Source organism: Corallococcus sp. Z5C101001, assembly GCF_007352635.1.
Lineage (GTDB): Bacteria > Myxococcota > Myxococcia > Myxococcales > Myxococcaceae > Corallococcus > Corallococcus silvisoli.
On the sequence record NZ_VKLU01000005.1, the window covers coordinates 57672 to 170966 of the forward strand.

Annotated in this window: 101 protein-coding genes, 2 tRNA genes and 3 pseudogenes (2 of these 106 running past the window's edge); 48 read left to right on the forward strand and 58 right to left on the reverse strand. The window is 69.7% G+C overall.

What is annotated here, in order from left to right; all coding sequences use genetic code 11:
* The 3 genes from FOF48_RS10695 to FOF48_RS10705 all read left to right on the forward strand — a co-directional run.
* On the forward strand, positions 1-2610 hold the 3' end of the coding sequence (locus FOF48_RS10695) for a non-ribosomal peptide synthetase (protein WP_143900599.1). The gene continues 9504 nt to the left of window position 1, outside the view; 2610 of the gene's 12114 nt are visible here — the last part of the coding sequence; its start codon lies off the left edge, out of view; the stop codon is at positions 2608-2610.
* A gap of 130 nt (positions 2611-2740) precedes the next feature.
* The gene (locus FOF48_RS10700; protein ID WP_143900601.1) at positions 2741-4579 is read left to right on the forward strand and encodes a hypothetical protein; all 1839 of its coding nucleotides are present in this window, start codon (positions 2741-2743) and stop codon (positions 4577-4579) included.
* A gap of 67 nt (positions 4580-4646) precedes the next feature.
* Positions 4647-5771, forward strand: a complete 1125-nt coding sequence (locus FOF48_RS10705) for a heparan-alpha-glucosaminide N-acetyltransferase domain-containing protein (protein ID WP_143900603.1) — start codon at positions 4647-4649, stop codon at positions 5769-5771.
* On the opposite strand, the gene FOF48_RS10710 is transcribed toward FOF48_RS10705, so the two are convergent.
* Entirely contained in the window at positions 5731-6219 is a 489-nt protein-coding gene (locus tag FOF48_RS10710) for a VOC family protein (protein WP_143900605.1), read from the reverse strand. The genes FOF48_RS10705 and FOF48_RS10710 overlap by 41 nt on opposite strands.
* Positions 6220-6359: 140 nt before the next feature.
* Here FOF48_RS10710 and FOF48_RS10715 point away from each other — a divergent pair, with 140 nt between their 5' ends.
* Positions 6360-8180 carry a von Willebrand factor type A domain-containing protein gene (locus FOF48_RS10715; protein ID WP_143900607.1) on the forward strand — a complete coding sequence of 607 codons (1821 nt, stop codon included), beginning with the start codon at positions 6360-6362 and terminating at the stop codon, positions 8178-8180.
* 94 nt (positions 8181-8274) lie between these two features.
* Here the strand turns inward: FOF48_RS10715 and FOF48_RS10720 are convergent, their stop codons facing one another.
* Positions 8275-8877, reverse strand: coding sequence for a hypothetical protein (locus FOF48_RS10720; protein ID WP_143900609.1), 603 nt, complete (start codon positions 8875-8877; stop codon positions 8275-8277).
* 122 nt (positions 8878-8999) lie between these two features.
* Here FOF48_RS10720 and FOF48_RS10725 point away from each other — a divergent pair, with 122 nt between their 5' ends.
* Positions 9000-9695 (forward strand): expansin EXLX1 family cellulose-binding protein, encoded by a 696-nt coding sequence (locus FOF48_RS10725; RefSeq protein ID WP_186001861.1) that lies wholly within the window; start codon positions 9000-9002, stop codon positions 9693-9695.
* 31 nt (positions 9696-9726) lie between these two features.
* Here FOF48_RS10725 and FOF48_RS10730 read toward each other — a convergent pair whose 3' ends face one another.
* The 5 genes from FOF48_RS10730 to FOF48_RS10750 form a co-directional block, all read right to left on the reverse strand.
* Positions 9727-10320: a hypothetical protein gene (locus FOF48_RS10730; RefSeq protein ID WP_143900613.1), complete on the reverse strand. Its 594-nt coding sequence runs from the start codon at positions 10318-10320 to the stop codon at positions 9727-9729.
* Positions 10321-10462: 142 nt separating this feature from the next.
* Positions 10463-11044 carry a hypothetical protein gene (locus FOF48_RS10735; RefSeq protein ID WP_143900615.1) on the reverse strand — a complete coding sequence of 194 codons (582 nt, stop codon included), beginning with the start codon at positions 11042-11044 and terminating at the stop codon, positions 10463-10465.
* 130 nt (positions 11045-11174) lie between these two features.
* Positions 11175-16685 carry a DNA repair ATPase gene (locus FOF48_RS10740; protein ID WP_143900617.1) on the reverse strand — a complete coding sequence of 1837 codons (5511 nt, stop codon included), beginning with the start codon at positions 16683-16685 and terminating at the stop codon, positions 11175-11177.
* A 46-nt stretch (positions 16686-16731) separates the two neighbouring features.
* Entirely contained in the window at positions 16732-18894 is a 2163-nt protein-coding gene (locus FOF48_RS10745; protein WP_143900619.1) for a hypothetical protein, read from the reverse strand.
* Between the two features lie 116 nt (positions 18895-19010).
* On the reverse strand, positions 19011-19808 hold the full coding sequence (locus tag FOF48_RS10750) for a hypothetical protein (protein ID WP_143900621.1): 798 nt from the start codon (positions 19806-19808) through the stop codon (positions 19011-19013).
* Positions 19809-20037: 229 nt separating this feature from the next.
* Here FOF48_RS10750 and FOF48_RS10755 point away from each other — a divergent pair, with 229 nt between their 5' ends.
* From FOF48_RS10755 to FOF48_RS10765, 3 genes are all read left to right on the forward strand, one after another.
* Positions 20038-20769, forward strand: coding sequence for a 2OG-Fe(II) oxygenase (locus FOF48_RS10755; protein ID WP_143902079.1), 732 nt, complete (start codon positions 20038-20040; stop codon positions 20767-20769).
* A gap of 114 nt (positions 20770-20883) precedes the next feature.
* On the forward strand, positions 20884-21081 hold the full coding sequence (locus FOF48_RS10760) for a hypothetical protein (RefSeq protein WP_143900623.1): 198 nt from the start codon (positions 20884-20886) through the stop codon (positions 21079-21081).
* An 81-nt stretch (positions 21082-21162) separates the two neighbouring features.
* Positions 21163-22227, forward strand: coding sequence for a patatin-like phospholipase family protein (locus FOF48_RS10765; protein ID WP_143900625.1), 1065 nt, complete (start codon positions 21163-21165; stop codon positions 22225-22227).
* Between the two features lie 14 nt (positions 22228-22241).
* On the opposite strand, the gene FOF48_RS10770 is transcribed toward FOF48_RS10765, so the two are convergent.
* Both FOF48_RS10770 and FOF48_RS10775 read right to left on the reverse strand, forming a co-directional pair.
* Positions 22242-23453 (reverse strand): alpha/beta hydrolase, encoded by a 1212-nt coding sequence (locus FOF48_RS10770; protein WP_143900627.1) that lies wholly within the window; start codon positions 23451-23453, stop codon positions 22242-22244.
* A 106-nt stretch (positions 23454-23559) separates the two neighbouring features.
* The gene (locus FOF48_RS10775) at positions 23560-24363 is read right to left on the reverse strand and encodes an SDR family oxidoreductase (RefSeq protein ID WP_143900630.1); all 804 of its coding nucleotides are present in this window, start codon (positions 24361-24363) and stop codon (positions 23560-23562) included.
* Between the two features lie 144 nt (positions 24364-24507).
* Between FOF48_RS10775 and FOF48_RS10780 the strand changes: the two genes are divergently transcribed.
* Entirely contained in the window at positions 24508-24774 is a 267-nt protein-coding gene (locus FOF48_RS10780) for a hypothetical protein (RefSeq protein ID WP_143900632.1), read from the forward strand.
* A gap of 3 nt (positions 24775-24777) precedes the next feature.
* Here the strand turns inward: FOF48_RS10780 and FOF48_RS10785 are convergent.
* From FOF48_RS10785 to murJ, 3 genes are all read right to left on the reverse strand, one after another.
* Positions 24778-24851, reverse strand: a tRNA-Met gene (locus FOF48_RS10785).
* Positions 24852-24898: 47 nt separating this feature from the next.
* On the reverse strand, positions 24899-26911 hold the full coding sequence (locus tag FOF48_RS10790; RefSeq protein WP_143900634.1) for a S1 RNA-binding domain-containing protein: 2013 nt from the start codon (positions 26909-26911) through the stop codon (positions 24899-24901).
* 227 nt (positions 26912-27138) lie between these two features.
* Positions 27139-28803: a murein biosynthesis integral membrane protein MurJ gene (gene murJ / locus FOF48_RS10795; protein WP_235685496.1), complete on the reverse strand. Its 1665-nt coding sequence runs from the start codon at positions 28801-28803 to the stop codon at positions 27139-27141.
* A 166-nt stretch (positions 28804-28969) separates the two neighbouring features.
* On the opposite strand from murJ, the gene FOF48_RS10800 reads away from it, so the two are divergent.
* The 5 genes from FOF48_RS10800 to FOF48_RS10820 all read left to right on the forward strand — a co-directional run bounded on the left by FOF48_RS10800 (position 28970) and on the right by FOF48_RS10820 (position 34301).
* Complete coding sequence (locus tag FOF48_RS10800; RefSeq protein ID WP_143900635.1) at positions 28970-29458, forward strand: ferritin family protein; 489 nt, start codon at positions 28970-28972, stop codon at positions 29456-29458.
* A 58-nt stretch (positions 29459-29516) separates the two neighbouring features.
* On the forward strand, positions 29517-30389 hold the full coding sequence (gene encA, locus FOF48_RS10805; RefSeq protein WP_143900638.1) for an encapsulin nanocompartment shell protein EncA: 873 nt from the start codon (positions 29517-29519) through the stop codon (positions 30387-30389).
* A gap of 21 nt (positions 30390-30410) precedes the next feature.
* Complete coding sequence (locus FOF48_RS10810; protein WP_143900640.1) at positions 30411-31835, forward strand: sigma-54 dependent transcriptional regulator; 1425 nt, start codon at positions 30411-30413, stop codon at positions 31833-31835.
* Between the two features lie 74 nt (positions 31836-31909).
* Positions 31910-32941 (forward strand): peptidoglycan DD-metalloendopeptidase family protein, encoded by a 1032-nt coding sequence (locus tag FOF48_RS10815; protein WP_143900642.1) that lies wholly within the window; start codon positions 31910-31912, stop codon positions 32939-32941.
* A gap of 79 nt (positions 32942-33020) precedes the next feature.
* The gene (locus FOF48_RS10820; RefSeq protein ID WP_143900644.1) at positions 33021-34301 is read left to right on the forward strand and encodes a hypothetical protein; all 1281 of its coding nucleotides are present in this window, start codon (positions 33021-33023) and stop codon (positions 34299-34301) included.
* 35 nt (positions 34302-34336) lie between these two features.
* Here FOF48_RS10820 and rsmI read toward each other — a convergent pair whose 3' ends face one another.
* The 18 genes from rsmI to FOF48_RS10910 all read right to left on the reverse strand — a co-directional run bounded on the left by rsmI (position 34337) and on the right by FOF48_RS10910 (position 51127).
* Complete coding sequence (rsmI, locus tag FOF48_RS10825) at positions 34337-35170, reverse strand: 16S rRNA (cytidine(1402)-2'-O)-methyltransferase (RefSeq protein WP_143900647.1); 834 nt, start codon at positions 35168-35170, stop codon at positions 34337-34339.
* Between the two features lie 12 nt (positions 35171-35182).
* Complete coding sequence (locus tag FOF48_RS10830) at positions 35183-35548, reverse strand: YraN family protein (RefSeq protein ID WP_143900649.1); 366 nt, start codon at positions 35546-35548, stop codon at positions 35183-35185.
* Between the two features lie 35 nt (positions 35549-35583).
* The gene (locus FOF48_RS10835) at positions 35584-37488 is read right to left on the reverse strand and encodes an ATP-binding protein (RefSeq protein WP_143900651.1); all 1905 of its coding nucleotides are present in this window, start codon (positions 37486-37488) and stop codon (positions 35584-35586) included.
* Between the two features lie 98 nt (positions 37489-37586).
* Entirely contained in the window at positions 37587-37985 is a 399-nt protein-coding gene (rplS, locus tag FOF48_RS10840) for a 50S ribosomal protein L19 (RefSeq protein ID WP_143900653.1), read from the reverse strand.
* A 118-nt stretch (positions 37986-38103) separates the two neighbouring features.
* Positions 38104-38841, reverse strand: a complete 738-nt coding sequence (trmD, locus tag FOF48_RS10845) for a tRNA (guanosine(37)-N1)-methyltransferase TrmD (RefSeq protein ID WP_143900655.1) — start codon at positions 38839-38841, stop codon at positions 38104-38106.
* Positions 38838-39404, reverse strand: coding sequence for a ribosome maturation factor RimM (gene rimM, locus FOF48_RS10850; protein ID WP_143900657.1), 567 nt, complete (start codon positions 39402-39404; stop codon positions 38838-38840). Before rimM ends, trmD begins: the two co-directional genes overlap by 4 nt.
* Entirely contained in the window at positions 39401-39685 is a 285-nt protein-coding gene (locus FOF48_RS10855) for a KH domain-containing protein (RefSeq protein WP_143900659.1), read from the reverse strand. Before FOF48_RS10855 ends, rimM begins: the two co-directional genes overlap by 4 nt.
* Before the next feature lie 23 nt (positions 39686-39708).
* Complete coding sequence (gene rpsP, locus FOF48_RS10860) at positions 39709-39969, reverse strand: 30S ribosomal protein S16 (RefSeq protein ID WP_014397299.1); 261 nt, start codon at positions 39967-39969, stop codon at positions 39709-39711.
* A gap of 101 nt (positions 39970-40070) precedes the next feature.
* Positions 40071-41201: a 23S rRNA (adenine(2503)-C(2))-methyltransferase RlmN gene (gene rlmN, locus FOF48_RS10865; RefSeq protein WP_143900661.1), complete on the reverse strand. Its 1131-nt coding sequence runs from the start codon at positions 41199-41201 to the stop codon at positions 40071-40073.
* Positions 41202-41289: 88 nt separating this feature from the next.
* Positions 41290-42105, reverse strand: coding sequence for a siderophore-interacting protein (locus FOF48_RS10870; RefSeq protein WP_143900663.1), 816 nt, complete (start codon positions 42103-42105; stop codon positions 41290-41292).
* 193 nt (positions 42106-42298) lie between these two features.
* On the reverse strand, positions 42299-42724 hold the full coding sequence (gene ndk / locus FOF48_RS10875; protein ID WP_143900665.1) for a nucleoside-diphosphate kinase: 426 nt from the start codon (positions 42722-42724) through the stop codon (positions 42299-42301).
* A gap of 39 nt (positions 42725-42763) precedes the next feature.
* On the reverse strand, positions 42764-43663 hold the full coding sequence (gene sucD, locus FOF48_RS10880; protein WP_143900667.1) for a succinate--CoA ligase subunit alpha: 900 nt from the start codon (positions 43661-43663) through the stop codon (positions 42764-42766).
* Between the two features lie 32 nt (positions 43664-43695).
* Complete coding sequence (sucC, locus tag FOF48_RS10885; RefSeq protein ID WP_143900669.1) at positions 43696-44856, reverse strand: ADP-forming succinate--CoA ligase subunit beta; 1161 nt, start codon at positions 44854-44856, stop codon at positions 43696-43698.
* Between the two features lie 268 nt (positions 44857-45124).
* Positions 45125-45931: a succinate dehydrogenase iron-sulfur subunit gene (gene sdhB / locus FOF48_RS10890; RefSeq protein ID WP_143900671.1), complete on the reverse strand. Its 807-nt coding sequence runs from the start codon at positions 45929-45931 to the stop codon at positions 45125-45127.
* Positions 45932-46023: 92 nt separating this feature from the next.
* The gene (gene sdhA, locus FOF48_RS10895; protein WP_143902082.1) at positions 46024-47901 is read right to left on the reverse strand and encodes a succinate dehydrogenase flavoprotein subunit; all 1878 of its coding nucleotides are present in this window, start codon (positions 47899-47901) and stop codon (positions 46024-46026) included.
* 228 nt (positions 47902-48129) lie between these two features.
* Positions 48130-49074: a malate dehydrogenase gene (mdh, locus tag FOF48_RS10900; RefSeq protein WP_143900673.1), complete on the reverse strand. Its 945-nt coding sequence runs from the start codon at positions 49072-49074 to the stop codon at positions 48130-48132.
* A gap of 28 nt (positions 49075-49102) precedes the next feature.
* Positions 49103-50398, reverse strand: a complete 1296-nt coding sequence (gene icd / locus FOF48_RS10905; RefSeq protein ID WP_143900675.1) for an NADP-dependent isocitrate dehydrogenase — start codon at positions 50396-50398, stop codon at positions 49103-49105.
* Positions 50399-50578: 180 nt separating this feature from the next.
* Positions 50579-51127 carry an ATP-binding protein gene (locus tag FOF48_RS10910; protein WP_143900677.1) on the reverse strand — a complete coding sequence of 183 codons (549 nt, stop codon included), beginning with the start codon at positions 51125-51127 and terminating at the stop codon, positions 50579-50581.
* A 406-nt stretch (positions 51128-51533) separates the two neighbouring features.
* Here FOF48_RS10910 and FOF48_RS10915 point away from each other — a divergent pair, with 406 nt between their 5' ends.
* A complete protein-coding gene (locus FOF48_RS10915; protein ID WP_186001862.1) occupies positions 51534-53681 on the forward strand; it encodes a hypothetical protein in 2148 nt (715 codons plus the stop codon).
* A gap of 13 nt (positions 53682-53694) precedes the next feature.
* Complete coding sequence (locus tag FOF48_RS10920; RefSeq protein WP_143900681.1) at positions 53695-54438, forward strand: iron-containing redox enzyme family protein; 744 nt, start codon at positions 53695-53697, stop codon at positions 54436-54438.
* A 78-nt stretch (positions 54439-54516) separates the two neighbouring features.
* Here the strand turns inward: FOF48_RS10920 and FOF48_RS10925 are convergent, their stop codons facing one another.
* Complete coding sequence (locus FOF48_RS10925; protein WP_143900683.1) at positions 54517-56157, reverse strand: bifunctional 3-(3-hydroxy-phenyl)propionate/3-hydroxycinnamic acid hydroxylase; 1641 nt, start codon at positions 56155-56157, stop codon at positions 54517-54519.
* Between the two features lie 459 nt (positions 56158-56616).
* Between FOF48_RS10925 and FOF48_RS10930 the strand changes: the two genes are divergently transcribed.
* Together FOF48_RS10930 and FOF48_RS10935 are read left to right on the forward strand one after the other, a co-directional pair.
* Positions 56617-57411, forward strand: coding sequence for a class I SAM-dependent methyltransferase (locus FOF48_RS10930; protein ID WP_143900685.1), 795 nt, complete (start codon positions 56617-56619; stop codon positions 57409-57411).
* Between the two features lie 107 nt (positions 57412-57518).
* Positions 57519-57719 (forward strand): hypothetical protein, encoded by a 201-nt coding sequence (locus tag FOF48_RS10935; protein ID WP_143900687.1) that lies wholly within the window; start codon positions 57519-57521, stop codon positions 57717-57719.
* A 62-nt stretch (positions 57720-57781) separates the two neighbouring features.
* Here the strand turns inward: FOF48_RS10935 and FOF48_RS10940 are convergent, their stop codons facing one another.
* The 7 genes from FOF48_RS10940 to FOF48_RS10970 all read right to left on the reverse strand — a co-directional run bounded on the left by FOF48_RS10940 (position 57782) and on the right by FOF48_RS10970 (position 66779).
* On the reverse strand, positions 57782-59020 hold the full coding sequence (locus FOF48_RS10940; RefSeq protein ID WP_143900688.1) for a cytochrome P450: 1239 nt from the start codon (positions 59018-59020) through the stop codon (positions 57782-57784).
* A 194-nt stretch (positions 59021-59214) separates the two neighbouring features.
* Positions 59215-60678, reverse strand: a complete 1464-nt coding sequence (menE, locus tag FOF48_RS10945) for an o-succinylbenzoate--CoA ligase (protein WP_143900690.1) — start codon at positions 60676-60678, stop codon at positions 59215-59217.
* Positions 60679-60791: 113 nt separating this feature from the next.
* Positions 60792-61946, reverse strand: coding sequence for an o-succinylbenzoate synthase (gene menC / locus FOF48_RS10950; protein WP_143900692.1), 1155 nt, complete (start codon positions 61944-61946; stop codon positions 60792-60794).
* A gap of 10 nt (positions 61947-61956) precedes the next feature.
* Positions 61957-62874 (reverse strand): 1,4-dihydroxy-2-naphthoate polyprenyltransferase, encoded by a 918-nt coding sequence (locus FOF48_RS10955; protein WP_143900694.1) that lies wholly within the window; start codon positions 62872-62874, stop codon positions 61957-61959.
* Complete coding sequence (gene menH / locus FOF48_RS10960; RefSeq protein WP_143900696.1) at positions 62871-63725, reverse strand: 2-succinyl-6-hydroxy-2,4-cyclohexadiene-1-carboxylate synthase; 855 nt, start codon at positions 63723-63725, stop codon at positions 62871-62873. The genes FOF48_RS10955 and menH overlap by 4 nt, the downstream gene beginning before the upstream one ends.
* Entirely contained in the window at positions 63716-65485 is a 1770-nt protein-coding gene (gene menD, locus FOF48_RS10965; RefSeq protein ID WP_143900698.1) for a 2-succinyl-5-enolpyruvyl-6-hydroxy-3-cyclohexene-1-carboxylic-acid synthase, read from the reverse strand. The genes menH and menD overlap by 10 nt, the downstream gene beginning before the upstream one ends.
* Positions 65469-66779, reverse strand: a complete 1311-nt coding sequence (locus FOF48_RS10970) for an isochorismate synthase MenF (protein WP_143900700.1) — start codon at positions 66777-66779, stop codon at positions 65469-65471. Before FOF48_RS10970 ends, menD begins: the two co-directional genes overlap by 17 nt.
* A 150-nt stretch (positions 66780-66929) precedes the next feature.
* On the opposite strand from FOF48_RS10970, the gene aroF reads away from it, so the two are divergent.
* The 8 genes from aroF (at position 66930) to FOF48_RS11010 (ending at position 75106) form a co-directional block, all read left to right on the forward strand.
* Positions 66930-67826, forward strand: a complete 897-nt coding sequence (gene aroF, locus FOF48_RS10975) for a 3-deoxy-7-phosphoheptulonate synthase (RefSeq protein ID WP_255442064.1) — start codon at positions 66930-66932, stop codon at positions 67824-67826.
* A complete protein-coding gene (gene ubiE, locus FOF48_RS10980) occupies positions 67823-68512 on the forward strand; it encodes a bifunctional demethylmenaquinone methyltransferase/2-methoxy-6-polyprenyl-1,4-benzoquinol methylase UbiE (protein WP_143900702.1) in 690 nt (229 codons plus the stop codon). Before aroF ends, ubiE begins: the two co-directional genes overlap by 4 nt.
* Before the next feature lie 118 nt (positions 68513-68630).
* Positions 68631-69092, forward strand: coding sequence for a shikimate kinase (locus tag FOF48_RS10985; protein WP_186001864.1), 462 nt, complete (start codon positions 68631-68633; stop codon positions 69090-69092).
* Complete coding sequence (locus FOF48_RS10990) at positions 69092-70339, forward strand: shikimate dehydrogenase (protein WP_370456566.1); 1248 nt, start codon at positions 69092-69094, stop codon at positions 70337-70339. Before FOF48_RS10985 ends, FOF48_RS10990 begins: the two co-directional genes overlap by 1 nt.
* Positions 70336-71355, forward strand: coding sequence for a chorismate synthase (gene aroC / locus FOF48_RS10995; protein WP_143900707.1), 1020 nt, complete (start codon positions 70336-70338; stop codon positions 71353-71355). Before FOF48_RS10990 ends, aroC begins: the two co-directional genes overlap by 4 nt.
* Entirely contained in the window at positions 71352-72422 is a 1071-nt protein-coding gene (locus tag FOF48_RS11000; protein ID WP_143900709.1) for a 3-dehydroquinate synthase family protein, read from the forward strand. The genes aroC and FOF48_RS11000 overlap by 4 nt, the downstream gene beginning before the upstream one ends.
* Positions 72419-73714 (forward strand): 3-phosphoshikimate 1-carboxyvinyltransferase, encoded by a 1296-nt coding sequence (locus tag FOF48_RS11005; RefSeq protein WP_143900711.1) that lies wholly within the window; start codon positions 72419-72421, stop codon positions 73712-73714. The genes FOF48_RS11000 and FOF48_RS11005 overlap by 4 nt, the downstream gene beginning before the upstream one ends.
* Positions 73715-73801: 87 nt before the next feature.
* Positions 73802-75106, forward strand: coding sequence for a citrate synthase (locus FOF48_RS11010; protein ID WP_143900713.1), 1305 nt, complete (start codon positions 73802-73804; stop codon positions 75104-75106).
* Positions 75107-75196: 90 nt separating this feature from the next.
* Here the strand turns inward: FOF48_RS11010 and FOF48_RS11015 are convergent, their stop codons facing one another.
* Positions 75197-77014, reverse strand: coding sequence for a long-chain fatty acid--CoA ligase (locus FOF48_RS11015; protein ID WP_186001865.1), 1818 nt, complete (start codon positions 77012-77014; stop codon positions 75197-75199).
* A 95-nt stretch (positions 77015-77109) separates the two neighbouring features.
* Between FOF48_RS11015 and FOF48_RS11020 the strand changes: the two genes are divergently transcribed.
* The 3 genes from FOF48_RS11020 (at position 77110) to pyk (ending at position 79999) form a co-directional block, all read left to right on the forward strand.
* Positions 77110-77466, forward strand: coding sequence for a hypothetical protein (locus FOF48_RS11020; RefSeq protein ID WP_255442065.1), 357 nt, complete (start codon positions 77110-77112; stop codon positions 77464-77466).
* Positions 77467-77593: 127 nt separating this feature from the next.
* The gene (locus FOF48_RS11025) at positions 77594-78385 is read left to right on the forward strand and encodes a bifunctional nuclease family protein (protein WP_186001866.1); all 792 of its coding nucleotides are present in this window, start codon (positions 77594-77596) and stop codon (positions 78383-78385) included.
* A gap of 213 nt (positions 78386-78598) precedes the next feature.
* Positions 78599-79999 (forward strand): pyruvate kinase, encoded by a 1401-nt coding sequence (pyk, locus tag FOF48_RS11030; protein ID WP_143900717.1) that lies wholly within the window; start codon positions 78599-78601, stop codon positions 79997-79999.
* A gap of 30 nt (positions 80000-80029) precedes the next feature.
* On the opposite strand, the gene FOF48_RS11035 is transcribed toward pyk, so the two are convergent.
* From FOF48_RS11035 to FOF48_RS11075, 9 genes are all read right to left on the reverse strand, one after another.
* The gene (locus tag FOF48_RS11035) at positions 80030-80695 is read right to left on the reverse strand and encodes a hypothetical protein (RefSeq protein ID WP_143900719.1); all 666 of its coding nucleotides are present in this window, start codon (positions 80693-80695) and stop codon (positions 80030-80032) included.
* A 19-nt stretch (positions 80696-80714) separates the two neighbouring features.
* Complete coding sequence (gene carA, locus FOF48_RS11040) at positions 80715-81842, reverse strand: glutamine-hydrolyzing carbamoyl-phosphate synthase small subunit (RefSeq protein ID WP_143900721.1); 1128 nt, start codon at positions 81840-81842, stop codon at positions 80715-80717.
* Complete coding sequence (locus FOF48_RS11045) at positions 81842-83143, reverse strand: dihydroorotase (protein ID WP_186001867.1); 1302 nt, start codon at positions 83141-83143, stop codon at positions 81842-81844. Before FOF48_RS11045 ends, carA begins: the two co-directional genes overlap by 1 nt.
* Positions 83140-84033, reverse strand: coding sequence for an aspartate carbamoyltransferase catalytic subunit (locus FOF48_RS11050; RefSeq protein ID WP_143900722.1), 894 nt, complete (start codon positions 84031-84033; stop codon positions 83140-83142). Before FOF48_RS11050 ends, FOF48_RS11045 begins: the two co-directional genes overlap by 4 nt.
* Positions 84034-84109: 76 nt before the next feature.
* The gene (lepB, locus tag FOF48_RS11055; RefSeq protein ID WP_143900724.1) at positions 84110-85357 is read right to left on the reverse strand and encodes a signal peptidase I; all 1248 of its coding nucleotides are present in this window, start codon (positions 85355-85357) and stop codon (positions 84110-84112) included.
* Positions 85358-85361: 4 nt separating this feature from the next.
* Entirely contained in the window at positions 85362-87173 is a 1812-nt protein-coding gene (gene lepA, locus FOF48_RS11060) for a translation elongation factor 4 (RefSeq protein WP_143900727.1), read from the reverse strand.
* Positions 87174-87332: 159 nt separating this feature from the next.
* Entirely contained in the window at positions 87333-88277 is a 945-nt protein-coding gene (locus FOF48_RS11065) for an NAD-dependent epimerase/dehydratase family protein (RefSeq protein WP_143900729.1), read from the reverse strand.
* Between the two features lie 73 nt (positions 88278-88350).
* Positions 88351-89310: a UDP-glucuronic acid decarboxylase family protein gene (locus FOF48_RS11070; protein WP_143902092.1), complete on the reverse strand. Its 960-nt coding sequence runs from the start codon at positions 89308-89310 to the stop codon at positions 88351-88353.
* 24 nt (positions 89311-89334) lie between these two features.
* Positions 89335-89517, reverse strand: a complete 183-nt coding sequence (locus FOF48_RS11075) for a ribbon-helix-helix domain-containing protein (RefSeq protein ID WP_014397342.1) — start codon at positions 89515-89517, stop codon at positions 89335-89337.
* Between the two features lie 135 nt (positions 89518-89652).
* Between FOF48_RS11075 and FOF48_RS11080 the strand changes: the two genes are divergently transcribed.
* On the forward strand, positions 89653-90213 hold the full coding sequence (locus FOF48_RS11080) for a hypothetical protein (protein WP_143900731.1): 561 nt from the start codon (positions 89653-89655) through the stop codon (positions 90211-90213).
* Positions 90214-90258: 45 nt separating this feature from the next.
* On the opposite strand, the pseudogene FOF48_RS11085 reads toward FOF48_RS11080, so the two are convergent.
* From FOF48_RS11085 to FOF48_RS11100, 4 genes and pseudogenes are all read right to left on the reverse strand, one after another.
* Positions 90259-90627: pseudogene (locus tag FOF48_RS11085) on the reverse strand (cupin domain-containing protein); the annotation flags it as partial.
* Between the two features lie 21 nt (positions 90628-90648).
* Positions 90649-91575: an SPOR domain-containing protein gene (locus FOF48_RS11090; protein ID WP_143900734.1), complete on the reverse strand. Its 927-nt coding sequence runs from the start codon at positions 91573-91575 to the stop codon at positions 90649-90651.
* A 173-nt stretch (positions 91576-91748) separates the two neighbouring features.
* Positions 91749-92795 (reverse strand): tRNA 2-thiouridine(34) synthase MnmA, encoded by a 1047-nt coding sequence (gene mnmA / locus FOF48_RS11095; RefSeq protein ID WP_143900736.1) that lies wholly within the window; start codon positions 92793-92795, stop codon positions 91749-91751.
* 93 nt (positions 92796-92888) lie between these two features.
* A complete protein-coding gene (locus tag FOF48_RS11100; protein WP_143900737.1) occupies positions 92889-94154 on the reverse strand; it encodes a CCA tRNA nucleotidyltransferase in 1266 nt (421 codons plus the stop codon).
* A 107-nt stretch (positions 94155-94261) separates the two neighbouring features.
* On the opposite strand from FOF48_RS11100, the gene FOF48_RS11105 reads away from it, so the two are divergent.
* The 3 genes from FOF48_RS11105 (at position 94262) to FOF48_RS11115 (ending at position 96137) form a co-directional block, all read left to right on the forward strand.
* Positions 94262-94690, forward strand: a complete 429-nt coding sequence (locus tag FOF48_RS11105; RefSeq protein ID WP_143900739.1) for a DUF4326 domain-containing protein — start codon at positions 94262-94264, stop codon at positions 94688-94690.
* Between the two features lie 87 nt (positions 94691-94777).
* Entirely contained in the window at positions 94778-95485 is a 708-nt protein-coding gene (locus tag FOF48_RS11110) for a tyrosine-protein phosphatase (RefSeq protein ID WP_143900741.1), read from the forward strand.
* Positions 95486-95837: 352 nt separating this feature from the next.
* The gene (locus FOF48_RS11115) at positions 95838-96137 is read left to right on the forward strand and encodes a hypothetical protein (RefSeq protein WP_143900743.1); all 300 of its coding nucleotides are present in this window, start codon (positions 95838-95840) and stop codon (positions 96135-96137) included.
* 7 nt (positions 96138-96144) lie between these two features.
* On the opposite strand, the gene FOF48_RS11120 is transcribed toward FOF48_RS11115, so the two are convergent.
* Together FOF48_RS11120 and FOF48_RS11125 are read right to left on the reverse strand one after the other, a co-directional pair.
* Positions 96145-96453 (reverse strand): AzlD domain-containing protein, encoded by a 309-nt coding sequence (locus tag FOF48_RS11120; RefSeq protein ID WP_143900745.1) that lies wholly within the window; start codon positions 96451-96453, stop codon positions 96145-96147.
* A complete protein-coding gene (locus tag FOF48_RS11125) occupies positions 96450-97142 on the reverse strand; it encodes an AzlC family ABC transporter permease (protein WP_143900747.1) in 693 nt (230 codons plus the stop codon). Before FOF48_RS11125 ends, FOF48_RS11120 begins: the two co-directional genes overlap by 4 nt.
* Before the next feature lie 48 nt (positions 97143-97190).
* On the opposite strand from FOF48_RS11125, the gene FOF48_RS11130 reads away from it, so the two are divergent.
* From FOF48_RS11130 to FOF48_RS11185, 11 genes are all read left to right on the forward strand, one after another.
* Complete coding sequence (locus FOF48_RS11130) at positions 97191-97769, forward strand: helix-turn-helix domain-containing protein (RefSeq protein ID WP_143900749.1); 579 nt, start codon at positions 97191-97193, stop codon at positions 97767-97769.
* Between the two features lie 305 nt (positions 97770-98074).
* Complete coding sequence (locus tag FOF48_RS11135) at positions 98075-99727, forward strand: hypothetical protein (RefSeq protein ID WP_143900751.1); 1653 nt, start codon at positions 98075-98077, stop codon at positions 99725-99727.
* A gap of 15 nt (positions 99728-99742) precedes the next feature.
* On the forward strand, positions 99743-100264 hold the full coding sequence (locus FOF48_RS11140; RefSeq protein ID WP_143900753.1) for a hypothetical protein: 522 nt from the start codon (positions 99743-99745) through the stop codon (positions 100262-100264).
* 164 nt (positions 100265-100428) lie between these two features.
* Positions 100429-100818 carry a hypothetical protein gene (locus FOF48_RS11145; RefSeq protein WP_143900755.1) on the forward strand — a complete coding sequence of 130 codons (390 nt, stop codon included), beginning with the start codon at positions 100429-100431 and terminating at the stop codon, positions 100816-100818.
* Positions 100819-100986: 168 nt separating this feature from the next.
* Positions 100987-101253 (forward strand): hypothetical protein, encoded by a 267-nt coding sequence (locus tag FOF48_RS11150; RefSeq protein WP_143900757.1) that lies wholly within the window; start codon positions 100987-100989, stop codon positions 101251-101253.
* A 93-nt stretch (positions 101254-101346) separates the two neighbouring features.
* Entirely contained in the window at positions 101347-101964 is a 618-nt protein-coding gene (locus FOF48_RS11155) for a hypothetical protein (protein WP_143900759.1), read from the forward strand.
* A 47-nt stretch (positions 101965-102011) separates the two neighbouring features.
* Entirely contained in the window at positions 102012-103028 is a 1017-nt protein-coding gene (locus tag FOF48_RS11160) for a hypothetical protein (RefSeq protein WP_143900761.1), read from the forward strand.
* A gap of 78 nt (positions 103029-103106) precedes the next feature.
* Positions 103107-103655 carry an RNA polymerase sigma factor gene (locus FOF48_RS11165; RefSeq protein WP_143900763.1) on the forward strand — a complete coding sequence of 183 codons (549 nt, stop codon included), beginning with the start codon at positions 103107-103109 and terminating at the stop codon, positions 103653-103655.
* Positions 103652-104449, forward strand: a complete 798-nt coding sequence (locus FOF48_RS36430) for a hypothetical protein (protein ID WP_186001868.1) — start codon at positions 103652-103654, stop codon at positions 104447-104449. Before FOF48_RS11165 ends, FOF48_RS36430 begins: the two co-directional genes overlap by 4 nt.
* A 135-nt stretch (positions 104450-104584) precedes the next feature.
* Positions 104585-105469 carry a LysR family transcriptional regulator gene (locus FOF48_RS11180; RefSeq protein ID WP_143900769.1) on the forward strand — a complete coding sequence of 295 codons (885 nt, stop codon included), beginning with the start codon at positions 104585-104587 and terminating at the stop codon, positions 105467-105469.
* 111 nt (positions 105470-105580) lie between these two features.
* Positions 105581-106207 carry a CHRD domain-containing protein gene (locus tag FOF48_RS11185; RefSeq protein ID WP_235685498.1) on the forward strand — a complete coding sequence of 209 codons (627 nt, stop codon included), beginning with the start codon at positions 105581-105583 and terminating at the stop codon, positions 106205-106207.
* Positions 106208-106274: 67 nt separating this feature from the next.
* Here FOF48_RS11185 and FOF48_RS11190 read toward each other — a convergent pair whose 3' ends face one another.
* Positions 106275-107630: a hypothetical protein gene (locus FOF48_RS11190; protein WP_143900773.1), complete on the reverse strand. Its 1356-nt coding sequence runs from the start codon at positions 107628-107630 to the stop codon at positions 106275-106277.
* Between the two features lie 472 nt (positions 107631-108102).
* Here FOF48_RS11190 and FOF48_RS37705 point away from each other — a divergent pair.
* Both FOF48_RS37705 and FOF48_RS37710 read left to right on the forward strand, forming a co-directional pair.
* A pseudogene (locus FOF48_RS37705) lies at positions 108103-108429 on the forward strand (putative quinol monooxygenase); the annotation flags it as partial.
* Positions 108409-108741 carry a putative quinol monooxygenase gene (locus FOF48_RS37710; RefSeq protein WP_143902094.1) on the forward strand — a complete coding sequence of 111 codons (333 nt, stop codon included), beginning with the start codon at positions 108409-108411 and terminating at the stop codon, positions 108739-108741. The pseudogene FOF48_RS37705 and the gene FOF48_RS37710, both read left to right, overlap by 21 nt.
* 82 nt (positions 108742-108823) lie before the next feature.
* Here the strand turns inward: FOF48_RS37710 and FOF48_RS11200 are convergent, their stop codons facing one another.
* Entirely contained in the window at positions 108824-109507 is a 684-nt protein-coding gene (locus FOF48_RS11200; protein ID WP_143900775.1) for a hypothetical protein, read from the reverse strand.
* Between the two features lie 442 nt (positions 109508-109949).
* On the opposite strand from FOF48_RS11200, the gene FOF48_RS11205 reads away from it, so the two are divergent.
* On the forward strand, positions 109950-111281 hold the full coding sequence (locus tag FOF48_RS11205) for a carotenoid oxygenase family protein (protein WP_143900777.1): 1332 nt from the start codon (positions 109950-109952) through the stop codon (positions 111279-111281).
* Between the two features lie 77 nt (positions 111282-111358).
* Here FOF48_RS11205 and FOF48_RS11210 read toward each other — a convergent pair whose 3' ends face one another.
* On the reverse strand, positions 111359-111988 hold the full coding sequence (locus FOF48_RS11210) for a LysE family translocator (RefSeq protein WP_255442066.1): 630 nt from the start codon (positions 111986-111988) through the stop codon (positions 111359-111361).
* A 233-nt stretch (positions 111989-112221) separates the two neighbouring features.
* Here FOF48_RS11210 and FOF48_RS11215 point away from each other — a divergent pair.
* Positions 112222-112295: transfer RNA gene (locus tag FOF48_RS11215), tRNA-Arg, on the forward strand.
* Positions 112296-112826: 531 nt separating this feature from the next.
* On the opposite strand, the pseudogene FOF48_RS11220 reads toward FOF48_RS11215, so the two are convergent.
* Positions 112827-113295 (reverse strand): annotated as a pseudogene (locus FOF48_RS11220) (aldo/keto reductase); it runs 497 nt beyond the window's last position.

Below are 113295 nucleotides of genomic sequence, written 5' to 3' on the forward strand. Positions count from 1 at the left end.
GTGTCGATGGTGCAAGCGTTCGAAGCGACGGTGACCGCGCGTCCGGATGCCCTCGCCGTGCGCCACGGCGCCCAGGTGCTCACCTACGCGGAGCTGGACGCTCGCGCCAACCGCCTCGCGTGGGCCCTCAAGGCCCAGGGCGTCGGGCGTGATGCGCCCCGCGTCGGCATCTGCCTGCCGCGCTCCGTGGACCTCATCGTGTCGCTCGTCGCCATCCTCAAGGCGGGGGGCGCCTACGTGCCGCTGGATCCGGACTACCCCGCGGATCGCCTCGCCTTCATGACCCAGGATGCGCGGCTGCACCGGATCATCACGGACACGGCCCTCTCCGCCCGGTTCCCCGAGGAGGGAGTTGGCTGCATTCGCGTCGATGCGCTGGAGTCCACCGCTGACGAGGGCTCGCCGTACGACGCGACCGGCTTCCATCCCGCCGAGCCCGCCTACGTCATCTACACGTCCGGCTCCACGGGGCGCCCCAAGGGCGTCTGCGTTCCGCACCAGGCCGTCATGCGGCTCGTGATGGATGCCGACTACATCGCCTTCGGTCCGGAGGACCGGGTGGCTCAGGCGGCGACGGTCTCCTTCGACGCCTCGACCTTCGAGGTGTGGGGCGCGCTGCTCAATGGCGCCGCGCTCGTCCTGTTCTCCAAGGAGGAGATCATCGACCCCGCGACGCTCGCGCGGGGCCTGCACGAGGAGCGCATCACCGCGATGTTCCTCACCACGGCGCTCTTCAACCACGTCGCGCGGATGGAGCCCACGGCCTTCAATGGCCTGACCACGCTCCTCTTCGGCGGGGAGGCCGTGGATCCGGCCTGCGTCAACCGGCTGCTCGCGCATGGGGGGCCCCGCAGGTTGCTGCACGTCTATGGCCCCACGGAGAACACCACGTTCAGCACCTGGCACCCCGTCACGGCGCCCGTCACCGACACGGTGCCCATCGGACGGCCTGTCTCCAACAGCACCGCCTACGTGCTCGACTCCCAGCTTCACCCCGTCGCGCCCGGCATCGTCGGCGAGCTCTTCGTCGGCGGCGACGGCCTCGCCTGGGGCTACTGGGAGCGCCCGGACCTCACCGCCCTCTCCTTCATCCCACACCCCTTCTCCTCCTCCCCTGGCTCCCGCCTCTACCGCACAGGCGACCTCGTTCGGCAGCGCCTCGACGGCTCCTTCGTCTTCGTCGGGCGCCGCGACCACCAGGTCAAGGTCCGCGGCTTCCGCATCGAACCCGGTGAAATCGAAGCCGTCCTCCGCCTCCACCCCTCCGTCCGCGAAGCCCTCGTCCTCGTCCGCGAGGACTCTCCAGGCGACAAGCGCCTCGCCGCCTACGTCACCTTCCGCGACTCCCTCTCCGCCTCCGACCTGCGCTCCCATGTCCAGGGCCTCCTGCCCTCTCACATGGTCCCCTCCTCCTTCGTGCTCCTCGACGCGATGCCGCTCAACGCGAACGGCAAGGTGGACCGCCGGGCACTGCCCCGCCCGTCGGACGCCGCGGACCTGGACGACCCCGGCGTGATGCCTCGCACGCCCCTGGAGCAGCTGCTGGCGGACGTGTGGGCGGAGATCCTGGGGCGCACGCCCATCAGCGTCACCGCGAGCTTCTTCGACCTGGGCGGACATTCGCTACTCGCGGCGCAGCTCGTGTCCAAGCTGTCGGAGCACTTCCCCTTCAAGATCCCCCTCCAGGTCCTCTTCCAGAGCCCGACGGTGGAGGCGCTCGCCCAGTGGATCCAGGCGAAGCTCACCCCGGATGCGGCCGGTCCCCAGGGGCCGGTCCTTCCTGAAGGGATCGTGCGACTCCAGCAGGGGCGCGCGGAGCTCCCTCCGCTGTGGTGCATGCACCCGGTGGGCGGCACGGTGTTCTGCTACCAGGACCTGGTGCGCGCGCTCGGCCCCGACCGCACGGTCTACGGCTTCCAGGCACCGGGCGTGAACGGCGAGTGCCCGCCGCTGGCGAGCATCGAAGCGCTCGCGTCGCACCATCTGGGCGCCATGCTCCAGTGGCAGCCTCAGGGGCCCTACTACCTCGTGGGCCTCTCCATGGGCGGCACCATCGTCTACGAGATGGCCCAGCGTCTGCGTGACCTGGGCATGCCCCCGGACCTGCTCGTCTTCCTGGACACCCCCGGCCCCGGCCAGATGCCCACCCGCTTCGAGGACGACGCCGCGCTGCTCGCGGCCATGTTCGGAGAAGACACGCCGACGCTCGCCCAGCACCTGCGTTCGCTGCCGCCGCATGAGCAGATGAAGGAGGTGCTGCGTCAGGCCCGCGAGGGCGCGACCGTGCCGGACACCTACTCACTCCGCGACCTGGAGATCTTCCTGGACGTCTGGAAGTCGCACATGCGGGCCCTCTTCACCTACGCGCCCGTCCCCTACGAAGGACGGGCCACGTATCTCAAGGCCCAGGTTCACGTGCCACCGCACCCGCTGCATCCCGAGCAGCCCTGGCAGCAGCTCGTGCTGCATGGACTGGAAGTGCTCCCGGTGCCCGGCAACCACCAGACGATGATCGAACCGCCCCAGGTCGACACCATGGCGCGGCATCTGATCGCGTGCATGCGCCGCATCGAGGACGCCGCGTCCGCGAGCCCGAGTTCGGCCGCATGACCGGAGCCTGAAGCGACGTCCGCCGGGTGGGTGAGCCGGCGGACGCGCTCATGGCCGGTGAGCGGGCGGACAGGAGGCACTCGCGAGCGAAGCGGAAGGGAAGAGAGGGGCGGAGCGTACTAGCGCTTCCATGACCAACACCATTCGACATGCCTTCTCGGCGCTGCTGACGCTGACGTGTCTTGGGGCGTTGTCCGCCCAGGCCGCAACCGGTGTGCAGGGCCCCGTTCCCCCGGCCTTCCAGGACCGCTTCATGGTGGGCCTCTTCGAAGAGGCCGGCCAGAGCTGGATGCGCGACAGCAACGTCCCGTGGGACGCGCGCTATCGCTACTTCACCAAGGGCTGGGCGGACAACTGGGGCTACGGCGCCCACGATGGAAGCTGGGCCGCTGGCTTCTTCACCGAGACCCAGGCGCAGGGCTTCGTCCCCGTCGTCACGTACTACCAGCTGTTCGGTGAGCCGGGCGGCGGCGAGCAGGAGACGTTGGCGAAGCTGCGGAACGCCAGCACCATGCGGAGCTACTTCGAGGACGTGAAGCTGCTGCTCCAACGCGCGAAGGCCTTTGGCGGCCCCGTCATCGTGCACGTCGAGCCGGACGTGGTTGGCCTCCTCCAGTCCCAGACGAACGCCAACCCCAACGCCGCCGCGGCCATCGCCTCCTCCGGCATGCCGGAGCTCGCGGGCCTGCCCAACACCGTCGCGGGCTGGAGTCTGGCGTTCCTCCAGCTGCGCAAGGCAGTGGGCGCGAACAACGTCGTGCTGGGCCTCCACATCTCCGCCTGGGCCAGCGGCAAGGACATCGCCTTCAACTCGCTCACGGATCCGCTCCAGCCGGAGGTGGACAAGGTCGCCGCCTTCGTCAACCCGTTGGGCCTCGCCGCCAACAGCACGGGCGCCACCTACGACGTGCTCGTGGGCGACCCGCTGGACCGCGACGCGGACTTCTATCGCCTCACGCAGGGCGCGGATCATTCGTGGGACATGAGCGACACGGCGTCACTCACGTCGCGCTCCTACAACCGCTATGCGGAGTGGCTGCGCCTCTTCAACCAGACCACCGGCAAGCGCTGGGTGCTGTGGCAGATCCCCCTGGGCAACTCCCATCACCTCAACATCAACAACAGCGGCGGGCCGCGCCAGGGATACAAAGACAACCGCACCGAATACTTCTTCGGCGCGAGCGGTGACACCCACCGGCGCAAGTTCGCCAACGTGGGCGTCGTCGCCCTGTTGTACGGCGCGGGCGCGGGCGGGCAGAGCTCCTACCAGAACGACCTCGCCACCGACGGGCAGCCCTACCTGAAGCAGCGCGCGGGCACGTTCCTCAACGCAGGCGGCCTGCGCCTGCCCGCGGCAGGGACCACCCTTCCACCTCCGGGCGGGGAGGGCTCTTCAGACGGCGGCACCGGCGACGCCGGTACTCCGCCGGTCGACGCGGGCACCGACGGAGGCGTGGACGGCGGCACGCGGCCGGATGCGGGCACCGACGGAGGCAGCGGCACCTCCGATGCGGGCACGCCAGCGGATCCGTCGAAGTACGGCTTCGAATCCAGCACCCAGGGCTGGGCCGCGAGCGGAGCCGTCCTGTCGTCCGTCAGCACCAGCGCGTCACAAGCCTTCGCGGGGACCCGGTCGCTGGCCGTGCCCTTCAACGGCACGTCCGGCAAGGGCACGGTCGCGGTCGCCAACGCGGCCGTGCCCTCCGGCACGACGGTGACGTTCAGATTGTGGCTGCCCACCGGCAGCAAGCTCACCGGCGTCCAGCCCTACGCCCTGGAAGGCGCGGCCGCGGACTGGCGCTGGACGGGCAACTGGGTCGCCGCCAGCAGCCTCAAGTCCGGCGCCTGGAACACCATCACCGTGAAGCTGCCCTCTGGCTCGACCCAACCGCTGTACCAATTGGGCGTGGAGTTCCAGGCGAGTGGTGGCTGGACGGGAACGGCCTACCTCGACGCCGTTAGCTGGTAGTCCAAGGAGTTTGTGGTTCCTCGGGTGCGTGCATGCACCCGAGGGACCGGCATAGGGTTGCGCGGCCGTGAGCCCCCTGTCCTCCGCGATCCCTGTCTCCCGCGAGCGCGTGCGCGCCATCGACTGGCTGCGCGGCCTCTCCGTCATCGTGATGATCCAGTGCCACTCGCTCGTGCTGCTCACTCCCGAGCTTCGCAAGAGCGTGTGGACGGGCTGGCTGCTCAAGCTCGACGGGCTGGTGGCCCCCGCGTTCATCTTCTCCGCCGGGTTCGCGCTGTCGCTCCTGATGGTGCGCAGCGCCGCCGCGGGGATGCTGGCCGACCGCGCGGGCCGCAACCTGCGCCGCATCGCGGAGGTGTTCGCGGTCGCGGCGCTCGTCAACACGGTGTGGTTCCCCATCCGCACCGAGCCCGTGTGGCTCCTGCGCCTGGACATCCTCCACTGCGTGGGCCTGTGCCTGCTGCTCACCCTGCCCCTGGCGGCGCTGCTGGCCTCGAGGCCGAGCGTCCTCGCGGGCGCGGCGTTCCTGCTGGCCCTGGGGGCCTTCGCGCTCGCGCCCTTCAGCGACAGCGCGGGCGAGCCCTGGGCTTCGTTCCTGCGCAAGTCCACCTGGGCCCCCTTCCCGCTGGTCCCGTGGATCGGCTTCGCGTGGCTGGGCGCCTGCTGCGGCTGCGTCGCGGGAGCGTGGGGCCGCAAGGGACTGGCCCGGGTGTTGGGCCTCCTCATCGCGCTGGGATTCGTGGGGACGCTGATGCCCCACGTGCTCAGCGACCTCTACCCGCCGCACCGCTTCTTCGTCACCAACCCGTCCAACTCCGCCACCCGGTTCATGTGGGTCTGCGCGGTGCTGCTCGGGCTGCTGTGGGTGGAGGGGCGGATGGCGCCGGACGCACGACCGTCACGCGCGCGCCGCTTCCTGGAGGTGTTCGGCACCGCGTCGCTGTCCGCGTACTTCTTCCACGAGATGCTGCTGTACTACCGCGTCTTCGGCGTCTTCTCGTTCGAGCGCGTCTGGGGCGACTCCAGCGGATGGCTGAAGTACTCGGGCCTGCTCGCGCTGCTCATCGCGTCCACGTTCGTGCTGTGCATCGCGGTGGATCCCGCGGAGCGCGCGCTCAAGACAGGCCTCGCGCGCGCCCGCGACCTGTTGCTCAGTGCGCGCTGGCCGCGGCCTGTTCGAAGGCGCGGATGACGTCCGGCGGGGCCTCCACCAGTTCGATGAGCACGCCCTCGCCGCTCAGCGGGAACTGATCGCTGGCCTTCGGGTGGATGAAGCACACGTCGAAGCCCGCCGCGCCCTTGCGGATGCCTCCGGGCGTGAAGCGCATCCCCTGCCCCTCCAGCCACTGCACGGCCTTCGCCAGGTCGTCCACCCACAGCCCCACGTGGTTGAGCGCCGGGTCATGCACCTTCGGACGCCCGTCGGGATTGACGGGCTGCATCAGGTCCACCTCCACCTTGAAGGGGCCCGCCCCCGCCACGACGATGTCCTCGTCCACGTTCTCGCGCTCGCTGCGATAGGTGCCATGGGCCTGGAGGCCCAGCGTGTCCACCCACAGCTTGCGCAGGGCGCCCTTGTCGAGCCCCCCAATGGCGATCTGCTGAATGCCCAGAATCCGGAACGGCCGTGTCGTCTCCATGGCGGGGGACCGTCGCAAATGGGGTCCGCCCACGCAAGCGGAGGCCACGTCCGGACGGGGGAAAAATTCACCGGATAAACCCATTCCAGAGGTCACCCGTTTCCAGGACCACGCCTCCCACTCTCCGCCCTGGAGCCCGAATGTCCCCGTTCTTCTCGAAGCGCCGCGTGTCGCTCGTCAGTGGTGCCCTCCTCTGCGCCGGACTCGTGGGCGCTTGCTCCACGTCGCGCGCCCCGCCGGAGTCGGGCCTCGGCGCCGCCGACAGCCAGCTCAGGCCGCAGGCCGTCGCCCGCACCGAGCCCAGCCCCAAGGACGCGCCCGCGGGCCGGCAGCACCTGGCCCAGGAGTCCCTGGCGGACGGGGACATGGTCGCGCGTGCCCCGTCGAAGGAGGCCCCCTCCGCGGCGGGCAAGGCCGCCCCGCCTCCCGCGTCCCCCACGTCCATGGTCGCGGCGGAGCCGGTCCAGCGCGCCTCGCCGAAGAAGGTCGCGGATGAGGAGCTGAGGGCCAGCACCCTGGGCGCGGTCGCGCCTGCTCCGACGCAGCCTCGGGAGAAGATGAAGCCGGACACCGGCGACGACAAGAACGTGGCCGAAGGCGGCAACACCTTCGAGGCCTACAAGCCCAACGCCTTCACCGAGACGACGAAGGACGCGCTGTCCACCTTCGCGGCGGACGTGGACACGGCCTCCTACTCCATGGCGCGGCGCTACCTGCAGCAGGGCCAGCTGCCCCCCACCCACGCGGTCCGCGTGGAGGAGTTCGTCAACTACTTCAAGTACCGCTACGCCCCGCCGGAGGAAGGCGCCTTCACGGTGCACCTGGAGGGTGCGCCCTCGCCCTTCAACGCGCGCCGCCACTTCTTGCGCGTGGGCGTCCAGGGCAAGGTCGTCTCCCGCTCGGAGCGCAAGCCCGCGCACCTGGTGTTCCTGGTGGACACCAGCGGCTCCATGTCCTCGCCGGACAAGCTGCCCCTGGCGCTGGAGTCCATCAAGATCGCGGTGAAGAACCTCAATGAGAACGACACCGTGGCGCTGGTCACCTACGCGGGCTCCACGCGGGACGTGCTCCCGCCCACGCCCGCCACGGACGTGAAGAAGATCCACGCCGCGCTGGACACGCTGGCCGCGGGCGGCGGCACGGCCATGGGCTCCGGAATGGAGATGGCCTACAGGCACGCGGTGAAGAAGGCCGCCGGCGGGGTGGTGTCCCGCGTGGTGGTGCTCACGGACGGCGACGCCAACATCGGCCCCAACCTGAGCGCGAAGGACATGCTGGCCAGCGTGCAGAAGTACGTGGCCGAAGGCGTCACGCTCACCACCGTGGGCTTCGGCATGGGCAACTACCACGACTCGCTGATGGAGCAGCTGGCCGACAAGGGCAACGGCAACAGCTTCTACGTGGACAGCGTGAAGGAAGCGCGCAAGGTCTTCGAGACGCAGCTCACCGGCACGCTGGAGGTCATCGCGAAGGACGTGAAGTTCCAGGTGGAGTTCAACCCCAAGGCCGTCACCCGCTACCGCCTGATGGGCTACGAGAACCGGGACATCGCGGACAAGGACTTCCGCGACGACAAGGTGGACGCGGGCGAGATTGGCGCGGGCCACACCGTGACGGCGCTGTACGAGGTGGAGCTGACGGGCGAGGCGCAGGACCTGGCCACCGTGCGCATCCGCGCCAAGGCCCCCAACGGCACCGAGGCGAAGGAGCAGGCCTTCCCGCTCACCCGCGCCAACGTGAAGCCGACCCTGGAGGCCGCGACGTCCGACTTCCGCTTCGCCGTGGCCGTGGCCGCCACCGCGGACATCCTCCGCGCCGCGCCCTCCGCGGAGGGCTGGAGCCTGGCCACCACGCAGAAGCTGGCGGAGGGCGCCGCGGGCGGAGACGCGGACCGCACCGAGTTCGTCCGCCTCGTCGGACAGGCCCGCGCCCTGACGACCGCGTCGGCCAGCGGCCGCTGAGCCCCAGGCACGACACACCGGGATTCGCGCAACCAGGGGGGCCCCGCCCGCCACCGGAACGAGCCGGTGGCGGGCGGGGCTTTTTTCAGGTGCTTCAGAACACGGTGATGGTGGGGGCCGTCGTGCTGGTGAAGAAGTTCGCGAACGACGCCGAGTAGTAGTTCCCCGACTGACCGTTGATCTTCCCCGTCTTGGTGCCGAACACACTCACCGCCGTGCCAGCGGCGCCGATGCTGACGGTGCCCGTGGAGATGTTGCCGGTCATGTAGTCGCAGTAGATGTCCGCGTTGCGCGCGGTCGCGAGCGTCGTCGGGTTCACGTGGCGCAGGGCGAAGATGTACGCCGCGGAGCCGCTGAAGCCGTTGCGCATCACGAAGCCCACCGCGAGCCCCAGGTCCGAACCGACGATGGACACAGGGCCCGGCGCGCTCAGCGGCACGTTCTGGATCGTCTGCGACACCCCCGTCGGCAGGGTGCAGTTCACGCCCCCCGTGCGGGTCACCACGACGTCGTACTGCGGCGGCGAGGTGGTCGTCTGGACGGTGGACACCGAGTAGTCACAGTCCTGCGACGTCGCCGTCGTCAGCCGAGCGCCCTGCTGCGCGAATCCATCGCCATCCTGCGCCTCGGGGCCTCCGCAGGCGGAGACCACCAGGGCCGAACCCAGACACACGACGGACGTCAACTTGTTGAGCATGGGAATACCTTTCCTTTTGTGTGGAGGGGGAACGCCCGGACGCTAACAAGCCCCTCTGACAGAACCAAGACACCTCGTCCTGTCTGGCCTTGACGCGCGGCGGCGCGTGTATGCTGCGCGGTATGAACCGACCCGCTTCGTGGAGTTCCCCGGTGTTTTTGACCCTGGCCTTGCTCGCCGCCGGAGGCTGCGGTGACTCCGCTTCCGGAGGAGGCGTGTCGCTGGGCTCCGAGCAGAAAGGGATTGCGACCTATTACGGCGCCACTGGGGGCGGCAACTGCGGCTTCGAACCGGGCGGCGACCTGATGGTGGCCGCGATGAACCGGGAGCAGTACGACAACAGCGCCGTCTGCGGCGAGTGCGTGGACATCGTCGGGCCCAAGGGCAGCGTGCGCGTGCGCATCGTGGACCAGTGCCCGGACTGCGACCGGGGCCACCTGGACCTGTCCCGCGAGGCCTTCGCGAAGGTGGCGGAGGTGAAGGACGGCCGGGTGGACATCACCTGGACGCCGGTGTCCTGCGACGTGTCCGGTCCGGTGCAGTACCACTTCAAGGACGGCAGCAATCCCTATTGGACGGCCATCCAGGTGCGCAACCACCGGCTGCCCATCCAGAAGCTGGAGTGGAAGCGCGAGGGCGACTGGAGGGCGCTGAAGCGCGAGAGCTACAACTACTTCGTCACCACGGACGGCGTGGGCGAGGGCCGCTTCCAGCTGCGCGTCACCGCCAGCGACGGCCAGCAGCTCACCGACTCCCTGGAGAAGGTGCTGGACAACAAGACGGTGGACGGGGCGGAGCAGTTCGCGCCCCAGAAGTAGGCGCGCCCCACCCGCCCCGTCCGTCGCGGCGCTAGAACGTCATGATGGACGGGGCCGTGGTGCTGGTGAAGAAGTCCGGGTAGGTGGCCACGTAGGTGTTACCGGTGCCCGTCTGCCCGTAGATGGTGCCGTTCTTGGTGCCGGAGACGCTCAGCGTGGTCCCGTCCGACGCGATGGACAGGCTGCCCGAGTAGATGGAGCCCCGGCCCAGGTAGACCGCCAGGCCCGCGCTGCGCACGGTGTCCAGCGTGTCCGGAGCCAGGTGCACGAGACCCAGGGTCTGGGGCGCGCTGCCGCTGACGCTCGACTTCGACGTGTAGCTCACGGCCACGCCCAGGTCGTTGGCCACCAGGGAGAGCGTGGGGACGGTCGCCGTGGAGGAGCCGACCACGACGCTGTCGGCGCCCCAGGCGCAGGTGTCGCTCGCGGCGCGCGTGACCTTCACATCGTAGATGGGGGGAGTGGTTCCAGGCCGCGCCGAGGACGACACCGAGAAGGTGCAGCCCTGGGAGGTCGCCAGCGCCGACTCCTGCGTGGCGAGGCCACCCTCCTGCTCCTCCATGCCGCCGCACGCCGTGAGACCGACAACCGCGCAAAGGGAAACAACGGACTTGAAGACATGCATGACATTGACTCCGGGGTTGGGGGAACCGCGCCGCACTCCATAAAGGCAAACGCCAGACGCCGAAAGAAATCACACACAACATCGGAGCCCGGCTGCCGGAGGGAATACGAAGCCACCCCACGGCGGCCGGACCGTCGCGACACTAGAACGCGACGATGGACGGGGCCGTGGTGCTGGTGAAGAAGTCCGGGTAGGTGGCGACGTAGTTATCGCCAGAGCCCGTCTCCCCGATGATGGGCCAGTTCTTGGTTCCAGAGACGGTCAGCGTCGTCCCGTCCGACGCAATGGCCAGGTTTCCGGAGAGGATGTAGCCCTGGGGGCTGGTGGGGGCCAGGCCCTCAGTCCGGACGACGGCCAGGGTGTCCGGCGAGAGATGCTTGAGGGACACGGAGCCGGCGTACTTCCCATAGGTGTACGCCACCGCCACTCCCAGCTCATTCGCCGCCAGGGACACGGTCGGCTCCCGGGCACTGGAGTTCCCCACCAGCACGCTGCCCGCCCCCCAGGCGCAGGTGCTGCTCGCGTAGCGGGTGACCGTCACGTCGAAGATGGGAGGGACCGGTCCGGGCCTCGCCGCGGAGGACACCTTGAACAGGCAGCCCTGAGACGTCCCCGACACCAACGCCGCCTCCTGCGTGCCGAGCCCGCCCTGCTGCTCCACTCCACCACACGCCGTGACCGCGACCACCGCGACAAGGGAAACAACGGACTTGATGAGATGCATGGCATTGCCCTCCAGGGGTTGGACCGCGCCGCCCCTATAAAGGCAAATGCCAGACGTGAAAACCCTTCTCCCAAACCGTTGCATCCTGCATCGATGGGTGCGCGGCCACCCTCGGAATCCCCTGACCCTGCTAGCGCCGCAGCATGCCGCGCAGCAGCTCCAGCGCCTCGGTCACGCCCTGCCAGACCTGGAGGGCCTTGATGCCCTCCCCTTCGCCCTGGACGTTGCGGCGGGCAGCGCGCTCCAAGGGGAGCAGCGCGCCCTCCACCAGCTCGATCTGCCGGCTGAGCTCCGCCGGAGACGGACCGCTCGCCGCGCGCTGGAGCGACTCCGCGGGTGACGGCAGGGCCACCGACACGGGCCGGTCCGCCAGGGCCGTGAGGGCCTTGGAGAGCTGCGCCATGTACGGCCCGAGGTCGGGCGCGGGCATGGGGGCGTTGACCAGCGTGGGGGCCTCGGCCTGCGCGGCCACCCGCTCCGTGAGGGCCTTGAGCAGCTGGGCCAGGTGCTTGAGGTACGGGGCCAGGTCCGGGGCCGGGGGCGGCGCGGCGGGGATGGACACCGGCAGCGGAGGCGGCTTCGAGGCGGCCGCGCGGCCCACGCGGGCGACCTCCAGCACCGCCTCGCGCAGCGCCTCCAGGTGCGGGGCCACCGGCGGCTCCTCGCTGGAGGCTCCCACCTGGGCGGCGGCCTGCACCACCGCGTCGCGCACGGAGCCGAGCTGCTCCTCGATGGCGCCCAGCTGGCCGGTGACGCGGGCCACGGGGTCGTCCTCCTTGCCCCCCATGCGCTTCACGCGGGCGAAGCCCTGCTTGATCTCCTCCCAGCGCTTCGCCTTCTCCGGGGTCAGGCGCCCGCGCATCTCCGCCAGCTTGAGCAGGTTCTGCTCCGCGGCGGTGGTGAGCGTCTGGGATTCGCCCTGGTAGTGGTCGTCGATGCGGCGCTCGAGCTCGTCGTCCGTCATCGCGGAGACGACCTTCTCCGCCATCTTGTTCATGTTGCGGTAGCTGCCCTGCAACTTGAATGCGGGCTCGCTGCGGAAGCGCTCGTCCTGCGCGGCGGACGCGATGTACTGGAGGTTCACCTTGAGCAGCACCTGCTGCACGCGGAACAGGCGCTGGAAGACGGCGACGATCTCCTGCAGCTCCGCCGCCGCGTAGCCGTGCTTCAGCTCGCCCGCCGGCACCTCTTCGCCCTTCGCCATCCGGATGAGGCGGTGCACGTCCTGCGGGTCGCGCGTGGCCAGCGGCGCCAGCACCGGGTTGGAGGTGAGCGAGTTCTCCAGGTAGCTGAGCGCGAACAGCTCCTCCTTGCCGTCCAGGATGTCGCCCAGGTTGTACGTGTCCGCGCGGTTGGCGAGCATGTCCGGGATGCGGAAGCGCTCGCCCGTCTCCGTGTAGGGATTGCCGGCCATCACCACGCAGAACTTCTTGCCGCGCAGATCATACGTGCGCGTCTGGCCATTCCAGACGCCCTCCACGCGGCGCTGGCCGTCGCACAGGGAGATGAACTTCTGGAGCAGCTCCGGGTCCGTGTGCTGGATGTCGTCGAGATAGAGCATCACGTTGTTGCCCATCTCGAAGGACAGGTTGATGCGCTCCACCTCCTGCCGCGCGGTGGCGTTGGGCGCCTCCGACGGGTCCAGCGACTTCACGGCGTGGCCCAGCGCGGGCCCGTTCACCTTCACGAAGGTGAGGCCCAGGCGGCTGGCCACGTACTCCATCAGGGTCGTCTTGCCGTAGCCCGGCGGAGACATGAGCAGCAGCATGCCCATGCGGTCCGTGCGCTTGCCCTCGCCCGCCGCGCCCAGCTGCTTGGCCAGGTTCGCGCCGATGAGCGGCAGGTACACCTCGTCGATGAGGCGGTTGCGCACGAAGCTCGTGAGCACCTTGGGCGTCAACTCCTCCAGCCGCAGCTTGCGCCGCTCCTTGTCCAGCAGGTCGCGCAGGTACGCGCGGTAGGCCGCGTACGCGGGCACGCGCACCTGGCGGAACTCGCCCAGCCGCGCGAGGAACTCATCCAGCCGCAGCGACAGCTTCCGGTCCTGGACGCGCGGGTGGCTGCCCAGCAGGCCGGTGGCCTCCATGGAGGTCAGGGCCCCCGCCGCCTCCCGGTCCAGCTTGCGCTCCGTGAGGAGCACCACCGCCGTCTCCAGCGCGACGTGGGCCGCCTCCCCCGGTCCGCCCTCGCGGCGGGCCAGGAACGCCTCCACCCACGCCCGGGCGATGCGCAGGCGCTCCGGCAGGTTCTTCTCCAGCCCCCGCAGGTCGTCGTCGAACGCGCCGCGTGAGCCGTGCCGCTCCAGGTGCGCGAGGAAGGCGTCCTTCAGCGCCAGGGCCTCGCGGCTGGTGGTGAAGCGCGGGCGGTCCACCGCCAGCTCCTCCACGAGGTAGCGGCCCGCCTGCCGGCCCTCCGCGGGCGACGCCTGGAGGCCGTGGTCCTGGAGGAACGCGAGCACGCGCTCGCCCAGCTCATCCCCCAGCGCCACCAGGTCCGAGCCGATGTCGAACGCCTGCCGCAGCCTCGCGAGGCTGCGCGCGCGCCGGTGGAACACGCCCCGGAGCACGTCGTCGGAGTCGAACGCCCAGTAGAGCGCGGCCCAGGCGCGCGGCACCGGGGCGAAGCGCAGCAGGCCCGCGCCCTGATGCAGCGCGAGCAGCTTCTCCAGGAGCGCCGCCGCGTCCGCGTCGTGCACGCCGCGCTCGTAGCCCTCGTCGAAGCGGTCCGCCGCGTACGCGCGCACGCGCTCCAGCAGCTGTCCCTGCGCCCCGGCCTCGTAGAGCGCCGTGAGCGACAGGCCGCCCTTGCCCTCCTCGGCGTCCATCAACAGCCCGGCGGCCAGGTACTCCGCGCGGTAGACGTCGCGCGTCTCGGAGGCCAGGTGTTGCTCCCAGAGGTCCCGGTACTTGAGCAGCTCCGGGTCCTCCAGCCGCTGCGTGTAGTCGGAGCCGGTGAGCTGGAGGAACAGCGCGCCGTCGCGCGGCACCAGCGTCAGCTCCAGCGGCTGGGTGTTGACGTGGAAGCGGTAGGGCCCCAGCTTGATCAGCCCCTCGCCCCCCTCGAACAGGTCCTGCCTGTCGCGCAGGGCCCGCAGGGCGTCCTGCTTCGCGGACTTCACCCGCGACAGCACTTCGTCCGCGCGAACGCTGTCCTGGAGCGCCAGCAGCTGCTCCGCCAGCTGCCGCAGCTTGAGGATCATCGCGTCGGACGCGAAGTAGGCGTTGAGCTCGTCGTCCGCCTTGAACGACTTCGCCCGCCGCTGCACGCCCTGGAGGATGCGCTCCGCCGCGCCGAAGAGGCCCGAGGCCCGGCGCTGGCGCTCGTCCACCAACGACTGCTTGCGCGCGCCGAAGGCCTCCAGCAGCTCCTCGCGCTTCTGGGTGATCTGCCCCAGGAACTCGTCGAACTCGCCGAAGCGGCCCTCCAGCTCCTCCAGCAGCACGGTGAGCTTGGAGAGCGCCTCGTCGCACTTCTCCGGGGAGTCCGCCTGCGACAGCGCGTTCTCGATGCTCTGCCCCAGCAGCTTGAACTGCGCGCCGAACTCCGCGCGCTTCTCCCGGCCGGAGAGCTCCTTGCGCTTCGCCTGGAGCCCCGCGCGCACGCGGTTCAGGCGGCTGAAGAGCTCGGAGATGCCTTCCAGGATGCGCGCCCGAGCCAGCGGGTCGCCCACCTGGAGGCCGCCCACCACCTCGCCCAGCACCTCCAGGCCCTGGCCGGTGCGCTCCACGTCCTCCGCCAGGGGCGCCAGCTCCACCGTCGTCGCCAGCGGCTCCAGGCGCTCCATCAGGCCGTCCAGCCGCGTGGCCAGCGGCTGAAGCGCCTCGCCCTTCTGGAGGAAGTCCACGCACGCCGTGCTCACGGCGTCGGACGCGGCCACCACCGCCTGCTCCAGGGCGTCCACGCGCCCCAGGTCCATGTAGCGCACGTCCTTCAACGTGATGAGGTGCCCGCGGTGCCGGCGCAGGTCCGCCAGCGCGCGCATGAAGCCCTCCGCGTCGGTGAGCCCCTCCGGCTGCGCGTTGAGCAGCAGCGTCTCCTGCGCCTGCGCGGCCTGCGCGAAGGACTCTTCCGCGCGCTTGCGCATCGCGAGGACCTTCTCGAACTCATCGATGATGAGCTCGGAGGTGCGGCGCAGCAGCTCGATGGGCTCCTGGAGCGACACCTCCGCGTGGCCCAGCCAGTAGTACGCGTCCAGCGCCCGCGTGGCCGCGGAGACCAGGTCCTCGTAGGTGCGGCGCGTGGGCTTGTCCGTCTTCGCCACGCGAGGCAGCGTCAGCGCGTCGCTGATGCCGCGCACCAGCTCCGCGTTGCCCACCTTGCCCAGGTAGCCCGGCGCGGGCGGCAGCTGCGCCGCGTGCTCGTCTGAGACGAACGGCGTCTGCCACACCTGCATGGGGTGCACGCGCGTGGGCTCCTGCGACGTGGCGCGGAACACCACCAGCCCGCCGTCCGCGAAGAGGCTCATGCCGTGCGCCAGCAGCGGCGTCTGAACCTCCTTGCGCACCAGGTTGTACGGGAAGAGCACGTACGCGCCCTCGTCCCGGCGGTGGAAGACGTAGAGCACGTCCTCCCCGTTGGGCGAGCGCACCGCCTGGTGGAACTCCATCCCCTCCGACGCGCCGTCGAAGACCTTGAAGTCGCCCGTCTGGAGGTAGTAGCCGCCCGGGAAGACGATGCCCTGGTCCTCCGGCAGCCGGACGCAGGACTGGCCGATGGCGTCGATGCGCACCACGTGCTGGGTGCGCGAGTTGAAGACGAGGTAGCGGTGCGCCTTCTCCCGGAACGGGAGGATGCGCAGCAGGATGAGTCCGCCCACCTGCGTCCAGGCGAACTCCGCGTCGTCCAGCGACTGGTCCGGGTCGTCCACCGGCTCGCTGTAGATGCCCAGGCCGGTGGCGGTGTTGTTCTCCACCTTGACGGTGAGGTCGCCCTTCACCGTCTCCACGAAGACCTGATCCAACACGTTGACGTGCGGGTGCTGGCCCAGCACGTACTGCTCGCGCGTGGCCACCGTCCACTCGAAGTCATGCGACGGCGGATAGACGTGGTCGCGCTCCCCCTGGTTGTCCACGTAGGTGGCGCGGCCCTCCACGTCCACGTTGAAGCGGAAGACCTTGAGGTCGCGCGCGGACTGGCCCGTCTGGAACACCGCCAGGAGGCGCGAGTCCCGCCGCCGCAGCTGCAGGAGCTTCGCGTCCTTGTAGTACTTGTACAGCTCCCCGAAGTCCTTCACGAACCGGGGGTCCGCCAGGAAGCCGCCGGCCTCCGTGGCGGGCACGGCGGACAGGTCGAAGCCCTCGGCCGTCTTCTCGAAGCGGTGCAGCGAGAAGACGTCCGAGACGACCGTCTCCTTCTTCAGGCCGATGAAGACGTTGTAGCCGAAGAGGAGGTACTTCCCGACGCTGACGATGTCGCGGGGGACGCAGTTGTTCTCCGTGCGCACCCGCTCGTTTCCGATGACGGTGAGCTCCGTGCCGCCGAACAGCGCCTTGCGCCGCCCGTTGAGGTCGTTCGCCCGGGTCGCCAGCGCGTCCGCCTGGGAGAGGAGGCGCGCACGGATGACCTCGTAGCTGCCGCCCTCCAGCGTCGCCTCGCCCCCGGGCACCTGGGTGCCCGGGGTCTTGCCGCTGTCAGTTGCCATGGATGTTCACCGAAGAAAGGAATGCGGTTCGCGGTGCGCCGGAGACTCAGCCCTGCTGCTTCGGCGCGAGGGCCGCGGCCTCTGACTGCACCAGCGCCTTGAGCCCGGCGGCGGTGGACTCGGTGGGGCTCACGGACATGCGGTTGAGCAGCGCGGCGACGGCCAGGTTCTGCGCGTCGTTGGTGAGGCCCGGCTTGGAGAGGATCTCCTTCAGGTCCGCCGGCAGGTCCTTCTCACCGTTGAGGTAGCCGCCGAGCGCCTTCTTCAGCGCATCGCCGTGGTCCAGCGCGCCGTCCACCGAGCTGCCGAAGGTCACGGCCTTGACGAAGTTCTCGAAGAACTTGCCGTCGCCGCCGACGATCTGGAACTTCGCGTTGCCGAACGCCTGGGCCAGCACGGTGGCCTGGGCCTGCGCGATGTCCTTGCGCACGTTGATGGCGGCCAGCTCCACGTCGCGCTCCTTCTGCAGGCGCAGGCGGTACTCCTCGTGCTCGCGGCCCACGCCGTCCAGGGCCTTCATCGCGGTGGCCTTCTCCGACAGGCCCCGGGCCTCGGCCATCAGCTTCTCCTGGATGGCGGCGGCCTCGGCGAGCAGCTTCTCGCGCGTGGCGAACGCCTCCGCCTCGCCGCGCTTGTGGATGGCGCCGGCTTCCGCTTCCTGCACGCGGGCGTTCGCCAGGCCCTTCTCCTCCGAGCCCGCGGCCTCGGCGAGCAGCTTCTCGCGCACCGCGGCGGCCTGGGCCTGCCCCTGCTTCTGGATGACGGAGGCCTCGGCCTCCTTCACGCGCACCTGCGCCATGCCCAGCTTCTCCGTGGCGACCGCGTCCGCCTCACGCACGCGCACGCTGGCCAGGCCCGCGGCGGCGGACTCGGCCTGGACGCCTTCGGCCAGCCGCATCTTCGCCTTGGCCTGCTTGTCCGCGGCCTCCAGGTCGGCCTCCGCCAGGGTCAGCTTCTCCTTGGCGAGGAACACGGCGATCTTCGCGCTCGCGTCCGCGGCCTGGATGTCCTTCACGGAGGCCTCTTCCGCGTGCGCCTGGGCGTTGATGATGACCGCCTCCTTGGTGCGCTTGGCCTCCGACGTCACGCGCAGGTCCTTGATGTTCTCCTCTTCCTGGGCGACGGTCTTCTCCACCGCGATGCGGGCGCGCACCACGTCCGCGATGGCCTTCTTCTCCGACTCCAGCGCCTTCTCCTTCGCGATGCGCTGCAGCTCCGTCTCACGCTCGCGGTTGATGGCCTCCAGGGCGCGGTCCTTCTCCACGCGCTCGGACTCCACGCCCACCACGCGCTCGCGGTTCTTCTGGGCCACCTGCACCTGGCGCTGCTTGTTCTCCTCGTTGATGGCGATCTCTTCCTCCGCCTTGATGCGCGCCAGCTGCGCCTTGGCGAACTCCTCGCTCTTCACGCGGTCGGCCTCGGCCGTCTCACGCGCCTGGATGCTGTCGATCTCCCGGCGCTGCTTGGCGGACGCCTCCTCGCGCTGACGCTCCAGGGCGAAGATGGCCTCGTCGGCTTCGACGTTGCGCTTGGTCACGGCCATGCGCTCGGACTGGCGCAGCTCGTTGGTGAAGACGTTCTGCTCGGTGGTGAGCTGGGTGATCTTCCGGATGCCCTGGGCGTCCAGGATGTTGTCCTTGTCGAGCATGTCCACCGGGGTCTGCTCCAGGAAGTCGATGGCGCAGTCCTCCAGCATGTAGCCGTTGAGGTCGCGGCCGATGGTCTCCACCACCTTGTCCTTGATCTCATCGCGCTTGGTGTAGAGCTGCTCGAAGTCGAAGCTCTTGCCCACCGTCTTGAGGGCCTCGGAGAACTTGGCCTCGAAGAGGTTCTCCAGCGTCTGGTGATCCGACGCGCGCGCGCAGCCGATGGACTGGGCCACCTTGAGCACGTCCTCGCGCGTCTTGTTCACGCGCACGAAGAAGGTGACCTTGATGTCCGCGCGGATGTTGTCCTGGCAGATGAGGCCTTCCTTGCCGCGGCGGTCGATCTCCACCGTCTTCAGGGAGATGTCCATCACCTCCGCGCGGTGGACGATGGGCAGCACCACGGCGCCGGTGAAGGTCACCGTCGGCTCGGTCTTCATGGTGTTGACGATGAGCACCTTGCCCTGATCCACCTGGCGGTAGAACTTGGCCACGCTGACGAAGATGCCGAAGAGGATGATGATGCCGCCGCCAATGATTGCTGCAAGGCTGATGGGATCCATGGCCTATCCTGTGAAGTCCGTTGGGCGGGCCTTGTTCCAAGCACTCGGGGTCCCCCGCGAAAGCCACCCGGTGCCGATTGTCGCGCCCGTCCGGAGGAGCCGGAGGACGCCAATGTTCATCGCTGGGCGCGGGCGCGCGCGATGGCCGCTGCCTTGAGCGGATCGCGCAGCTGCTCCAGTTCCTGGGGCAGGAGCCAGTCCACCGGCTCCACCTCGTACACGCCGCGCTCCGCGTCGTAGCCGAGGATCAACGCCGGCTGGCCGCGCTTGAGCTGGTTGGGCTTGTCACAGAAGACGTTGAGGATGAGGCCCGCGGCGCCGTCGTCGAACGTCGCGTGACCGTCCTTCGCCGTCACGCTGCCGCTGGAGATGATGCACACGCGGCCCATCAGCGCGTCGCGGCCCGGGGCGCGCTTGGCGATGAAGATGGGGCGCAGCGGGCGCACCGCGAGCCCGCCCACCACCAGGCCCACCGCCGCGCAGACGAGGCCCAGGCCCGTGCTGACGAGCCACGAGGGCAGCATGGAGAGCGCCGCGTGCGTGGGCTGTCCGCTCACCAGCGACAGCGACCAGGACAGGAACACCACCAGGCTCACCGACACGGTGACGGGGATGCCGCCAAAGCCCAGCGCCGCGAGCAGGCCCGTGGCGGCCTCCGCGTCATGCAGGTGCGAGTGCCCGTGGCCGGAGACGGCCTTCGCGCCGCCCTCCAGCATCCCCGAGGTCGCCTTGGCGCCACCCTCGAACGCGCCGCTCACCGCCTTGGCGCCGCCCTCCAGGTCCAGGTCGCCATCCAGGAGGTCGATGCCCACCGCGCCGATGATCACGCACAGCCAATAGGCCAGCGTCACCCCGAGGAGGATGGTGAAGATCGCGGTGGGGAACGCCACCAGGGCGTCGAGGAAGGTCGTCATGCCTCGGGAATCAAGAAGAGGTGGGAGTCGCAACGGATTCTAAGCGACTGCAGCGCCATCCGAAAATGCCACCTGGGGCTTTTCCGGCCGGCAGCCGTCCTTGCGGGCGGAATGGCCCCGGATTGCCACCCCGGCGGGCGTGAAGCGGGCCGCGGTGAGGCGCGAGGCCCACCCGGGCAGGAGGCGTGACCGCTCTCCACCGCGCTGGGAAGGCGCTAGCGTGGCGCCCGTGCCCGAGTACGTCACCCACCGCGACGCCCTGCCCCGCGCCGAGTTGGCGGCCTTGGGAGATGCCCTGCTCGGCTCCCGCTTCGTCGCGCGCAGTCCGCTGATGGGGACGTTCCGGGCGAGCCGGGGCTTCGCGTTCATCTTCACCGCGGAGGGCCGAGCGACGCTGGAGGCGCGCTTCCCGTTCCTGACCGCGTTCCTGCGCCGCACCCTGGATGGCGACAGCGCGAAGGGACTCCAGCCATGGACGCGGCGCTGGTTCGGCGGTCGCGCCCCACGGCCTCGTCCCAACGCGTTCTACCTGAACCTGCTGCTGCTGGACGCGGGCACGCCCGTGGGCCGCCACATCGACGCGACGTTGCAGGAGCCGAGCGGCGTTCCGGACGCGACGCCGGAGCACGTGAGCGTGCTCTACCTGCGTGTTCCCCAGGGCGCGCGGGGAGGGGCGTTGCGGCTGCTCCGCGACAACCAACTCCGGGGCGAGGTGCGCCCCCGGCCGGGCCTGCTGGTCCACTTCCAGGGAGACCTCCAGCACGAGGTGCAGCCGTTCACCGGCGGCCCGGAAGGCGCGCTGCGCGCGAGCCTGGTCTGCGAGCAGTACGCCTTCCGGGAGGACGTGCTCGCCCGCCTCCCCGCCTTCCGCATCCAATCCAAGGCGGGCTTCTCCGCCTATCTGGAGTCCCAGCGCGAGCGCGACGGCGTGGCGCCCTCCGTGGGGACGCTGGAGGAGTGAGTCTCTGCCGCAGCCCCGCTCCCACAGCGCCCAGTCGCCCGGGCAGGCCTCCGCTTGCGCCCACCGCGCGTCGTATCAACCCTTGAGGTCCACCTTCCGCGAGGGAGCACGACCATGACGGGAAAGAAGCTAGAGGGGTACGGCGAGACGAGCGAGCAACGCCAGCGTCACCTCGAGAACGACGCGTTTTCCGAACGCGCGCCCCAGACACCGGAGGAGTTGGAGGAGGCGCGCAGTGAGCCGGAGGAGGACGGCCATCAGGTGGTCACGCTCCATCCGCTGGATTCAGAACCCAAGGACGACCCGCGCTGAGCGACAGCGGACTCCGGGACCTTCGCGAGGCGTTCTTCGCGGACGGTCCCCGCCCCGGGCCTGCTAGGGTCCGCGCCCGCGATGAGCCAGAGCCTGACGCTGCTTGCGGGTCCCGACGCCCTGCGCATCCTCCGGGAGCGCGGTCTGCGCGCGGAGGACGTGGACATTCTTCCAGGCGCGTCCGGCGGCCCGAAGTGGCTGGGGCTGGAGGGAATCGACCGCGTGCTGTTCGGCGAACTCCTCCAGCAGCCCCGAGCGCGGCCCCTGCATCTCATCGGCAGCTCCATCGGGAGCTGGCGGTTGGCGTGTCTGGCGCAGAAGGATCCGGTGGCCGCGATGAAGCGGTTCGCGGAGGCGTACCTGGAGCAGCGCTATCCACCGAAGCCGCCGCCCTCGCTCGTCAGCGAGGTGAGCGCCACCGTGCTGGAGTCCCTGTTGGGTCCGGACGGCGCGGAGGAGATCCTGATGCACCCGTGGGCACGCCTGCACGTGGTGACGACCCGGTGCAAGGGCCTGCTCGCGGTGGAGCGCTCCGGAGTGCAGCTCGCGGGCTTCGTGCTCGGCGCGCTGGCGAACGCGGTGAGCCGCAAGACCCTGGGGCTCCAGATGGAGCGTGTGATCTTCCACACCGCTGGGGACACCAGCCCCTTCGCGGGATTGAAGGACCTGCCGTCCGCGCACCGCGCGCTCACCCGCGACAACCTGCGCCCCGCCCTGCTCGCGTCGGGTTCCATCCCGCTCGTCATCGCGGGCGTCCACGACATCCCGGGAGCGCCGCCGGGCACGTACCGGGACGGAGGCGTCGTCGACTACCACCTGGATGTCGACTACGGCGCGGGGGACGGGCTGGTCCTCTATCCGCACTTCTATCCGTACGTCGTGCCCGGCTGGTTCGACAAGTCGCTCAAGTGGCGCCGCGCGGGGCCGCTCAACTTCCGGCGCGCGCTGATCATCACCCCGTCGCCCGCGCACCTGGAGCGGCTGCCCGGAAGGCGCATCCCTGACCGAGCCGACTTCACGAAGATGAAGGACGCGGACCGCATCCGCGCATGGAAGCAGGTGCTGGCCGAGGGCGAGCGCATGTCCGACGAGCTGCGCGGGCTGATCGCCACGGGCCGCATCGCGGATCACGTGCAGCCGCTCTAAGCGCGCGGCCCGGCTCAGGGGGTGAGCCACGTGCGAAGCGTGGCGTAGACCTCCGGGTGATTGAGCAGATCAAGGTGGTTCGCGCCGAGGACGATGCGCTGGTTCGCTTCAGGAAACCGCAGCGTCAGCTCTGGTTGGGCGTGCCGTCCGAGCGCGCTGTCCACCGGGACCAGCCCGTCCCCTGGAAGCCGCTCCGCCAGCACCCGAGCGGTGGTCGCGGCGACCGCGTAGCACTCCACCCCCTCTGGCAGCGCGAGTTGGCGGCGCGCATCCCCAGCCCAGCCGAAGCGCTCCCGCCCCGCCCAGTGCTCATCGAGCACGTTGCCGAAGCGCAGGTCCGTGACCCCAGCGCCTCGAATCCGACCGAGGCGCGCGAAGGGCGCGCTGTAGGGGCTGACCTCGAGCAGCACATCCACCCAGCTCCCGCCCCGCTCGAGGGGTGACCCCTGGTGCGGCGTACCGAGGCAGACGAGCTTGCGCAACCAGGGGCGCCAGCCACGCCCTTCCGCCTCCGCGGCGAGGCATGCGCTCCGGGCCACCAGCCCGCCCATGCTGTGGCCCACGAGCGTCAGCGATTCGAGCGGCACGGGCCAGGAGGCCACCAACTGCTCCAGCAACTCCGAGAACGCTTGGCCATTGCGGGAGATGTGCAGGCCACTGTTGTAGTGGAGATAGACGGGCGTGTACCCGAGGTCGCGCGCCAACGCCGCGCCGTGGTCGTGCCCCGACCGGCTCCATTGCAGATCATTCATCGAGGAGCCGTGGACCAGCACGAGCAGCCGGCCGCCAGCTCCGGGCAGGGCTTCGCGCAGAGCGTCTGGCGAAAGCCCCAGCGCCCGCCCGGAGCTCCGGAATGACATCGGAATCGCGAGCGGGTTGCCCCCCTCCTCCAGCGCATCCCCCAGCACGCCATTCAGCGCGGAGACCACGGCCTCCCGCTGGGGGCCCGGAGCACTGTCCCCCAGCCATGGCGTGAGTTGCTCCAGCACGGCGTCGAGCCCCATCCCGACCTGCCGGGTGACGCCCTGGAGCGTCCCGTAGAGCCACCCTGTGAAGAGCCGCGCCGGGCGCTCCAAGGGCCTGCCCAGCACGGACGGCCCGCTCGCGATGGTGCAGTGCATCTCCTCGACCAGCCCCATCACCCCCTGGGTGGCCTGCACCGCGAGGCGACTGGCCCCACGCAAGGCATCCGCGTTCTTCCGTGTTCCCGGCGACTGACTGTTCATGGCGAGCATCCCCATGTCCAACCTACCCAACCGTAACCTACCCATCCGTAGGTTCGCCGTCAACCGCGCCAGTCCGCCTGGGCTTTCACCCGAGCAAGCGTGTGGCTCAGCGCGAGGAGCGTTGAACCATCCGCTCCAGGAGGGCCGGGAGGAACCGCTTCAGGGTGAGCGCGAGGCGATCCTTGCCCCACCGTCCGACGTAGACCTCCGAGCGCTTGCGCGCGACCGCGGAGAGAATCTGGGCCGCCGTCTCGGCGGGGGTCGCGCCGTTCGCCGTCGTGGCTTCGTCCTTCCCCGTGGGCTCCCCCTCCGCCGTCAGCGCGTTGCGGCTGACGTCGGTCGCGACGTAGCCCGGCATGATCAGAGACACCGACACACCGTCCGCGGCGGTCTCGGCCCGCAGGCAATCGAAGAATCCGTGCAGTGCGTGCTTCGCGCCCGCGTAGGAGGACCTGAGCGGAGTGCCGACCTTCGCCATCACGCTGGTGATGACGACGAAGTGCCCACTTCGCTGGCTCAGCAGGGTGGGCAGGACCGCTCGCGTCAGCGCGACCGTGCCGAAGTAGTCCACTTCCATGATGCGTCGATGCACGTCCATCGCCGTGTCCTCCACGAGCGAGCGCTGACTGATTCCGCCGTTTTGAACCACGATGTCGATTCGCCCGAAGCGCTCCAGCACGCGCTCGACGAGGCGGGGGAAGTCGTCGGACACCGAGAGGTCGAGCGGCACGATGAAGACCTCCGCCGCTCCACACCGCGCCGCGACCCGACGCAGCTCGGCTTCACGCCGCGCGGAGAGGACCAGCCGCGCGCCAGCCTGAGCGAAGGCCAGCGCGAGCGCCTCGCCGATGCCCGACGACGCGCCCGTGACCCACACGACCTTTCCGGCGAACCGGTCCTTGCTGGCCATTTCGAGCGACCTCCCCCCTGAGGCGGCGCGTTCGCGCCATGGACCCCATCGCGCCGAAGTTCCGAGCAGCCGGAGGGCTTCCCGGACAGCCGCGCCGCCCACTGGAGCGGACCTTCGTGCAACACGGTCTGATCAAGACGAAGGATGAAGCACCAGTTCCGCCGCGAGAGCACGCGCACCACGGGGCGCTCGACGGAGCGGTATCCGTCGAAGTCACTCGCGGTGGCCCCCATGGCCGATGGCGGCGTCAGATCCATGACGCTGCGCCACCTCGCGCCCGGCATCAGGCGCGCCCTGGCTTGCTCGCTGGAGAGGAAGCCCCTGGGGCGATCCGCCGTCCCAAGCGGCGCGTGCCATGAATTGAAAAACAAAAACCCCGGCTTCCAATCGCTTGGAAGCCAGGGTCTCTGAAAGTTGCGGGGGCAGGATTTGAACCTGCGACCTTCGGGTTATGAGCCCGACGAGCTACCAGGCTGCTCCACCCCGCGGCGAGAACGAGAGGCTAAGTACGTCAGCCCCTCGTCAGCGTCAACAACTACTTACCCAACTTGCTGAGCAGGTCCGCGAAGGTGCCGAAGCCCTTCTTGCCAGCGCCCTGCGGCTGCTGCGTCTTCTGCCACGCCTCCACCTCGGCGCGCTCTTCGGCGCGGATGGCCGCGGGAATGGACAGACGGATCTTCCCGGAGGCGTCGATGTCGATGATCGCCACCTTCAGCTCCTGCCCGATGGAGAAGTGCTTGCGCATGTCCGTGCCGCGGTCGGTGCCCGTCTCGCTGGCGGGGATGAGGCCCTTGCCGCCCGGGAAGGCGAGGAACACGCCATAGGGCTCCAGCCGATCCACCTTGCCGACGACGACCGCGCCGACCTTCGGGCGGGGCGCCGCGGGCTGCGCCGGGGCCGACTCGGCCTTGGCCTGCTGCGCGGGACGCTCCTCGGGCGGACGCTGCGCCTCTTCCTCGGAGATGCGGCGCAGACCAATGCGCTTGTCGTTGGGGTCGATCTTCTCGACGGACACCCAGATGACCTCGCCCTCCTTCACCGCGTCACGCGGGTGGGCGATGCGCCGGTCGCTCAGCGCGGAGATGTGCACCAGGCCGTCCACGCCCGGGCGCAGCTCCACGAACGCGCCGAAGGGCTGGAGCCGGACGACCTTGCCCTGCAGGCGGTCGCCCTCCTTGATCTCCTCCAGCGCCTTCTTGAACGGATCCTCCTGGCGCGAACGCAGCGACAGGGTGATGCGCTCCTTCTGCTTCGCCTTGTCCGGGGAGTTGGGCTGGCCCTCCTCCATGCGGAGGATCTCCACCTCCACCTCGTCGCCCTGCTTCACGACGTCGCTGGGGTGCGCCACGCGCGTGTAGGACAGCTCGGAGACGGGGATCATGCCCTCCACGCCGCCCAGGTCCACGAACACGCCGAAGTCGCGCACGCCGGAGACCTTGCCCTTGACCGTCTTGCCCACGGCCAGGTTCTTGCGGGTCTCCGTGGCCAGCCGGCGCTGCTCGTCCTCCAGCAGCGAGCGGCGCGACAGCACCACGTTGCGGTCGCGCACTTCCGTGACCCGGAACTGGAGCTTCTCGCCGATGAACTGATCCGGCTTCTCCACGAAGCGGATGTCCAGCTGGCTGATGGGGCAGAAGGCGCGCGTCTCACCGATCGCCACCTCCACGCCGCCCTTGTTGACGCTGAGGACCAGGCCCTCCACCGGCATGCCGGAGGCGCGGGCCTCCGCGAGCATCGCCATGGAAGCGTTGCCCTTGGCCAGCGCGCGGCTGAGCAGGATGCCCCGGGCACCCATCTCCACCACGTGCGCCTCCAGGCGGTCGCCCACGCCGAAGCGCAGGATGCCCTCGTCGTCCTTGAGCTCGCGCAGCTCGATCATCGCCTCCGACTTCGCGGAGCCGTCCAGCGACACGAACGCGGTGTCCGCGCCCAACTGGAAGATGGTGCCGGCGACCTTCTCGCCCACGCGCACGCCGCGGCGGCCGGGAGCGCCACCGTCCTTGACCTGCGCCTCGAACATGTCGGCGAAGGACTCGGTCTCCGGGACCTCCTCGTACAGAGGGCTGGAGGGCACGGGGGTCGGCGTCACCGGACGCGGCGCCGGAGCCGGCGAGGAAGCCGCGGAGGCCTGCGCGTCGGCGCCGGTCTGCTCCGCGGTCGCGGTCGCCTCGGCGGGCTTGTCACCCTCCAGGGCGCGCGTCTCGATGGAGCCGGAGGCGCGCTTCACGACCACCATGGGGCCGGAGGGACGGCGCTCGCCGCCACCCCGGCGCTCGCCGCCGCCACGGCCACCGCCGCGCTCGCCGCCGCCCCGGGGCGCATCTCCCTGGGGACGCGGCTGCGCCTGCGCGTCGCGCGGGCCACGCTCACCGCGGCCCGGGCCGCGCTGCTCGTCACGGCCACCACCGCCACGGCCGCCGCCACCGCGCTCGTTGCCCTGGCCCCCAGAAGGGATGCCCAGCATCACGTCGCCAAACGTGGCCTTCGGCTTCTTGGGACCGAAACCGCCAGGACCGCCCGAATTACCGCCGCTCTTCTCGTCGCTCACTGCCGAGACCTTCCGTTGACGATTTCGACCCAGGACTTTCGTGAAGTCAGGGCCTCTTGAAAAAGGCGGCGCACTCTACACGCGCGCCATGCCCGGAGGAAGCCGCATACGGCCATCCCCCTCACAATCGGCCTCCTATCGCAACGGAAAGGGGGCTGTCCTGCATTCCGTTTGCGCCCCCAAGCACCGCCTGGAGGGCAGCCGTCCTGCCTTGCGCCGCGCCGCGTCTAGCGGGCCAGCCCCAGCCGCCGCCCCACCTTGCGGAAGACGGCGCCTGCCTCCGGCACGCCGAGCAGGGCGGAGACCGCGAAGTAGACGACCCCGAACGGCACCGCCGTCGCCGCCAGCCCCAGCACCGGGTGCAGCCGGGGCGGCACCAGCAGTGCGCCGCCCCACTCCGCGGCCACCCCAGGCATGGGGCCCAGGAGGGCGGTGAGGCCCTGCTTGACCGCCAGCGCCACGAGCCCGCCCACCGCCGCCGCGCCCCACAGCCGGGGCAGCAGCCCTGGCGGCAGGCCCACGGGCCCCACCCTCGACTTCAGCTTGCGGCGCAGGAGGGTGGTCTCCACCCAGGCCACGATGCCGCTGGACAGGGTGAGGAAGGCCGCGCCCAGCTCGCGAGGCAGGCCCAGGCGCTCCGGGAGCCACAGCGCCAGGAACCAGGCCTTCACGGTGCCCAGGGCCACGCGCACGACGGCGTAGCGCAGGGGCGTCTTCGGATCCTTCAGCGCGTAGAAGGCGGAGGCGTAGAGCCGGCCCACGGTGGAGGCCACCAGGCCCACCGCCGCGCCCATCAGCAGGTACCAGAGGTAGCGCGAGTCCGCCGCGCCGAAGCGGCCCGTCTGCAAGAGCGCGCCACTCACGAGGTCGCCCAGGAAGAGCAGCGCGGCGGCGGACGGTACCACCCAGAAGGCGATGCGCCGCGAGCCCGCGTCGATGCGGCTTCGCAGCTTCGCGTGCGCGTCCGCATCCCCTTCCGCCGTGGCGCGCGCCATCTCCGGCAGCTCCGCGGCGGACACCGCCATGCCGAAGAGGCTCACCGGGATGAGGTAGATGGTCTGCGCGTAGAGGAGCGACGACAGCGCGCGGTTGGAGATGAGCGACGCGAAGGCGGTGTCCACCCACGCGCTGAACTGCACCACGCCCCGCCCCAGCACCACCGGCCCGAAGTTCTTCAGCACCTGGCGCACGGAGGTGCTCGCCAGCGACAGCACCGGGCGGAAGCGGCCCAGCAGGCGCAGCACCGTGGGCACCTGCACCGCGAACTGAAGGAAGCTGCCCAGCACCACGCCGTAGGCCAGCCACTCCGTCAGGGCCTCCTCGGCGGCGCGGCCCCCGGACGCGTACCGGCCCCCCACCGCCAGCAGCGTGGCGATGATGACCAGGTTCCACACCACCGGCGCCAGGTACGACAGGAGGAAGCGCCGGTGGCTGTTGAGGATGCCCAGGCACCAGGCGCTCAGCACGAGGAAGCCCGTGCCGGGGAACAGGACGCGCACCAGCCGCACGGCCAGGTCCCGCTCGTTGCCATGGAAGCCCGGCGCGATGAGGTCCACGAACAGGGGCGTGGCCAGCATGCCCAGCGCCACCATCACGCCGGTGGCCAGGGCCAGGAGCCCGAACACCGCCCCCGCGACCCGGTCCGCCTCCTCCGCGTCCTTCTTGCCCAAGAGCTGGGCGTAGACGGGGATGAAGGAGCCCGACAGCACGCCTTCGCCAAAGAGGTTCTGGAGGAAGTTGGGGATGCGCAGCGCGGCCTTGAAGACGGCGGCGGCCTCCGCGTTGCCCAGGTAGTGCGCGAAGACGCGCTCGCGCACCAGCCCCATCAGCCGCGACGCCAGGATGCCAATGCCCACCAGCATCGCGCCCCGGCCTCCCGCGCGTTCGGTCATGGCCGGTGGGGGAGCGGCCGGGGTGGCGGACGAAGGCGGCGAGGCAGGGGCGGGGGCGGTCACGAAGGGGCGGACTCTACGTCCGGCGTTCTTCGCCTTGCAGCAGGAAACCCTTCGACCGCTGTTTCACTTGACGGTGCCCCCACGGGTTGCGAGGGTCCGCCCAATGGCCGGAAAGTCCGACACCGAGCGGTCCGACGTCGCGCGCATCCGCGCCGTGCTGGCACGCGAGCTGGAGACCATCAACGAGTACGAGGCCTTCGCCGAGGACTCCTCCAACCCGGAGGTCCGCGCCTTCTTCCTCCACCTGGCGGCGGAGGAGAAGGAGCACGTGTCCGAAGCCACCCACATGCTCCGGATGCTCGACAAGGGGCAGGACGCGCACTTCGCCAAGCCCTTCGTCCCCGGCCACTTCCAGTCCGCCATGGGGGGCGCCTCCTCCGAGCCGGCCGGGCCCGGCGAGGAACCCTCGCCCGCGGTGTCGCACGCCCCTCCCACGGTGGGCCGCATCGCCGCCGAGCCGCTCACGTCCCTGCCGCCCCAACGCCTCATCTATGGCGTGCCCGCGCCGCCGCCTTCCGCCAACAGCCACCCTCTGACCGTGGGCACCCTGCGCCGCGGCGGCGGAGGTGGTGGTTCCGGTGGCGGCCGCTGAAGCCTTCGCAGCGTTCTTTTCCCTCCCCTCCTCTGCCGCTCCCGTGACGGAGACACCGATGCCTGATTTTCTTGGACATGCCGAGAACCCGCTGCGCGAAGAGGAATGGGCGCGCCTCAACGAGACGGTGATCCAGGTGGCGCGCCGGTCGCTGGTGGGCCGCCGCATCCTGGACATCTACGGACCGCTGGGCGCCGGCGTGCAGACCGTGGCCTACGACGAGTTCCAGGGCGTGTCCCCGGGCGCGGTGGACATCGTCGGGGAGCAGGAGACCGCGATGGTCTTCACCGACGTGCGCAAGTTCAAGACCATCCCGATCATCTACAAGGACTTCCTGCTCCACTGGCGGGACATCGAGGCGGCGCGCACGCACAACATGCCGCTGGACGTGTCCGCCGCCGCGGGCGCCGCCGCGCTGTGCGCGCAGCAGGAAGACGAGCTCATCTTCTACGGCGACCAGCGCCTGGGCTACGAGGGCCTGATGACGGCCAACGGCCGCCTCACGGCCACGCTGGGGGACTGGACGGCGCCGGGCGGCGGCTTCCAGACCATCGTGGAGGCCACGCGCAAGCTCAACGAGGCCGGCCACTTCGGGCCGTACGCCGTGGTGCTGTCGCCCCGGCTGTACTCGCAGCTGCACCGCATCTACGAGAAGACGGGCGTGCTGGAGATCGAGACCATCCGCCAGCTGGCCTCCGACGGCGTCTACCAGTCCAACCGCCTGCGCGGCGAGTCGGGCGTGGTGGTGTCCACCGGCCGGGAGAACATGGACCTGGCGGTGGCCATGGACATGGTCGCGGCCTACCTGGGCGCCAGCAAGATGAACCACCCCTTCCGCGTGCTGGAGTCGCTGCTGCTGCGCATCAAGCACCCGGACGCCATCTGCACGCTGGAAGGCGCCCTCCCCTCCGCCTCTCCGGCGGGCCGCTAGTCGCTTTGCGCACGGAGTCCCATGGCGAAGGTCCTGGTCATCGATGACGAAACGAACCTGCGCAAGGTGCTGGCCGCCCTGCTGCGCCGCGACGGGTTCGACGTCACCGTGGCGGAGAACGGCGAGCAGGGCCTGGCCGAGTTCCACAAGAACGGCGCGGACATCGTCGTCACCGACCTGGTGATGCCCAAGCTGGGCGGCATGGAAGTACTCGCCGCCGTGCGCACCGCCAACCCGGACGTGCCGGTGATCATCATCACCGCGCACGGCACCGTGGACTCCGCCGTGGAAGCCATCAAGGCGGGCGCGTTCGACTACATCACCAAGCCCTTCGATCAGGCGGAGCTGTCCTCCGTCGTGGCCAAGGCGGCCAAGACGAACGAGAGCGCCAAGCGCTCCGTGCGGGCGGATCACAAGGCCCGCTCCGCCATCATCGGCGAGTCGCCCGCCATCCAGGACGTCTACAAGATCATCGACAAGGTGGCGGACACGCCCTCCACGGTCCTCATCACCGGCGAGAGCGGCACGGGCAAGGAGCTCATCGCCACCGCGCTGCACGGCGCGTCCAGCCGCCGCGACAAGCCGTTCATCAAGATCAACTGCGCCGCCATCCCCGCCACGCTCCTGGAGAGCGAGCTGTTCGGCTACGAGAAGGGCGCCTTCACCGGCGCCGTCACGTCCAAGCCCGGCCGCTTCGAGCTGGCCGACGAGGGCACCCTCTTCCTGGACGAGATCGGCGAGATCCCCGTCGAGATGCAGGTGAAGCTCCTGCGCGCGCTCCAGGAAGGCGAGTTCGAGCGCGTGGGCGGCATCAAGACGACGCGCGTGAACGTCCGGCTGGTGGCCGCCACCAACCGCGACCTCCAGGCGGAGATCGAGGCGGGCCGCTTCCGCAAGGACCTGTACTACCGGCTGGCCGTGGTGCCCATCGTGCTGCCCGCGTTGCGCGAGCGCCGCAGCGACATCCCGATGCTCGCCCAGCACTTCGTGGACAAGTACAACCGGCGCCTCCACAAGAAGATCGAAGGCATCGCCGACGACGCGCTGGCCCTGCTCCAGGCCTACGCGTGGCCGGGCAACATCCGCGAGTTGGAGAACCTCATCGAGCGCGTGCTGCTCTTCGCGGACGGGCCCCTCATCACCTCCAAGGACCTGCCGGAGCCGGTGCGCGGCGGAGCGGGCGTCCAGGCAGGGGCTTCGGTGGGCGCCTCGCTGGGCACGCTGGACGTCCCCGTGGGCGAGGTGGGCCTCAAGGACATCGTGCGGATGAAGGCCGCGGAGCTGGAGCGGGACCTCATCGTCAAGAAGCTGGAGGAGACCGGCGGCAACGTCACCCGCGCCGCACGCCTCCTGCAGATCAGCCGCAAGTCGCTCCAGACGAAGATGAAGGAGTTCGGCCTGCGCGACACCACCCCGGACGGTCAGGAAGACGGCCCGGACGAGTAGCCCCGGGCGCCGAAATATCGCCGTTTCGCCGGCGGTTTCGGGCCCGCGTACCTTCTTACCCTCAGGGAGTCTGAATGCGGCCGAATCTTCCCACCCTCGGTGGCCCACCGAAGCGCAATCCCTTCGGACCGGTGGTTGCCGTCTCCGTCATCCTCGGCGCGGCCGCGGGTGGCGTGTGGTGGTGGAAACAGCGCATGGCGGACGTCCCCATGGATGTCGCCTCCCAGCCCGCCGCCCCGGTGGACGCGGGCACCGTGGCGCAGGCCCCCGTGGCGCCGCCCGCGGCCACCGACCCGGTGAAGGCCGCGGGCATGGAGCGCGCGTCCATCCGCATCGAGGGCCCGCTGGAGACCGCGCTCGTCCAGGCCTCCGACTCGACCGTGGGCCCCGCCCTGGCCCAGGTGGTGACGCGCACGCTGGTGTGGTGGGTGCGTGTACCCGGGGAGATCCTCCGGGGTGACACCCTGGACGTGCTCTACCAGCGCCGCCCCAGCGAGGAGCCGCTGGTGTACGCGGTGCGCTTCGTGAGCGGCAAGACGGGCCAGACGCACCGCGCCTACCGCTTCCAGGCTCCGGGTGAGACGAGCTCCCACTACTACCTGCCGAGCGGCGATGAGCTGGAGCTGCGGATGGAGCACTCGCCCATCGACACCTACGAGCAGATCACCTCCCTGCTGCGCGACGGCCGGGGCCACAAGGGCGTGGACTTCCGCGCCCCGGTGGGCACCTCCGTCCGGGCTCCGTTCGCGGGCGTCGTCAAGCGCAAGAACTGGAACTTCGGCAGCAACGGCAACTGCATCGAGCTGGTGGAGTCCGGAGGCAAGGGCCGCCGCGCCCTCTTCCTGCACCTGGCGGAGCTGCCCCGCGCCGTGCAGCCCGGGATGCGCGTGTCGGCGGGCCAGGTGCTGGCCCAGAGCGGCAACACGGGCCACTCCTTCGCCCCGCACCTGCACTACCAGCTGATGACCGGGGACGACCGGGTCCTGGACCCCTTCGACCAGCACAAGACCTTCCGGGCCAGTCTGGCGGCCGCCCACAAGGGGGCCTTCGACACCGAGGTGCGGCGGCTGGACGGGCTCCTGGGGACACCCGTGGCGGGCAAGTAACGACCACCCATTTCTTGACACTCCTCCGACGGCACGGCTAGCTGGCAGGCTCTGGGCCGTGGGTCGTCGGAGGTTGTGGATGCACAGGTTTCGCGCCGTCATCGCCGCGCTGACGCTGGGCGTGCCTTTCGCCGCCAGCGCGGCGGAGATCACCCGGATTGCTTCCTCCTTCGAGGATGATGATCCGTTCGACCTCTTCCTCGACGTCGGCTTCGAGCGCTCGCAGACGCGCGCGAAGATCGTCCGCGAGCAGCTCCCCGGGAGCGGCTCGTCGGTCCGGGAGGTCAACGAGCTCTGGTACAAGGGCGTGGACGCGCGGCTGAACCTGGGCGTCTCCTTTGGCCTGTGGAAGGACCTGGAGTTCAGCTTCAAGCTGCCCATCGTCTTCCAGCAGAACGAGTCCTGGGACTTCGTGTCGGGCACGAACCAGGACAACTCCACCATCGTCAACAGCTGCTTCAACGCGGACGGGTCGCCCTACTCCCCCGAAGGCTGCGTGGGCCGCCTCTTCTCCGTCCCCCAGGAGAGCTACCGGGGCGGGCTGGGCAACGTCCACTTCGGGCTGGCGTACGCCTTCTTCAACCAGCTGAAGGACGACACCAAGCCCACGTGGATCATCGGCATCGACTACGAGGCGCCCACCGCCAAGCAGCGCGATCCGAGCGTGGACAACACGGACCCGGACGGCGATCGCGGCAACGTGGGCGACCGCGTCCACAAGTACCAGCTCTACACGTCCTTCTCGCGGCGCATGGGCGTGGCGGATCCGTACTTCAAGGCCTACCACACCATCCCGGTGCGCGGCCCCAAGGCGTACTCCAACTGCGACCAGGCCGGCACGAACCCCGGCAACCTGGGCGCCCCGGGCAACTGCTTCACCGGCCCGTGGGATCGCCAGGAGACGGGCATCCACTCCCCGTCGCAGACCGGCCTCCTCTTCGGCATGGAGCTGGTGCCCTTCGAGAGCACCGCCAAGTCCCAGAAGGTCGCGTTGGATCTGCGGCTGATGGGCAACTACGTGGGCCGCGGCCGGTACTACAACGAGCTGACCTCCGCGCTGCGCAAGCTGCTCACCTCGGAGGACTACTTCCAGGTGGGTGGGCAGATCGGCATCACCGCCCGCGCCGCCGAGGCCTTCACCATCCGCGCCTCCGGCAACTTCCTCTACAACACGGACCACCTGCTCACGACCGAGGCCCTGGGCAAGGACCTCAACGGCGACGGCATCGTGGACTCGAACCCGGGCTCGCCGGAGCTGAACCCCACGTTCGACTGGCGCTACGACACGGTGTCCCGCCGCTTCCGCGCCATCCAGAGCACGACGTTCCGCTTCGACCTGGGCGCGAGCTTCAACTTCTGACAGGCCCCGCCTGGAGCAGCGGGGGGGGCCCTGCCCTACCGCTGCTTCAGCCCCAGGCCCAGCCGGTACACCTCCTGGCCGGGCCACCCCGCGCGACGCGCCAGCTCCGTGCTCAGCGGCTTGAGCTTCTCGCCGCGAGCGAGGCCCGACTCCAGCGCGCGGCGCACCTCGTCCTCGCTCCAGCGCTGTTCGCCCGTGCGGCCCTCCACCAGCACCACCACCTCGCCCCGGGTCTCCTCGCCCGCGTAGCGCGCGACGAGGGTGGACAGCGGCCCCCGGACGAACTCCTCGTGCAACTTGGTCAGCTCGCGCGCCACGCACGCGCGGCGGTCCCCCCAGGCCTCCTGGAGGTCGGCCAGCGTCTCGCCGAGTCGGCGCGGGGATTCGTAGAGGACGCAGGTGGCGGACAGCGGGGCCACCTCGTCCAGCATGGCGCGGCGCTCCGGCCCCTTGCGCGGCAGGAAGCCCAGGAAGTGGAAGCGGCCGGTGGGCAGCCCCGACGCACTCAGCGCCGCCACCAGCGCCGTGGGCCCGGGCACCGGCTCGACCTTCAGGCCTCGCTCCAGGGCCTCCGCCACCAGCTTCTCGCCAGGGTCGCTGATGCCAGGGCTGCCCGCGTCGGTGATGAGCGCGCAGTCCTCGCCCGCCTCGATGCGGTCCAGGATGCGTCCGGCGCGCTGGCCTTCCGCGAAGGCGGGCAGGCTCACCAGGTCCTTCCCCCCGATGCCGAAGTGATCCAACAGGATGCGGGAGTGCCGGGTGTCCTCGCACGCGAGGAAGCCCGCGGAGCGCAGCGTCTCCAGGGCGCGGGCGGTGACGTCCCCCAGGTTCCCGATGGGCGTCGCCACGAGGTAGAGCGTTCCAGCCAAGGACGGATTCCTTTACATGCCGGCGTCGAAGGCGGCGGGGATGTGTTCCAGCCGGGCATGCTCGCCCTGGCCTACGACGGAGATGACATCGAAGCGCACCATGCGCCCGTCGATGCCGTTCTGAAAGAGATAGTGCAGCGCGGCCTTCACCACCCGGCGCTGCTTGGCGAAGGACACGGTGTGCGCCGGGTCGCCCCACACGGCCGAGGAGCGCATCCGCACCTCCACGAAGCACATGACGTCGCCGCGCTCCGCGACGATGTCCAGCTCCCCATGGCGGCACGTCCAGTTGCGCGCCACCACCCGGAAGCCCTGCGACTCCAGCAAGCGCACGCCTGCCGCTTCCGCCACGTCCCCCACGTCCCGCCGCGTCCCCATTCCGCCCCCGCCGCCCGCCCAACCTCCGGCGGCGGCTAGACGTTAACGGAGCCGTCCGACATCTGGGCGAAGCCAGGGTGCGCGGTGACGTGCAGCACCTGCGTGAGCGTGCCCAGGTGCTTGAGCATGCGCGCGACGAGGGGCAGCTTCGCCTCCTCCACGCCCGTCAGCACATCGTCGAGGATGAACGGCCGCTTCACCCGGGCGCACGTCTTCTCCACCACCGTCATGCGCAGCGCCAGGTAGTAGAGGTCGATGTCCTTGGGAGGCAGCTCCCCCACCGGGATGCGGCTGTTCTGCGCGAGCAGGAAGGCATTGCCGTCGCGGTCCCACTCCACGCCCTGGTAGCGGCGGTCGGTGAGCGCGGTGAGGTACTGCACGCAGCGGTCCTTCATGAGGGCCTGCACCGACAGCATGTCGGAGGTGAGCACGTCCGCGGCCTGCGACAGCACCAGCGGGGACGGGTCCTCCAGCGGATCCACCGGCACCGGGGCCTGGCCGGGCGCCGCGGCCACCTGCACCGGAGGCGCCTTCGCCAGCGCGATGGACTCCTTCAGCCGGGACAGCTCGCGCTCCACCTCGCGAAGGTCACGCACGTAGGTGCCCTTGGCGGTCAGCTCCGCGTTGAGTTCCTCCTGCTGCGCGCGCAGGTCCTGTCCGTCGCGCAGCGCGGCCTGGTACTCGGCGGAGGCCTCGAACTCCTCCAGTTGCGTCTGGAGCTCCCCCAGGCGGATGCCGAGCAGGTCCTTCTGCTCCAGCGCCGGGAAGATCTCATCGAGCGACTCCACGTTCAGGGCCTTGAGCGCCATGCGCACCGGCGCGTCCTCGATCTCGAACTCATCGAGGATCTTCTTCAGCCGCGCGTCCTTGCGGTTGTCCTTGGAGCCCCGGCGGGTGGCCTTCTGCAGGTCGTCCACGTAGCGCAGCGCCATCAGCGCGGACGTGCCGAACGCGGGGATGTTGAGCAGCGCCAGGTAGCGCCACGTCGGCGGGCCAATGGTGAAGCCCAGGCCCACGCTGAGCCCCATGAAGAGCACGCCCGCGCCCAGCCCGCCCCAGAAGTACCGGTTCTGGGTGAGCGGCGGCACCTTCAGCGTCGCGTCCTCCAGCTCCGGATCGCGGTCCGTCTCCAGCCGAGCCAGCGCCTCGTCCCGCCGCGCCACGGCCTTCGGGTGCCGCTTCACGCGCGACAGGATGTCCTGAGGCAGGCCCAGCGACTCCGGAGTGGGCGCCCCACGCCAGGCGGTCTCCGCATCCGCGATGGCGGCCGTGAGGCCCTCGCTGCCCTTGAGCTTCGAGTCGGCTTCGAAGATGAGCGACGACAGCTCATCCACCTTGAACTGCAGCTGATCCACCGCCTTGGAGGTGATGAGCTCCTTCTCCAGCACCTTCACCTTCGCCTCGGCGGCCGGGAGGTCCTCCGCCGGCAGCACCTGGACGGCGGCCGCCAGCGACGGCGCGGGGGCGCCCTTCGCGGCGGCGGCGGCGGCCTTGGGCGTGCTCTTGCGGGGCCGGCGCGACGGCAGCATCACCAGTTGGAGGCAGTACACCTGCTCGAAGGTGGTGCGCGGCGGCAGGCCCGCCTGACCGCGCAGGTACTGATTGATCTCCGACGTGTCGGTGGACACCAGCTCCGGCTGCGTGGTGGCGGGGTTGAGCCGGTGCAGCGAACCCGAACCGCCCAGCTCGCGCAGCACCCGGTACGTCATCCCGTCCTGGCCCACGAACGTGAGCGCGGCCTTGCCCGAGCGCCCGGCGGACCCCACCAGGCTCGAGTCCCCACCCCGGCCATCCGCGAACAGCAGCGACAGCGCCACGTTCGCCAGCGGCAACACGTCCGCCGTCGGCGGCTTGAGGATGAGGTACCCCGTCTTCAGCGGGAAACGCCCTGCGGGTGAGAACCCGCGGACATTCTGGATGGCGACCTCGACGAAGTGCATGGCGGGAACAGTCTAGCCTGAACGAAAAAAGGAGCGTCCAGTGGCGGACGCTCCTTCTCGCACGCGGCCGCGAAGGCCGCGAGAGGGTTTCTGAGGACCTACTGGCCCTTGGCGGCGGCCGCGGCGGCCTTGGCGGCGGCGCGGTCCGGATCCACCTGCACGTCCACGCGCGAGGCCTTGCCCTTCAGGTCGCGGAGGTAGAACAGGCGCTTGCGGTTCACGTCGCCGCGGGTGAGGACCTCGATCTTCTCGTAGCGCGGGCTGTGGATGGGGAAGATGCGCTCCACGCCGACGCCGAAGGACATCTTGCGCACGGTGAAGGTGGCGCGGTTCGTGCCCTTGGTCTTGCGGATGACCACGCCCTCGAAGGCCTGCACGCGCTCCTTCTCGCCTTCCTTGACCTTCCAGTGGACGCGAACGGAATCACCCGTGCGGAACGCGGTGATGTCCTTGCGCAGGAACTTGTTTTCGACGTGCTCGATGAGGCTGCGGCGCATAACGGACTCCAGAAAGCGGAACTTGACGCGTAGGACGCGTGGAAAGAGCGGGCCGTCCTAGCAGAGACCGCCGGGACGGACAAGCCTGCAACGAAGGGTTCCGCGAGAACGCGCAGGGTTACAACGCTTCTTCGTCCCTGGCGAGCAGTTTCTGATCCGCCTTGCCGAACTCCAGCCGCGAATACAGATCCGGACGCCGGGCCTGGGTGAGCTTGATGGCCTTCCACCGGCGCCACCGTGCGATCCGTGCGTGATCGCCGGACTGAAGGACGGCGGGCACCTCGGCGCCCCGGAAGACAGGCGGCCGGGTGTAGTGCGGGTGCTCCAGCAAGCCCTCCTCGAAGCTCTCCGCCACCGAGGAGGCCTCGTTGCCGAGCACGCCCGGCACCAGCCGCGCCACGGCGTCCACCACCGCCATCGCGGCCACCTCGCCGCCGGTGAGGACGAAGTCCCCCAGGGACAGCTCGCCGTCCAGGAACGGCATCACCCGCTCGTCCACGCCCTCATAGCGGCCGCAGACGAGGATCAGCCCCGCCTCGTGCCGCGCCAATTCGCGCGCGGTGGCCTGGGAGAACGTGGGCCCCCGAGGGCTCATCAGGAGCGCCTTCGCCCCGGGCATCCGAACGCGCGCCGCTTCAATGGCGGCCACCAGCGGCTCCGGCTTCATCACCATGCCAGCGCCGCCGCCATACGGCGCGTCGTCGGTGACGCGGTGCTTGCCCTCGGCGTAGTCGCGCACGTCGGTGAGCGTGACGGAAAGCAGCCCCTTCTCCTGGGCCTTCCCGAGGATGCTCGCGCCCAGGTAGCCGGACACCATCCCCGGGAACAGCGTGAGGACCTCCACGGGGTAGCTCACCCGCCGTCTCCGTCGCCGGAGCCCCAGGGGGGACCTCCAGGTCCGTCCGCCTCCAGATACTCCGGGGGACGGATGACGATGCGCCCGGCGGGAACGTCCACCGTCGGCACGAACTCGTCCGCGAAGGGCACCACCAGCTCCGGACGCCCCTTCGCGCGGATCACCAGGTTGGGCACCTCGCCGGTGGCCCAGACCTCCTCCACCGTGCCCAGGGACACCCCCTGCTCATCCACCGCGTGGAGCCCCACGAGGTCGCCCTGGAAGAACTCGCCCTCCTCGGGCGGCTCCAGGTCCTCGCGGTAGACGAACACCTTCGCCCCCACCAGCGCCTCGGCGGCGGTGCGGGACTCGACGCCCTCGAAGCACAGCAGGTCTTCCTTGTTCGCCGGGCGGAAGGCCTCCACGGCGTACTCGCGCTCCTCACCGGAGCGCAAGCGCAGGCGGACCCGCTCGACGGTGCCGAGCGTCTCCGAGGCGGGGTCGAAGCTGCGGACCGCCACCTCGCCCCGGAGCCCGTGCGCACGGGCCACGTAGCCCAACTCCAGACACGGTTGCGCGCTCACCGCGCGGCATCCGGAGCGGACGGCACCGGCGGGGAGCCCGGGGTGCGCCGATCATCGAGAATCTCCAGGCGGACCTTCTGCCCCTGCTTCTGGGCGGCGGCGTTGAGCAGCGTCCGGAGGGCGTTCACCGTGCGCCCATCACGTCCAATGACCTTGCCGACGTCCTCGGGGGCGACCTTCAGCTCATAGAGCCGGCCGCCTTCCGCCTCGGAGATGCGCAGGGTGACCTGGTCCGGTTGATCGACCAGGGCCTTCGCCAGATACGTGAGCAGCGGCTCCACGTCTTGTCCAGACGGGGGCGTGCTCAGGCGGTGGTCGCCGGGGCCTGCTTCTTCGCCGTCTTGATCAGGTCCGCGACCGTCTCGGAGGGCAGCGCGCCGCTCTTCAGCCAGTAGTTCAGCCGCTCCTCGTTGAACTGCACCTTCGCGGGGCTGTGGTTGGGGTCGTAGGAACCGACCTGCTCCAGGAACTTGCCGTCGCGGGGGCTGCGCGAGTCGGTGGCAACCACGTGGTAGTACGGCATCTTCTTGGCGCCCGCGCGGGCAAGACGGAGGACAACGGCCATGGAACGCTCCAGCGAAAACGTGTGACTTCTACGGTAACAGGCGAGGGGGGCGCTCTTAGCGCCCCGGCAACGGGATTGTCAAGGAAGCTCGGGTGCTTATGTCACGTCGGGACTTCCGCCGCCGCCTCGCCCCGATTGGCGAGCTGGCCGCAGGCTCCCGCGATGTCCCGACCCCGGTTCTTCCGGATGTACGCAGCGACGTGCGCTTCGGCAAGGATGGCGCGGAACTCCTCCGCCCGCTCCTCGCCCGTGGTCTGGAAGCCCAGGCCGGGGTTCTCATTGTAGGGAATGAGGTTCACCTTCGCCGGGATGTCGCGCAGCAGCTCCTTGAGCCGGTGCGCGTCCGCGTCGCTGTCGTTGAACCCCTTGAGCAGCACGTACTCGAAGGTGATGCGCCGCCCCTGGCGGAGCGGGAACTTCCGGCACGCGTCCAGCAGCGCCGCGATGTTCCACTTCCGGTTCACCGGCATCGTCTGGCTGCGCTGCTCGTCCGTGCTGGCGTTGAGCGAGATGGCCAGCTTGACGTCCGTCTCCTGGCCGAAGCGCTCGATCATCGGCACCAGGCCCACGGTGGAGACGGTGATGTGCCGGTGGCTGAAGTTGGGTCCCTCCTCCGACTGGAGGATGGCGAGCGCCGTCTTCAGGTTCTCGAAGTTGTGCAGCGGCTCGCCCATGCCCATGAACACCAGGTTCGTGAGCGGGCGGAGCGTCTCCAGGTTCTCGTTGCGGCGCACCTCGCGGTTCACCGCGTGCACCTGGGCGACGATCTCCCCGGGCGTGAGGTTGCGCTTGAGGCCCAGCGTGCCCGTCATGCAGAAGGAGCACGCCATCGCGCAGCCCACCTGGGTGGACACGCACAGCGTCTTGCGGTCCTCCGCCGGCATGTAGACGGACTCGATGAACCGCCCGTCCCGCGTCTTGAAGCGGTACTTGATGGTGCCGTCGATGCTGCGCTGCTCCAGGTCCTTCACCAGCGGGACGATCTCCGCCTGGACCTTGAGCTTCTCGCGCAGCGTCTTCGACAGGTCCGTCATCTCGTCGAAGCTCGTGGCTCCGCGCTGATGCAGCCAGCGGTAGAGCTGCGCGGCGCGGAACGGGCGCTCGCCCAGCTGCTCGCTCAGGAAGAGGGCGAGCTTCTCACGCGACAGGCTGGCCACGTCGACCAGCTTCGCGGGTGCCGGCACCGGGAGGGGCTCGGTGACAGGGAGGACGGTGGCGGTAGGCTCGGACATCGTTCAGTCGGGGCTAACGGAAGGCAATGCGCCGTGCTTCCCACAAGAAGGCACGGCAAGTCAAAGGAGTGCCCGCCCCCTGCCCTGCCTACCCCTTCGCGTCGTGGTGCTCGGCGACGCCGCGCTTCCAGTAACCCGACACCCGCATCCAGCCCTTGTTCAGACCGCGCTCGTTCACCAGGTGTTCCCGGATGGACTTGAGCGATGTGGACTCTCCGGCCACGAACACGAACCCGTCCCCGGCCGGCTGCGTCCAGGCCCGGAGCGCGTCCTCCAGGTGCTTCGTCGTGCCCGCCTCCGCGGCGCCCCGGTGCAGCCAGGTGAGCTTCACGTCCGCCTTGCTGACGATGGGCTGCTCCTCCGCCGCGTCCGCGACCTCGATGAAGGCGAAGGCGCGCTTCCCCGCCGGCAGCTCCTCCAGGCGCCGGGCGATGGCCGGCAGCGCGCTCTGGTCGCCCGCGAGCAGGTACCAGTCGAAGTCGTCCGCCACGTCGTGGGTGCTGCGAGGCCCCCCGATGCCCAGGAAGTCGCCGGGCTTCACGTTCGCGGCCCACAGCGACGCGGGGCCCTCTCCATGAAGCACGAAGTCGATCTCAAGCTCGCCCGCCTTCGCGTCGAACCGGCGCGGCGTGTAGTCGCGCGACGCGGGCTTCGCGAGCCCCTCCGGCATGGCCAGCCCGTTGGGCCCCACCACCGGCATGTTCGGCTTCTTCACGCCGGGCTCCGCGAAGAAGCACTTCACGTGATCATCCGCCCCCGGCGAGGAGAAGCCCTCCAGCTCCGGCCCCCCCAGCGTCACCCGCACCATGTGCGGCGACAGCCGCGTCACCCGCAGGACCTCCAGCAACCGCAACTTCACCGGGAACGGCCCCCGACGGGCCACGCGCTCCGAATCGCCGCTCATGCGCTCTTCCTTGCCGATAGTGATTGTCATTATCGGTAGCAAGGACCGTCCGGGAGAGCAACCGGATACGACTGAGGGTGGCGGCCGGGCAGGCGGTGGAAAAGACGGCGGCCCGGGCCTGCGCCCTTCGAAGGGGCGCGGGCTCCGGGCCGGAGTCCTGCTCACCCGCGCGGTGGCGGGTGGACGGCAAGGCCTAGTAGGCCTGGATCTCGGTCGCGCGGAAGAAGTACGCGATCTCGTTCTTCGCGTTCTCCAGGCTGTCCGAGCCGTGCACCGTGTTCGCGTCGATGCTGTCCGCGAAGTCCGCGCGGATGGTGCCCTTCTCGGCCTTCTTCGGATCCGTGGCGCCCATGAGGTCGCGGTTGGCGAGGACGGCGTTCTCACCCTCCAGCACCATCAGGACCACCGGGCCGGAGATCATGAAGGCGACCAGGTCCTTGAAGAAACCCCGGGCGCTGTGGACCGCGTAGAAGCCTTCCGCTTCCTTCTGGGAAAGCTGCTGCAGGCGGATGGCGACAGGCGTCAGGCCCTTCGCCTCGAAGCGGGAGATGATCTGCCCGACAACGTGCTTCTTGAGACCGTCCGGCTTGATGATGGACAGCGTGCGCTCGATGGCCATGGTGTTTGAATCCTCGTGTGTGTTCGCGGGGATGAAGCTTTAGCGGTTCTTCTTGGGGGGGCCGCGCTTGACGGCTTCCTGCAGCGTGGTGCCCAACTCGGCGGGGCTCGCGGCCATCAGGATGCCCGCGGCCTCCATCGCCTTGATCTTCTCCGTGGCCGTACCCTTGCCGCCGGAGATGATGGCGCCCGCGTGGCCCATGCGCTTGCCCGGGGGCGCGGACTGACCGGCGATGAAGCCGGCGATGGGCTTGGTGAACTCGCGCGCGACGTACTCGGCGCCAGCCTCCTCCGCGCTGCCGCCGATCTCACCGATCATGATGACGGCGTCCGTCTCCGGGTCGGCCTGGAAGAGCTTGAGCACGTCCACGAAGTCGGTGCCGTTGACGGGGTCGCCGCCAATGCCCACCGCGGTGGACTGGCCCAGGCCCAGCTGCGTGAGCTGGTGCACGGCCTCGTACGTCAGCGTGCCGGAGCGCGACACCACGCCGATGCGGCCCGGCTTGTGGATGTGGCCCGGCATGATGCCGATCTTGCACTTGGCGCCGGGGGTGATGACGCCCGGGCAGTTGGGGCCGATGAGGCGCACCGGCTTGCCCGCCAGGTAGCGCTTGGCGCGCACCATGTCGTTGACCGGGATGCCTTCGGTGATGGTGATGATGAGGGAGATGCCCGCGTCCGCGGCCTCCATGATGGAGTCAGCGGCGAAGGGCGGCGGCACGAAGATGACGGACGTGTTCGCGCCCGCCTGCTTCACGGCGTCGGCCACGGTGTTGAACACGGGGACCTTGCCCTCGAAGGAGGTGCCGCCCTTGCCCGGCGTGACACCGCCCACAATCTTCGTCCCGTACTCCAGCATCTGCTTGGCGTGGAACGAGCCCGCCGAGCCGGTGATGCCCTGGACGAGGACCTTCGTGTTCTCGTTGACGAGGATGCTCATGGCGTTCTTTCAGGAAAGAGGGAGCGCAGGCCCTACTTGATGGCCGCCACGGCCTTCTCGGCCGCCTGGCGCAGGTTGTCCGCGGGAGTGATGGCCAGCCCGGAGTTGCGAAGCAGTTCCTTGCCCTGCTCCACGTTGGTGCCTTCCAGGCGCACGACGAGCGGAATCTTGAGCTGCACTTCCTTCGCCGCCGCGATGATGCCCTCCGCGATGACGTCGCACTTCATGATGCCGCCGAAGATGTTGACGAGCACCGCCTTGACCTGCGGATCCGCGAGGATGAGCTTGAAGGCCGCCGTCACCTTCTCCTTGCTCGCGCCGCCGCCGACGTCCAGGAAGTTGGCCGGAGCGCCGCCCACCAGCTTGATGGTGTCCATGGTCGCCATGGCCAGGCCGGCGCCGTTCACCATGCAGCCGATGTTGCCGTCCAGCGCGATATAGGCCAGGTCGAACTCCTTGGCCTGCGTCTCGCGGGGCTCCTCCTCCGCCAGGTCGCGGTACTCCAGCAGATCCTTGTGCCGGTAGAGCGCGTTCTCGTCGAAGGTCACCTTCGCGTCGAGCGCCACCACGCCGCCATCCTTCAGGATGACCAGCGGGTTGATCTCCACGAGGGACGCGTCCGTCTCCATGTACATCCGGTAGAGCGCGGAGCAGAACTGCACGAACTTGTTCACCGTGGGGCCCGTCAGGCCCAGCCCGAAGGCCAGCTCGCGGCCCTGGAAGTCCGCGAAGCCCACCGCGGGGTCGACCACCGCGCGCAGGATCTTCTCCGGGTGCTTCTCCGCCACTTCTTCAATCTCCACACCGCCCTCGGTGGACGCCATGAAGGTGACGCGGCTGGTGGCGCGGTCGAGCGTCACGCCCAGGTACAGCTCACGGCCGATGTCCAGGCCCTGCTCGATGTAGACCTTGTGGACCTTCTGCCCTTCCGGGCCGGTCTGGATGGTCTTGAGCATCATGCCCAGCATCTGCCGGGCCAGCTCCTTGGCCTCCGCGGGGCTCTTGGCCAGCTTCACGCCGCCGCCCTTGCCGCGGCCGCCCGCGTGGATCTGCGACTTCACGACGACGACGGGCGTCGCCAGCTCCTTCGCCGCGGCCTCCGCCTCATCGGGAGAGAGCGCGAGGATGCCGCGCGGCGTGGGCACGCCATACTTCCGGAAGAGTTCCTTGCCCTGGTACTCGTGGATCTTCATCGAATCTCCGGGTGGGACGAGGGGAGACGAGGACAGCCCTGATAAAGGGCGTCAACGCGGGCCCTCATTGCGCAGAAAGCGACGGATGGCAAGGCCGTTTGGCCCCCAGCGTCGCGGTGGGACACAGGCCTTGCCTCCGACATAACCCCCGGTGTCCGCGAGGATGAGGCGGCCTTCACTTGTACGGCCACGGCCCCGCCCGGCCCCCTGTACCAAAAGGGTGCCAGCACGGGGCCGCGAGGAAGCCAGGTCGGCGGGGCGGGAAGGACTACCCCGGACCGCTCGACTCCTTCTGCTCCTCTTCCTTGAAGAAGATGTCCTTGATCATCAGCTTGCTCACCTCGCGGTTCATCACCGCGATGGAGGTCGTGAGGGGGATCTCCTTCGGGCAGACCTTCACGCAGTTCTGCGCCTTGCCGCAGTCCTGGATGCCGCCGGGGCCCATGAGCGCGCGCGTGCGCTCCTCCGCGTTCAGCTTGCCCGTGGGGTGCATGTTGAACAGGCGGGCCTGGCTGATGGGCGCGGCGCCCATGAACTCGTTGTCCTGCGTCACCTGGGGGCACGCCTCCAGGCAGCTGCCGCAGGTGATGCACGTGGACAGCACGTACATCACGGACTGATCCTTCTGCGACTGGCGCGGGCCGGGGCCCAGGTTGTACGTGCCGTCGACGGGGACCCACCCCTTCACGCGCTTGAGCGACTCGAACATGCGGTCGCGGTCCACGGTGAGGTCACGCACCACCGGGAACTTCTTCATCGGCTCCAGGGTGATGGGCTGCTGGAGCTTGTCCACCAGCGCGGAGCACGCCATGCGCACCCGGCCGTTGATGTTCATCGCGCAGCTGCCACACACCTCTTCGAGGCACGCGGCGTCCCAGATCACGGGGGCCACCTTCTTGCCCTCCGCGGTGACGGGGTTGCGCTGGATCTCCATCAGACAGGAGATGACGTTGGCGCCCTTGCGATAGGGGACCTTGAACTCGTCGAAGTGACCCGGCCTGTTCGGATCATCCTGACGCCAGATGCGGAAGGTGACGGTCTGGGTGCTGACGGCGCTGGCCTGTGCGGTGTCCATGATGCGGATGCCCTTCCCTTCACTGCCAAATCAGGTGGCGGATACCCGCGCCGCCAGGGCGCGCGCGGGACCGGAAAAACGAACGCCCCGCGTTACGCGTACCAGCGCGGCTCGGGATCCAGCACGGGCGTCGGCAGGTCCTGGTAGGAGATCTGCGGGCCCTGGGCGGCGTAGGTGGCGATGGTCGTCTTCGCCCACTTCTCGTGGCGCTTGCGCCACAGGTCCATCCACGACGGATCCTCGCGCGGGTCCTTCGACTTCGGCTCCGGCAGGGAGAAGTCCGGCTTGTAGTGGGCGCCGCGGCTCTCGTCGCGCAGCAGCGCGCTGGTGGCGATGACCTCGCCCAGCTCCAGCATGTTCCACACCTGGTTGGTGTACGAGAGCGCGCGGTTGGCGACGACGCCCGTGTCCAGGACGTTGACGCGGCTCCAGCGGTCCTTCAGGTCGCGGATGCGCTCCACCGTCTTCTTCAGGCGGTCGTTGTAGCGCACCACGGTGCAGTTCTCCGTCATCACCTCGCCCAGCTCCTTGGCGATCTGGTACGGGTTCTCCTGCCCGTTCATCTGCTTGATGGTGGCGAACCGGTCCTCCCAGTAGCGCTTCGCGTCCGCGAAGTACTTCTCCGGCATCGCCGCGGCGCTGGTCGTCTGGTTCTTGGCGAAGGCCGCCATCGCCGGGCCGCCGATCATGCCCGAGTAGATGCACGACAGCAGCGAGTTGGCGCCCAGGCGGTTCGCGCCGTGGAAGGCGGAGTCCGCCTCGCCGGCCGCGTACAGGCCCGGGATGCGCGTGCTCTGGTTCACCGGGCTGCCGTCCACCGGCATGTTCGTGGCCGGATCCGACTGGAAGGAGACGTGCAGGCCGCCCATCGAGTAGTGCATGCCGGGGAAGATGACCATCGGCGTGTGGCGCGGATCATCTCCGACGAACTTCTCGTAGATCTCCATCACGCCCTTGATCTTCGCGTCGAGCGTCTTGGCCGGGATGTGCGTCACGTCCAGGTACACGCCGTCGCGCCCGCCCAGGCCCATGCCCAGGTCGCGGCAGACCATGAAGATCTCCCGGGTCGCCACGTCGCGCGGCACCAGGTTCTTGTACTTGGGGTACTTCTCTTCCAGGAAGTACCAGCGCTCGCTCTCCGGGATGTCGCGGGGGGCGCGCACGTCGCCCTTCTTCTTCGGCACCCAGACGCGGCCGCCCTCACCGCGGACGGACTCGCTCATCAGGCGCAGCTTGTCCTCGCCCGGGATGGAGGTGGGGTGCACCTGGATGAACTCGCCATTGGCGTACAGCGCGCCTTCCATGTACGCGCGGCCCGCGGCGGTGCCGGTATTGATGATGGAGTTGGTGGAGCGCCCGAAGACGATGCCGGGGCCCCCCGTCGCCAGGCACACGGCCTCCGCCGGGAAGGTGCGGATCTCCATGGTGCGCAGGTCCATGGCCACGCTGCCGATGCAGCGGCCGGACTCGTCCTTCACCGTGCCCAGCCACTCCCAGTACTCGTACTTGGTGACCTTGCCCTCGGCCTCGTAGCGGCGCACCTGCTCATCCAGCGCGTAGAGCAGCTGCTGACCGGTGGTGGCGCCCGCGAACGCGGTGCGGTTGTGCAGGGTGCCGCCGAAGCGGCGGAAGTCCAGCAGGCCTTCCGGCGTGCGGTTGAACGTCACGCCCATGCGGTCCAGCAGGTAGATGATGCCGGGCGCCGCGTAGCACATGCCCTTCACGGACGTCTGCTCCGCGAGGAAGTCGCCGCCGCGCAGCGTGTCCTTCACGTGGATGTCCGGGTGGTCGCCTTCACCCTTCGTGTTCACCGCGCCGTTGATGCCGCCCTGGGCACAGACGGAGTGCGAGCGTTTGACCGGGACGAGCGAGAGCACGTCCACCTGGTGACCCGCCTCCGCCAGCTTGATCGTCGTCATCAGCCCGGCGAGACCGCCGCCCACCACCGTGAATCGCGCTGCTGCCGCCATCATCGTCTCCTTGAACCGCCGGACGCCGAGCGCAGGCCAGGTGGCGCGCTGCTGCTGTCGCGCACCCGCTCCCGCTCGAGGTTCGTCCCGTGCCAGCCCTACACGCTAGTTAACTTGGAAAAGTACCGCCGCAACGACGGTGGATCGAGCAATAAGCCCGGATCATTCACGGCATCAGGCCCGGGCCCGCCAGCTGCACTCCGGCGGGCCCCGGCCGACACACGGGGATTACAGCTTGACGAGTTCGACCGTGCCCTTGACGGACTTGAAGGACTTGTCGAGCTCCGCCTTCTCGGCGTCGTTCAGGTCCACCTCGATGATCTTCTCCACGCCGCCCGCGCCGATCTGCGCGGGGACACCGAAGAAGAAGTCGTTGATGCCGTACTGGCCCTTGAGGAGGGCGGCGGCCGGCAGCACGCGCTTGCGGTCGAAGAGGAAGCTCTCCGCCATGGCGATGGAGGAGGAGGCCGGGGCGAAGTAGGCGCTGCCCGTCTTGTAGAGGCCCACCAGCTCCGCGCCGCCCTTGCGGGTGCGGTCGATGATGGCGTCCAGCTTGTCCTTGGCGATGAGCTGGGTGAGGGGCACGCCGCCCACGGTGCTGTGGCGCACGAGCGGGACCATGTCGTCGCCGTGGCCGCCGAGCACCAGCGCCTCCACGTCACGGATGGAGCAGTTCAGGGCCTCGGCCACGAAGCACTTGAAGCGGCTGGTGTCCAGCACGCCCGCCATGCCCACGACCATGTTGTCCTTCAGGCCGGCGATCTTGTGGAGCGCGAACACCATCGCGTCCAGCGGGTTCGCGACGTTGATGACGAAGGCGTCCGGGGCGTGCTGCTTGATGTTGGCCGCCACGTCCTTCATGATCTTCAGGTTGACTTCCAGCAGGTCCTCGCGGGACATGCCGGGCTTGCGAGGCACGCCGGCCGTGATGATGATCACGTCCGAGCCCGCGACGTCCTTCCAGTCCGTGGAGCCGGTGACGCGGCAGTCGTAGCCGTCCACCGCGGAGAGCTGGTTGATGTCCAGCGCCTTGCCCTTGACCAGACCCTCGGCCACCGGGATGTCGTAGAGCACCACGTCGCCAAGGTTCTTCTGGACCGCCAGCAGCGCCAGGTTGCCGCCGATCTGACCGCCGCCGATGAGGCCGATCTTCTTCTTGCGATTCTGAGCCATGGTTTCGCCCTCTTGCTTGGGGTGGGAACTACATGTGCTTGATGATGGCCTGACCGAACTCCGAGCACTTCACCTCGGTCACGGACTCCTTCGTCTCCAGCTTCATCAGGCGAGCGAAGTCGTACGTCACGGTGCGCGCGGCGATGGCCTTGTCCATGCCCTTGATGATCAGGTCCGCGGCCTCGTTCCAGCCGAGGTGACGGAACATCATCTCGCCGGAGAGGATGACCGAGCCCGGGTTCACCTTGTCCAGGTCCGCGTACTTGGGCGCGGTGCCGTGGGTGGCCTCGAAGACGGCGTGGCCGGAGACGTAGTTGATGTTGCCGCCCGGCGCGATGCCGATGCCGCCCACCTGCGCCGCGAGCGCGTCCGACAGGTAGTCGCCGTTGAGGTTCAGCGTGGCGATGACGTCGAACTCATCCGGACGGGTCAGCACCTGCTGCAGGGTGATGTCCGCGATGGAGTCCTTGACGATGATCTTCCCGGCGGACACCGCGGCCTTCTGCTCGGCGTTGGCGGCCTCCTCGCCCTTGGCGGCCTTGGTGGCCTCCCACTGGTCCCAGGTGTAGACCTTGTCACCGAATTCACGCGCGGCGAGGTCGTAGCCCCACTTGCGGAACGCGCCCTCGGTGAACTTCATGATGTTGCCCTTGTGGACCAGCGTCACGCTCTTGCGCTTGAGGTCCACCGCGTACTGGATGGCGGCGCGCACCAGGCGCTCCGTGCCTTCCTTCGACACGGGCTTGATGCCGACGCCCACGTTCGCGGCGAAGCGGACCTTGCCCGCCTCCTTGGGGAACTCCTGCTTGAGCCAGCCCAGGAACTTCTCCGCCTGCGCGGAGCCGGCCTCGAACTCGATGCCCGCGTAGATGTCTTCCGTGTTCTCACGGAAGATGACCATGTCCACCTTCTCCGGCTGCTTCACCGGGCTGGGCACGCCCTTGAAGTAGCGCACGGGCCGCAGGCAGACGTACAGGTCCAGCATCTGGCGCAGCGCCACGTTCAGGGAGCGGATGCCCCCGCCCACCGGCGTCGTCAGCGGGCCCTTGATGCCCACCAGGTACTCGCGGAACGCGGCGACCGTCTCGTCCGGCAGCCAGTTGTTCACCTGCTTGAAGGACTTCTCGCCGGCCAGCACCTCATACCAGGAGATCTTCTTCTTGCCGCCGTACGCCTTCTCCACCGCCGCGTCGAACACGGCCTGCGAGGCCTTCCAGATGTCGCGGCCGGTGCCGTCGCCCTCGATGAAGGGGATGATCGGGTTCGCCGGCACGTTCAGCTTGCCGTTTTGCAGGGTGATCTTCTCGCCAGAGGGAGGCGCCATGACCGCAAACTCCTGAGTTGGACCGGGTATTGAGAGGCGGCGGATAGTCGGGAACCCGCCCCCGGTCGTCAAGGAGTTTGGCCGCGCGCCCCATGGGAGCCGGCGCACCCGCGGTGCGTCGCGCTTATCGCAGCCAATGGTCCGGAAAACAGGTGTGCTTTTCCGGGATTTCAGGGGCGACTAGAAACTCGCGAGCCCGGGCGCTGGCAGTTGGACGCTCACGCCCGTCCCCTCGTCCAGCTGCTCCAGTGACAGCTCGCCGCCCATGGCGTCCACCAGCTCCCGTGCGCGGGCCAGCCGCCGCTGGGGGCCTCCGACGCGCAGGGGCGACAGCACCACCGAGCGCGTTTCCCGCTCGGACAGGTTCACGCCCGGGATCACCACCTGGAAGCGCGGCCCCACGTCCCCGAAGTCGTCCGGCGGATCCACCACCACCCGAACCGCGGGAGCCTCTGGCGTCATCGCGTCCACCGCGTGCGCGACGAGCAGCAGCAGGACCTGCTCCAGCCGGCGGCGGCTGACCCGGGCGATCACCGGCGCTTCCGGCAGCTCCAGGGTGACCTCCACGCCGTGCAGGCGCCGCGTCGCCCCGAGCAGCTCCAGCGCATCGCGCACGGACACCGCCACATCCACCTGGAAGACGTCCGGGAGGTCCACCGGCTCCAGCCCCTGCACGGAGGAGGACCCTCTGTCCGCCGGCGACCCCTTCGCATCGAGCGCTGCGCTCATTCGCGTCTCCCTCTCCCCGGGACTGAGCCTTGGAGACCGACCATAACGGCCACCTCTGACAGTCGTCCATTGCCCGTTGACCCGGCACGTCTGCCAGCTTTTTCAGTTTGAGGAGGGTTACAGCCGCGCGCCATCTTGCTGATATGGATGCATACTCTGGGTCCGCCTTGCTCCTCGGAAAACCCGTATATGTCCAGTCGATTAGGACCCGGGGTGAGTCAAGCCGAGGGGCAGAAAAACAGCCCTGGCATATAAATTCGATTTGACTGTTACGGCCGAGTTCCCCATGATGCGGTTCCAGAATCCAGAGCCGTCAGCGTCTCCAGGAAATCAGGGAGGAAGTGTTGTGCTCGCAACATCGCCGACCACGAATGGTGTCGCTGCCCGCAAGAGGGGAGTCCTGACGATGGACGGAGGGATCCCGGCTTCCTCGAAGTTCAAGCATGCGATCGAATTCGGCAGTGGCGACGCGCTGCGCAACGTGATTCCCCTCCCCCCTGCGGAAGCGGCGCTCGATGACTCGGGCTATTCGCTGCACGGCACCGGCCCCACGGCCATCACCTGCGCGGTGGGCCGGCCGGACGCGGTGCTGGGTGAGGTGACGCGGCTGTCCCCCACGGTGGTGTGGGTGGCGCCGCGGCAGCCCCTGATGGACACGTCGGAGGCGCGCACCTTCCCGGTGTACCTGGCGTGCAATGGAGCCACCATCGGACCGCTCAACGGCGCCTTCATCCGCACGGACACGGACGTGGCCAATTCACCGGTGGGGCTGCAGTTGGTGGGGGTGACGCTGGAGCAGGGTCGGGAGATCCTGGGCTTCCTGGCGGACTCGCTGCGCCGGGGCGTGGCGGAGCCGGCCGCGTCCGCGCTGCCCGTGCAGGACACCATCTGCGACGCCGAGCGGATCCGCTCCATCTTCGTGGCCATCTGCGCGTCCGGGAACAAGGGCGTGCTGCGCCGCCAGGGCCGCGTGGTGCGCATGGTGCTGGAGCGCTTCCACGCCGCCACCGGACAGCTGGAGTGGCGCACCGAGGAGGCCACGCCGGACTGGGGCGACCCCGCGTACGACATCGACGTCATCGGCTACAACTCCGCGTACCGCATGCGCGCGGAGACGGGCCACGGCGAGGGGGACCGCCTCTTCACCACCCTGCCCGACCAGCTGTTCCGCATCCGGCACCGCTGGCACCGCCGCGTCCCCGCCCCCGAGGGCGTGCACGCGCGCTTCCACCACCCGCTGTGGCGGGAGCTGGGGCTGATGCGGCGCGAGGTGCTGGATCTCTCCTTCTCTGGCCTGTGCGTGCGCTGCCAGCCGCAGGACCTGATGTTCCCCGGCCTGCTGCCGCCGCTCATCGAGCTGGAGCTGGGCGACGGCCAGCGGGTGAGCGTGCGCGGGGAGATCCGCTACGTCAGCGGCATGCGCGAGGACGGCACCGTGCTGTGCGGCCTGAGCGTGCTGCCCTACTCGTCCGACGAGGCGCGCTGGGTGCGCTTCGTGTCGCAGACGATGTCCCCGGCCACGCGCACCAGCGAGGGCCTGGTGGATCAGCTCTGGGAGCTGTTCAACCGCTCGGGGTTCTTCAGCCTGGGTGGCAGCTCGCCGGAGGAGTTCGAGGAGCTGAAGGCCAACTTCGCGTCGCTCGCCAAGCGCGCCGCCGAGGTGCCGCAGCTGTTCTGCCAGGCGGTGTGGCCGTCCGAGCGCGGCATCGAAGCGACGCTGTCCTTCACCAAGCCGTACCGCCACGCGTGGCTGGGCCACCAGGTGGCGAAGCGGCCCGGCAAGCCGCCGGCGGGGGTGCAGGAAGCGGGCGCCATCATGCGCGACATCTACCTGCGCACGTTCGAGCACCCGCAGAGCGACCCGGACTTCCACTGGGTGGTGGCCTACGTGGAGGCCCTCAACCCGTGGATCGCCAAGGCGCACGTGCGCTACGCGCAGCGGCAGATGGAGGCCGGCTCGGGCCTGGCCTACACGCGGAAGATCCAGAAGATGAAGGCCTTCAGCCACGAGATGACCGGCCGCGTGCACCCGTACGAGGTCGGCCCCGCCACCGCGAGCGAGCTGAGCCTGCTGGCCGCGACCATTGGCCAGCAGTTCCCTGAGTGCTACGTGGAGTCGTTGGATCTCACGCGGGACCGGCTGGACATGACGCCCGTCACGCAGAAGTGGAAGAGCTTCGGCATGGAGCGGGAGCGCTCCATCCTGGTCGCGCGCCGGGACGGCGTGCCCTGCGCCGCCGCGGTGGTGGAGCTGGGGCAACTGGGCGCGAACCTGTTCCGCCTGCTCGACAACACGCGCCTGTTCTCCCTGCTGGGGGATGGAACGCGCGCGTACTCGGCCCTGATGGACGCGGCCCGGCGCTGGTACGCCGCGCGCAACCGCCCCTCCTTCCTCTACCTGCGCGAGGACGAGGGCGGCGACTACGTGCAGGAGTGCGGCCTGCACGACGGCCCGGATCCGTACCTGTGGATCATCTCCTCGAAGCTCGTCCCCGACTTCCTGGAGCACATCAGCGAACTCACCATCGGGCGCCGCGGTGCCCACTCCCGTTAAGGAGCCGTCCCCCATGAGCAAGCCCCTGGTCGAATCGCAGTACCTCCCCCACGTCACCGACGTCCGCCACCTGCTGGCGACCGGTCCCCACGTGACGACCCTGCTGGATCCGAACGTGGACCCCGCGCTGCTGGAGGCCTTCCTCATCCAGTTGTGTGCCCTGGGCGTCTACATGACGGAGCCCGTGGACGGGTGGATCCGCCGCGCCGGGGAGTCCTGTGTCCGCGCGGGGATGGCGGAAGTGGGCGAGAAGCTGATCATGCACGCCAAGCACGAGGCCGGTCACCACCTGATGATGGTGGAGGACACGAAGAACCTCGTGGCCAGTTGGAACACCCGCCGCTCTCCCAAGCTGGACGCGGAGGCGCTGATCGCCCAGGCCCCCACCCCCGCCATGCAGGAGTACCGGCAGATCCACGAGGAGACCATCGCGGGCCCCATGCCGGGCGGCCAAGTCGCCATCGAGTATGAAATCGAGAACCTGTCCGTGGTGTTCGCGCCCCGGCTCATCGAGCAGTGCAAGCGCGTGCTGGGCCCGGACGTGATGAACTCGCTGTCGTTCATCAAGGAGCACGTGGAGCTGGACGTGGGCCACACCGCCCTCAACGAGCTCATGCTCAACAAGCTGCTCGGCCAGAAGCCCGAGCACGCGACCACCATCGCCAAGACGGGCGCCCGCGCGCTGGACATCTACCTGCGCTTCTACGGCGACTGCATGGCGAAGGCGCGGCAGATGCTCCAGGCCGCCGCCGCCTGAGACGCCGAAACGACGACGGGCGCCGGAGCCTCAAAGGCCACCGACGCCCGTCCGTCCGCCAGGAACGGCCCCGGAGGCTCAGGCCCCGAGCGATGCCGCCCGGCGTGAGGCGCGGCTGCCCCTGCGGGTGAAGGGCCGGATGTCCTGCTTCAGCGCCGCGTGGACCTGCGCGACCCCCGCGTGGTTCGTGGCCGCGTAGACGTAGCGGTCCGGCCGGAGGACGACCACGTCCGCCGCGTGCTGGGCGAACCAGGCGCCGAGCTTGCCATCCAGATCCACCACCTCCCCCGAGCGGCCCGCGCCCGAGCGCGCCGCGGGCGCCACCGACAGCCACACGCCGCCAATCTCCTCCGCCATCGTCTTCGCGGCCTGCTGCACGTCCGCGGGCGCCCCCGGCCGCGTCAGCACGGCGAACCGGTGGCCGATGACGTCGTCGAGCGGGCGCTCCCCTTCCTCGCCGTGCTCCACGCGCGGCTGCGGGAAGTAGGCCCCCTCCGCCGCCTGCTTGGACTTGCCGCGCTTGCCGCCGAAGAGGAACCCCTCCGCGTGGAAGAGGTTCGGCTTCATCTTGTACTCGCGGATGAACGGGCCGGTGACGGGCATGTGGTACAGCAGCTTGATGAAGGCGTTGCGCGCGCGGGCCATCAGCGGGCCTCCCGACGACAGCATCGCCCCCAGCGAGTCCGACAGGCGCATCATCTCCGCGGCGTGCGGCCGGCGCTCCACCTCGTAGGTGTCCAGCAGCGACGCGTCCGCCGCGCCGCCCAGCACGTGCGCCAGCTTCCAGGTCAGGTTCGCCGCGTCGCGCAGGCCGGAGCACAGCCCCTGTCCCAGGAAGGGCGGCATCAGGTGCGCCGCGTCCCCGAGCAGGAACACGCGGCCCACCCGCCACTTCTCCGCCATGCGGCTGTGGTAGGCGTAGAGGTTGACGCTCTTCACCTTCACCGAGTCCGGGTCGATGAACGGCGCGATGATGCTCCGCACGTACTCGGCGGTCTGCACGTACTCCAGGTCCTGCCCCGGCTTGACCACCGTGTCGAAGCGCATCTCGTCGTGCGCGGTGCGCGTCACGATGCCCACGCGCTCCGGCCCGCAGGGGTAGTAGGTGAAGTCCGGCGCCGACGACGGCGTCTCCACGGAGATGGCCAGCGCGTGCTCCAGCGCCGTGGTGCCCTCCAGCTTCAGGCCCAGCCGCCGGCGGATGCCGCTCTTGGCGCCGTCGCACGCCAGCAGGTAGCGCGCGCGCACCGTCAGCGTGCGGCCGGACGTGTTGTCCTTCACGCGCACCGACACGCCGTCCTCATCCTGCATGAATGACTCGACTTCGTGACCGCGCCACATCGAGACGTGCGCGAAGCGCTCCAGGCCCCGGTGCAGCGAGGCCTCCAGCCGCGGCTGGTTGAACAGCGCCCCGATGTAGTGACCGTTGGGCCGCTCCACCTTGGTGAAGTCCACCTCGGCGAGCATCCGCATCTCGTCATCCACGTAGGTCATCTTCAGGCACGGGTGGAAGCCCGGCCCCAGCTCACCCGTGATGCCGGCGGCCTGGAAGATGCGCTGCGCTTCGTCGTCCGCGTTGATGGCCCGGGACTGCGTGTGCGGCGTGATCTCCTTCTCGATGATCACGGTGCGCAGCCCGTACTGCCCCAGCAGGTTCGCCGCCATGGCACCCACCGGGCCGCTTCCGACGACGATCACATCAACAGATTCCGGAGCCATTACTCCCTCCCGTTGTGTGCGAGCTGATCCGCTTTGAACCGCGCGACCCACCGACCGAAGCCCCCCCTCGGTCGCAGGTCATGATACCGACAAACACTGACCACCCCACTTCGGATCCGCTGTTTCAACACGATCCAGGTGGCCCGCCCCGCCAGCCGAAACATCCGCCCGGCCCCGCCCCGCCGCCCTCCTGATAATCAAACGCACCCCTCTGAAAACCTTGCAGGCCCCGCATGCACTTCCGTCCGCGCGCGCGCCGCTGTCTTCCTTTCGGGTCGTGATTTCTTGCAACGCTTCAAAGTTTCGCGACAGCCACATGAATTCGATGGCTGGGTGGGTATCCTGAGCATGCGGATGTATGCCGGTGAACCCGGAAGGCGCCTCTTGTACGTCGCACCGGACTGGGCGACAGTGCCGGGGCCGTCCTCCCCCCTGAGCCCCTTGGAGCGCCCAGCGATTATGCCCAGACTGCAACTTTTTGAATTAGAGGATCAGCCCTGGTTCCCGAAGGTGCTTCGCCGGGGGGTGACGGACTTCCTCGCGTACGTGTGGAGCCTGTCGGACGACCGCTATTCGGAGTTCGTGAAGCGGCTCAAGGGCGCGATGGCGGCGATGGGTGAGACGCAGCTGCTGGACATGGCGTCGGGCAGCGCGGGGCCGGTGCCGAAGCTGCTGGAGATGCTGGAGACGCAGGAGGGCTACCAGGCGACGGCGCTCCTGACGGACCTGTATCCGGAGATCTCCGCGTTCGAGAAGGCGAAGGCGGCGAACCCGGGGAAGATCGACTTCGTGACGACGCCGGTGGACGCGACGGCGGTGCCGGCGACGTTCAAGGGCTTCCGCATCATGTGCAACTCGTTCCACCACCTGCCGCCGGACATGGCGCGCAAAGTGCTGGCGGACGCGGTCGCCCAGCGGCGCGGCATCGCCATCATGGAGCTGGTGGAGCGGCGCGGGCCGGCCATCGCGATGACGGCGGCGGCGCTGATCAACGTGCCCCTGACGACGCCCTTCATCCGCCCCGTCCGCGCGGACCGCCTGGCGCTCACCTACCTGATGCCGCTCATCCCTCTGGCGGCCGCGTTCGACGGCGTGGTGTCCTGTCTGCGCACGTACTCCGTGGAGGAGATGCGCGAGCTCACCCAGGGCCTGGGCGACGACTACGTCTGGGACATCGACCGGCTCACCAACCCCGGGAACCCCTTCGGCTTGATGATGCTCATCGGCCGACCAGCCAATCCCTCCCAAGCCTGAGGCTCCTGTCAGCGAGAGGTCACTGACGCCCCAGGCCAACGCGAGGCGTCGTGATTTCCTGGATTGAAGGGCGTTCAATGGCCGCTCCTTCAAGGAGGAGCAGGCACATGGAATGGCTCGAGTTCAAGCGCTGGTCTCCGGAAGTGCAGCACGCGCTGGCACTGCAGGCGGCCCGGTTGGGCCAGACGGCGATGCACGCCGAAGCGCCGAGGCAGTCCACCGCGATGGTCGCGGCGCACCGCCTGTGTACGCTGCTGCGCAAGTATCCGCGGACCAACCCGTGGGGCCACCCCGCGTCGGAGTGCTGAGCCGCTGACGTCTCCGGCCCGTCCGTGGACTCGCCACGGGCGGACCGGAGTCCAGGTGGGGCTCAGGCCCCCATGGGGGTCCACTCCACGCGCAGGTGCTGGATGGAGCGGAGGGTGAGGTTCTGCATGGTGGCGAAGTCCGGGTTCGGCGCCAGGCGCAGGTCCGGCATCTGATCCAGCAGCATGTTGGTGGCGATGAGCGCCTCCAGCCGGGCCAGGGGCGCGCCGATGCAGAAGTGGATGCCCCGGCCGAAGCCCAGGTGCGACGGGTGGTGGCGGGAGATGTCGAAGCGGTCCGCGTCCGCCAGGAGCGCCGGGTCGCGGCTTCCCGACGCGTAGAGCAGCAGCAGCCGCGAGCCCTTGGGCAGCGCGACGCCCGCGAGCTCCACGTCCTCCGTGGTGGTGCGGATCATCCCGTGCGCCACCGAGTCGAAGCGCAGGGTCTCCTCGATGAGGTGGGGCACGAGCGAGCGGTCCTCGCGCAGCCGCTGCCAGAGGCCGGGCTGGAGCAGGGCCTGCTTCCAGCACTGGGCCAGCAGCGCCGTCGTCGTCTCATGGCCCGCCGCCAGCATGCTGCCGGCGATGGCGATGATCAGCTCCGGTAGCGTGAGCGCTTCGCCGTCCGCGTCGGTGGTGACCAGGTAGCTGATGAGGTCATCACACGGCTCATCGCGGCGCTCCCGGATGAGGCGGGCGACGTAGTGCTGGAAGGTGACCCAGCTGCGCGCGAGCGGCGGCTGCTCCTCCGCGGGGACGCGCGTGAAGATCATCCGGAAGAAGTCGTCACACCAGCGCTTGATGTCGGCCATGTCCTTCTGGGGCACGCCCGCCATGCCCAGGATGACCCGCACGGGCAACGGGTACGCGAACTGCGTCACCAGGTCCGCGTGGCCCTGGTGCGCGAACGCGTTGACCAGCTCCTGCGAGACGGCATGGATGGGCGCCTCCTGCGCGGCGATGCGCTGCGCGGAGAACCCCCGCCCCATCAGCTTGCGCAGCCGCGTGTGCGTGGGCGGATCCGAGTTGAGCAGGCTGTCCGCCAGGGGATAGCCCTCGGCGAGGATCGAGAGCGTCTCCGGCGCCAGCACCGACCCCACGTTGCCCATGTCCGCCGACGAGTAGCGCGACGGATCCTTGAGCACGTGGCAGATGTCGTCGTACCGGCTCACCAGCCACATCCCCAGCATGGGGTTGTAGCTGACAGGCGCGTCCTGTCTCAGCTGCGCGTAGAAAGGATGTGGATCCTCGACGTGGGGTCCCGCGAACGGGTTGTACTGGGCGCCCAGATGGGGGCACTTCATGGCGCCAGTGGCCCTGTTGCCATGCACGTCGGGTTGATTCGCTTCAGACTGTCCTTCTGCCTTCACTGCTTCCACTGCGGTACTCACCGTGAGCTTCCTCCCAGGATGCCCCCCACGGATAATGAATCTAGTCTGACCTGACAGGTCTTCTCAGCGAGTCCCGTGAACCCCACCCGTCCTGGAATCCGGGGCGTTCAAGACCCTGACTGATACATGGGATGAGACATGGCGTCCCGCCGGAGCACGGAGCGCTCCACCTTGCTCATCGCGTTGCGCGGCAAGGTTTCGATCTCAACGAAGCGCGTGGGGACCTTGAAGCGCGCGAGCGACTGGCGGCACCACGCGTCCAGGTCCTCGGGCAGGGAATGGCCCGGACGCAGGACGACGAAGGCCACGGGGACCTCGCCCCAGTGGGAGTCTGGCACGCCGACGACGGCGGACTCCGCGATGGCGGGGTGGTTGGCGAGCACGGCCTCGATCTCCGCCGGGTAGAGGTTCTCCCCTCCGCGAACGATGAGGTCCGTGCGGCGGGACAACAGGGTGAGACGGCCTCGCGCGTCGAGGACGCCCACGTCCCGCGTCCGCAGCCAGCCGTCGTGGAAGGCTTCGCGCGTGGCGTCGGGCTGGTTCCAGTAGCCGACCATCACCGTGGGGCCTCGGACCTCCACGTCCCCCTCGTGCCCCGCGCCGAGCGGTGCGCCATCCGCTCCGACGACGCGGACCTCCAGGCCCGGCAGCGGCGGGCCGGCGGTGCGGCCATCGGCCTCCTGGGGGCGCTCGGTGGTGACCTGGGAGCAGGCCTCGGTGAGGCCGTAGGTCTGGAGCGCCCGGAGCCCCGCGGCCCGGGCGCGCGTCAGCAGTGCCGTGGGGACGGGACCGCCGCCAATCAGCGCGCACTCGAACGTGACGGGCAGCGTGCGATCGTGTCGCGCGTCGAGCACGCGCTCCAGCGTGGTGGCGACGAAGCTGGCGTGCGTGGCGCCGTCGACGTCGATGGCTCGGTTGACTGCTTCCGCGTCGAAGCGCTCGTGCAGCAGGAGGCAGCCACCCTCGTAGGCGGTCCGCGTGAGCATGGCCAGGCCGCCGACGTGGAACAACGGCAGCGTGCCCAGCCAGCGCGGCGCGGCGTGCCGGCCCAGGTTCGCGGCGGAGCCCTGACACGACGCACGGAAGGCGCCTTCCGTGAGCACGGCGCCCTTGGGCCGGCCCGTCGTCCCACTCGTGAAGAGGATGACCCGAGGCGTTTCCGCGTCCCAGGCCCGTTCAGGCACGGAGGTCGCGACCATGCCCTGCGTGAACGCCTCCAGTGCCTCCGCGCCCGTGAGCCGTTCCCGCAGGGAGCCGAGCGCCAGCGTCAGCTTGGGCTCCACGGCGTCCATCAGGGGACGCAGCTCCGCGGAGGTGAGCCGGGCGTTGAGCGGCGCGAACACCGCGCCCACGCGGCCCAGGGCCCAGAAGAGGAACGTCACGCTGGGGTGGCTCGTGGACAGGAGCGCCACCCGGTCGCCCTGCCCGACTCCGCGCGCCACCAGGGCTTCCGTCCAACGCGCCACCTCCGCGTCCAGCATGCGGAAGGTCCAGGTCTGCTCCAGGAAGCGCAGGGCCTCCGCGTCCGGGGTCTGTCGCGCGCCTTCGCGAATGGGACAATCGTGGTTCATCGGCAGGTCCTTCCGGGGCGGCGCCCCACGAGCGCGAACGCGCGCACGCTCGGAAGGGACCGCCGTGGCTCATCCTCACGCGCCTTCGGGATGAGGGCGCCGGCTCGCATCCGTCAGGGGGCTCCGGCCGGATCCACCGGCAGGCCCAGCCCGGGTGCATCGCGCAGGCGCAGGAGGCCCTTTCGGGGTTGATACGGATGGTCTCGGGGCTCGTCCGCGAAGAGGCGCCCCACGGCGAGCCCGGAGGCGAGCTCCCCGGACGGCAGCGCGGAGGCCAGATGCGCGGCGCCCGCGCGGGCCACCACTCCGTCGATGGAGCTGGTGACGTACGCGTGCATGCCCATCCGGGCCGCGCGCAGCGCCACCACCATGGACGGCAACAGGCCCCCCAACACCATGGGCTTGAGCACCACCGCCCCCACCACCGGCCCGCCCCCCAGGTCCATCGTGAGGAGCGCGCGCACCGCGGCGGGCGTGGCGAGCGTCTCATCCGCGGCGAGGAGACACGGGGCCCGGCGCTGCACGCGCCACAGGGCCTGCAGGTCCTCCGGGGGCGTGGGCTGCTCCACCAGCTCCAGGTCGTACCAGCCCAGGCGATCCAAGGCCCGGTTGGCCTCGGGCTCGGTCCAGCCACCGTTCGCATCCAGGCGAAGGCGCACGCCGGGCCCCACCGCATCGCGCACGGCGCGCACCCGCGCTTCGTCCGCGTCCAGCGGGCGCCCCGCGACCTTCACCTTCAAAGTCTGGAAGCCCTCCGCCACCGCGGCGCGCGCCTCCTGGGCAAGGGCCTCGGGTTCCTCCGAGCCCAGCAGCGCGTTCACCAGGACCTCCGGCCGCGCCTCCTCCGCGAGGAGCCAGCACAGGGGCACGCCCTTGCGCTGGGCCAGCAGATCCAACAGCGCCAGCTCCAGTCCGTGCTGCGCGGCGGGGACGGCCTCCGCCGCGTCGAGCCCGCGGATTCGGGCCCCGCGCTGGCGCAGCTCTTCACTGGCGGAAGGCACGAGCGTGGCCTCGATGCCTTCGATGCTGTCCTCCAGCGACTGGCCCTGGAGCCCGTCCAGCCACTCGCGCAGCACCCGGTGCGTGGTGGCAAGAGACTCCGTGCCGAACTCCGGCAGCGGCATGGCCTCGCCCTGGCCCACGTGGCCGTCCTCGTCCGTCAGCCGCACCAGGAAGCCGTCGCGCGCGGCGTAGGTGCCACGGGCCGTCTTCAGGGGCTGGGCCAGCGTGAGGTGCAGCGGGGTGAGCGTCGCGGCGGTGATGCGCATGACACCCCCTTCAGCGCAGGTACAACCCCAGCGCGAACAGCAGTCCGAAAACCATCTGCAACTTCGCCGTGCCTCCCAGCGCGGGGTTGAGCGCCGCCCCTTCCGCCTTCAGCATCAGCTTCAGCGGCGGCACCACCAGCGGCAGGCTCAGCAGCGGCAGGAACACCCAGGCGCTCGCGTACCCCTTGGCGAACAGCACGAAGAGCGTGGCGTAGGACGCGACCAGCAGCAGGACGTACTCCGCCCGGCCGAAGCCCGTGCCGAAGCGCACCACCACCGTGCGCTTGCCGGCCTTCACGTCCGTGCTCGCGTCACGCTGGTTGTTCACCACGATGAGACACGTGCCAATCGCGCCCACCGGCAGCGACACCCACCACGCCGCGGGGCCCACGAGCCCGGCCTGCACGTAGTACGTGCCCGTCACCGCGACGAGGCCGAAGAAGATGATCACGAACAGGTCGCCCAGCCCGTGGTAGCCCAGCGGATACGGCCCGCCCGTGTACGCGTAGCCGCACAGGAGCGACATCACGCCGATGGCCACGATGGGCCAGCCGCCCACCATGACCAGGTACACGCCCACCAGCGTCGCCAGCGCGAAGCACGTGAGGCCGCCCGTGAGCACCGTGCCGGGCGCGATGAGCCCGCTCTGCGTCACGCGCTTGGGCCCCAGGCGCTCCTCGGTGTCCGCGCCCTTCTTGAAGTCGTAGTAGTCGTTGATGAAGTTGGTGCCGATCTGGATCAGCACCGCCCCCAGGAGCGCCGCGAGCGCGGGGAGCAGCCGCCCCACTCCGTCGCCGTACGCGAGCGCGGTGGCCACCAGCACCGGCACGGCCCCCGCCGTCAACGTCTTCGGGCGCACGGCCATCAACCACGTCTTCAGCGTGGGAGGAGGAGTGGCATCGGAAGGACTGGAAGCCAGGGTGCTCACGAGTGGGTGGCCTCTCGCGCCAGGATGGCGGATTCGAACTGTGGCGCTTCGTACCAGGGCGTCTGGAGGAACGAGAGCACTTCCCGCACGTACTCCTCCGGCGCCTCCAGGTGCGGGGCGTGCGAGCACCCCGAGAACGCATGGCGCCACACCACCGGCAGCTCCGCCGCCATGCGGCGCGCCAGGTTCGTGAACTTCGCGTCCTGGTCTCCGGTGAGCAGCAGCGTGGGCAGCCGCTGCCGGTGCAGCGAGGGCCAGTAGTCCGGCTGGACGCCCAGGCCCAGGGACTCCAGCGCGCCAGCGAGCCCCTCCGCCGTGCACGCCTTGCGGCGCTCACGCAGCGCGGCCTGCTCCGAGGCCGGCAGCCGCCGCAGTCCGTCGAACAGCGGCAACGCCTCCCAGCGCTCCACGAAGGCGTCCACGCCCCGGGCGCGGATGAACTCCACCAGCTTCGCGTCCGCCTCGCGCCGCTCGGAGCGCTCCTGGCGCCGGTGCAATCCGGGCGAACCGCTCTCCATGATGAGCCGGCCGAAGCACTCCGGCGCGCGCACCGCCGCCGCCAGCGCCAGCCGCGCGCCCTGCGAATAGCCCAGGAGATCCACCGTGCCTGAGCCCAGGTCACGCGCGACCTGGATGATCGCGTCCACCGTGTCCAGGAATCCGTCGCGCCCCGTCCGCTCGGGCAGCGGCGTGCGGCCGTGGCCGGGAAGATCCACGGCCACCACTCGCACGGAGCGGCCGAGCAACGGCCGCAGGTGGTCGAACGACGCGCTGCCGCCGGTGAAGCCGTGCAGCGCCAGGACCGTGCGGGGACCCTCTCCCCAGCTGTCCGATGCGAGCGTCACGCCCATGATCCGTCTCCCAGTGCGGCGGCCATCCGCGCGAAGAGGTGCCGGTGTGCATCCACGTTGGTGGCCCGGTCGACCTGGACCTCGACCAGGTGGAGGCCGCCCTCCAGCCCGGTGCGCACCGCCGCGCGCAGGGCCGCGGGCGTCGTGGGCCGCTCGAAGCGGGCACCCGCGAGCGCCGCCGCGTGCGACAGGTCCACGCCGTGCGGCGTGCCGAAGAGCGTCTCGAACTCGTCCGCCTTCGCCGACTGGGCCAGCGGCAGGAAGGAGAAGATGCCGCCGCCGTCGTTGTTCACCACCACGACCGTCAGGGGCACGCGCGCGCGCGCCGCCGTGACCAGCCCGCCCACGTCGTGCAGGAGCGCCAGGTCTCCGGACAGGAGCACCGCGGGCCTTCCCGCCGCCGCCGCCACGCCCGCCGCGCTGGACACGATGCCGTCGATGCCATTGGCGCCGCGGTTGGCCAGCACTCGCAGCGGCACGCCACCGCCGTGCGCGAAGGCGTCCACCGCGCGGATGGGCATGCTGCTGGAGACAAAGAAGAGCGCCCCCGCCGGCAGCGCCGCCACCACCTCGCGCGCCAGCCGGGGCTCGGTCAGCGCGTCGCCCTGCTCCGCGAGCGCGGTCTCCAGCGCGTTTCGGGCCACCCGCTCCGCGCCCATGAAGTCCTGCGCCCAGCGACCAGGGCCCCGCGCCAGCCGGTCCGTCAGCGCCCGGCACGCGAGCACCGCCGAGCCCTCCACCACCCGCGAGGCGCGGTGCGACGGGTCGTACAGCGCGCCCTCGTCGCTGAACACGACGATCTCCGCGCCAGAGGCGTCCATCCACTGCTGCGGCGTCTTGGGCGTCAGGCCCCCGCCGAAGCGCAGCACCAGCTCCGGCGTGTGGGTCCGCAGGAAGGGTTCGTGGCGCAGCAGCGCGTCGTAGAGCGACACCGTCAGCGGGCCGCCGCCGTAGCGCGCCTGGGACGTGGCCTCCGCGAACACGGGGTAGCCCGTCGCGAGACTCAGCGCGGTGATGGCCTCCGCGAAGCCGTCGTCCTCATCGCGGGGACCGCACACGATGACCCCGCGCTCGGTGCTGGCGATGCGCGCGCGCACGGCGTCCAGCGCCGACGCATCCGGGGCGCGCGACGGCGGCACGATGCGGGTCAGGGGCCCATCCGGCCGCCCTTCCCTCGCGAGCGCCGTGAGGTTCTCCGCGCCGAAGTCCTGCGCGATGGGCGCCAGGGGTTCACGGAACGGCACGTTGATCTGCACGGCGCCCCGGGGCGCGCGGCACGCGGTGCTGACCGCGCGCGCGGCCGTGGCACGCATGTGGGCGATGGCCGCGCTGTTCGACTCGGGCAGACCCACGTCCGCGAACAGCCGCGCGAAGTCCCCGAAGAAGCGCGCCTGGGGCACCGTCTGCGGCGCGCCCCAGCCTTGAAGCTCCAGCGGCCGGTCCGCCGTCAGCACCACCAGTGGCACCTGGGCCATGGCGGCCTCGATGACGGCCGGATAGATGTGCGCGCCCGCGGATCCGCTGGTGACCACCAGCACCACCGGCTGGCGCGAATGCTTCGCCATGCCCAGGGCGAAGAAGCCCGCGCTCCGCTCGTCGATGACGGACCAGGTGCGCAGGCCCGGCGTGTGCGCGCAGGCGAGCGCGAGCGCCGAGGAGCGGGAGCCGGGACACACCACCGCGTGCCGGACCCCGCCACGCACCAGCTCTTCCAGCAGGGCGCGCGCCCACAACACGTTGAGGTTAGCGTCGGACGACATCGCCGCCCCCCAGCGCGCGCAGCATGGCCAGACTCTTCATCTCCGTCTCCCGCCACTCGGACTCCGCGCTGGAGCCCGCCACGATGCCCGCGCCCACGAAGAGCCGGGCCCTCGCGCCACGCACCAGCGCCGAGCGCAACGCCACCACCAGGTGCGCACGGCCGGGGCCCACCCAGCCCACCGGCCCCGCGTACCAGCCCCGATCCAGGGCCTCATGTTCCACCAGGAACGACAGCGCGCGCTCGCGCGGCGTGCCCCCCACCGCCGGCGTGGGGTGCAGCGCGGTGACGACCTTCGCGGTGTCCACGCCCTCCGCCAGCTGCGCGCGAATGCCCGTGCGCAGGTGCACCACGTTCTTCAGCGCGAGCACCGACGGCTGCGCGTCCGCGGAGACGCTCGCCGCCACCGGCGCCAGCGCATGGAGGATGTAGTGCACCACCGCCTCATGCTCGCGCCGGTCCTTGTCGCTGGCGTCCAGCGCCTCCGCGCCACCCGGCGCGGCGGACCCCGCGAGCGCCTCCGTCTCCAGCACCCGCCCGTCCACCCGGCACAGCGTCTCCGGCGTCGCGCCCAGGAACGCCGTCCCATCCGGGGCGCCGAAGAAGAACGTCGCGCACCGCGGGTTCTGTTCACGCAGGCGCGCCAGCACGTCCACCACGTTGAAGGGCTCCGGCCCCTCCGCTTCCATCGCCCGCGCCAACACCACCTTGTGCAGCTGGCCCGCGCCAATGGCCGCCACCGCCCGGTCCACCAGCGCCTCGAAGTCCTGCCGCGAGGACGCCGTGCTCAGCGCCACCGGACCGCCCGCCGCGTGACGGTACGCTTGCGGAAAGGACGCCCGGACGCGCTCCAGCCGCGAGCGCACCACGTCCTCCGCGCCCGGCCCCTCCTTCGCGAAGACCGCCACCGCGAGCGCGGAGCCGTCGCGCCACACCAGCACCTCCGGCAGCGTCCAGCGCGCGAGGCCGTGTGAACGCCACGCCTCCTCCACGGGCGCCGTCGGGCTGAAGCGCATGCCCCCGAACCAGGGGCCCGGCAACCGGGGCTCCGCGCCGTCCAACCAGCGCACGACCTCGTGTCCCAGCGCGCCCAACACCGTGGGCAGCTCCGAAGCGACGTGCGCCTCCAGGACTCCCGCCTCCCCCCACCCCGCGACCGCCTCGCGCGCCACCGGCCGCTCCCAGTACACGGAGGGAACGCCCAGGCTGCCCGCGCCCGCCAGCGGATCCACGCCGGCCAGGGGCATCATCCCGGCGACCCAACGCAGGCCCTCAGCGGGACTGAGCGGCGTCATCAGCCATTCTCCTGAACCTCGGGGGACGCGAGTGACATCAGCTTCGATTGTCTTCTAAGCGATCTCGGCTATACATGCACCAAGGAGTTCAAAACCGCTTGAACTCCATGGAATCCGAACTCCAGTAACTCCAGCGAAGAGGGAGCCGCCGTGGGAGGCCAGCAACCAGACGACCCAGCCGGCCGGCGAGACCCGGGTGCACACCGCGTGCTGCGCGCGGCGCGTCCCGGCGGCACGCGGGTGAAGGTGGGGGGCGTGGAGGTGGGAGGGCCCGGCTTCGTGGTGATGGCGGGGCCGTGCGCGGTGGAGGGCGCGGAGCAGCTGGAGCTGGCGGCGCGCGCGGTGGCGCAAGCGGGCGCCCACCTGCTGCGCGGGGGCGTGTTCAAGCCCCGCACCAGCCCCTACGCGTTCCAGGGCATGGGCGAGCCGGGGTTGAAGCTGTTGGTGGACGCGGGCCGGCGTCACGGCCTGCCCATCATCAGTGAGGTGATGGAGGCGGAGCAACTGCCCCTGATGGCCGAGCACGTGGACATCCTCCAGGTGGGCGCGCGCAACATGCAGAACTTCGGGCTGCTGCGCGCGCTGGGCCGCGTGCGCAAGCCGGTGCTGCTCAAGCGCGGGCTGTCCGCCACGGTGCAGGAGTGGCTCAACGCCGCCGAGTACATCCTGGCGGGGGGCAACGAGCAGGTGCTGCTGTGCGAGCGCGGCATCCGCACCTTCGAGACCGCGATGCGCAACACGCTGGACCTGGCCGCGGTGGCGTGGGCGAAGGAGCGCACGCACCTGCCGGTCATCGTGGATCCGTCGCATGCGACGGGCATCCCGTCGCTTATCGCTCCCATGTCGCTGGCGGCGGCCGCCGCGGGGGCGGATGGACTGTTGATTGAAGTCCATCCCCGGCCGGAGCAGGCGCTGTGCGATGGTCAGCAGGCGATGTCGCCTGGGGACTTCGCTACGTTGATGCAGCGGTTGCCGGGCGTGCTCGCCGCGGTGGACCGTCACCTCTACACGCCGGCGGGTCCGGCACAGATCGCGGGGGCGCGATGAGCACCGAAGTCCGTCAGATGTTCTCCTCCATCGCCACGCGCTACGACGTGACGAACGAAGTCCTCTCCTTCGGCGTGCACCGGCTGTGGCGGCGCACCGCGGTGAAGCTCAGCGGCGCGAAGGAGGGCAGCGAGGTGCTCGACTGCGCGACCGGGACGGGCGACCTGGCGCTGTCGTTCAAGCGCAAGGTGGGCTCCACGGGCCGCGTGGTGGGCACGGACTTCTGCCCGGAGATGCTCCAGAGCGCGCCGGCCAAGGCGGCCAAGGCGGGCCTGGCGGTGGAGTTCCAGGTGCAGGACGCCATGGCGCTCACGCTCCCGGACAACAGCTTCGACGTGGCCTCCATCTCCTTCGGCATCCGCAACGTGGATGATCCGGTGAAGTGCCTCCAGGAGATGGCGCGCGTGGTGCGCCCCGGGGGCCGCGTGGTGGTGCTGGAGTTCGGCCAGCCCACGGGGCCGTACGGTGCGCTCTTCCGGTTCTACAGCAAGACCGTGATGCCGGCGATCGGCGGCCTGCTGACGGGCAACCGGGCCGCGTACCAGTACCTGCCTCGCACCGCCGCGGCCTTCCCCGCGGGCGAGCGCTTCCTCTCCCTGATGGACCAGGCCGGCGCCTACTCCGAGCGCGCCGCCCACCCCCTGCTGTTTGGAACCGCCTACGTCTATGTCGGCACCGTCCGTTGAGGCCCGACGCCTCCTTGTCTCCCAAGTCGTCGCGTCGGTAGACCCCAGACTCCAGCAGGCGCTCCAGGGGGCCCTTTCGTCCCCGGGGCCCTGCCCCCGGCCGGCAGGCGCGCAGACCGTGGTGCTCGCCGGGCACCGCGCCGCCGGCAAGACGCGCCTGCTGCCGCTCGTCTCGCGCCTGCTCGAGCGCCCCGGGCTGGACCTGGACGCGGAGCTGGAGCGCCGGCACGGACGCCCGCTCCGCACCTGGGTCGCGGACTCCCCCTCCACCTTCCGCGCCGCCGAGCGCGAGACGCTGGGCCTGCTGCCGCCCGGAAGCGTGGTGTCGGTGGGCGGCGGCTTCCTGTCGCACCACCCGGAGGCGCTCGCGGGGCACTTCACGCTCGTCGTCCCCGTCACCTTCGACACCTATCGCGAGCGCCTGCTGGCGGACGTCACGCGCCCCCGGCTGCGCGCGGAGGTGTCGCTGGAGGAGGAGCTTCACCTGCTCTTCCATGAGCGCGAAGCCCTCCATGCCCGCGTCCCCACCATCTCCCTGGCGGACTTCCTCCGGGGCTGCCTTGCCCAGGAGACCTCCTGATGGCCACCCGGCGCATCATCACCCTGCCCCCCACCCTCACCGGCGCGGAGGCCGTGGCCTTCGCCCGCGACGGGCTGCGCCGGGGCGCGGACGTCATCGAGGCGCGGACCGACCTGCACGCGCCCGGCGACATCGACGCGGAGGCGCTCGCCCGCGTGATGCCCCTGCTGGTCTCCGAGCGTGGCAAGCCCCTGCCCGCCGCATGGATCCAGGCCGCGTGGCGCGTGGACCACGACGTGGAGCGCGCGCAGGACATGGACGCGCCGCCGGGCAGGCTGCTCGCGTCGCACCACGCGGAGGGGCCGCTCCCGACGGAGGAGGCGCTGCGGCGCTGGTCCCGCCCGATTCCGGCGGACGCGTTGGTGAAGCACGTGGAGCCCATGGACGGGCCGGCGCACCTGGACGTGCTGCTGGAGACGCAGCGCCAGCTGGCACGGCGCTTCGGCGCGGAGCGCGTCACCGTGCTGGGCATGGGGCCCACGGCCATCCCGGCGCGCGCGGTGCTGTCCCGCCACAACCGCCTGGAGTACGTGGCCATGGGCGGCCCGTGGACGGCGGCGCCGGGCCAGCGTCTGCTGGACGACGTGGTGCGTGAGCACCGCAAGGCGAAGGACGCCCAGGCCCCCCGCCTGGGCATCCTGGGCACGTCCATCGCCCACTCGCGCTCGCCGCGGATCCACCGTCAGCCGTTCGACCGCATCGACCTCGCGGAGGACGCGCCGGTGGAGGCGGTGGTGGACGCGCTGCTGCCCCACTACGCGGGCTTCGCCGTCACCAGCCCGTTCAAGATGCGGCTCGCGCGGCACACCGGCGCGGCGCTGGAGGCCATCAACACCCTGGTGCGCCGAGGCTCGCGGTGGGAGGCCTTCAATACCGACACCGAGGGGGCCCGCGCGGTGCTCCAGCGCCTGGGCTCCCGGGACGTGTCGGTGTTGGGGGATGGCGGCTCCACGCAGGCGCTGCGGCTGGTGGCCGCCGAGGAGGGGCTCGCCCTGCGCGTCGTGCGCCGGGCCGAGGTCCAGGCCCCCCTCACCGGGGACCAGGTGTGGACATGGCCGGACCGGGTGGCACCCCCTGAAAACCTGCGATTCCAGGGGGCACGCGTGGCGGTGATCGCATACGGTGCGCCCGGCCGGCGCGTCGCCGCGGAGATCGTTCGCCGCGGGGGCACCCCTCTCCTGCTCGGTGCGGCGTGGTTCGTCGCCCAGGCCCGGCGGCAGCGACAACTCTGGGAAACGGCGACATGAATACTTTTGGAACCCTCTTCCGGCTGACGACCTTTGGCGAGAGCCACGGCCCCGCGCTGGGGTCCGTCATCGACGGCTGCCCCGCGGGCGTTCCGCTCACGCGGGACATGCTCCAGGCGGCGCTGGACCGCCGGCGGCCCGGACAGTCCGCCCTGGTGACGGCGCGCAACGAGCCGGACACCGTCGAGATCCTCTCCGGCGTCTTCCAGGACAAGACGCTGGGCACGCCCATCGCGGCCATCGTGCGCAACACGAACCAGCGCTCACAGGACTACAACCAGTTGCAGACGGTGGACCGGCCCGGCCACGCCGACGCCGTGTGGCGCGAGCGCTACAAGCACCGCGACCACCGGGGTGGCGGGCGCACCAGCGGACGCGAGACGCTCTGCCGCGTCATCGGCGGCACCATCGCGGAGGCGTACCTGGCGCGCGACCTGCCCACGCTGAGCACCGTCGCCTACGTGTCCCAGGTCGGAGAGCTGGTGGCCTCCGTGCCGCCGCCGGGCCTCACCCGCGCGCTCGTGGACGCGCACGCCACGCGCTGCCCGGACCCCGCGGTGCGCGATGAGATGTCCCGGCGGATCCTCGCCGCGAAGGAGGCGGGCGACAGCCTGGGCGGCGCCATCGACGTGCGCGTGGAGGGCCTGCCCGTGGGCCTGGGCGAGCCCATCTTCGGCAAGCTGAAGGCGCTCATCGCGCAGGCGCTGGGCAGCATCGGCGCCGTCACCGGTGTCGTCTGGGGCCCGCCGGATCTGATCCAGCGCATCGGCCAGCCCGGCAGCGCGTTCCACGCCGTGAAGGACGCGTACGGCGGCATCCAGGGCGGGCTCGCCAACGGGGAGCCCATGCAGGTGCGCGCCTTCTTCAAGCCCCCCGCGACGCTCGCGGATCACGCCAAGGGTGGCCGTCACGACCCGTGCATCATGCCCCGCGCCGTGCCGGTGCTGGAGGCCATGGTGTCGCTCGTCATCGCCGACCTCGTCCAGCAACTCAACGCCCGCCCCCACTCCGCATGAGCCCGCTTCCTCCTGGTTCCTACCGCCCCCCGGCCGACCGCTGGGGCTCCTTCACCAAGCTCGCCTCCCGCCTGCCCGAGGGCAGCGTGGCCGTGGTGGACCGCACCGTCGCGCGCTTCCACCCGGGGCTCCTCCCCGCGCTGGAGGCTCGCAAGCCGCGCGCCATCATCCAGCTGGTCGGCGGCGAGCGCGCCAAGAGCCTGGCGTCCCTCCAGAAGGTGCTCGCGGGCGGCATCACCCTGCCCCGCTCCGGCACGCTCGTCGCGGTGGGCGGTGGCACCGTGGGCGACGTCGCCACGGTGGCCGCGCACCTGCTCAAGCGCGGCGTGCGGCTGGTGCAGGTGCCCACCACGCTGCTGGCTGCTGTGGACAGCAGCCTGGGCGGCAAGGGCGCGGTGGACCTCACCGTGCGCGGCCGCGTGGTGAAGAACCCCGCGGGCGTCTTCCACTACGCGGACGAGACCTGGCTGTGCCCGGAGCTGTACGCCACGCTGTCCGACGCCCAGGTGCGAGAAGGCTCCATCGAAGCGTGGAAGATGGTCGCGTCCCTGGATGCCTCCCTCTTCAAGCGCTACGTGCGCACGGCGCCGTCGCTGGAGAAGCTGGTGAAGGACGCGCGGGGCCTGAAGGAAGGCGTCTGCGCGAAGGACCCCTACGAGCAGCAGGGCCTGCGCCGCGTGCTCAACTTCGGCCACACCTTCGGCCACGTGCTGGAGAGCCTGTCGCGCTTCAAGCTGTCGCACGGCGACGCCGTGGGCCTGGGCATCCTCTGGGCCCTGGACGTGGGCCGCCACCTGGGGGTGACCCCGGAGCCCGTGGCGCATGAAGTGGAGCGCGCGCTGGCGCGAGGCCCGGGCGTGCTCGGCCGCGACCGCGCCGCGGAGCTGTCCCGCCGCGCCTCCCTGAAGGACGTGGCCGCGCTCCTGGACGCCGACAAGAAGGCCGGAGCCAATGGCGAGCTGCGCATGGTGCTGCTCTCCGCCGTGGGCACCTCCGAAGTCGTGGACGTGATGCCGAAGACGTGGCGGGCCCTGTGGCCCGCCTGGACCCGTGGAGCCCGCCCTTGAGCCACGCCTCGCCGAACCGCCTCACCGTCGACCCGAGCGCCCTGAGCGCCTCACCGCTCACCCCGCCCGTGTCGAAGTCGGACGCCCAGCGAGCCCTGGTGTTGGGACACCTCACGGGCGCCTGGCCGCTGCCGTCGGTGCAGGCGGAGTCGGACGAGGACCTCCCCGCGGACGTGCGCGTGCTGCGCCGGGGCGTGGAGGCCTTGCGCCTTCCCCCCGGCCCCGTGCGCGACGTGGACTGCGCGGACGGGGGCGCCCCCTTCCGCATCCTGGTGACCCAGGCCGCGGTGACGCCCGGGGCGCGCGTGCGCTTCACCGGCACGCCCCGCCTGGGTGAGCGGCCCCACGGCCCGCTCTTCGCGTCGCTGAAGCAGGCCCTGGGCTCCTCCGGCCTGACCCTCGCCGAAGGCACCCCGTGGCCCGTGGAGCTGCACGCGCCCCGGGACACGTCACAGGCGGCGCCGGTGTTCCGGGTGCCGGGCGCGCAGAGCAGCCAGTACGCCTCCAGCCTGCTGCTGGGCTGCGCGGAGCGCTCCCTCCGCGAGAAGCGCGCGTGGAGCGTGGAGATCGAAGGCACGCTCACCAGCGCCGGCTACATGGACCTCACGGTGGCGTGGCTGCGGCGCTTCGGCTTCACCGTGGAGCAGTCCGAGGGCCGCTACGCCGTCACGGCCTATCAGCCGCCCGAATCCGTCCCATCACTGCCGGGCGATTGGTCGTCCCTGGGGTACCTGGTGCTGATCGCCTGGCGCACGGGTGGCACGGTGGAGCGAGCGGAGCCCCAGAGCGCGCACCCGGACCAGGCGATCCTCCGGCTGGCCGCCGAAGTGGGCCTGAAGCGGGTCCCCGCGGGGGCGCCGAACACCTGGCGCTTCGAGGGCGACGCGACGGGCGAGCTGCGCGCGTCCGGCAAGGAGTGCCCCGACCTGCTGCCCACGCTGGCGGCGCTCGCGTGCGTGCTGCCCCGGCCCACCACGCTGAGCGACGTGGGCATCCTGCGGGTCAAGGAGAGCGACCGGCTGGAGGGCATCCGCGCGCTGGTGACGGCCTACGGCGGCACGGCGGAGCTGTCCTCGGGGCCGGAGGGCGAGACCCTGCGCATCATCCCCCCGGCGTCGAAGCCCGCGCGCTTCGCGATGGACAGCCGGGGTGACCACCGGCTGGCGATGTCAGCGGCCACCCTATGTGTGCTGTCCGGGGTGCCTCTGGATCTGACGGGGCCGGAGTGCGTGGAGAAGAGCTTCCCCGGTTTCTGGCGGCAGCTGGCGCGCTCCGGAATTCGTTATTCCTGAGCGCGGTGAACGCAACCGAAACTTTACCTCTCGGACTTATCGTTCTTTTTTGTTGAAAGCGTCCGCCGCCCTGTGAAATCTCCGCCCATGCCCAAGGACACGCTGACAGTCACCGACAATCGGACCGGGAAGACGTACGAGATCCCGATCGAGAATGGCTGTATCCGGACCCCCGACCTGCGCCAGATCAAGACCGGCAGCGATGACTTCGGTCTGATGGGTTACGACCCGGCGTTCCTGAACACGGCGAACTGCAAGAGCGCCATCACGTTCATCGACGGCGACAAGGGCATCCTGGAGTACCGCGGCTACCCCATCGAGCAGCTCGCGGAGAAGTCCACCTTCCTGGAGGTGGCCTACCTGCTCCTGAAGGGTGAGCTGCCCACGCAGGCGGAGCTCGACAAGTTCACGTACAACGTGACGCACCACACGCTGGTGCATGAGAACATCAAGTCCTTCATGGACGGGTTCCGCTACGACGCGCACCCCATGTCCATGCTGGGCTCCACGGTCGCCGCGCTCTCCGGCTTCTACCCGGACGCGAAGAACATCCGCGACGAGCGCAGCCGTGAGATCCAGATCACCCGGCTCATCGCCAAGATGCCCACCATCGCCGCGTTCTCCTACCGGCACACGATGGGCCTGCCGTACGTCTACCCGGACAACGACCTGTCCTACGTCGCCAACTTCCTGGCGATGATCAAGCGCATCGGCACCGCGACCTACAAGGTGCACCCCACGCTGGAGAAGGCGCTGGACGTGCTCTTCATCCTGCACGCGGATCACGAGCAGAACTGCTCGACCACGTCCGTGCGCACGGTGGGCTCGTCGCAGGTGGATCCGTACTCCGCGGTGGCCGCGGGCGTGGGCGCGCTCTACGGCCCGCTGCACGGCGGCGCCAACGAGGCCGTGCTGCGCATGCTCCGTGAGATCGGCAGCAAGTCGAACATCCCGGAGTTCATCAAGCAGGTGAAGGGCGGCGAGGGCGAGAAGAAGCTGATGGGCTTCGGCCACCGCGTCTACAAGTCCTACGACCCGCGCGCCAAGGTCATCAAGCGCGTGGCGGACGAGGTCTTCGAGGTGACGGGCAAGAACCCGCTGCTGGAGATCGCGCTCGAACTGGAGCGCATCGCCCTCGAGGACGAGTACTTCGTGAAGCGGAAGCTGTACCCCAACGTCGACTTCTACTCGGGCCTCATCTACGAGGCGATGGGCTTCCAGGCGGAGATGTTCCCCGTGCTGTTCGCCATCCCCCGCACGGTGGGCTGGTGCGCGCAGTGGGAGGAGATGGTGAAGGACAACGAGCAGAAGATCGCCCGTCCCCGCCAGGTCTACACGGGCTCCGGCCGCCGCGATTACATCGCGCGCGACAAGCGCACGGGCCAGAAGTAGCCCGCGCCTGAACACGCGCTGAAGCACGGGAGGGGCGACGGACTCACGACGAGTCCCTCGCCCCTTTCGCATGTCCAGGCAGGCACCGCGCTAGTCGTGGGCGACGGCGCCCCCGGGCTCGGCGTAGAGCGCGTCGATGGCGGCCGCGTACTTCTGCTCCACCACCTTGCGCCGCACCTTCATGCTGGGCGTGAGCTCCCCGCCTTCGATGGTGAACTCCCCAGGCAGCACGCGGAAGCGCTTGATGCCCTCGAAGCGCGACAGCTTCGGGTTCACCTCCCGCTCGATGGCCTCCTGCAGGTGCTGGTGGAGCCGCGGATCCATGGCCAGCGCGGCCGCGTCCTCCGGCAAGCCCCGCTCGCGCGCGAACCGGCGCACCCGGTCCGGCTCCAGCGTCACCAGCGCCACCAGGTAGTTGCGCCGGTCGCCCACCACCAGGGCGTGGCCCACGGGGGACACGCCCTTGAGCAGCTCCTCGATGTTCGCGGGCGACGTCTTCTTGCCGCCGGAGGTGACGATGATCTCCTTCTTGCGCCCGGTGATGCGCAGGAAGCCCTCCGCGTCCAGCTCCCCCACGTCCCCCGAGTGCAGCCACCCGTCCTCCAGCAGCTCCTGCGTGGCCTCCGGGTTGCGGTGGTAGCCCAGGCACACGTTGCCGCCCTTCACGAGGATCTCCCCGTCCTCCGCGATGCGCACCTCCACGCCCAGCATGGGGCGGCCCACCGTGCCGTGGCGGGCACACTCAGGGGTGCTCACCGTGGCGGGGCCCGACAGCTCCGTCATGCCCCACGCCTCCAGGAGGACGACGTCGATGGAGGCGAAGAAGTCCAGCACCTCCCGCCCGATGGGCGCCGCGGACGTGGAGTACAGCCGCGCCTTGTCCAGGCCGATGCGGGCCTTCAGCGGCGCGAAGACGAGCCGCTGGGCCAGGGCGTACTTGGCCTCCAGGAAGGACGGCACGCGCTCCTGGCTCAAGGCGCGCGTGTTGCGCTCCAACGCCGTCGCCCGGGCCCACTCCACCAGCCGGCGCTTCAGCGGCGGCTGCGCGGCCAGGCCCTCCTCCGCCTTCGACTTGAACTTCTCCCAGACGCGCGGCACCGCGAAGAAGATGGTGGGGCGCACCTGCTGGAGGTTCTTGCCCAGCGCGTCCATCGAGTCCGCGAAGTACACCTGCATCCCCTCCATCAGGGGGCTGTGCAGGGAGACAATCTGCTCGGCGATATGCGACAGCGGCAGGTAGGACACGAGCCGCTCGTCCTCCAGGTCCCGGTACCCCAGCGTGTCGATGAGCTGCTTCGCCGTCCACGCGAGGTTGTGGTGGCTGAGCGCCACCCCCTTGGGCTGACCGGTGGTGCCGGACGTGTAGATGAGCGTGGCCAGCCCGTCCGGGTGGAGCGCGTGGACGCTGTCCCAGTAGGGGGCCTCGTCCGCCTTCGCGCCGTCCGCCAGCACGTCCGCGTAGCGCAGGACGCCTTCGGGCAGGGGGGTGGGCGCGTCCACGACGATGAGGTGTTTCAGCGCGGGCAGCCGCTTCTGGAGCTCCAGCCCGGTGGCCAGGTGCTTCGCGTTCTCCACCAGGAGGAAGCGCGCCTCGCAGTGCCCCAGGATGTAGACGAGCTGCTCCAGGCTGCTGGTGGTGTAGAGCCCCACCGGCACGCCTCCCAGGGCCATGGCCCCCAGGTCGGCCACGTGCCATGCCTCGCGGTTGAAGCTGAGGATGCCCAGCGGGTCCCCCTCCCGGAACCCCCGCGCGTGCAGCCCCAGGGCGAAGCGCTTGACGCGCTGGGCATAGTCGAACCACGAGGTGGGCACATAGGCGCCGCCGTGGTGGGACCAGAGCGCCGGGCGGTGTTCCATCCGCGCGGCCTGGTCATGGAGCGCATGCAACATCGTCTTGGGCAGGTCCATCCGGGGGAACGTAGTGGAAGCGCACGGGCCGTTCCATGTCCCCCCGTCTCTGCCGTTGACAGCATGTTCACCGGCTTTGTATGCCGCGCCCGACCATGAGCATCGACTTCACCTGTCAGAAGTGCGAGGCCAGCTTCGAGTTGGAAGCCCAGGACCTCATCGAGGGGACGGAAAAGATTGTCTGTCCCCACTGCGACGCGAAGGCGCCCGCCAACCTCTCGGAGGACTTCGTCGCCGCGCTCACGGAGATGCGCGCGCAGATCGCCACCTTGAGCAAGAAGTTCGCGGTGACGATGACGCTCGAGGCCGAGGAGCTGGAGGACGAGCTCGACGACGAAGAGGAGGACGAGGAGGAGTCCGAGGACGACGACCTCGACGAGGACGACGACGACGAGGAGTCCGAGGACGACGAGGACTACGACGACGAGGAAGAGACCGAAGAGGACCGGTAGGCCTCCCTCGTTTTCTTCCCGCCTGCCTGGCTGCCCTCCAACCTGGAGGGCCAGGGCCCGGGGGCCGCTCGCGACAGCGGGAGTGCGGTGCCCTCCCGGTGAAGGGGGAGGTGCGTAGCTTAGGGATGTGAAAACGTCCAACCGCGCCAACTTCTTCGTCGCTCCGTTCACGGCCGTGGTGCTGGCGCTGGGGGGGACGTTGTTCCTTCCCGCGTTTGGGATCCCCGGCGCCATCGCCGCCTCCGGACAGGCGGAAGGGAAGGACAAGCCCTGTCGCACCGAGAAGGGGACGGACCCCAAGGCCTGCTCGGAGCTGGTGGAGCTGGAGGTGAAGGACGTGGTGCCCTTGATGGAGGCACAGACGCACGCCGTCGTGCTGAGCACCAAGGACGGGGAGACGGTGCTGCCCCTCTTCGTGGATGAGGGCGCCGCGGTCTCCATCGCCTTCCGGCTCGCGGAGCGCCCACCGCCCCAGCCCCTGGCGCAGGACCTGCTGGACGACGTGGTGTCGAAGCTGGGCGGCAAGGTGACGGAGGTCCGCATCGACGACCTGCGCGACAACGTCTACTCCGGCCGCGTCTTCCTGCAGCAGGGCAAGAAGGAGCTGGCGCTGGACGCCCGGCCCTCGGACTCCATCGCCATGGCCATGCACAGCAACGCGCGCATCCGCGTGACGCGCAAGGTGCTGGCGCTGGCGGGCATCACCCGCGCGGAGATTGAAGCCCTCCAGAAGCAGCAGGGCATGGGCGTGGGTGGCAGCGGCCAGGGCGGTGAGGACATGGGTCCCCTGCCCCCGCCGCCGCCCATGGGCCCCAGCTCGGGCACCCCGCCGCACTCGGAGGACATCGGCATGGACCGCGCCCTGAAGGACCACCCTCCGGTGCTCCCCAGGGGCAAGGGCCAGGAAATCGACCTCTGAGCGCCGTCGAACCCGGGCCCAGCCCGGAACGAAGAAAGCCCGGCCCCCCCTCCCAGGGTAGCCGGGCTTTCTTCGTCTCAAGGCAGCTGAGAGACACGAATGCCGTGCGCTGGCTGGCGGTAACTTTCCGCCCAGCACGTGAGACGAAGAGTTAGTCCTTCGGGCGCGAGGCTGTCAAGCCGCCGACCCCGAGCGGCTAGGATGCGCGGCCCTATGCGCAAGGCGAAAATCATCTGCACGCTGGGCCCGGCGTCGGACTCGAAGGAAGTCATCGAGGGGCTGGTCCAGGCGGGCATGAACGTGGCCCGGCTGAACTTCTCCCACGGTACGCACGAGGAGCACCGGCAGCGCATCCTGCGCATCCGCGCGGTGTCGAAGAAGCTGGGGGTGCCGGTGGCCATCCTCCAGGACGTGCAGGGCCCCAAGGTGCGCCTGGGCCGCTTCGAGGGCGGCCAGTTGATGGTGAAGGCGGGCGACACCGTGACGGTGACGACGCGAGCGGTGCAGGGCCACGGCCTCATCATCCCCACCCCGGTGCGCTCCCTTCCCCGGGACGTGGAGAAGGGCCATGAAGTGCTCCTGGACGACGGCCGGGTGCGGCTGCGCGTGTTGAAGGTGAAGGGACAGGACGTGTCCTGCCGGGTGGAGGTGGGCGGCCTCCTCAAGGACCACAAGGGGCTCAACCTGCCCGGCACGGCCATGTCGGTGCCCACCCTCACGCAGAAGGACAAGGTGGACCTGGCGTTCGGCCAGGAGGTGGGCGTGGACTACGTGGCGCTGTCCTTCGTGCGCACCGCCCAGGACGTGCGAGACGCGCGCGCGCTGGTGGCACGGCGCAAGACGCCGCTCATCTCCAAGATCGAGAAGCCCCAGGCGGTGGAGAACCTGGAGGCCATCGCCGCGGAGTCGGACGGGGTGATGGTGGCCCGCGGCGACCTGGGCGTGGAGATGCCGCTGGAGCAATTGCCCGCCATCCAGAAGCGCGCCGTGCGGGAGGTGAACCGCATGGGCGGCATCGTCATCGTCGCGACGGAGATGCTGGAGAGCATGGTGAACAACGCCCGGCCCACGCGCGCGGAGGTGTCCGACGTGGCCAACGCCATCCTCGACGGCGCGGACGCGGTGATGCTCTCGGGCGAGACGGCCGCGGGCCGCTACCCCGTGGACGCGGCGGCCACCATGGCGCGCATCGTGGCGGAGACGGAGCGCACCAGCGCCATCCCCCTGCCCCACGCCCCCTTCGAGCGCTCGGAGGACGTGGGCACCGGCATCGCGGCGGCGGCGGTGGCGGCGTCGCGACAGCTGGGCATCGTCACCATCGTGGCCTACACGGAGAGCGGCCACACCGCGCGGCTCCTCTCCGAGTTCCGCCCCGACGCGCGCATCATCGCGCTGACGCCCAACCCGGACGCGGTGAACCGGATGGCGCTGTACTGGGGCGTCACGGCGCGGCTGGTGAAGCGCGTCACGTCCACGGACGCCATGCTCAAGCAGGTGCGCAAGCTCTGCCACGAGCAGCACCTCTGCGAGCCGGGCGCGTCCGTCATCGTGGTGGCCGGCGTGCCGCTCAACGTGCCGGGCAACACCAACCTGATGAGCATCCACCGCGTCTAGCGAGCGCGGCGGATGCCCCGAGCAGGAGGCCTAAAGGACCTTCTGCTCGAAGTCGTAGATCTTCTCCACCGCCAGCTGGCGGTAGCGCTCCACGTTGAGGGCCCGGCGGGCGCACTCCCACACCAGGTCCTTGGCCGGGCGCGCCGGCTCCTTCTTCTTGCGGCGCTTCACCTCGGCCTTGATCGCCTTGAGCGCCAGGGCCGGGTGGTAGCAGAAGGCCGAGGAGAACAGCAGGTGGCCGCCGAAGGGGACCAGCCGCGCCTCCAGCACGTCCCCCGTCGCCAGGCCCGCGATGTGACGGCGCTCCGTCACGTCGAAGTCCTTGCCGGAGAAGAGCTCGCGCAGGCGCACCATGCCCTTGGCCAGCTTCCGCACCTCGAAGAGGCCGTGCACCGTCTCCGTGAAGCTGCGGAAGGCGTTGGCCTCCTCCGGCGCGGCGGACTGGAGGCGCTGCTCGTACAGCTCCGCGGCCGGCGTCTTGCCGGTGAGCGGCGAGACCCGGTCGTAGAGGTAGAAGTCCAGGAAAGACGCCATCCGCAGCTCGAAGAGCTTGTCGTCCTCGAACACCTCGCCGGTGAGGCGGAAGTACTCCGCCTTCGCGTCGAGCAGGTCCGGCTTGCGCGGCTCCGCGCTGCCAAAGGCGATGAGCTGGTCCAGATACGGCTGGTACGACAACGGGGTCAGCGCGGTGTCCATGGCCGGTGTGCGCCTCTTCCTACGAGCCCGCCATCAGCGTCGCGAAGCGGCTGAACAGGTAGCGCGCGTCGTGAGGGCCGGGCGAAGCCTCGGGGTGGTACTGCACGCTGAAGGCCCGTGCGTCCGGTACGGCCAGACCCTCCACCGTGCCGTCGTTGAGGTTGATGTGCGTGACGACGGCCTTGCCCTTGAGGCTGGCGTCGTCCACCGCGAAGCCGTGGTTCTGCGCGGTGATCTCCACCTTGCCGGTGGTCAGGTCCTTCACGGGCTGGTTGCCGCCGCGGTGGCCGAACTTCATCTTGTACGTCCGGCCGCCCAGCGCCAGCGCCATGATCTGATGCCCCAGGCAGATGCCGAACACCGGCACCTTGCCCAGCAGCGCCGCCACGGTGCGGTCCGCGCCCTTCACCGCGGCCGGGTCGCCCGGGCCGTTGGCCAGGAAGACGCCGTGCGGCCTGCGCGCCAGCACCTGCTCCGCGGTGGTGTTCGACGGCACCACCGTCACGCGGCAGCCCACGTCCACCAGGTACTGGAGCATGGAGCGCTTGAGGCCGTAGTCGTAGGCCACCACGTCGTACTTCAGCTCCGGCTCCGGGCGCTTGTCCCCCAGGGCGAGGAACACATCCGGCGACGGCGTGGTGAAGACGTACGGCTCCTTGCAGGAGACGCCCGTCGCCAGGTCCAGGCCCTCCATTCCGGTGGCCGCGCGGGCGCGCTCGGACAGCGCCGCGGCGGAGACGTTCTCCGTGGAGATGATGCCCGTCTGAGCGCCGTGCGTGCGCAGGTGGCGCACCAGCCGGCGGGTGTCCACGCCTTCGATGCCCACGCGCCCGTGGCGCGCCAGGTAGGCGTCCAGCGTCTCCTCCGAGCGCCAGTTGGACGGCGTCCGCGTCAGCGAGCGCACCACCATGCCCACCGCGTGCGGCTGCCCCGCCTCCTCATCCGCCCCATTCGCCCCGATGTTGCCCATCTCCGGGTACGCCATGGTGACGATCTGCCCCACGTACGAGGGATCCGTGAGGATCTCCTGATAGCCGTACATGGACGTGTTGAAGACCACCTCACCCACCGTCTCGCCGGACGCGCCAAAGGCGCGCCCCTCGAACGTGGTGCCATCCGCCAGTGCGAGCACCGCCCGCTTCGTCATCACCGCGACTCCTTGAGCTGACCGTCCTCGAACACACACCGGCCACCCACCCACGTCTGCGCCACGCGACCCTTCAGCGTGCGCCCGTGGAAGGGCGTGTTGCGACTGCGGGAATAGAACCGGTGGGCATCCACCGTCCACTCCTCCCCAGGGGACACGACCGTGATGTCCGCTGGGGCTCCAGGCGCCAGGTGACCGCCTGGCAGGCCGAATACCCTCGCCGGCCCCTCCGACAACAGCTCCACCGCCCTGCGCGGGGTGAGCACCCCCTCATGCACCAGGGCCAGCGTCAATCCCAGCGCCGTCTCCAGGCCGACGATGCCGTTGATGCCCTTCTCGAACTCCACCAGTTTGTCGGACACGCCGTGCGGCGCGTGGTCCGTGGCGATGGCGTCCACCGTGCCATCCACCAGCGCCTCACGCAGCGCCCTCACGTCCACGTCGCTCCGGAGCGGCGGCGCCATCTTCGCGTGGGTGTCATAGTCCCCCACCGCGCGGTCATCGAGCGTGAAGTGGTGCGGCGCCACCTCGCAGGTGACGCGCAGGCCGCGGCGCTTCGCCTCGCGGATCAGCCGCACGCTGCCCTCGCACGACACGTGCGCGACGTGCAGGCGCCCCTTCGTCTCCTCCAGGAGCACCAGGTCGCGCGCCACCATGGCCACCTCCGCGGAGGCGGGGATGCCGCGCAGGCCCAGCCGCGTGGACGTGGCGCCCTCGTGCATCGCGCCGCCGGCGGACAGCGTGAGGTCCTCCTCGTGCACCATCACCGGCACGTCGAACTGGGTCGCGTACTGGAGCACCCGGCGCATCAGCGCGGCGTTCATCACCGGGCGGCCGTCGTCGGTGAGGGCCACGCAGCCGGCGCCAATCAGCTCGCCCGCCTCCGACAGCTCCTCGCCCTTGAGCCCCTTGGTGATGGCGCCCGCCGGGTACACGTGGCACAGGGCCGCGTCCCGCGCGCGCGACAGCACCAGCTCCGTGACGAGCGCGGTGTCGTTCACCACCTTGGTGTTGGGCATGGCCACGACGCCGGTGAAGCCGCCCGCCACCGCCGCGCGACAGCCGGTGAGGACCGTCTCCTTGCCCTCTTCTCCCGGCTCGCGCAGGTGCACGTGCAGGTCGATGAAGCCCGGCACCAGCCACTTCCCCGTCGCGTCCACCACGCGCGCGTCCGTCGGCGCGGGCAGCGGGGCGTCCGACACCCGAGCCACCTTCCCGTCCGTCACGAGCACGTCACGAACGCCATCCACGCCATTGCGCGGGTCGATGACGCGCGCCCGCTGGAAGAGCACCGTCGTCATGATGCGCACACCTCCAGGATGGCCCGGCGCACCGCGACGCCGTTGGCCACCTGATCCAGGATGACGCTGCGGGGCCCGTCCGCCACCGCCGGGGACAGCTCCACGCCGCGGTTGATGGGGCCCGGGTGCAGCACGGGCGCGTCCGGCTTCATCCGCTCCGCGCGGGCGGGCGTCAGTCCGAACAGGCGCGAGTACTCCCGCTGGGAGGGCAGGAAGGCCTCGGACATGCGCTCCGTCTGGAGGCGGAGGCACATCACCGCATCGGCCTGGGGCAGCACGGCATCCAGCTGGTGCGTCACCTCCCCGCCCATCTCCTCCAGCCCCGGGGGCAGGAGGGTGGGCGGCCCGCAGAGCACGACACGCGCCCCCAGGGCCTTCAGGCACACGAGGTTGGAGCGCGCCACGCGGCTGTGCAGCACGTCGCCCACGATCAGCACCGTGCGCCCCTCCAGCGCGCCCCAGCGCTGGCGCAGCGTGAAGGCGTCCAGCAGCGCCTGGGACGGGTGCTCATGGGCGCCGTCGCCCGCGTTGACCACCGCGCACTTCACGTGCCGGGCCACCAGGCTCGGCGCCCCCGAGGAGCGGTGGCGGATGATGATGGCCGCCGGGCCCATGGCCTCGATGTTGCGCGCCGTGTCCAGGAGCGTCTCCCCCTTGGACACCGAGGAGCCCGCGTAGCTCCAGTTGAGGACGTCCGCCCCCAGCTTGCGCGCCGCCACCTCGAAGGAGGAGCGCGTCCGGGTGGAGTCCTCGAAGAAGAGGTTCGCCACGACGCGGCCCCGCAACACGTGCGACGCATCCGGTCCGCCGGGCAGGTGTGCCTGTGCGCGGTCGAGCAGCGCTTCCAGCTCGTCCCGCCGCCAGCCTGCGATTCCGAGAAGATGTCTCATGGGCCGGGGCCGCCGCGTACCGCGCGCCGCACGTTGCGTCAAGCACGGCGCGAGGCAGGCCCGGATCCAGCGTCCTTCAGCGCACCGGTTCGAAGAAGCGCTCGACGCGCAGCCCCGTGCCGCCAAACAGGTTGCCCAGCAGGCCGCCCCAACCGAGCGACAGCCAGACCACCATGGCCTTGCCCTTGATGTGGCCATACGGGACATAGGCGACCTCCGCGCCGCCAGGGCCCCCCAGGTTGTAGCGGCTGTCCGCGCTGTTGTCCCGGTTGTCTCCCATCACGAAGACGCTGTTGGCCGGAACCTTGTAGGGCCCCTCGTGCTCACGGCCGGGCAGGCGCATGGGGTGCTGGAGGGCCGCGTGCACCACGCCGTCCAGGTCCTCGCGATAGAGGACCTCCTCCTGGTCGAACCAGCGGCCCGTCGTGTCGTCCTGGTTGTGCACCACGTAGTCCGGTGTCACCAGCGTGCGGGGCTGGACCTCTCCGTTGATGCGCACCACGCCATCGACGATCTCCACCGTGTCGCCGGGGATGCCGACGACGCGCTTGATGAAGTCCTTGGACTCGTCCACGGGGTTGTTGAAGACGATGACGTCCCCGCGCTGCGGCGCCCGCACGATGCGGAAGGGCACCACGTTCATGAACGGGATGCGCACCCCGTAGATGAACTTGTTGACGAAGACCTGATCGCCAATCTGGAGCGTGGGCAGCATGGAGCCGGAGGGGATGCGGTACGGCTCCACCAGCACGGTGCGGATGACCAGCGCGATGAGCAGCGCCTTGCCGAAGCCGCCCACGAAGTCCCACACGGACTGCTTCCGGTACGCGCCCAGATGCTCCTGGGTGAGCGTCTCCAGGGCCTTGAGCTCCGCGCGGAGGGGCTCCACTTCGCCCGCCACGGACGCGGACTCCACGCGCAGGGCCTGCTCGGTGAGGCGGTCCGCCACGGACGCGGGCACCTTGGTCCCCACGCGAACGAGGATGCGCTCGTCCTCCGCGATGAGCTCGCGCGCCTCGTGGCGCAGCGTGCGCAGCTGCGACTCCTTCCGGGAGGCGTTGCGCCACACCAGCAGGCCCACGAAGGCCACGACCATCAGCAGGCCGAACCCCTTCATCAGGGGCTGGGCCCAGGACGCGGTGCCCGGCGCCATCTCAATCAGCGTGACGTAGGGGATGAACGCCAGGCCCACGCCACACAGCGGGGCCCACAGGCTGGTGAGCAGCTCGCGCCACATCAACTGGCGCCGGGCCTTGAGCTGCTCGGGGGTGCGGCGCGCGGCCATGGCCGCTCCCAGCTTCGCGGAAGGACTGGCCGTGCTCATAGGGCTACTGCTCCGTCTTGAGGACCGCGAGGAAGGCTTCCTGCGGAATCTCCACCGTGCCCACCTGCTTCATGCGCTTCTTGCCCTCCTTCTGCTTCTCCAGGAGCTTGCGCTTGCGGCTGATGTCGCCGCCGTAGCACTTGGCAAGGACGTTCTTGCGCATGGCGGAGATCGTCTCGCGGGAGATGATCTTCGCGCCGATGGCGGCCTGGATGGCCACCTCGTACATCTGCTTGGGAATCACTTCCTTGAGCTTCTCGCAGACCTCGCGGCCGCGCAGGTACGCGCGCTCGCGGTGCACGATGACGGAGAGCGCGTCCACCGGCTCCCCGTTGATGAGGATGTCCAGCTTGGCCAGGTCCGCTTCCGCGTAGTCCGACAGCTCGTAGTCCAGGCTCGCGTAGCCGCGCGACACGCTCTTGAGCCGGTCGAAGAAGTCGAACACGACCTCCGCCATGGGCATCTCGTACGTGACCTGCACGCGCGTGCCGCTGGAGCCCAGGTACTTGATGTCCTTCTGCACGCCCCGGCGGTCCTGGCACAGCTTCAGGATGGAGCCCAGGTGCTCGTTGGGGACGTGGATGTGACAGGTGAGGATGGGCTCCTCGAACTTCGCGATGTTCTGCGTCGGCGGCAGCTTCGCGGGGTTGTCCACCAGCATCACGTCACCCTTGCTGGTGGTGATGCGGTAGACCACGGACGGCGCCGTGGTGATGAGGTTGAGGTTGTACTCGCGCTCCAGGCGCTCCTGGACGATCTCCATGTGGAGCAGGCCCAGGTAGCCGCAGCGGAAGCCGAACCCCAGCGCCGTGGAGGACTCCGGCTCGTAGGTGAAGGCGGAGTCGTTGAGCGTCAGCTTCGCCAGCGCGTCGCGCAGGTTCTCGTAGTCAGCGGAGTCCACCGGGAAGATGCCGGAGAACACCATCGGCTTGACTTCCTTGAAGCCCGGGAAGGGCTGCTCGGTGGGCCGCGCCTCCTCCGTGACGGTGTCGCCGACCTTCGCGTCCTGCAGCTCCTTCACGTTGGCGACGAGGACACCCACCTCGCCCGCGATGAGCTGGGTCACCGGGCGCGAGAACGGGCTGAACACGCCCAGCTCCTGCACCTCGAAGACCTTGTTGTTGCTGAACATCTTGATCTTCTGCTTGAGCTTCAGCGTGCCTTCCAGCACGCGCACCAGCGTCACCACGCCCCGGTAGTTGTCGTACCAGGAGTCGAAGATGAGCGCCTTCAGCGGCGCGGACGGCGAGCCCGTGGGCGGCGGTACGCGCTGGACCACCGACTCCAGGATGTCGTGGATGCCGATGCCCTCCTTCGCGGAGGCAGGCACCGCGACGGACGCGTCGATGCCGATGACGTCTTCAATCTCCCCGCGCGTGCGCTCCACGTCCGCGGACGGCAGGTCGATCTTGTTGATGACCGGGATGATCTCCAGGTTGTGGTCCAGCGCCATGTAGACGTTGGCGAGCGTCTGCGCCTCCACGCCCTGGCTGGCGTCCACCACGAGCAGCGCGCCCTCGCACGCGGCGAGGCTGCGGCTCACCTCGTAGGCGAAGTCCACGTGCCCCGGCGTGTCGATGAGGTTGAGGACGTAGTTCTGGCCGTCCTTGGCGGTGTACGTCATCCGCACGGACTGGGCCTTGATGGTGATGCCCCGCTCTCGCTCGATGTCCATGTTGTCGAGGAACTGGGCCTGCGCCTCACGCTTCGTCAGCGTGCCTGTCTTCTCCAGGAGGCGGTCGGCCAGCGTCGACTTTCCATGGTCGATGTGGGCGATGATGCAAAAGTTGCGGATGTGCGCGTTTTCAGCCGGCATGTTCGGGGCGCTCGTCGGTCGCGAAGCGGGCGTAGGTAACACCGAACCGCCCGAAAATCCACGGCCGCGCACGCTCGCCCGCCGGGCGCTTCCCCCACCGGACGCCCCCCGCGCCCTCCGGCATCCTGGCCAGAGGGAGGGGCACGAAAGCGGGCCTGCCTAGCCCCGGACCCGGGCGGGGCCCGCGACCTGATCACGGAAGAACTGGAGCGTGTGGCGCAGGCCGTCCGCCAGCTGCACGGAGGGCTCCCAGCCCAGCACCTTCTTCGCGAGCGACGCGTCGATGCAGGAGCGCAGCTGCTCACCCGGCTTGCCCGGGGCATGCGCGGCCTTCAGCGCGCTGCCGCCGGCCTGGGCGATGAGCTCATAGAGGCGGTTGATGTCCGTCTCCACGCCGGTGCCGATGTTGGCGGCGCCCACGTAGTCGCTCTGGAAGGCCAGGTAGTTGGCGCGCGCCACGTCCGGGCCAAAGACGAAGTCCCGCGTCTGCTTGCCCTCGCCGTAGATGGTGCAGCCCTGCCCCGCGATGACGCGCTGGCTGAAGATGGCCACCACGCCCGCCTCGCCGTGCGGGTTCTGCCGGGGGCCGTACACGTTGGCGTACCGGAGGGCGACATAGGGCAGGCCGTACTGGGCCCGGTAGTAGCCCAGGTACAGCTCGCCCGCCGCCTTGGAGACGCCATAGGGCGACACCGGCCGCGTGGGGTGGCCTTCGGTGGCGGGGAAGAAGTCCTGCTCGCCGTAGATGGCGCCGCCGGTGGAGCTGAAGATGACCTTCTTCACGCCGGAGTGACGCGCGGCCTCCAGCAGGTTGAGCATGCCGCGGATGTTCACGTCCGCGTCGAAGCTCGGGTCCTCCACGCTGCGGCGCACGTCCATCTGGGCGGCCAGGTGGCAGAGCACCTGGGGCTTCTCGCTCCGGATGAGCTCGGCGGCCTCCGGGCTCCGGATGTCGTGCACGGCCAGGCGCACGCGCGGATCCAGGTTCTCCTTCTTGCCGCTCGACAGGTTGTCCAACGCGATGACCTCGTGGCCATTGCGCAGGAACTCATCGCACACGTGCGAGCCAATGAAGCCCGCGCCGCCCGTTACCAGGACTTTCACGCCGTTCTCCCCTGACCCGGCCGCCAGGGGGCCGGGCCGTCGTCTACCTCGCGTTCACACGCGCGCGGCCAACCTATGCCGCGGGGGAACGAGCGGCAACCTCTCGAAAGTACGCGATGGTGTCCCGCAGACCATCTTCCAGCGCGACCTTCGGCTCCCACCCCAGCAGCGTGCGGGCGCGCGTGATGTCCGGCTGACGCTGCTTCGGATCATCCTTGGGCAGCGGGTGGTAGACGATCTGCCTACCTCCACCCGCGGCTTCACGCACGGCCTCCGCGAACTGCTTGATGGTCATCTCGCGCGGGTTGCCGATGTTCACCGGGCCCCGGACGTCCGACAGCACCAGCCGCACCAGCCCGTCCACCAGGTCCTTCACGTAGCAGAACGAGCGCGTCTGGCTGCCGTCCCCGAAGACGCTGAAGTCCTCGCCCTTGAGCGCCTGGCCCACGAAGGCGGGCACCACGCGGCCGTCATTGAGGCGCATGCGCGGGCCGTAGGTGTTGAAGATGCGCACGATGCGGACGTTGACGCCCCGGCTGCGCTCGTACGCGGCGCTGATGGCCTCCGAGTAGCGCTTGGCTTCGTCGTACACCGAACGCGGGCCGATGGGGTTCACGTTGCCCCAGTAATCCTCCTTCTGGGGGTGCACCAGCGGGTCGCCGTACACTTCCGACGTGGAGGCCATCAGGAAGACGGCCTTCTTCTTCTCCGCCAGCTTCAGCGCGTTCTCCGTGCCAATGGAGCCCACGCGCAGCGTCTCGATGGGGAGGTTCGCGTAGTCGATGGGGGATGCGGGGGAGGCCAGGTTGAGGACGAAGTCCACCGGGCCGTCCACCTCCAGCCCCTCCGTGATGTCCTGCTTCACGAACTGGAAGCCGGCGCGCGACTTGAGCGCATGGACGTTCGCCTCATTGCCCGTGATGAGGTTGTCCACCGCGAGGACGGACGCCGCGCCGTCGTCCAGGAGCCGCTCACACAGGTGCGAGCCGACGAATCCGGCACCACCCAGCACCACCGCCCGCTTGCCACGCATGCTCGTCACGTCACGCCTCGTTCGTCAGGAAAGTTCGTCGAAGGTCGCCTGGCCCGGCAGCTGCGCCTTGTACTTCTCCAGCACCAGGTCGATGCCCTGCCGGATGTATTCGGCCACGGGCACCTTCGTCTTCTGGTTCAGCGCCTTGAGCAGTTCGTTCTGCTCCGGAGTGATGTAGATGGTGGTGCTGACTTTCTTTCGGGCCATGGCGATACGTGAAAATATATGGAATGACGTGGCCTGCGAAAGCACGGAGTGCGGAGAGCGTGAACATGGCGCCCCGCCCCACCCGGAGGCACCGTGTCCCCTAGCAACCGGCTGATTTTCCTGGGATTCCTGACCATGGGCGCGCTCACTGGCTGCGCCGGGAAGAAAGCGGCGGAGCCCCTTGACGCGGCGCACAAGCGCCCCGAGGCGGAGGCCATCCGGGGCCAGAAGGTGCCCGGGGAGACGGTGACGGAGCTGGACGCCAACGGCGACGGCCGGCCGGACGTCTGGGAGTACCGGGTGAAGGACGTGCTGTTGCGCAAGGAGCTGGACCTGAACTGGGACGGCCGCGTGGACGTCACGCAGTACCTGGATCCGCAGGGCGCGAAGGTCCGCGAGGTGATGGACCTGGACTACGACGGCAAGGTGGACGCCACGTACCAGTACTCGGAGGGCAAGCGCACCCTGGGTGAACGCGACCTGGACGGCGACGGCAAGACGGACTCGTGGCTGTACTACGAGAACGACACGCTCGTGCGGAAGGAGCGCGACGCGAACCACGACGGCCGGGTGGACTACTGGGAGTACTGGGAGAACGGCCAGGTGGACCGCATTGGCGAGGACCTGGACGGGGATGGCACCGTCGACCAGTGGACCCGCAACCCCAGCCCCGCCGCGCAGCCTGCCGGGAAGTGACGGCGCGGCCGGCGCACCGTGTGGGCACGCCGGCGCGAAGGGGGACTACGGGGTGCTGGTGCCCACGCGGCCGTAGGAGTCCTCGAGCCGCACGACGTCATCCAGCTCGGGGGTGCTGACCTCGAGGATGTCGCAGTCGGTGAGGGCGACCATGCGGTGCTTGGTCAGCGGCTTGATGTGGTAGCTCTCACCGGGGTTCATCTCCTTCTCGATGAGGCCCTGGCCCTCGTCGACGACGAAGAGGAGCTTGCCGCTCTGGACGTGGATGGTCTCGTCCTTGCGGTTGTGGAACTGGAGGCTCAGCTTGTGCCCCTGCTTCACGTGCAGGAGCTTGCCCACGTAGCGCTCCGTGTGGGCCCAGATGAGCTCGTGACCCCAGGGCTTCTCCACCCGCTTCGTCGTCGTCATGTTGCTTCGTCTCTTCCTTGCCCAGCGCTAGTTCGTGCCGGCCACGTACGCGTCGAGCTGGGTCTCGCGCTTGAAGTCCGCCAGGTAACGGCCCGCGGCTTCCTTCGAGGCAAAGCTGCCCATCCGGACGCGGTACCAGGTGCCCTTGCCCGGCACCTCCGCCGCCAGGATATAGGGGGCATAGCCCCGGTCACGCAACCGGGCGGCGAAGCGGTCGGCGTCCGGGCGGGTCTGGAAGGCGGAGAGCTGGAGCGTGAACGCCCCCCCCTTCACGGCCTCCGCCGGGCGCGGCGGCTCCGGGGGCAGCGCCTGGGCGCGGGCGATGGCCTCCTTCATCCCCCCGTCGCGCGCGGCGGTGCGGGTGGCGACCGGCGTCTCCTCCACCTTTCCCTTCACGGGCTCGGGCTTCACTTCGGGCTTCGCGGCGGCGGCGACCTTCGCGGGCTCCGCCGCGGGCTTCACGACCGGCTTGCCGGCGGCGATGGCGTCCTCCTCCGCGGCGTCCATCGCGGGCAGCTCGCCCGTGTCGGGGTCCGGCGTGGGGGTCAGCGCCGTGGGCCGGGCCTCCGGCTTCGCGGCGACCTTCGCGGCCTCGGCGGGCTTCGGCTCCGGCTTCGCGGCGGCGGCGGCCTTGGGGGCCTCCGGCTTCGCGGCGGGCTTGACCACGGGCAGCGGCGGCAGGGACTCCGTGGCCGTCTTGCGGGTGAGCTCGTCCGGGAAGGTGAGCGGCGGCTCCTTGCGCGCGTCGTGGAGGACCTGCGCGTTGGCGTCCAGCGCGGAGAGCAGGTCCGGGGCGGCGGCCGTCTGCGCGTCGCCAGAGAGCTTCTTGCCCACCACCACGCCCAGCACGAACACCGCGCCCATCACGACGATGCCGGCGATCAAAAGGCTGACGATCTGCCGGTTGTCCAACGAGACGTCGAACTTCTCCTTCATCCGGTGGGCGTCACGCATGGCAGGGCGAACCTCGTCGCGCGCTCGGGCCGTGTTACGGCCTGTAGCGACAGCGTGCGCGCAAGCTACGCCCCACCCCCAGGCCGGTCAAATTCACGGAACCCCAGGTGGCGGGCGCATGCGCACCGACGCGGGCGGGGCCGGAAGTCAGGCTCCAGCGACGTTGGAACGGATCAGACGATCCACCCGCCGCCGAGCACGCGATCCCGGTCATAGACGACCGCGGCCTGGCCCGGCGTGACGGCGCGCGCGGGCGCGTCGAGCTGCACGGACACCAGGCCGTGCTGAGAGATGTGCACCCGGCCCGGGGCGCCGGCGTGGCGGTGGCGGATGCGGACCTCCACGGCCTGCTCGGGCGGGGGCGGCGCGTCCACCCAGTGCGGCTGGAGCAGGCCGAAGCGGTCGCGTCCGGTGCCCTCCGCGGGCCCCACCACGACGCGGTTCGTCTCCGGCTCCAGGCGCTGGACGTAGCGCACCTCCCCACCTCCCAGGTTGAGTCCCTTGCGCTGACCCACGGTGAAGCGGTGGATGCCCTGGTGCGTGCCCAGCACGCGCCCGTCTGGATCCACGACCTCTCCGGACGGCTGGGGGCCGGCGACCTTCTCCACGAACCCGGCATAGTCGCCGTCGGGCACGAAGCAGATCTCCATGCTCTCCGGCTTGTGGGTGGTGGGCAGTTGGTGACGCTCGGCGACGGCGCGCACCTCCGCCTTGGTGAGGTGCCCCACGGGGAAGAGGACGTCGCGCAGCTCCTCCTGCCCCAGCGTGAAGAGGAAGTAGCTCTGGTCCTTGGCGGCGTCCACGGCGCGGCGCAGGTGGAAGCGCCCGTCCACCTCCTCCACCTGGGCGTAGTGGCCGGTGGCGAGCCGGGCGCCCAGGGCGCGCGCGCGCTTGAGGAGGAAGTTGAACTTCACGTCGCGGTTGCAGCTGACGCACGGGATGGGCGTCTTGCCGCCCAGGTACGACTGGACGAACGGGTTGACGACCCGGTCCTGGAAGATCTCCTCGGCGTTCGCGACGTAGAACGGGATGCCCAGCGTCTGGGCCACCGCGCGGGCGTCGTCGATGTCATCCGGACTGCAGCAGCTGCCGCACTTCGCGTTGCCCTCGTAGGACCAGACGCGCAGGGTGATGCCGATGACCTCATGGCCCTGCTCCTTGAGCAGGGCGGCGGCGGCCGAGGAATCCACCCCGCCACTCATGGCAACGACGACTCGCATGGGGCTCCTTCCTACACGCCCCCGGGCCGGGACGCACGGCCCGAGGCGTTCCAGGCCCCCTCCCCTGCCCTCCGGCCGGGGGGAGGCTCCCGTTCAGGCCCCGCGGACCGCCCAGGCGGCGAGCCGGTCGCGGAGCGCGTCGGCCGTGTTGAGCGACGGGTCATCGAGCACCGTCTCCACCAGATATCGCGTCGCCTCGCCCACCTTCGGCGAGGGACCAATGCCCAGCGCCTTCATGATGTCCCCTCCGGTGAGCGCCAGCTCCTTCGCGGACAGGGGCGGCTTCGCGGCGGCGAGCGCCTCCAGCCGCGACGCCAGCGCCTCCAGCGCGGGGAGCTGCTCCGGCGTCCGGACCTGGACGCGGGCCCTGGCCACGGAGAGCAGCGCGGGGAGCTGCGGCGGGCCCACGCGCGCGAGCAGCCGGCGCAGGGCGGGATCCGGATCCGCGAGCCGCGTCTCCAGCTTTGCGTGTTCGACGAGCAGGCCCACCAGGTCGGCGGACTTGTTGGGGAACTTCAGCCGCAGGCACAGCTCGCGGGCCTGGGGGCCGGGAACCAGATCCGCGAGCAGCGTGGCCACACGCAGGTCCGCGTCCAGCGGCGCGGCCTGCACGGCGGCGCGGGCGAGCCGGGCGGCGTCCGCGTCCGCGTGGGCCACCTCGGGAAGGAAGACCTCCAGCAGGCCGGTGTCCGCGAGCAGGTGCAGCCCCGTCTCGGCGCGGGGGGACATGAGCAGCTTGAGGAGCTCCTCGCGCACGCGCTCCAGCGCGACCTTGCGGAAGACGGCCAGGGTGGCGGGGATGGCTTCGCGGGTGGCGGGATCCAACGTGAAGCCCAGCACCGCGGCGAAGCGCACGGCGCGCAGGGGGCGCAGGCCGTCCTCGGAGAAGCGCTCCAGCGCGGACCCCACGCACCGGATGAGCTTCGCCGGAAGGTCCACCTGACCGCCGAACGGATCCACCAGCTCGCGGTCGAGCGGGTTGTACGCCATGGCGTTGATGGTGAAGTCGCGGCGGGAGAGGTCCTTGACGATGTCCCGCTCGAAGGACACGGAGCTGGGGCGCCGTCCGTCCAGGTAGTCGCCTTCCGAGCGGAACGTCGTCACCTCCACGTGATTGCCGCCGGTGACGACCGTGACGGTGCCGTGCTGGATGCCCGTGGGGATGACCTTGCGAAAGGCGCGCTGGACCTCCTCGGGCAGCGCGCTGGTGGCGACGTCGAAGTCCTTCGGGTGGACCTTGCGGACCATGTCCCGCACGCAGCCACCGACCAGGTAGGTGGCGTGGCCCAGCTCGCGCAGGCGGGTGATGACTTCGAGCACGGGCTTCGGGATGTCGGCGTCGTGGAGGTTGGCGATCATGGCCGCTGGGGGTGGGAGGAGGCGGGCGCCTACGTTGCCCCCTTCCGGCGGGCAATGCCAACCGGATCGCCGGACGGGGGTGCCCGTCTGGTAACAGGGGCCGCGCCATGTCCGAATCCCGAACCACCGCGGTGCATGTCCACGACGCCTGCGAGGTCTACGTCGGCCGCGCCTTCCGCGCCTGGGCGAAGCCCGGGCCGCTGAATCCCGTCCCGGGCCGCTTCGGCAACCCGTTCAAGCCCGGAGGCGTGAAGACCTGGAAGGCGATGCTGCGCACCTACTTCGAGCCCTGGTTGGCGGCCCTGCCCGCTGACGACGCCGCGCGGATCCGCGAAGACGCCCAGCGGCGCATGGCGCCAGGGCCGGACGCATTCGAGTCCTTCCGTTGGTACCTGCACCTGCGCACACGGCACGACCCGGACTTCCTGCGCGACGTGCGCACGTTGCGCGGCAAGCGGTTGGGGTGCTGGTGCAAGCCGGGCCCGTGTCACGCGGACGTGCTCGCCGAGTGGCTGGATTCAAGTCCCGCCCGGTGAACACCGCGCGATGGAAGGACGCGGGCTGAGGGCCCGTCACGGCCGAGGGCAACTCCGGCCCCTGAGAACGGCTACGCTGCGACACGCATGAAGTACACGTTTGTCTTTTCGACCGCCGCGGCGCTCCTCCTCTTCCTCGCCTCGCGGCTCCAGGGCTTCGGGTGGCTCCTGCTGTGGCCCGCGGTCAGCTTCTCTGTCGTCGCGCTCGCCTACTCCGGCGTGGGCGCGCGGGCCTTCGGAAAACAGCCGGACGGACGGATGCGGCCGTGGGCCGTGTTCACGCTCCTGCCGTACCTGCTGCTCACCTGGGGCACCTGGCATCTGGCGCGCTGGCTGTCGCGGGAACGGGCCTTCGACGAGGTCGTGCCAGGGGTCCTGGTCGGTCGCCGGCTGTTGCCGGGCGAGTTGCCCGTGGGTGTCGTCGCCGTGCTCGACCTGACCTCCGAGTTCATCGAACCAGAGGGCATCCGCCGGGCCTGCCGCTACGTCTCGCTGCCCATCCTCGACGCCTCGACGGTGCCCGTGGACCAGGTGGCCCCAGTCCTCCGCGAGCTGGCCACCCTGCCGGGACCTCTCTACATCCACTGCGCGCAGGGACATGGGCGCACGGGAATGATCGCCGCCGCGCTCCTCGTGGCCCGAGGCGATGCCGCCGACTCACGGGCGGCGCTCGCGCGGGTTCAACAGGCGAGGCCAGCGGTGCGGCTCGCCGCCTCGCAATCACGCGCGCTCGATGTGCTGACCGCGGCGCTTTCGCCCACCCGGGTCACACCCCGGGACAGCGCTGGGACATAGGCCATCAACGACTTCCCCAGCGCGTTCATCGACGTTCGTTGGGTGAGGGACCCTCCCCGGCCAACACCAGGCGCGGTGGGATGAGATGTCGTCCCCAGGAGGCCGTGACGTCTCCTGGCCATGTCTCCGTTCAGGGTTGAACGCTGGCGACACCCCAGCCATCCATGCGCGACGTGCGCGGGCAAAGCCAATGCGGTGCGCCAACATGTCGCGTCAGCTCCGCTCCAGCGAATGCGTGTCATGAATGACCTGCGCCGCGAGCGCTTCGCACAGGCGCCATCGGGGCCTGCCGCTTTCCCGGGAGCGCATGCTCAGGATAAGACTGTCGCCTCACCCTCACGTCGGAGTCACCATGCGCTTCAGCCGTCTGCTGCCCCTCGCTGCTGCATTCGCCCTGTCCCCCGCGCTGAGCTTCGCCCTGCCGGTTCAGTGCGCCGACGTCTGTCCGGAGTCCTACGATTGCACCGAGACTTGTGGCCAGGGCTCCCGCATCACCACGTGCGGCAAGGCCGGGTACGCCTGCGTCTACCCTGCCGGCCCCTCTGATCCGACGGCCTCCGTGACGACGGACGAGGCCCGTCAGGCGGAGACCGCCCCGGTCTGCAGCGAGCAGCAGCCGGACGCCGAGCGCGGCGTCACCGCCGAGACCTGATCCGGGCTCAGCCGAACCCGAGCAGGCGCAACCCCGCGGTGGTGGCGGCAGCGGCCACCACCACCGCGACAAATGGCAACCGCCACCATGCCAGGAGCGCGCCGACGAGCACCCCCGCCGGCCGCGCCCCTCCCGCGAAGCCCCCTTGCGACGTCAGCGTCGACGTGGCGACCAGGGCCGACAGCATCGCGATGATCGCCAGCGACAGCAGCCCCTGAACCCTCGCGGACAGGCGCAGCCGGTCGCTCAAGAGCGGGCCCGCGACGCGAAAGCCATACGTCCCCGCGGCCAGGATGAGGATGGGCCAGAGCGTCATCGCAGGGCCACTCCCACCGCGAGCACCGCGAGCAACACCGGCAGCCCCGTGGGCAACCACGGCGTCGCCACCAACGCGAGCACGGCGCCCACCAGCGCCACCCGCCGCGCCTTCATGGGTTCACGAGGGGACTCCGCGCGTTCCTCCCCCGCTCCCGCCGGCCGCAGCGACGGCAGCAACAGCGCGAGCATGCTCGCGGGGAACGCCGCGTCGAGCCCCAGCACCTCGGGGCTGCTCACCGCACGCCCCGCGAGGCCTCCCACCAGGACGCCCACGTTCCACCCGACGAACAACAGCCCTCCACACAGCCAGTACGCCGCGCGCCGCCGCTCCGGATCCCGCTGCGCCATGGCGAAGGCCACGGACTCATCCACCATCAGGTGCGCGCCCAACAGCCTCGTCGGCCACCGGGTCCCCAGCAGATCCGCCACCGCCAGGCCAAAGGGCAGGTGCCGCGCGTTGAGCAGGAGTCCCGCCAGCACCGCCGCCACCGGACTGCCTCCCGCCGCCACCATCCCCACCACCATGAACTGCGCGCCGCCCGCGAACACCACCATCGACATGAAGAGGGCCAGCCACAACGACAGCCCCGCCGCCACCGCGAGCGCACCAAATGAAACGCCCACCACCGCCGAAGCCAGGGCCACCGCCCCCACGTCACGGGCCAGGGCGCGATCCACGTTTCCCATGCGCGCCAATCTGGACAGGAACCCCGTCGTTCGTCAATAAGAACGAAAATGCCATCAAAACGAACGCCCCCTCCGCCCGGGCCGTTGGAGTTCATCGCCGTCACCCTGCGCCGGGAGCGCGAGCGCGCGAACGTCTCGCTCTCGGAGCTCGCCCGGCGCGCCAACGTCTCCAAGTCCACGCTGTCCCAGTTGGAAGCGGGCGCGGGCAACCCCAGCATCGAGACACTCTGGGCGCTGGCTGTCGCCTTGGGGGTTCCCTTCAGCCGGCTGGTAGCGCCGCCCCCTCAGGAGGTGCGCGTCATCCGCGCGGGCGAGGGCGCGGCCATCCGCTCCGAGCAGGCCCACTTCACCGGCACCATGTTGTCCGCCTGTCCACCGGGCGCACGCAGGGACCTCTATGTCCTCCATCTGGAGCCCGGCGCCTCCCGTCATGCCCAGGCCCACATTCCTGGCAGCGTCGAACACCTCATCGTCAGCAAGGGCCGCCTGCGCGCGGGCCCCACCGACGCCTGCGTGGAGCTGGGACCTGGGGACTACGCGACCTTTCCCGGCGACGTGCCCCACATCTACGAAGCGCTCGCGCCTCGTACTGTCGCGGTGATGGTCATGGAGCACATCCACGGCTGAAACGCGCCTGTCCTGAACCCCCATCCAGGGGCATTGACGCACAGTCGTAAAGCGCGACTGCATTTGTTTCAAAATCCTTCCGGAAAATATGCCGCCAGGAATCAGCCCGTTCCTGACATGAGCGGACTTGGACGTCCAACACCGCCGCACGGGGCCGGGTTCAATTCCTCTCATTCACCTGGACCCAACATCCCCGAAATCCACTTCACCTGTGTGCTTTGCGATGCCTGGACAACGGGCACTCATCGTGCAGAGCCCTCCTTCGTCCCTGGCCCTGATGGCCCCGGGTTCTGGAGGTACACACGATGCACCGTCGATGGTTGGGGGTCATGCTCGGTGGGGCGCTCTGGGCTCCCGCGGTCTGGGCCCATGATTTCCGCGCGGACAAGCTGGTGAATGGACAGAAGCAAGTGCTGGTGGATCGCTATCCCACCACGCTCTCCTTCTCGTTCACGGCAACCAACGTCCACCAGACGCTGCCCTCCGACTTGTTGCAGGCGGCGGATCCCTTGCTGGCGAACTGCACGTTCAGCCCCGCGCCCCCGCTGTCGGTCCCCGTGGGCGGCAACATCCAATACACGTGTGAGTACACGGTTGACAGCTACGAGGCCTGCGTGGCGCTGGGTGCGCTGGACGCGAGCCCGAACACACCCAACGAAGAGGTCAGCTTCGCCAACATCCTCGACATCGGCTGGGACGTGGGCTCCAGCCAAAGCAGCGTCAACGTGCTCTGCCAGCAGCAGCCCATCCTTTACTGCGATGACACGGTGTACATCTCGACCGCGTCCTCGTCGGGGGGTGGCCTGCCCACGGGCCCGTCCCGCCTCTACATCTTCGACCCCGCGACCGGCACGTTGGCCCTGCAGGGCGAGGCGTCGCTGCCGTACAACGCCCTGGCCTTCAACCACGTGGACAACTTCCTGTATGCCATTTCGTCGGACGGGCTCACCCAGTCCAGCTTCATCCGCCTGGACGCGAACGGGTCCGCGACGGTCATCGCGCCGCTCGTCACGGGCGCGGCGGACTCGGCCATCTGGGCGGCGGGGGCCATCCTGGAGGACGGCACCTACCTGGGCTTCGAGGGCACCAGCAACCACCTCGTCCACGTGGACACCACCACGGGCGCGGTGCTCTCCGATGTGATCCTCGGGACACCCGCGACGTTCCGCATGGCGGACTTCGCGGTGAACCCGCTGAACAACCAGCTCTACGGCTTCAACAGCGTGACCCAGCGGGTCGCCGTGGTGGATCCGGTGCTGGGGACGTACGTGGACTACCCTCTCCCCTCGCTGATCAACGGCGCCCCCTCCGTGAACAACGCCATGGTCTCCGCCACCTTCACGGCTGCGGGGGAGCTGTTCTTCTATGGAACCACGAACGCGGACTCCACGCGCGCGGACACGTTCTATTCCGTGGACCTGCTCACGGGGGCGCTGTCCCCGGTGTCCACCGGCCCCGCGACGCAGTTCGCGGACGGCGCCGCCTGCGCCTTCAACCTGCCGCCGCGCCAGGGCGGCCTCTCTCGTCCGGTGACTCGCGACCGTGGCTTCTTCGGCTCCAGCCAGCAGGCGCTGACCGAGTGCCTGAGCCAGGGCCCCATCTCCCTGGGCGCGCTGGGCCACGTGTCGACCGTGGAGGAGGCGCTGGGTGTGCTGTGGGCAAACTCGGCCTTCGCCGCGAACAACACGCGCCGCTCCGACGAGGCGACGCTGCGCATGCTGGTGGCGCGCGAGCAGGTGACCTCGGTCTGCAACGAGCGCTACTTCGGTACGACCGCGCCCGTGCTTCCGCAGATGGACCACGGCCTGCCCATGAACGCGTTCGTCCTGGCGGACACGCTGAAGCGCCTGGAGGTCCACAACCAATCCGGCCTCAGGACGGCCGTGCCGCTCGCCAAGCAGCTCTGGAAGCTGGATCCCATCTGGGGAATGACCCACGCCCAGGAACCGAAGCTCTAAAGGGAGGACCTCACGATGAAGACTTCAAGACTCGCTGTGCTGTCGGGTGCGTTCCTCGCGATGACGCTGGGCGCTTGTGGTGGAGAGAACCCGGCGCCTCCGGGCGCCGAACCGGAAGGAGACCGGTTCGAGCTGCGCCTCAAGGGGGTGGACGCGGAGCAGTACCAGAAGGTCATGCTGGGCGTGGGTCAGGTGGAGGTCACGGCCAATGGCAGACCCGTCACGGTGCGGCTCGCTCCAGCCGGGCGGACCATGGACCTGACGTCGAAGGACCAAGCATACCTGCTGGGGTATTTCTACCTGCCCCATGAGGCAACGACGGCGCAAGTCCGCGTGCTCTTCGACGACGTCGGGGCGTATCAGGCAACGGACTCCGCGGGCCTCATCCGCGCGCGGTCCGCGGCCATCCAATTCACGTCGAAGCGGCTCGATCTGGAGAAGCGCAAGCGCGTGGTCGTCCAGCTCCACCTGAAGGACAGCCTCTTCCAGTCCAACGGTTCGAAGGTGCTGCTGCCCTCGACGTTCATCGTCCACTGAGGACGCGAGCAGCGCTCCAGGGTCGCCGGACCTCCCGGCGCCCCCTTGCTGAATCGTGGGCAGATGAAAGTCCCTAAGCAACTCCGACCCACATGATCCGACAATTTCTTCAAGAAACAACTACCGCGGGCGGGGCACCCGCCACCACCCGGAGGAGCACTCTCATGTTCAAGGTCAACGGCAACCACTCGTTCTTCAATCCTTCGCGCAAGCAGATCGACCAGACCACGCAGGGCAAGACGAGCGTCTATTCGCAGCAGGTCGAGGGCATGAACCAGCTCCTCGACAAGAAGCACATCGGCATCTCCGACCGTTCCCGGGACAGCGTCATCGACAACGTCAACAAGGTGGAGCGCGGGGAGCGCAGCGAGGTCAACGCACACCAGCGCGAGGCCCTGAACTTCGGCCGGGACGCGTTCCAGAGCGCCAGGAACGGCAACTACAAGCAGGCCTCCGTCGAGGCCTTCGGCTCGGGGCTCAACGCGGCGGGCTCGCTGTTCAAGTCCACCTATACGGAGACGCCGCACGAGAAGCAGGGCAACAGCCCCTGGTAGTACGCCGCGGTGGAGTCGCGTCCGTGGCATGTCGCCCCTGGCATGGAGGTCCGCCCAGGGGTGACCGCCCGGCGTGTCCCGACACCGCGACTCAAGCCGTCCCCTCCCCTCCATCCATCTCGCAAGGGTTTCCTCGGCGACGCGGCAACCTCCAATAGCATCGCGGGGGTGGAGCACGAGGAGGCCGCGAATGCGCTGGAGATCCCGGAAGGCGAAGAGGAGCTGATGCGGCTGGCGCTGCTGAGCCACCCTGACGAGTGGGTGGAGTCCCTGCCTGGCATCGTCCGGGTCCATCACCTCCCGGCGGGCCACTACACGCTCTTCGCCGTGAGCAACGAGGGCACGTCGCTGCACCGCGAGGAGTTGGACATGCCCGCGACAGGAGAGCCGTCTTTCGACCTGCGCCCGGCGTGGCGGCCCTTCCCGGCCCGATGACCGCCAAAAGCTCGGGCGAAATTCCGTTCAAAATCCAGCGAGGGTCCCTCCATACATCCAGGCAACACGCTGACACCGTATGGAGGAACCCTCTTGAGCCTGATCCTTGCCCTGAGTCTCGCCACCACCGCTCCGCTCGCAAGCGCGCCCTCCTCGCGGAACGACGCCGAGGTGCAGGTGAACATCCAGTCGGACTCCCCCGACGTCAGCCTCTTCCGAGTCGTCAGTGAAGGGGTGGGCTCCATTGCCTCGAGCCGTGGCATGGCCACGATAGGCATCGTCAACTACGCGCGGGAGTGCCAGGCGCCATGCAACATGCGCATCCTCGAGCCCCGGTCTGAGTTCTTCATCGGAGGCAATGGCATCACCCCCTCCTCGCGCTTCTCCCTGCTGGATCAGGGACGGAACGTGTCCCTGCACGTGCGGCCAGGAAGCTCGGGGCTGCGCGCCACCGGTTGGTACTCCATCGTGGTGGGCGCCAGCGCCGCCCTGGCGGGAGGGCTTCTCCTGGGACTCAGCGGCAGCATGCAAACTGAAGCAACGGGCAGCACGGACGACCCGTTCATGCGCAAGCTCTCCATCGGATCGCTCATTGGAGGCGGCGCGCTGCTCGCGATCGGCATCCCGCTCTTCGCATTCAATGGGACGGACGTGAAGGTGGTCGCGAACCAGGGCCCTCCTGATACCGGCAGGGGGTCGCTGGACCTGTGAGTCCCCGCCGTCGCGCGGAGCGGCGCCGCGTGGTTTAACGCGTCCGCATGCTGCCGCTTCTCCCCCTGGGCGCCGTCGTCCCGCTGCTCTGTGCCACGCCAGCGACGCCGGCGCGCTGGGGGTTGCAATGGGAAGCAGCTCCAGGCTGCATCCAGGCCGCGCCGCTGTCCCGCGCGGTGGAGGAGCGGTTGGGGCGCGCCGTGTTCGGCGTCATGCCGGAGGTCCTCATTCACGGGACACTCGGGCCGGAGGCTGCTTCGGGTTGGACGGCGCGGCTCACCCTCGTGGACGCACGGGGCACCATCCTCGGTGGCCGGGAGGTCTCCACCGCCGAGCCCTCCTGCGCCGCCATCGAGCCTCGGCTCGCGCTGGTCATCGCGCTGATGATCGATCCGGATGCGCTGGTTTCCAGGGAGCCTCAGGGGGAGGCCTCGCCGGACGAGGCCGGGACACCGGCACCCGAGCGAGAGCCCGAGCCTGTTCCACCGCCCGAGCCCCCGGCCTGGACGCTGAACGACACGGCCCAGGAGCCCGCCGCCGAAGAAGCGCCTGCCCCCGAAGGCAGGCCCTGGCCAGAGCGCTCCACGGTGTCCCTGGCCGCCACCGCATCCACGGGGCTCGGCGACACGTTCGCGCCAGGGCTCAGCGTTGCATGGCGAGGTGCCGGCGCATGGACCTGGTTCATGCGGCTCGCCATGTATCCCCACGCGACCGCGAAGCCCGGCGCCGAGCGGTTTGAACTGTTCACGGCTTCCCCCGAGGCAGGGCTCTGCCCGCTCTCGGTGGGAGGCCCGGGCTGGGAGGTGTCTGGCTGCGCGACCGCGGCGTTGTCCTTCGTGTCGGTGGATCATCAGGGCAGCGCCGAGCGGACGGTGGACCTGTTCGTCCGGGGGGACGCCGGGCCACGTCTCCACGTGGAGGGACGACTGGGCCGAACCACGGCGCTGCACGCGGGACTGGGCGCGACCGTGGGCTGGCTGCGGCCCACCCTGTCGACTGGCGTGAAGCTGGGCACACCGCTCCGAGTGGGGCTCGACGTAGGCATGTCCTTCCGGGGGCCCTGAACAGACAGGCGCGCGCATTGGCGCTTCACCCGGGTCGCGGAAGATCACTAGAGTCCGTCGGCTCCGGACTCACGCGCGATGCCTCCCCCCACCCAGGCGCAGTCAACTCCCGTCGGCTCCGCGCCCCTCGACTTCCAGCACGTCTACACACAGCACGCGGCTTTCGTGTGGCGCACGCTGCGACGCCTGGGCGTACGGCCGGCGGACCTGGAAGACGTCTGTCAGGAGGCATTCATGGTCGTCCACCGCCGCCTGTCCGAGTTCGACGGACGCGCGCCCGTGGGCGCGTGGATCTTCGGAATCTGCATGCGGTTGGCGTCGGATTACCGCAAGCGCGCCCACATCCGCCGTGAGACGGCGGTCGCGCGGACGCCCGACCAGGCCCGCCCTCCGGAGCAGTTCGAAGCGGTCGAGCGAACGCAGGCGCGGGCCCGGCTCGAGCGCATCCTGGATGCGCTCGACGAGGACAAGCGGGCGGTGTTCGTCCTCTTCGAGATCGAACAGTGGGCCATGGCCGACGTGGCCCGGGCCGTAGGTTGCCCGGTGCAGACCGCCTATGCCCGGCTGTACGCTGCGCGCAAGCAGGTCCAGGACGCCGTGGCCCGGACGCAAGGAGGCGAGACATGAGCACGCCAGAGCCCGTGCGCCTCCTGGAGGAGACCTCCGACGCGTCCTCGGACCTGAGGGGCTTGCTGCGATCCGCCGTCGAGGACGAGCCCACCGCCGACCAGCTCGCATCCCTCGCGGCCCGGCTCGGACCGCTGCCCGCTCCGCCCACCCCCGGCCCCCCGTCCGCGCCTCCAGCCGCGGACGCTGTCAGCGCCGCCGTGTCGTCAGGCCTCAAGCTGAAGGTGCTCGTCGGGATGGCCGTGCTCACGGGGACGGTGGGCAGCTTCCACGTGGGCCGGGTCTATGAACGGACGCACGCCGATGCCGAGCGCCCGCTCACCCGCGACATCGCGCCGGCTCCCGCTGCCCCATTGCCCTCCGAGGAACCCGCGCCCCCCGCGCCCGAAGCCGAGCCCTCCGCGCCCCCCGCCCCCGTGGCGCCGCCAACGGCTGGCGTTCCACCGACGGGACCTGCCCCGAGGCCCACCAGCGCAGCACCGAAGCGGCCCCCCGCGCCTGCCCCGTCCGTGGCCCCTGCGGCCGAGGACGAAGAGCTGCTATTGCTCGACAGCGCCCATCAAGCCCTGCGACGAGGCGACTCGGAGCGCGCGCTCGCCAGCGCCCAGGCACATGCATCGCGGTTCCCGGCAGGGACGCTCGCCCAGGAGCGAGAAGTCATCGCCATCGAGGCGTTGGTGCGACTGGGCCGCGTCCCCGAGGCACGCGAGCGCGCGGAGGCGTTCGGCGCGCGCTACCCGACATCTTCCCATCTCGTCCGCCTTCAAGGGCTCCTCCACCCTTCGGGGCCGTGAGACATCCCCCAGGCCGGGGGCCCGCGGCGGAAACACGGGGCGCCTCCGTGGCCGCGAAAGCGATACATTTTTCGTGGCTGGGCCCACGGCGTCGCGGGAGCTCCTTCAACGTGGGCCAACTCCCGAGGCAGGCATATGGACCTGGAAGAGTTGCGCGCGTTTCTCGACGTCGCGGAGACGGGGTCGTTCCTGGCCGCCGCGGAGTCGCTGGGCGTCTCACGCACGACCTTGAGGCGGCGCGTCGAAGCGCTCGAGGCAAGGGCAGGCGTACCGCTGCTCACCAGCACCCGGACGGGCATCGTCCTGACCGAGGCCGGTGGAGTCCTCGCCCAGCGCGGACGGATCATGATGCAGGAGACGAGCGCGCTGCTGGCCTCCATCCGTGAGGTGGGCCAGGCCCCGGCGGGCCTGCTGCGGATGGTGCTGCCCGTCGGGCTCCCGCCGCACCTGCTCGCCCCGCTCTTCGGGCTGCTGCGGACCACCTACCCGCTGCTGCGGGTCCAGGCGAGCTTCAGCGACGCCCCCTTGTCCGAACCCCTGGACAACGTGGACATGGCGATCCACTTCGGAGAGGACATGCCCCGGGGACCGTGGCTCTCACAGGTGGTGCTGCGCGTGCGCGAGGGGCTGATCGCCAGCCCCCAGTACCTGGAGCGCCGGGGTGTTCCCCGGACCCTGGAGGCGCTTCGGGACCACGAGCTCTTCGCGTGGGCGGCTCCGGGGGGCGACGCGTGTCTCTGGCCCGTGCTCGGCGGGATGGCGTTCCGGGTGGAGCCCACGCTCATCACGTCGGACATCCACCTGATCCGCTCCTGCTGCCTCGCCGGGCAGGGCATCGGGCTGGTGCCCAGCGCGGACCTGCCGGATCCCGACCATGCCCAGGGCACCTGCGTCCCGGTGCTGCCCGGCGTGGTGGGGCGGGAGCGCGCCGTCCGCATCAGCGTGCCGGAGGCGCTCCGCGAGATTCCCAAGATCCAGCGGGTGCTCGAAGACATCCGCCGGTTCATCGAACCGCTCTGAGCCGCGGCGCCGCCAGGATCCGGCCATGGGTTGTCCACCTTTGGCCATCCCGCGGTCCGGGACGCAGGCTACTCATGACGGGCTCATTCCCAGGGGGAGTCCACCATGCGCATGCCGAAGCTCGCTGTCCTGTCCGTCGCCCTGTTCATGCAGTCCGCCCAGGCCAAGGACCCTTCCGAGGGCGCGACGACCTTCACCGTCTACGAGGCCTTCCTGAGCCCCGCCCAGGAGCCCGGTGAGGAGTCGGAGACGCCGAAGCTGTTGCAGAAGAGCCTCGGCGCCACGGCACCGTCGACGCCCCGCGACCGCCGCAAGTCCCGGGGCTATGGGCAGCTTCGCTTCTCCAAGGACCTGAGCAAGGCCTATGTCGACGTCCAGGTGGACGGGGTGAATCCCGAGGACATCCTCATGTTCCACGTGCACTGCGGCCCGCCGGGCGTGCTCGGCCCCATCGTCGTGGACTTCGGCGAGTTCGGCGCGCTGCCCAAGACACTCGCCCAGGGCAAGCTCTCCGTGGAGCTGACCAACAAGAACATCACCTACGTCAAGGACATGAAGGGGATGAAGTCCGGCCTGCCGGAGAGCTGCCCCGCGGAGCTGGGCTTCCTGACGCAAACCCAGACACTGGCCAGCCTGGAGTCCCTGGCGCGCAAGGGCGTGCTCTATTTCAACCTCCACACGAAGGCCCATACCTTCTACGGAGAGATGCGGGGCCAGCTCTACGCCGCCCAGCCGTAGCGCGGGCTCCCGCGCTGGCCCCGGAGTCACGGCTCGACGCACAGGAGCCGTGACTCCCAGCCAGACGCTACTGGAAGCTCACCTTGCCATCACGCTGGTAGCAGACGTGCGGCGTTCCGTCCGTGGGGCGGATCGCGACGCTCGGGCGGGTGTTGTCATCCACCGACCCCAGCTGGGTGTACGTCCAGAAGCCCAGCGCGTCCGTCGTGCTGATTTGCAGCGCCGTCCCGTTGCGAGAGGCGACGACAGGCTTTCCGCCGCCAAACGCCAGGTCGGAGGCGGCGAAGCGGTAGTCGACCGGCGAGGAGTTCATCGTGCTGGACGTCAGGGGCGTGCCCAACGTGATGTCATCGATGGCGGACTTGTCGCCCTCGGGGATCGTGTTCGAGAGCGCGAGGACGTGCTGGCTCGGGCCCCAGACCAGTGAGAGCCAGGGGGCGAAGGAGCCGGTGTCCTCCATCCGGAAGGACTCGATGGCCGAGCCCCGGATGACGCGCAGGTAGTTGGTGGCGACGTTGTTGGTGACCTGGGTCGTGACGACGTGAAGCCCTCCGGTCGCGTCGAAGACAGGGTCGCTGTTGAGATAGGACGTGTTGAGCGGGAGCAGCGCGCTGGCCCAGGTATTGGCCGCCGTGCGCGTCGCGACCCGGATGGTCCCAGCCTGGCCGGTGGCGAAGATGATGGCGGGCTGGCCCTGATCGGGGTTGAGCGCGATGCCCATTCGAGTCGCCGCCGCGGCGTCCGGGTTCTCGCGAACCCACGCGCCATTCACGCGCGTGGCGTATCCGATGCGCAACGTGGCGTTCGCGATGGCGCCGGTCCCCTTGAGGTAGCCGACGTGGGGAGTGCCGGTCGCCGCGTCGATCGCGAGCACGGGCTTCGTGACGAAGACCCCGCCCGTGTTGAAGCTGGGGCCGTCAACCTGCTCCGTCTTCCAGGTCGTACCGTCCCAGCTGCCGTACCAGAGGGTGTTGTGCGTGTCGTTCGTGTAGACGATATGGCCCTTGCCCGCGTTGTCGAACGCGAGCTCACAGGTGCCCCCCGTGACGTCCGGGCTGGAATCAATCACCGTGTTGGGGGCGAGCGGAGCGGCGATGACGTTGAAGTGGAACGAGCCCTCCGCCGACTTCCCGGACTCCGTCTCCACGGAGACGGACAACGACGCGGTCCCCGCCGCGGGCAGCGTCCACGTCACCCGCTCCGCGTCAGGTTCGAGCGAGCCTGAGTCGGCGCTCCACCGCACCGCCTTGAAGACCTCACCCGAGGCGACGATGCGGAAGCGCTCCGCCGTGCTCTCGACGTAGGGGCCCGTTCTGGCCTCCCGTTCAATCAGGAGCACCAGGTCTCCCTTCCCCGGAGAGGGGATGACCTCGACGGGCTTGGGCTCGGGGGCGCAGGCCGCGAGCAGCGCAAGGCCGCTCATCACCAACATCCAGGAAACACTCTGCTTCTTCAGCATCACTCACGTTCCTCATCGAGGGGGCCAGCGAATCCGGCTCGCCAGACCCGGGGCATTCCCCCGGGCTTTCCGTCAACGAGCGGACTTCTCGAATCGATTTAAGAGCCGATTTTTGACGAAGTGATTCGAGCGTGGCCAAAGCCTCGTCAGGGCGTCACCCCGAGAGGCCTGGGGCACCGCCCCCCGGTCCGGAGAGGCCCTTGCGCATGGGTGATGACTATCGGTCCATTGGTGCCGGGGGCCTCACATTGGCCAGACGCGAGGTCTATATGTCCCCGTCGCGGTCGCGGTGGCATCCCCTGCGCCATCCGGCCTCTCCTGGAGCCGTTCAATGCATCTCTTCCTGAAGCCGTACCGCATGACCTTCCTCGCGCTGACCGCCTCCCTGGTGGGACTGGGCTGCGCATCCACTTCGAAGAGCACGACGGGTGCAGCCATGACGACGACGCAAGCGCGGAAGTCAGAGACTGTTCACGTGGGCCTGCTGGTCCGCTTGGAGGCGAAGCCGGGCAAGGAAGAGGAGGTGCGGAAGTTCCTGGAGGGAGGTCTTGCCCTGGTCCAGGCGGAGCCGGCGACGGCACAGTGGTTCGCGCTGCGCTTCGGTCCGACCTCCTTCGGCATCTTCGACACGTTCGCCGACGAGGCGGGCCGTCAGGCGCACCTGAGTGGCAAGGTGGCCGCGGCCCTGATGGCGCAAGCGCCAGAGCTGCTGGCGACACCGCCAACGATCCAGGCGGTGGACCTGCTCGCCGCCCAGACGCCGGACACGCCCGACGTCGCCGAGACAAAGGCCCTGGTCGTCACCCTGGAGGCGAAGCCGGGCAGAGCGGAGGAAGTGCAGAAGCTCCTGGAGCGTGCGCTGCCCATCATTCGCGACGAACTGGACACAGTGCACTGGTATGCCCTGAAGCTGTCGTCAACCACGTTCGGCATCTTCGACACCTTCGCCGACGAGGAGGGGCGTCAGTCGCATCTGAGTGGCAAGGTCGCGGCGGCCATGAAGGCGAAGGCGCCGGAGGTCCTCGCGAAGCCGCCGCTCATCGAGAAGGTCGACGTGCTCGCGGTGAAGCGCTGAGCGTCCCCCGCCCGTCATGACACCAGGCGCGGGGTGTGCCTTCCGGCGTGCGCCCCGCGCCGCAGCCCGTGCAGGCGGAAGCTCAGAGGAAGCGGACGAGGCCGATGGCCATCGTGACATCGACGGTAGGACGCGCGTTGAATCCAAGGCTTGCGTCATCCCAGCCGCCGCGCCCCACGAGCATGAAGTGAAATCCGCGAAAGCGGGCCTGGAGACCCAGGCTCGCGCGGACGGGCACCTGGAGCTGCCCATTGGCCGGAGACATCACAGTGCTGCCCTGCACGCCCACGAAGGTCTTGAGCGCATTCAGGCACATGCAACGCGGCGGATCGAATTCTCGCGAGACCGTGAGGCCAAGGGAGGGGCCCAGGCCGGCATACTCGCTGTCGCGTGTGGCGGTGCGGACATGGAGGCCCAACTGCGTTTCGACGCCGACCGGGTGGCGCGCGGACTGATACGCGACTTTCAGCCAGTACGCCGCGTCGACGCTGATGGCGGCGTTGCTGTAGCGCTGGCGTGTCTCGAGCGCGAGGCCGTCCGTCTCGCTTGTGCAGGGGAAAGGGATGACCAGGCCCATGCCCATCTGGCGGGAGCCAACGAGCACGTCCGACAGGAGTTCATCGTCGGAGAGGGAGCCGAGCGAGAGCAGCGGGAGCTCCGCGGCGGCGCGTCCGGGGGTCAGGACCGCGAGCCAGAGCGCGGTGAAGAGCAGGACCGCCCGTCGAGACACGAGGCTTGAAACACACGACTCCCGTCGCCGATTCATGACCTTGCTACCTCCTGGAGTGGATGGACACAAGGTACGGAATTCGCGGATGGACCTTCATCACCGCTGACTCATGATTGCATCACGAGTACGGCGACTCCTCGGTGCACGCATCGCCGCACGGCTCGCCAACGAAGCGGGCGCGCGCTTCGCGCAGACGCTCGAAGGGCATGTCGCGCTCGACGGGGTGCTTGCACGCGTTCGCGGCGCTCCGGTCTCCGCCGGGGCGGCGTGACCGGCGCACCCCAGGCTGCCTGTCCTATTTTACCCGGGCGATATTGACGCGACATTTATACCCGGATAGAAATGGCGTCATCCTGATTCCTTCCTCCAGGTGGACGCGAGGACAGCCTCCACGCTGCTTTCTTCCTACACGGCCTTTGGTCGGCGACTGGCGGTGCCCTTCCGCCGCCGACCGAAGACGGCTGACAGGGGTAACGTCATGACTGCATTCGATTTGAACCGCGGCGCGGTCGCGCCGGTCGCCGACGAGGTCGACCTCGTAGACCTGGCCGTCACCGGAGACATCCCGCGCGAACTCAACGGAGCGCTGCTGCGCAACGGTCCGAACCCACTGCGGGGCCGCTTCGAGGGCAACGACGTTCTGTCTTGGTGGCCGGAAGCGGCGATGCTGCACGCGATCTCGTTCGAGGATGGCCGCGCGGCCGGCTACCGGAACCGCTGGGCGCGCACGCGCCGCTGGGCTGACGTGTACGCGCCCGAGCGGGTGCCGCAGCTGCCCGACACCAATCCGAACGTGAACGTGTTGCTGCATGCGGGCGAATTGCTGGCGCTGGCGGAGGGTGGCGCGCCGTTCGCGATCACCGCCGAGCTGGATTCGCTCGGCGAGCCCCGCAGGCACGCCGGGCTCGGCGGCGGGCTGACCGCGCATCCCAAGGTCGATCCGCTGACGGGCGAGCTCATCGCGTTTCGCGCGGACTGGCGCGCGCCGTGGCTGCGCTACGGCGTCGCGGACGCGCAGGGCGTGCAGCGCGTCGACGTCGTTGTGGATGTACCGGCGCCGTCGATGATGCACGACATCGCGATCACCGCGACCCGCAGCCTGCTGCTCGACCTGAACGTCGGGTACGACTTCTCGATGCTGAAGCAGGGCCACCGGATGCCGCTGCGCTGGCACGATGACCGGAAGGCACGCATCGGCGTGATCCCGCGCCACGGCGGCGACGTGCGCTGGTTCGGAATCAGGCCTTGCTTCATCCAGCACGTCGTCAACGCGTATGACCGCGACGAAGCCTGCGTGGTGCTCGATGCGGTCCGCTACCCGTGGTACCTGCGGCTCGACGCGAGCACGGGGAGGTTCGTCGACAACCCCGTTGGAGTCCTGTGGCGCTACGAGATCGATACGGCGAGCGGCCGGGTCGACGAACGGCCGCTCACCGACGGCGGGATCGAGCTGCCGCGCATCAACGAGAACCGGACGGGGCGCCACTACCGTTACCTGTATGCGACGGAGCAGCCGACCAACGCCGAAATGCGCGGCGTGGTCCGCTTCGATCACGAGCGCGGCGCGACGACACACTACGCGGTGCAAGCTGGCGACCAGAACAGCGAGCCCGTGTTCGTGCCGCGCCCAGGAGGCATCGACGAGGACGACGGCTGGCTGCTGGTGATGGTCTATCGCTCGGCGACGGACTCCAGCGACCTGGTGATTCTGGATGCACGCGCGATCCACGCGGAGCCCGTCGCGACCGTTCACCTGCCGCGCCGGGTGCCAGCCGGGTTCCACGGCGCGTGGGTGCCGAGGGTGCGCTGAGCGGCGTGCGCGAACGCGGGACGCATGCCGGGGCCACGACGCGGAGAAGCGGACGCCTTCGGAGCTCCTGGGGCGCCTCAGCTCCGCTGCTGCAGGGCGATACGCACACCGAGCCCCACGAACACGGCTCCCGTGATCCGCTGCGCGAGGACGCCGCCGCCGATACGGGCGCGGCCCCACTGTCCGGCGCGGCTCGCGACGAAGGCCACGACCAGATTCACCAGCGTACCCGACACGTTGAAGAGCACGCTCAGCAGCAGCAATTGCCCGGGGGCGCTACCGCTACCGGGCACAACGAACTGAGGCAGGAACGCGAGGAAAAAGAGGGCGACCTTCGGGTTGAGGACGTTGGTGACCACGCCCTGGTGAAAGATTTCCCAGAGGCTGGCGGGCTCGACACGTGGCCCCTGTGCCACACCGGATGGCCTCAGCAGCGTGCGCAGACCGAGGAAGACCAGGTAGCCCGCCCCACCCAAGCGCACGGCGTCGTAGGCGAAGGGTACGGCGAGCAACAGGCTGGAGAGCCCGAGGACGACCGCGAGCGAGTGAAAGACGGTGCCGCCCGCGATGCCGAGTGCGCTCGCGACGCCCGCACGCCTCCCCTCCGAGGCGCTTCGTGTGATGACATAGAGCATGTCGGGCCCCGGCGTGACATTCAGCGCGAGCGAAGCCCCGAGAAAGAGCAACAGGTTGGCGGCGGTTGGCATGGGACGTCCCCCATGAGGAGGGTGCCAGCGGTCTATCGCGTCTCACGGGAGGGGACTACGACCCGGCGGCCTTCTGCGAATCCCGCATACCCCGCCCGACACGGCGGCCCTGATGCCGAAGGACTACGGGGTGACGTGGACCGGCCCGTTGAGCCCGAGACTCCCACGCCGATGCCCCCCTCACGGTCATTGCGAGGTGATTCCGCCCTGGTATAAGGGGTTTGCACCACCTCGATCCCGTAGCTCAGTTGGATAGAGCGGCGGTTTCCTAAACCGCAGGCCACAGGTTCGATTCCTGTCGGGGTCACTGCTCAAGTCCCCGGCCCGACTCAGGAAATTGTCGGGCCGGGGGCAACGGGCCCCAGAAGGCAGCAAGTGCGCGCTGGCGCGACGTGGACAGGCCTATCCCACCTCCGCGTACTGCCGAGAGCGAGGCGGCGGCGCTGGTCGTCGTGGCTCACTGGCTGCAGCTGCATTCTCCGTAGACGCACTTGTCGCGGCTCAGCGCCCCCTTCGTGATGAGACAGCTCATCTCGCATTTGAGGCTGCCGCAGGCCTGCTCGTAGGGCTCTCCCAGCCCATCAAGAAAGAGAGCCCCGCCACAGAGAGCGGCGACACCCGTCAGCCAGGCAATGACGCGTCCCACCCTCTTCGTCCGAACGATTTGGGCCATGCACTCCTCGTAGGCTGAGCTGCGCTCGCTCCCATACAACCATCACGCGCACCGAGAGCACAGCACCAAAGCCGGTCTCAGAAGATCAGCGTGCCGTCGGCCTGAACAAGAACGACCCCACTCCGCCTGCGTCAACCGCCCCCTGCGCCCGGACGTGGGGTCGGCTCACTGCCCCACCTGTCGCTGCTGCTCGACGGGATATCGAGCGCCTACGATTTCAACCTTCGAGACCGCCGCCTCCAGGTCGCGGAGCTCATCGGGCGTCAGCTTCATCTCGGCGGCCCGCAAGTTCTCTTCGAGGCGCGCCAGTTTGGTCGTGCCCGGAATGGGAACGATCCACGGCTTCCGCGCGAGCAGCCACGCCAGCGCGACCTGTGCCGACGTCGCCCCCCTGCTCCTGCCGAAGCGACTGAGCGTCTCCACGATGGCCGTATTCGCCCGCATTGCCTCTGGCGTGAACCGAGGCAGGGTGTTGCGGTTGTCGTTGCCGGAGTCAAAGCGCGTGTACTCATTCAGTGCGCCGCCCAGGAAGCCCCGGTTCAGCGGGCTGTAGGGAACGAAGCCGATCCCCAGTTCCTCGAGCACGGGCAGAACGCCGTTCTCCGGCTCCCTCCACATCAGGGAGTACTCACTC

Coding starts and splice junctions, on each gene's coding strand:
- FOF48_RS36430 (WP_186001868.1), top strand. CDS start 103,652: ATGAGCACGCCAGAGCCCGTGCGCCTCCTGGAGGAGACCTCCGACGCG.
- FOF48_RS11075 (WP_014397342.1), bottom strand. CDS start 89,517: ATGGCCCGAAAGAAAGTCAGCACCACCATCTACATCACTCCGGAGCAG.
- sdhB (WP_143900671.1), bottom strand. CDS start 45,931: ATGGACACCGCACAGGCCAGCGCCGTCAGCACCCAGACCGTCACCTTC.
- FOF48_RS10930 (WP_143900685.1), top strand. CDS start 56,617: ATGCCCAGACTGCAACTTTTTGAATTAGAGGATCAGCCCTGGTTCCCG.
- aroC (WP_143900707.1), top strand. CDS start 70,336: ATGAATACTTTTGGAACCCTCTTCCGGCTGACGACCTTTGGCGAGAGC.
- menE (WP_143900690.1), bottom strand. CDS start 60,678: ATGAACCACGATTGTCCCATTCGCGAAGGCGCGCGACAGACCCCGGAC.
- encA (WP_143900638.1), top strand. CDS start 29,517: ATGCCTGATTTTCTTGGACATGCCGAGAACCCGCTGCGCGAAGAGGAA.
- FOF48_RS10710 (WP_143900605.1), bottom strand. CDS start 6,219: ATGGAGACGACACGGCCGTTCCGGATTCTGGGCATTCAGCAGATCGCC.
- FOF48_RS11020 (WP_255442065.1), top strand. CDS start 77,110: ATGAGCATCGACTTCACCTGTCAGAAGTGCGAGGCCAGCTTCGAGTTG.
- FOF48_RS11080 (WP_143900731.1), top strand. CDS start 89,653: ATGGGCGCGCTCACTGGCTGCGCCGGGAAGAAAGCGGCGGAGCCCCTT.
- FOF48_RS11135 (WP_143900751.1), top strand. CDS start 98,075: ATGCACCGTCGATGGTTGGGGGTCATGCTCGGTGGGGCGCTCTGGGCT.
- FOF48_RS11100 (WP_143900737.1), bottom strand. CDS start 94,154: ATGATCGCCAACCTCCACGACGCCGACATCCCGAAGCCCGTGCTCGAA.
- rplS (WP_143900653.1), bottom strand. CDS start 37,985: ATGCGCCGCAGCCTCATCGAGCACGTCGAAAACAAGTTCCTGCGCAAG.
- FOF48_RS10725 (WP_186001861.1), top strand. CDS start 9,000: ATGAACCGACCCGCTTCGTGGAGTTCCCCGGTGTTTTTGACCCTGGCC.
- mnmA (WP_143900736.1), bottom strand. CDS start 92,795: ATGCGAGTCGTCGTTGCCATGAGTGGCGGGGTGGATTCCTCGGCCGCC.
- FOF48_RS11180 (WP_143900769.1), top strand. CDS start 104,585: ATGGACCTGGAAGAGTTGCGCGCGTTTCTCGACGTCGCGGAGACGGGG.
- FOF48_RS10750 (WP_143900621.1), bottom strand. CDS start 19,808: ATGACGACCTTCCTCGACGCCCTGGTGGCGTTCCCCACCGCGATCTTC.
- FOF48_RS11070 (WP_143902092.1), bottom strand. CDS start 89,310: ATGCGTGGCAAGCGGGCGGTGGTGCTGGGTGGTGCCGGATTCGTCGGC.
- FOF48_RS11105 (WP_143900739.1), top strand. CDS start 94,262: ATGTCCGAATCCCGAACCACCGCGGTGCATGTCCACGACGCCTGCGAG.
- FOF48_RS10935 (WP_143900687.1), top strand. CDS start 57,519: ATGGAATGGCTCGAGTTCAAGCGCTGGTCTCCGGAAGTGCAGCACGCG.
- FOF48_RS10970 (WP_143900700.1), bottom strand. CDS start 66,779: ATGACGCCGCTCAGTCCCGCTGAGGGCCTGCGTTGGGTCGCCGGGATG.
- FOF48_RS11205 (WP_143900777.1), top strand. CDS start 109,950: ATGACTGCATTCGATTTGAACCGCGGCGCGGTCGCGCCGGTCGCCGAC.
- FOF48_RS11050 (WP_143900722.1), bottom strand. CDS start 84,033: ATGAGACATCTTCTCGGAATCGCAGGCTGGCGGCGGGACGAGCTGGAA.
- ndk (WP_143900665.1), bottom strand. CDS start 42,724: ATGGCCATCGAGCGCACGCTGTCCATCATCAAGCCGGACGGTCTCAAG.
- FOF48_RS10925 (WP_143900683.1), bottom strand. CDS start 56,157: ATGGCTCCGGAATCTGTTGATGTGATCGTCGTCGGAAGCGGCCCGGTG.
- sdhA (WP_143902082.1), bottom strand. CDS start 47,901: ATGGCGGCAGCAGCGCGATTCACGGTGGTGGGCGGCGGTCTCGCCGGG.
- FOF48_RS10770 (WP_143900627.1), bottom strand. CDS start 23,453: ATGAACAGTCAGTCGCCGGGAACACGGAAGAACGCGGATGCCTTGCGT.
- carA (WP_143900721.1), bottom strand. CDS start 81,842: ATGACGAAGCGGGCGGTGCTCGCACTGGCGGATGGCACCACGTTCGAG.
- FOF48_RS10760 (WP_143900623.1), top strand. CDS start 20,884: ATGACGGGAAAGAAGCTAGAGGGGTACGGCGAGACGAGCGAGCAACGC.
- icd (WP_143900675.1), bottom strand. CDS start 50,398: ATGGCGCCTCCCTCTGGCGAGAAGATCACCCTGCAAAACGGCAAGCTG.
- FOF48_RS10870 (WP_143900663.1), bottom strand. CDS start 42,105: ATGAGCGGCGATTCGGAGCGCGTGGCCCGTCGGGGGCCGTTCCCGGTG.
- FOF48_RS11125 (WP_143900747.1), bottom strand. CDS start 97,142: ATGGGAAACGTGGATCGCGCCCTGGCCCGTGACGTGGGGGCGGTGGCC.
- FOF48_RS10910 (WP_143900677.1), bottom strand. CDS start 51,127: ATGAGCGCAGCGCTCGATGCGAAGGGGTCGCCGGCGGACAGAGGGTCC.
- FOF48_RS10820 (WP_143900644.1), top strand. CDS start 33,021: ATGCACAGGTTTCGCGCCGTCATCGCCGCGCTGACGCTGGGCGTGCCT.
- FOF48_RS11160 (WP_143900761.1), top strand. CDS start 102,012: ATGCTGCCGCTTCTCCCCCTGGGCGCCGTCGTCCCGCTGCTCTGTGCC.
- FOF48_RS11130 (WP_143900749.1), top strand. CDS start 97,191: ATGCCATCAAAACGAACGCCCCCTCCGCCCGGGCCGTTGGAGTTCATC.
- FOF48_RS10915 (WP_186001862.1), top strand. CDS start 51,534: ATGGACGGAGGGATCCCGGCTTCCTCGAAGTTCAAGCATGCGATCGAA.
- FOF48_RS10735 (WP_143900615.1), bottom strand. CDS start 11,044: ATGCATCTCATCAAGTCCGTTGTTTCCCTTGTCGCGGTGGTCGCGGTC.
- FOF48_RS10835 (WP_143900651.1), bottom strand. CDS start 37,488: ATGCACTTCGTCGAGGTCGCCATCCAGAATGTCCGCGGGTTCTCACCC.
- FOF48_RS10800 (WP_143900635.1), top strand. CDS start 28,970: ATGGCCGGAAAGTCCGACACCGAGCGGTCCGACGTCGCGCGCATCCGC.
- lepA (WP_143900727.1), bottom strand. CDS start 87,173: ATGCCGGCTGAAAACGCGCACATCCGCAACTTTTGCATCATCGCCCAC.
- sucD (WP_143900667.1), bottom strand. CDS start 43,663: ATGAGCATCCTCGTCAACGAGAACACGAAGGTCCTCGTCCAGGGCATC.
- rlmN (WP_143900661.1), bottom strand. CDS start 41,201: ATGTCCGAGCCTACCGCCACCGTCCTCCCTGTCACCGAGCCCCTCCCG.
- menD (WP_143900698.1), bottom strand. CDS start 65,485: ATGTCGTCCGACGCTAACCTCAACGTGTTGTGGGCGCGCGCCCTGCTG.
- FOF48_RS11210 (WP_255442066.1), bottom strand. CDS start 111,988: ATGCCAACCGCCGCCAACCTGTTGCTCTTTCTCGGGGCTTCGCTCGCG.
- FOF48_RS10940 (WP_143900688.1), bottom strand. CDS start 59,020: ATGAAGTGCCCCCATCTGGGCGCCCAGTACAACCCGTTCGCGGGACCC.
- FOF48_RS11200 (WP_143900775.1), bottom strand. CDS start 109,507: ATGAATCGGCGACGGGAGTCGTGTGTTTCAAGCCTCGTGTCTCGACGG.
- FOF48_RS11090 (WP_143900734.1), bottom strand. CDS start 91,575: ATGCGTGACGCCCACCGGATGAAGGAGAAGTTCGACGTCTCGTTGGAC.
- FOF48_RS10715 (WP_143900607.1), top strand. CDS start 6,360: ATGTCCCCGTTCTTCTCGAAGCGCCGCGTGTCGCTCGTCAGTGGTGCC.
- FOF48_RS10720 (WP_143900609.1), bottom strand. CDS start 8,877: ATGCTCAACAAGTTGACGTCCGTCGTGTGTCTGGGTTCGGCCCTGGTG.
- FOF48_RS10740 (WP_143900617.1), bottom strand. CDS start 16,685: ATGGCAACTGACAGCGGCAAGACCCCGGGCACCCAGGTGCCCGGGGGC.
- FOF48_RS11015 (WP_186001865.1), bottom strand. CDS start 77,014: ATGGACCTGCCCAAGACGATGTTGCATGCGCTCCATGACCAGGCCGCG.
- FOF48_RS10830 (WP_143900649.1), bottom strand. CDS start 35,548: ATGGGGACGCGGCGGGACGTGGGGGACGTGGCGGAAGCGGCAGGCGTG.
- FOF48_RS11045 (WP_186001867.1), bottom strand. CDS start 83,143: ATGACGACGGTGCTCTTCCAGCGGGCGCGCGTCATCGACCCGCGCAAT.
- FOF48_RS11190 (WP_143900773.1), bottom strand. CDS start 107,630: ATGAGCGGCCTTGCGCTGCTCGCGGCCTGCGCCCCCGAGCCCAAGCCC.
- FOF48_RS10765 (WP_143900625.1), top strand. CDS start 21,163: ATGAGCCAGAGCCTGACGCTGCTTGCGGGTCCCGACGCCCTGCGCATC.
- lepB (WP_143900724.1), bottom strand. CDS start 85,357: ATGAGCACGGCCAGTCCTTCCGCGAAGCTGGGAGCGGCCATGGCCGCG.
- FOF48_RS10700 (WP_143900601.1), top strand. CDS start 2,741: ATGACCAACACCATTCGACATGCCTTCTCGGCGCTGCTGACGCTGACG.
- FOF48_RS10780 (WP_143900632.1), top strand. CDS start 24,508: ATGAAGCACCAGTTCCGCCGCGAGAGCACGCGCACCACGGGGCGCTCG.
- ubiE (WP_143900702.1), top strand. CDS start 67,823: ATGAGCACCGAAGTCCGTCAGATGTTCTCCTCCATCGCCACGCGCTAC.
- FOF48_RS10810 (WP_143900640.1), top strand. CDS start 30,411: ATGGCGAAGGTCCTGGTCATCGATGACGAAACGAACCTGCGCAAGGTG.
- FOF48_RS10815 (WP_143900642.1), top strand. CDS start 31,910: ATGCGGCCGAATCTTCCCACCCTCGGTGGCCCACCGAAGCGCAATCCC.
- FOF48_RS11000 (WP_143900709.1), top strand. CDS start 71,352: ATGAGCCCGCTTCCTCCTGGTTCCTACCGCCCCCCGGCCGACCGCTGG.
- FOF48_RS10730 (WP_143900613.1), bottom strand. CDS start 10,320: ATGCATGTCTTCAAGTCCGTTGTTTCCCTTTGCGCGGTTGTCGGTCTC.
- mdh (WP_143900673.1), bottom strand. CDS start 49,074: ATGGCTCAGAATCGCAAGAAGAAGATCGGCCTCATCGGCGGCGGTCAG.
- FOF48_RS11145 (WP_143900755.1), top strand. CDS start 100,429: ATGTTCAAGGTCAACGGCAACCACTCGTTCTTCAATCCTTCGCGCAAG.
- sucC (WP_143900669.1), bottom strand. CDS start 44,856: ATGAAGATCCACGAGTACCAGGGCAAGGAACTCTTCCGGAAGTATGGC.
- FOF48_RS11140 (WP_143900753.1), top strand. CDS start 99,743: ATGAAGACTTCAAGACTCGCTGTGCTGTCGGGTGCGTTCCTCGCGATG.
- menH (WP_143900696.1), bottom strand. CDS start 63,725: ATGGGCGTGACGCTCGCATCGGACAGCTGGGGAGAGGGTCCCCGCACG.
- FOF48_RS11120 (WP_143900745.1), bottom strand. CDS start 96,453: ATGACGCTCTGGCCCATCCTCATCCTGGCCGCGGGGACGTATGGCTTT.
- FOF48_RS11115 (WP_143900743.1), top strand. CDS start 95,838: ATGCGCTTCAGCCGTCTGCTGCCCCTCGCTGCTGCATTCGCCCTGTCC.
- FOF48_RS11010 (WP_143900713.1), top strand. CDS start 73,802: ATGCCCAAGGACACGCTGACAGTCACCGACAATCGGACCGGGAAGACG.
- FOF48_RS10990 (WP_370456566.1), top strand. CDS start 69,092: ATGGCCACCCGGCGCATCATCACCCTGCCCCCCACCCTCACCGGCGCG.
- FOF48_RS10775 (WP_143900630.1), bottom strand. CDS start 24,363: ATGGCCAGCAAGGACCGGTTCGCCGGAAAGGTCGTGTGGGTCACGGGC.
- rpsP (WP_014397299.1), bottom strand. CDS start 39,969: ATGGCCGTTGTCCTCCGTCTTGCCCGCGCGGGCGCCAAGAAGATGCCG.
- FOF48_RS11185 (WP_235685498.1), top strand. CDS start 105,581: ATGCCGAAGCTCGCTGTCCTGTCCGTCGCCCTGTTCATGCAGTCCGCC.
- menC (WP_143900692.1), bottom strand. CDS start 61,946: ATGCGCATCACCGCCGCGACGCTCACCCCGCTGCACCTCACGCTGGCC.
- FOF48_RS11165 (WP_143900763.1), top strand. CDS start 103,107: ATGCCTCCCCCCACCCAGGCGCAGTCAACTCCCGTCGGCTCCGCGCCC.
- murJ (WP_235685496.1), bottom strand. CDS start 28,803: ATGACCGAACGCGCGGGAGGCCGGGGCGCGATGCTGGTGGGCATTGGC.
- FOF48_RS10745 (WP_143900619.1), bottom strand. CDS start 18,894: ATGGATCCCATCAGCCTTGCAGCAATCATTGGCGGCGGCATCATCATC.
- FOF48_RS10920 (WP_143900681.1), top strand. CDS start 53,695: ATGAGCAAGCCCCTGGTCGAATCGCAGTACCTCCCCCACGTCACCGAC.
- FOF48_RS11035 (WP_143900719.1), bottom strand. CDS start 80,695: ATGGACACCGCGCTGACCCCGTTGTCGTACCAGCCGTATCTGGACCAG.
- FOF48_RS11110 (WP_143900741.1), top strand. CDS start 94,778: ATGAAGTACACGTTTGTCTTTTCGACCGCCGCGGCGCTCCTCCTCTTC.
- pyk (WP_143900717.1), top strand. CDS start 78,599: ATGCGCAAGGCGAAAATCATCTGCACGCTGGGCCCGGCGTCGGACTCG.